The 114830-nt window shown below is 69.8% G+C and carries 106 protein-coding genes, 4 tRNA genes and 1 pseudogene (2 of these 111 only partly in view); 53 read left to right on the top strand and 58 right to left on the bottom strand.

Annotation, left to right across the window (positions count from 1 at the left end):
• Positions 1 to 467, top strand: the end of a protein-coding gene (locus W7U_RS18395; RefSeq protein ID WP_014712423.1) for an amino acid permease. 892 nt of this gene lie to the left of the window's left edge; the window shows 467 of its 1359 coding nt (coding positions 893-1359); its start codon lies beyond the left edge, outside the window; it ends in the stop codon at positions 465 to 467.
• A gap of 22 nt (positions 468 to 489) precedes the next feature.
• Here the strand turns inward: W7U_RS18395 and car are convergent, their stop codons facing one another.
• The 4 genes from car to W7U_RS18375 all read right to left on the bottom strand — a co-directional run bounded on the left by car (position 490) and on the right by W7U_RS18375 (position 6630).
• Positions 490 to 4056: a carboxylic acid reductase gene (gene car / locus W7U_RS18390; RefSeq protein ID WP_008261110.1), complete on the bottom strand. Its 3567-nt coding sequence runs from the start codon at positions 4054 to 4056 to the stop codon at positions 490 to 492.
• Between the two features lie 71 nt (positions 4057 to 4127).
• Entirely contained in the window at positions 4128 to 5045 is a 918-nt protein-coding gene (locus W7U_RS18385) for a 2-dehydropantoate 2-reductase (protein WP_008261107.1), read from the bottom strand.
• Entirely contained in the window at positions 5042 to 6223 is a 1182-nt protein-coding gene (locus tag W7U_RS18380; protein WP_008261105.1) for an enolase C-terminal domain-like protein, read from the bottom strand. Before W7U_RS18380 ends, W7U_RS18385 begins: the two co-directional genes overlap by 4 nt.
• An 11-nt stretch (positions 6224 to 6234) precedes the next feature.
• Positions 6235 to 6630: a nitroreductase family deazaflavin-dependent oxidoreductase gene (locus W7U_RS18375; RefSeq protein WP_008261103.1), complete on the bottom strand. Its 396-nt coding sequence runs from the start codon at positions 6628 to 6630 to the stop codon at positions 6235 to 6237.
• Between the two features lie 73 nt (positions 6631 to 6703).
• Between W7U_RS18375 and W7U_RS18370 the strand changes: the two genes are divergently transcribed.
• The 8 genes from W7U_RS18370 (at position 6704) to W7U_RS18335 (ending at position 14447) form a co-directional block, all read left to right on the top strand.
• Positions 6704 to 7045, top strand: coding sequence for a hypothetical protein (locus tag W7U_RS18370; protein ID WP_008261101.1), 342 nt, complete (start codon positions 6704 to 6706; stop codon positions 7043 to 7045).
• A 69-nt stretch (positions 7046 to 7114) separates the two neighbouring features.
• Complete coding sequence (hemL, locus tag W7U_RS18365; RefSeq protein ID WP_008261098.1) at positions 7115 to 8464, top strand: glutamate-1-semialdehyde 2,1-aminomutase; 1350 nt, start codon at positions 7115 to 7117, stop codon at positions 8462 to 8464.
• Positions 8464 to 9072 carry a histidine phosphatase family protein gene (locus tag W7U_RS18360; protein ID WP_008261096.1) on the top strand — a complete coding sequence of 203 codons (609 nt, stop codon included), beginning with the start codon at positions 8464 to 8466 and terminating at the stop codon, positions 9070 to 9072. The genes hemL and W7U_RS18360 overlap by 1 nt, the downstream gene beginning before the upstream one ends.
• A 17-nt stretch (positions 9073 to 9089) precedes the next feature.
• Positions 9090 to 9674, top strand: a complete 585-nt coding sequence (locus W7U_RS18355; protein WP_008261095.1) for a TlpA disulfide reductase family protein — start codon at positions 9090 to 9092, stop codon at positions 9672 to 9674.
• Positions 9671 to 10450, top strand: coding sequence for a cytochrome c biogenesis CcdA family protein (locus W7U_RS18350; RefSeq protein WP_008261093.1), 780 nt, complete (start codon positions 9671 to 9673; stop codon positions 10448 to 10450). Before W7U_RS18355 ends, W7U_RS18350 begins: the two co-directional genes overlap by 4 nt.
• 47 nt (positions 10451 to 10497) lie before the next feature.
• The gene (locus W7U_RS18345; protein WP_008261091.1) at positions 10498 to 12093 is read left to right on the top strand and encodes a cytochrome c biogenesis protein ResB; all 1596 of its coding nucleotides are present in this window, start codon (positions 10498 to 10500) and stop codon (positions 12091 to 12093) included.
• Entirely contained in the window at positions 12090 to 13067 is a 978-nt protein-coding gene (gene ccsB / locus W7U_RS18340; RefSeq protein WP_008261089.1) for a c-type cytochrome biogenesis protein CcsB, read from the top strand. The genes W7U_RS18345 and ccsB overlap by 4 nt, the downstream gene beginning before the upstream one ends.
• A gap of 72 nt (positions 13068 to 13139) precedes the next feature.
• On the top strand, positions 13140 to 14447 hold the full coding sequence (locus W7U_RS18335; RefSeq protein WP_008261087.1) for a MinD/ParA family protein: 1308 nt from the start codon (positions 13140 to 13142) through the stop codon (positions 14445 to 14447).
• A 21-nt stretch (positions 14448 to 14468) separates the two neighbouring features.
• On the opposite strand, the gene W7U_RS25975 is transcribed toward W7U_RS18335, so the two are convergent.
• Entirely contained in the window at positions 14469 to 14630 is a 162-nt protein-coding gene (locus W7U_RS25975) for a hypothetical protein (RefSeq protein ID WP_008261085.1), read from the bottom strand.
• Between the two features lie 46 nt (positions 14631 to 14676).
• Between W7U_RS25975 and W7U_RS18330 the strand changes: the two genes are divergently transcribed.
• Positions 14677 to 15048: a DUF4229 domain-containing protein gene (locus W7U_RS18330; RefSeq protein ID WP_008261083.1), complete on the top strand. Its 372-nt coding sequence runs from the start codon at positions 14677 to 14679 to the stop codon at positions 15046 to 15048.
• A 4-nt stretch (positions 15049 to 15052) separates the two neighbouring features.
• Here the strand turns inward: W7U_RS18330 and W7U_RS18325 are convergent, their stop codons facing one another.
• Positions 15053 to 16060 carry a beta-ketoacyl-ACP synthase III gene (locus W7U_RS18325; RefSeq protein ID WP_008261082.1) on the bottom strand — a complete coding sequence of 336 codons (1008 nt, stop codon included), beginning with the start codon at positions 16058 to 16060 and terminating at the stop codon, positions 15053 to 15055.
• Positions 16061 to 16142: 82 nt separating this feature from the next.
• Positions 16143 to 17015: a 1,4-dihydroxy-2-naphthoate polyprenyltransferase gene (locus W7U_RS18320; protein ID WP_008261080.1), complete on the bottom strand. Its 873-nt coding sequence runs from the start codon at positions 17013 to 17015 to the stop codon at positions 16143 to 16145.
• Between the two features lie 78 nt (positions 17016 to 17093).
• Here W7U_RS18320 and W7U_RS18315 point away from each other — a divergent pair, with 78 nt between their 5' ends.
• Together W7U_RS18315 and W7U_RS18310 are read left to right on the top strand one after the other, a co-directional pair.
• Positions 17094 to 17870, top strand: a complete 777-nt coding sequence (locus W7U_RS18315; RefSeq protein ID WP_014385852.1) for an S-methyl-5'-thioadenosine phosphorylase — start codon at positions 17094 to 17096, stop codon at positions 17868 to 17870.
• Positions 17867 to 18895 carry an NAD-dependent epimerase/dehydratase family protein gene (locus tag W7U_RS18310; RefSeq protein ID WP_008261075.1) on the top strand — a complete coding sequence of 343 codons (1029 nt, stop codon included), beginning with the start codon at positions 17867 to 17869 and terminating at the stop codon, positions 18893 to 18895. Before W7U_RS18315 ends, W7U_RS18310 begins: the two co-directional genes overlap by 4 nt.
• A 4-nt stretch (positions 18896 to 18899) precedes the next feature.
• Here W7U_RS18310 and W7U_RS18305 read toward each other — a convergent pair whose 3' ends face one another.
• Complete coding sequence (locus tag W7U_RS18305; RefSeq protein WP_008261074.1) at positions 18900 to 20609, bottom strand: hypothetical protein; 1710 nt, start codon at positions 20607 to 20609, stop codon at positions 18900 to 18902.
• A 306-nt stretch (positions 20610 to 20915) separates the two neighbouring features.
• Between W7U_RS18305 and W7U_RS18300 the strand changes: the two genes are divergently transcribed.
• From W7U_RS18300 to W7U_RS18290, 3 genes are read left to right on the top strand one after another with little or no spacing between them, the layout of a single operon-like run.
• On the top strand, positions 20916 to 22637 hold the full coding sequence (locus W7U_RS18300; protein ID WP_008261073.1) for a hypothetical protein: 1722 nt from the start codon (positions 20916 to 20918) through the stop codon (positions 22635 to 22637).
• A 3-nt stretch (positions 22638 to 22640) separates the two neighbouring features.
• Entirely contained in the window at positions 22641 to 23303 is a 663-nt protein-coding gene (locus W7U_RS18295; protein WP_008261072.1) for a glycosyltransferase family 2 protein, read from the top strand.
• A complete protein-coding gene (locus W7U_RS18290) occupies positions 23300 to 23965 on the top strand; it encodes a DUF2064 domain-containing protein (protein WP_008261071.1) in 666 nt (221 codons plus the stop codon). Before W7U_RS18295 ends, W7U_RS18290 begins: the two co-directional genes overlap by 4 nt.
• A 153-nt stretch (positions 23966 to 24118) precedes the next feature.
• Here W7U_RS18290 and W7U_RS18285 read toward each other — a convergent pair whose 3' ends face one another.
• The 10 genes from W7U_RS18285 to W7U_RS18240 all read right to left on the bottom strand — a co-directional run bounded on the left by W7U_RS18285 (position 24119) and on the right by W7U_RS18240 (position 32347).
• A complete protein-coding gene (locus W7U_RS18285; RefSeq protein ID WP_008261061.1) occupies positions 24119 to 25459 on the bottom strand; it encodes a hypothetical protein in 1341 nt (446 codons plus the stop codon).
• Between the two features lie 35 nt (positions 25460 to 25494).
• Positions 25495 to 26580: an o-succinylbenzoate--CoA ligase gene (gene menE / locus W7U_RS18280; RefSeq protein ID WP_008261059.1), complete on the bottom strand. Its 1086-nt coding sequence runs from the start codon at positions 26578 to 26580 to the stop codon at positions 25495 to 25497.
• A 68-nt stretch (positions 26581 to 26648) separates the two neighbouring features.
• Positions 26649 to 26951: a DUF3349 domain-containing protein gene (locus W7U_RS18275; protein ID WP_008261050.1), complete on the bottom strand. Its 303-nt coding sequence runs from the start codon at positions 26949 to 26951 to the stop codon at positions 26649 to 26651.
• Between the two features lie 56 nt (positions 26952 to 27007).
• Entirely contained in the window at positions 27008 to 27319 is a 312-nt protein-coding gene (locus tag W7U_RS18270) for a hypothetical protein (protein WP_008261049.1), read from the bottom strand.
• Positions 27316 to 28554 carry an inorganic phosphate transporter gene (locus tag W7U_RS18265; protein ID WP_008261048.1) on the bottom strand — a complete coding sequence of 413 codons (1239 nt, stop codon included), beginning with the start codon at positions 28552 to 28554 and terminating at the stop codon, positions 27316 to 27318. Before W7U_RS18265 ends, W7U_RS18270 begins: the two co-directional genes overlap by 4 nt.
• 97 nt (positions 28555 to 28651) lie before the next feature.
• The gene (locus tag W7U_RS18260) at positions 28652 to 29059 is read right to left on the bottom strand and encodes a VOC family protein (protein ID WP_008261047.1); all 408 of its coding nucleotides are present in this window, start codon (positions 29057 to 29059) and stop codon (positions 28652 to 28654) included.
• 40 nt (positions 29060 to 29099) lie between these two features.
• Complete coding sequence (locus tag W7U_RS18255) at positions 29100 to 29996, bottom strand: SDR family oxidoreductase (RefSeq protein ID WP_008261046.1); 897 nt, start codon at positions 29994 to 29996, stop codon at positions 29100 to 29102.
• A gap of 29 nt (positions 29997 to 30025) precedes the next feature.
• Positions 30026 to 30928: a 1,4-dihydroxy-2-naphthoyl-CoA synthase gene (locus tag W7U_RS18250; protein WP_008261045.1), complete on the bottom strand. Its 903-nt coding sequence runs from the start codon at positions 30926 to 30928 to the stop codon at positions 30026 to 30028.
• A 13-nt stretch (positions 30929 to 30941) separates the two neighbouring features.
• Positions 30942 to 31397, bottom strand: coding sequence for a nitroreductase family deazaflavin-dependent oxidoreductase (locus tag W7U_RS18245; RefSeq protein ID WP_008261044.1), 456 nt, complete (start codon positions 31395 to 31397; stop codon positions 30942 to 30944).
• Positions 31398 to 31411: 14 nt separating this feature from the next.
• Positions 31412 to 32347 (bottom strand): aldo/keto reductase, encoded by a 936-nt coding sequence (locus W7U_RS18240; protein WP_008261042.1) that lies wholly within the window; start codon positions 32345 to 32347, stop codon positions 31412 to 31414.
• A gap of 86 nt (positions 32348 to 32433) precedes the next feature.
• Here W7U_RS18240 and W7U_RS18235 point away from each other — a divergent pair, with 86 nt between their 5' ends.
• A complete protein-coding gene (locus W7U_RS18235; protein WP_036429528.1) occupies positions 32434 to 32976 on the top strand; it encodes a TetR/AcrR family transcriptional regulator in 543 nt (180 codons plus the stop codon).
• A 75-nt stretch (positions 32977 to 33051) separates the two neighbouring features.
• Here W7U_RS18235 and fadD8 read toward each other — a convergent pair whose 3' ends face one another.
• The 5 genes from fadD8 to W7U_RS18210 all read right to left on the bottom strand — a co-directional run bounded on the left by fadD8 (position 33052) and on the right by W7U_RS18210 (position 38199).
• A complete protein-coding gene (gene fadD8 / locus W7U_RS18230) occupies positions 33052 to 34653 on the bottom strand; it encodes a fatty-acid--CoA ligase FadD8 (RefSeq protein WP_008261039.1) in 1602 nt (533 codons plus the stop codon).
• 219 nt (positions 34654 to 34872) lie between these two features.
• Positions 34873 to 35790: a hypothetical protein gene (locus W7U_RS18225; protein ID WP_008261037.1), complete on the bottom strand. Its 918-nt coding sequence runs from the start codon at positions 35788 to 35790 to the stop codon at positions 34873 to 34875.
• 187 nt (positions 35791 to 35977) lie between these two features.
• Complete coding sequence (locus tag W7U_RS18220) at positions 35978 to 37144, bottom strand: hypothetical protein (protein ID WP_020823633.1); 1167 nt, start codon at positions 37142 to 37144, stop codon at positions 35978 to 35980.
• A 2-nt stretch (positions 37145 to 37146) separates the two neighbouring features.
• Entirely contained in the window at positions 37147 to 37446 is a 300-nt protein-coding gene (locus W7U_RS26815; protein WP_232518835.1) for a hypothetical protein, read from the bottom strand.
• Positions 37447 to 37554: 108 nt separating this feature from the next.
• Positions 37555 to 38199: an HAD family hydrolase gene (locus W7U_RS18210; protein WP_008261028.1), complete on the bottom strand. Its 645-nt coding sequence runs from the start codon at positions 38197 to 38199 to the stop codon at positions 37555 to 37557.
• 148 nt (positions 38200 to 38347) lie between these two features.
• Between W7U_RS18210 and W7U_RS18205 the strand changes: the two genes are divergently transcribed.
• From W7U_RS18205 to W7U_RS18180, 6 genes are all read left to right on the top strand, one after another.
• A complete protein-coding gene (locus W7U_RS18205) occupies positions 38348 to 39952 on the top strand; it encodes an amidohydrolase (protein WP_008261027.1) in 1605 nt (534 codons plus the stop codon).
• Complete coding sequence (locus W7U_RS18200; protein ID WP_008261026.1) at positions 39949 to 40929, top strand: o-succinylbenzoate synthase; 981 nt, start codon at positions 39949 to 39951, stop codon at positions 40927 to 40929. The genes W7U_RS18205 and W7U_RS18200 overlap by 4 nt, the downstream gene beginning before the upstream one ends.
• A complete protein-coding gene (locus W7U_RS18195; protein ID WP_008261025.1) occupies positions 40926 to 41711 on the top strand; it encodes an alpha/beta hydrolase in 786 nt (261 codons plus the stop codon). Before W7U_RS18200 ends, W7U_RS18195 begins: the two co-directional genes overlap by 4 nt.
• Positions 41712 to 41851: 140 nt before the next feature.
• A complete protein-coding gene (gene menD, locus W7U_RS18190; RefSeq protein ID WP_008261024.1) occupies positions 41852 to 43510 on the top strand; it encodes a 2-succinyl-5-enolpyruvyl-6-hydroxy-3-cyclohexene-1-carboxylic-acid synthase in 1659 nt (552 codons plus the stop codon).
• Positions 43511 to 44044, top strand: a complete 534-nt coding sequence (locus tag W7U_RS18185) for a DUF3592 domain-containing protein (RefSeq protein ID WP_036429527.1) — start codon at positions 43511 to 43513, stop codon at positions 44042 to 44044.
• Between the two features lie 51 nt (positions 44045 to 44095).
• A complete protein-coding gene (locus tag W7U_RS18180; RefSeq protein WP_008261022.1) occupies positions 44096 to 45250 on the top strand; it encodes a glycosyltransferase family 1 protein in 1155 nt (384 codons plus the stop codon).
• An 8-nt stretch (positions 45251 to 45258) separates the two neighbouring features.
• Here the strand turns inward: W7U_RS18180 and W7U_RS18175 are convergent, their stop codons facing one another.
• Entirely contained in the window at positions 45259 to 46083 is an 825-nt protein-coding gene (locus tag W7U_RS18175) for an SDR family oxidoreductase (protein WP_008261017.1), read from the bottom strand.
• Between the two features lie 55 nt (positions 46084 to 46138).
• Here W7U_RS18175 and W7U_RS18170 point away from each other — a divergent pair, with 55 nt between their 5' ends.
• Entirely contained in the window at positions 46139 to 46831 is a 693-nt protein-coding gene (locus W7U_RS18170; RefSeq protein ID WP_008261016.1) for a demethylmenaquinone methyltransferase, read from the top strand.
• A gap of 7 nt (positions 46832 to 46838) precedes the next feature.
• On the opposite strand, the gene W7U_RS18165 is transcribed toward W7U_RS18170, so the two are convergent.
• Both W7U_RS18165 and menJ read right to left on the bottom strand, forming a co-directional pair.
• A complete protein-coding gene (locus W7U_RS18165) occupies positions 46839 to 47252 on the bottom strand; it encodes a DUF732 domain-containing protein (protein ID WP_008261015.1) in 414 nt (137 codons plus the stop codon).
• Positions 47253 to 47362: 110 nt separating this feature from the next.
• On the bottom strand, positions 47363 to 48613 hold the full coding sequence (gene menJ, locus W7U_RS18160; RefSeq protein WP_036429525.1) for a menaquinone reductase: 1251 nt from the start codon (positions 48611 to 48613) through the stop codon (positions 47363 to 47365).
• A 22-nt stretch (positions 48614 to 48635) separates the two neighbouring features.
• Here menJ and grcC1 point away from each other — a divergent pair, with 22 nt between their 5' ends.
• The 3 genes from grcC1 to W7U_RS18145 all read left to right on the top strand — a co-directional run bounded on the left by grcC1 (position 48636) and on the right by W7U_RS18145 (position 50955).
• A complete protein-coding gene (gene grcC1, locus W7U_RS18155; RefSeq protein ID WP_008261013.1) occupies positions 48636 to 49652 on the top strand; it encodes a nonaprenyl/(2E,6E)-farnesyl/geranylgeranyl diphosphat synthase in 1017 nt (338 codons plus the stop codon).
• Between the two features lie 96 nt (positions 49653 to 49748).
• A complete protein-coding gene (gene htpX, locus W7U_RS18150; RefSeq protein ID WP_008261012.1) occupies positions 49749 to 50612 on the top strand; it encodes a zinc metalloprotease HtpX in 864 nt (287 codons plus the stop codon).
• Positions 50613 to 50694: 82 nt separating this feature from the next.
• On the top strand, positions 50695 to 50955 hold the full coding sequence (locus W7U_RS18145) for a helix-turn-helix transcriptional regulator (RefSeq protein WP_008261010.1): 261 nt from the start codon (positions 50695 to 50697) through the stop codon (positions 50953 to 50955).
• A 33-nt stretch (positions 50956 to 50988) separates the two neighbouring features.
• On the opposite strand, the gene W7U_RS18140 is transcribed toward W7U_RS18145, so the two are convergent.
• The 4 genes from W7U_RS18140 to W7U_RS18125 form a co-directional block, all read right to left on the bottom strand.
• Complete coding sequence (locus W7U_RS18140; protein WP_008261008.1) at positions 50989 to 52527, bottom strand: SulP family inorganic anion transporter; 1539 nt, start codon at positions 52525 to 52527, stop codon at positions 50989 to 50991.
• Positions 52528 to 52771: 244 nt separating this feature from the next.
• The gene (locus W7U_RS18135) at positions 52772 to 53797 is read right to left on the bottom strand and encodes an NAD(P)H-dependent glycerol-3-phosphate dehydrogenase (protein WP_008261006.1); all 1026 of its coding nucleotides are present in this window, start codon (positions 53795 to 53797) and stop codon (positions 52772 to 52774) included.
• Positions 53798 to 53858: 61 nt separating this feature from the next.
• On the bottom strand, positions 53859 to 55370 hold the full coding sequence (locus W7U_RS18130; protein WP_008261004.1) for an NAD(P)/FAD-dependent oxidoreductase: 1512 nt from the start codon (positions 55368 to 55370) through the stop codon (positions 53859 to 53861).
• Between the two features lie 113 nt (positions 55371 to 55483).
• Positions 55484 to 55975, bottom strand: coding sequence for a YajQ family cyclic di-GMP-binding protein (locus W7U_RS18125; RefSeq protein WP_008261003.1), 492 nt, complete (start codon positions 55973 to 55975; stop codon positions 55484 to 55486).
• 69 nt (positions 55976 to 56044) lie between these two features.
• On the opposite strand from W7U_RS18125, the gene W7U_RS18120 reads away from it, so the two are divergent.
• A tRNA-Tyr gene (locus W7U_RS18120) sits at positions 56045 to 56128 on the top strand.
• A gap of 207 nt (positions 56129 to 56335) precedes the next feature.
• Positions 56336 to 56545 (top strand): hypothetical protein, encoded by a 210-nt coding sequence (locus W7U_RS18115; RefSeq protein ID WP_008261002.1) that lies wholly within the window; start codon positions 56336 to 56338, stop codon positions 56543 to 56545.
• Positions 56546 to 56642: 97 nt separating this feature from the next.
• Here the strand turns inward: W7U_RS18115 and W7U_RS18110 are convergent, their stop codons facing one another.
• On the bottom strand, positions 56643 to 58628 hold the full coding sequence (locus tag W7U_RS18110; RefSeq protein ID WP_008261000.1) for a molybdopterin-dependent oxidoreductase: 1986 nt from the start codon (positions 58626 to 58628) through the stop codon (positions 56643 to 56645).
• Between the two features lie 127 nt (positions 58629 to 58755).
• Here W7U_RS18110 and W7U_RS18105 point away from each other — a divergent pair, with 127 nt between their 5' ends.
• Complete coding sequence (locus W7U_RS18105) at positions 58756 to 60063, top strand: divalent metal cation transporter (RefSeq protein WP_008260998.1); 1308 nt, start codon at positions 58756 to 58758, stop codon at positions 60061 to 60063.
• Between the two features lie 13 nt (positions 60064 to 60076).
• Here the strand turns inward: W7U_RS18105 and W7U_RS18100 are convergent, their stop codons facing one another.
• From W7U_RS18100 to W7U_RS18090, 3 genes are all read right to left on the bottom strand, one after another.
• A complete protein-coding gene (locus W7U_RS18100; protein ID WP_008260996.1) occupies positions 60077 to 61396 on the bottom strand; it encodes a hypothetical protein in 1320 nt (439 codons plus the stop codon).
• A 229-nt stretch (positions 61397 to 61625) separates the two neighbouring features.
• Entirely contained in the window at positions 61626 to 62855 is a 1230-nt protein-coding gene (locus tag W7U_RS18095) for a cytochrome P450 (RefSeq protein WP_008260994.1), read from the bottom strand.
• Positions 62856 to 63008: 153 nt separating this feature from the next.
• Complete coding sequence (locus tag W7U_RS18090; protein WP_014385837.1) at positions 63009 to 63908, bottom strand: NYN domain-containing protein; 900 nt, start codon at positions 63906 to 63908, stop codon at positions 63009 to 63011.
• A gap of 66 nt (positions 63909 to 63974) precedes the next feature.
• Between W7U_RS18090 and W7U_RS18085 the strand changes: the two genes are divergently transcribed.
• Positions 63975 to 64847 (top strand): alpha/beta fold hydrolase, encoded by an 873-nt coding sequence (locus W7U_RS18085; protein WP_014385836.1) that lies wholly within the window; start codon positions 63975 to 63977, stop codon positions 64845 to 64847.
• 7 nt (positions 64848 to 64854) lie between these two features.
• On the opposite strand, the gene W7U_RS18080 is transcribed toward W7U_RS18085, so the two are convergent.
• The 3 genes from W7U_RS18080 to W7U_RS18070 all read right to left on the bottom strand — a co-directional run bounded on the left by W7U_RS18080 (position 64855) and on the right by W7U_RS18070 (position 69575).
• Positions 64855 to 66021 (bottom strand): FAD-binding domain, encoded by a 1167-nt coding sequence (locus W7U_RS18080; protein ID WP_008260989.1) that lies wholly within the window; start codon positions 66019 to 66021, stop codon positions 64855 to 64857.
• Positions 66018 to 67268 (bottom strand): cytochrome P450, encoded by a 1251-nt coding sequence (locus tag W7U_RS18075; protein ID WP_008260988.1) that lies wholly within the window; start codon positions 67266 to 67268, stop codon positions 66018 to 66020. Before W7U_RS18075 ends, W7U_RS18080 begins: the two co-directional genes overlap by 4 nt.
• 84 nt (positions 67269 to 67352) lie before the next feature.
• Positions 67353 to 69575, bottom strand: coding sequence for an FUSC family protein (locus W7U_RS18070; RefSeq protein ID WP_008260987.1), 2223 nt, complete (start codon positions 69573 to 69575; stop codon positions 67353 to 67355).
• 81 nt (positions 69576 to 69656) lie between these two features.
• Between W7U_RS18070 and galT the strand changes: the two genes are divergently transcribed.
• The 3 genes from galT (at position 69657) to W7U_RS18055 (ending at position 72756) form a co-directional block, all read left to right on the top strand.
• The gene (gene galT, locus W7U_RS18065) at positions 69657 to 70772 is read left to right on the top strand and encodes a galactose-1-phosphate uridylyltransferase (protein ID WP_008260986.1); all 1116 of its coding nucleotides are present in this window, start codon (positions 69657 to 69659) and stop codon (positions 70770 to 70772) included.
• On the top strand, positions 70769 to 71872 hold the full coding sequence (locus W7U_RS18060) for a galactokinase (protein ID WP_008260985.1): 1104 nt from the start codon (positions 70769 to 70771) through the stop codon (positions 71870 to 71872). Before galT ends, W7U_RS18060 begins: the two co-directional genes overlap by 4 nt.
• 200 nt (positions 71873 to 72072) lie before the next feature.
• A complete protein-coding gene (locus W7U_RS18055; protein ID WP_008260984.1) occupies positions 72073 to 72756 on the top strand; it encodes a PAS and ANTAR domain-containing protein in 684 nt (227 codons plus the stop codon).
• 4 nt (positions 72757 to 72760) lie between these two features.
• On the opposite strand, the gene W7U_RS18050 is transcribed toward W7U_RS18055, so the two are convergent.
• Together W7U_RS18050 and W7U_RS18045 are read right to left on the bottom strand one after the other, a co-directional pair.
• A complete protein-coding gene (locus tag W7U_RS18050) occupies positions 72761 to 73246 on the bottom strand; it encodes a hypothetical protein (protein ID WP_008260983.1) in 486 nt (161 codons plus the stop codon).
• Between the two features lie 43 nt (positions 73247 to 73289).
• The gene (locus W7U_RS18045; protein WP_008260982.1) at positions 73290 to 73955 is read right to left on the bottom strand and encodes an LpqN/LpqT family lipoprotein; all 666 of its coding nucleotides are present in this window, start codon (positions 73953 to 73955) and stop codon (positions 73290 to 73292) included.
• 199 nt (positions 73956 to 74154) lie between these two features.
• Between W7U_RS18045 and W7U_RS18040 the strand changes: the two genes are divergently transcribed.
• Positions 74155 to 76800: a GH92 family glycosyl hydrolase gene (locus W7U_RS18040; protein ID WP_008260981.1), complete on the top strand. Its 2646-nt coding sequence runs from the start codon at positions 74155 to 74157 to the stop codon at positions 76798 to 76800.
• Positions 76801 to 76810: 10 nt separating this feature from the next.
• On the opposite strand, the gene W7U_RS18035 is transcribed toward W7U_RS18040, so the two are convergent.
• A complete protein-coding gene (locus W7U_RS18035; RefSeq protein ID WP_008260980.1) occupies positions 76811 to 79189 on the bottom strand; it encodes a lysylphosphatidylglycerol synthase transmembrane domain-containing protein in 2379 nt (792 codons plus the stop codon).
• A 145-nt stretch (positions 79190 to 79334) separates the two neighbouring features.
• Here W7U_RS18035 and W7U_RS18030 point away from each other — a divergent pair, with 145 nt between their 5' ends.
• Complete coding sequence (locus W7U_RS18030; RefSeq protein WP_008260979.1) at positions 79335 to 80282, top strand: class I SAM-dependent methyltransferase; 948 nt, start codon at positions 79335 to 79337, stop codon at positions 80280 to 80282.
• Between the two features lie 159 nt (positions 80283 to 80441).
• On the top strand, positions 80442 to 81827 hold the full coding sequence (locus tag W7U_RS18025; RefSeq protein ID WP_008260978.1) for an HNH endonuclease signature motif containing protein: 1386 nt from the start codon (positions 80442 to 80444) through the stop codon (positions 81825 to 81827).
• 75 nt (positions 81828 to 81902) lie between these two features.
• On the opposite strand, the gene W7U_RS18020 is transcribed toward W7U_RS18025, so the two are convergent.
• From W7U_RS18020 to W7U_RS18000, 5 genes are read right to left on the bottom strand one after another with little or no spacing between them, the layout of a single operon-like run.
• Positions 81903 to 82658 (bottom strand): TVP38/TMEM64 family protein, encoded by a 756-nt coding sequence (locus tag W7U_RS18020; RefSeq protein ID WP_008260976.1) that lies wholly within the window; start codon positions 82656 to 82658, stop codon positions 81903 to 81905.
• The gene (gene recD / locus W7U_RS18015) at positions 82655 to 84376 is read right to left on the bottom strand and encodes an exodeoxyribonuclease V subunit alpha (protein ID WP_020823625.1); all 1722 of its coding nucleotides are present in this window, start codon (positions 84374 to 84376) and stop codon (positions 82655 to 82657) included. The genes W7U_RS18020 and recD overlap by 4 nt, the downstream gene beginning before the upstream one ends.
• Positions 84373 to 87675: an exodeoxyribonuclease V subunit beta gene (gene recB, locus W7U_RS18010; protein ID WP_008260972.1), complete on the bottom strand. Its 3303-nt coding sequence runs from the start codon at positions 87673 to 87675 to the stop codon at positions 84373 to 84375. The genes recD and recB overlap by 4 nt, the downstream gene beginning before the upstream one ends.
• Entirely contained in the window at positions 87675 to 90977 is a 3303-nt protein-coding gene (gene recC / locus W7U_RS18005) for an exodeoxyribonuclease V subunit gamma (RefSeq protein ID WP_008260970.1), read from the bottom strand. The genes recB and recC overlap by 1 nt, the downstream gene beginning before the upstream one ends.
• 40 nt (positions 90978 to 91017) lie before the next feature.
• Positions 91018 to 91884 carry a cyclopropane mycolic acid synthase family methyltransferase gene (locus tag W7U_RS18000; RefSeq protein ID WP_008260968.1) on the bottom strand — a complete coding sequence of 289 codons (867 nt, stop codon included), beginning with the start codon at positions 91882 to 91884 and terminating at the stop codon, positions 91018 to 91020.
• Positions 91885 to 92041: 157 nt separating this feature from the next.
• On the opposite strand from W7U_RS18000, the gene W7U_RS17995 reads away from it, so the two are divergent.
• From W7U_RS17995 to W7U_RS17980, 4 genes are read left to right on the top strand one after another with little or no spacing between them, the layout of a single operon-like run.
• Positions 92042 to 92557 carry a nitroreductase family protein gene (locus tag W7U_RS17995; RefSeq protein ID WP_008260966.1) on the top strand — a complete coding sequence of 172 codons (516 nt, stop codon included), beginning with the start codon at positions 92042 to 92044 and terminating at the stop codon, positions 92555 to 92557.
• A gap of 48 nt (positions 92558 to 92605) precedes the next feature.
• The gene (locus W7U_RS17990) at positions 92606 to 93355 is read left to right on the top strand and encodes a class I SAM-dependent methyltransferase (protein ID WP_008260964.1); all 750 of its coding nucleotides are present in this window, start codon (positions 92606 to 92608) and stop codon (positions 93353 to 93355) included.
• A gap of 21 nt (positions 93356 to 93376) precedes the next feature.
• Complete coding sequence (gene cynS, locus W7U_RS17985; RefSeq protein ID WP_014385825.1) at positions 93377 to 93844, top strand: cyanase; 468 nt, start codon at positions 93377 to 93379, stop codon at positions 93842 to 93844.
• Positions 93845 to 94849, top strand: coding sequence for a patatin-like phospholipase family protein (locus W7U_RS17980; protein ID WP_008260961.1), 1005 nt, complete (start codon positions 93845 to 93847; stop codon positions 94847 to 94849).
• Positions 94850 to 94959: 110 nt separating this feature from the next.
• On the opposite strand, the gene W7U_RS17975 is transcribed toward W7U_RS17980, so the two are convergent.
• From W7U_RS17975 to W7U_RS17955, 5 genes and pseudogenes are all read right to left on the bottom strand, one after another.
• On the bottom strand, positions 94960 to 95439 hold the full coding sequence (locus tag W7U_RS17975) for a hypothetical protein (RefSeq protein WP_008260959.1): 480 nt from the start codon (positions 95437 to 95439) through the stop codon (positions 94960 to 94962).
• Complete coding sequence (locus W7U_RS17970) at positions 95436 to 97823, bottom strand: nitrate reductase (RefSeq protein ID WP_008260957.1); 2388 nt, start codon at positions 97821 to 97823, stop codon at positions 95436 to 95438. Before W7U_RS17970 ends, W7U_RS17975 begins: the two co-directional genes overlap by 4 nt.
• Positions 97824 to 97884: 61 nt before the next feature.
• Positions 97885 to 98580, bottom strand: coding sequence for a crotonase/enoyl-CoA hydratase family protein (locus W7U_RS17965; RefSeq protein WP_008260954.1), 696 nt, complete (start codon positions 98578 to 98580; stop codon positions 97885 to 97887).
• Between the two features lie 16 nt (positions 98581 to 98596).
• A pseudogene (locus W7U_RS17960) lies at positions 98597 to 99435 on the bottom strand (hypothetical protein); the annotation flags it as partial.
• Between the two features lie 58 nt (positions 99436 to 99493).
• Positions 99494 to 100207, bottom strand: coding sequence for an MBL fold metallo-hydrolase (locus tag W7U_RS17955; protein ID WP_008260952.1), 714 nt, complete (start codon positions 100205 to 100207; stop codon positions 99494 to 99496).
• 134 nt (positions 100208 to 100341) lie between these two features.
• On the opposite strand from W7U_RS17955, the gene W7U_RS17950 reads away from it, so the two are divergent.
• The 12 genes from W7U_RS17950 to rplA all read left to right on the top strand — a co-directional run bounded on the left by W7U_RS17950 (position 100342) and on the right by rplA (position 105505).
• A complete protein-coding gene (locus W7U_RS17950) occupies positions 100342 to 100548 on the top strand; it encodes a type II toxin-antitoxin system VapB family antitoxin (RefSeq protein WP_008260951.1) in 207 nt (68 codons plus the stop codon).
• A gap of 119 nt (positions 100549 to 100667) precedes the next feature.
• A tRNA-Thr gene (locus W7U_RS17945) sits at positions 100668 to 100740 on the top strand.
• Between the two features lie 52 nt (positions 100741 to 100792).
• Positions 100793 to 100866: transfer RNA gene (locus W7U_RS17940), tRNA-Met, on the top strand.
• Between the two features lie 45 nt (positions 100867 to 100911).
• Positions 100912 to 101079, top strand: a complete 168-nt coding sequence (gene rpmG, locus W7U_RS17935) for a 50S ribosomal protein L33 (RefSeq protein WP_003898538.1) — start codon at positions 100912 to 100914, stop codon at positions 101077 to 101079.
• A gap of 48 nt (positions 101080 to 101127) precedes the next feature.
• Positions 101128 to 101607 (top strand): (3R)-hydroxyacyl-ACP dehydratase subunit HadA, encoded by a 480-nt coding sequence (hadA, locus tag W7U_RS17930; RefSeq protein WP_008260931.1) that lies wholly within the window; start codon positions 101128 to 101130, stop codon positions 101605 to 101607.
• Entirely contained in the window at positions 101594 to 102022 is a 429-nt protein-coding gene (gene hadB, locus W7U_RS17925) for a (3R)-hydroxyacyl-ACP dehydratase subunit HadB (protein ID WP_008260930.1), read from the top strand. The genes hadA and hadB overlap by 14 nt, the downstream gene beginning before the upstream one ends.
• Positions 102023 to 102025: 3 nt before the next feature.
• Positions 102026 to 102526, top strand: a complete 501-nt coding sequence (gene hadC, locus W7U_RS17920) for a (3R)-hydroxyacyl-ACP dehydratase subunit HadC (RefSeq protein ID WP_008260923.1) — start codon at positions 102026 to 102028, stop codon at positions 102524 to 102526.
• Positions 102527 to 102670: 144 nt separating this feature from the next.
• Positions 102671 to 102743, top strand: a tRNA-Trp gene (locus tag W7U_RS17915).
• A gap of 116 nt (positions 102744 to 102859) precedes the next feature.
• Positions 102860 to 103315, top strand: a complete 456-nt coding sequence (gene secE / locus W7U_RS17910; RefSeq protein ID WP_008260921.1) for a preprotein translocase subunit SecE — start codon at positions 102860 to 102862, stop codon at positions 103313 to 103315.
• Positions 103316 to 103358: 43 nt separating this feature from the next.
• On the top strand, positions 103359 to 104162 hold the full coding sequence (gene nusG, locus W7U_RS17905) for a transcription termination/antitermination protein NusG (RefSeq protein ID WP_008260910.1): 804 nt from the start codon (positions 103359 to 103361) through the stop codon (positions 104160 to 104162).
• Positions 104163 to 104210: 48 nt separating this feature from the next.
• Positions 104211 to 104639 carry a 50S ribosomal protein L11 gene (gene rplK / locus W7U_RS17900; RefSeq protein ID WP_007767860.1) on the top strand — a complete coding sequence of 143 codons (429 nt, stop codon included), beginning with the start codon at positions 104211 to 104213 and terminating at the stop codon, positions 104637 to 104639.
• A 158-nt stretch (positions 104640 to 104797) separates the two neighbouring features.
• Entirely contained in the window at positions 104798 to 105505 is a 708-nt protein-coding gene (rplA, locus tag W7U_RS17895) for a 50S ribosomal protein L1 (protein ID WP_008260906.1), read from the top strand.
• A 77-nt stretch (positions 105506 to 105582) separates the two neighbouring features.
• On the opposite strand, the gene W7U_RS17890 is transcribed toward rplA, so the two are convergent.
• The 8 genes from W7U_RS17890 to W7U_RS17855 form a co-directional block, all read right to left on the bottom strand.
• Entirely contained in the window at positions 105583 to 106800 is a 1218-nt protein-coding gene (locus tag W7U_RS17890; protein ID WP_008260905.1) for a sigma-70 family RNA polymerase sigma factor, read from the bottom strand.
• Between the two features lie 4 nt (positions 106801 to 106804).
• The gene (locus tag W7U_RS17885; protein ID WP_008260902.1) at positions 106805 to 107503 is read right to left on the bottom strand and encodes a YciI family protein; all 699 of its coding nucleotides are present in this window, start codon (positions 107501 to 107503) and stop codon (positions 106805 to 106807) included.
• Positions 107504 to 107597: 94 nt separating this feature from the next.
• Positions 107598 to 108494, bottom strand: coding sequence for a hydroxymycolate synthase MmaA4 (gene mmaA4 / locus W7U_RS17880; RefSeq protein WP_008260901.1), 897 nt, complete (start codon positions 108492 to 108494; stop codon positions 107598 to 107600).
• A 162-nt stretch (positions 108495 to 108656) separates the two neighbouring features.
• On the bottom strand, positions 108657 to 109517 hold the full coding sequence (locus W7U_RS17875) for a cyclopropane mycolic acid synthase family methyltransferase (protein WP_008260900.1): 861 nt from the start codon (positions 109515 to 109517) through the stop codon (positions 108657 to 108659).
• Positions 109518 to 109605: 88 nt separating this feature from the next.
• On the bottom strand, positions 109606 to 110511 hold the full coding sequence (locus tag W7U_RS17870; protein WP_008260899.1) for an alpha/beta hydrolase: 906 nt from the start codon (positions 110509 to 110511) through the stop codon (positions 109606 to 109608).
• Positions 110512 to 110513: 2 nt separating this feature from the next.
• Entirely contained in the window at positions 110514 to 111860 is a 1347-nt protein-coding gene (locus tag W7U_RS17865) for an AarF/ABC1/UbiB kinase family protein (RefSeq protein WP_020823622.1), read from the bottom strand.
• 40 nt (positions 111861 to 111900) lie between these two features.
• Positions 111901 to 112485: a DinB family protein gene (locus W7U_RS17860; protein WP_014381146.1), complete on the bottom strand. Its 585-nt coding sequence runs from the start codon at positions 112483 to 112485 to the stop codon at positions 111901 to 111903.
• A 23-nt stretch (positions 112486 to 112508) separates the two neighbouring features.
• Positions 112509 to 113030 carry a DinB family protein gene (locus W7U_RS17855; RefSeq protein ID WP_008260895.1) on the bottom strand — a complete coding sequence of 174 codons (522 nt, stop codon included), beginning with the start codon at positions 113028 to 113030 and terminating at the stop codon, positions 112509 to 112511.
• Positions 113031 to 113113: 83 nt separating this feature from the next.
• On the opposite strand from W7U_RS17855, the gene W7U_RS17850 reads away from it, so the two are divergent.
• On the top strand, positions 113114 to 114830 hold the start of the coding sequence (locus tag W7U_RS17850) for an NEW3 domain-containing protein (protein ID WP_008260893.1). It continues 2462 nt past the right edge of the window; 1717 of the gene's 4179 nt are visible here — the first part of the coding sequence; the start codon lies at positions 113114 to 113116; its stop codon lies beyond the right edge, outside the window.

The raw sequence follows: 114830 nt of genomic DNA, 5'->3' as shown, positions 1-114830 counted from the left end.
GGCTGTACACGGCGTCGCGCATGCTGTTCGTCCTCGCCGATCGGGGGGAGGCGCCGATGCGGTTGGTCCGGCTGAGCGGCCGCGGCGTCCCCCATCTCGCGATCCTGTGTTCGTCGGCCGTCGGATTCGGGTGCGTCATCATGGCGCGGGTCGCGCCCCACACGGTATTCCTGTTCCTGCTCAACTCATCTGGCGCGGTCATCCTGTTCGTCTACTGGCTGATCGCGCTGTCGCAGATCGTCCTGCGCCGCCGCACGCCCGCGGACAAGCTGACGGTGAAGATGTGGTTCTTCCCGGTGTTGTCCATCCTCACCCTGACCGGGATCACCGCGGTGCTGGTGCAGATGGCGTTCGATCAGCGGGCGCGCAGTCAGCTGTGGCTCGGCCTGCTGTCCTGGGCGGTGGTGATCGGGCTCTACGTCGTCGCCCGGCGGCGCGGACGCGTCGGCGTGGCTCCCGGCGACTGAGCACACACCGGCGCGCGGTCCCTCAGCCCGCGTGCGCTCCGGCACGGGTGCGCAACAATCCCAGCCGCTGCAGATCGGCGACGTACTTGTCGATCAACGCCTCCGTCACGTGCGGCACATCCCGGTCCCTGCCGATGCCCGCGGATTGCACTGCCGCGCGGAACCTTTCGGCGGGCATGCCGGTGCCGTGCGTCGGCCGGCCAGGCTTGGCGTAGGCGCTCATCAGCGGCAGCAGGGAACTCTTCCGTTGGTTGTCTGGCAGCGACTTCATCGCCGCGGTGAATCTGGCCAGCCACTCGTCGTAGTCGTCGACTCGTTCGATCTTGTGCCCGTCGGCGATGAGCCAGTCCACGAAGGTGTCCAACGAGACGCCGTCGTCATGGGTGTTGAGCACGTTGTAGGTGTGGTAACCCTGCCGGGTGCGCGCGCCCAGCGTGGTGATGGCCTCGGCGGTGAAATCGGCTGGCAGCCCGTCGTAATGGGCGCGCTGCCGGTTGCCGGACGCGTCGAGTTGATAGAAGGATCGCGGCGCGATCCCGGTCGCCACCAGGCTCAAGATCAGCCGAGTGAACATGTCCGGCACGTTGAGCTGACCGGCGAAATCGCTGTGCGCCAGGATCATGTCGGACCGGAAGACCGCGACCGGCACGCCGCACAGGTCGTGGGCCTCGCGCAGCAGCACCTCGCCGGCCCACTTGCTGGTCGCGTACCCGCTGGCATACGACTCGTCGAGGGAGCGCGAGGGGCTGGCCGAACGCACGTCGGCGTCCTCGCCGATGAAGCTGCCATCCGGCAGCGTCGTCACGGCCACGGTGGAGATGTAGTTGATCGGCTTGAGGCGCTGGCTGATCGCGAGCTTGACGATCTCGGCCGTGCCCACCACGTTCGGGCCGAACAGCTGGCTGTACGGCAGCACGTGGTTGACCAGGGCGGCCGAATGCACGACGAGGTCCACCGATCGCGCCAGGCGCTGGTAGGTGGGCGTGTCCAGCCCGAGGTTGGCGGCGCCCACGTCACCGACGAGCACCTGAAGATGTTTGTCGGCCAATTGGCGGAAACGCCGCGACAATTCGGCGTCGCCGCTGTCGATGGCCGCCTCGATGCGCTGACGCCCGGCGGTCGGGTCCGCCCCGCGGGCGAGGCAGATCACCGTGCCGCCCGTGGGGGCCAGGCGCTCCAGCCAATCCAGGCACAGAAAGCGCCCGAGGTAGCCGTTGGCCCCGGTCAGCAGCACGGTGTTGACGGCGCCGGTCGGCGCCGGCAGGTGGGGCGCGGCGGCCAACGTGTCGTCGTCGATGAACTTGGCCAGCGTCAGATCCGCGGCGCGGGCGACGGTGGCGCCCCGGCCGTGCACCGAGGCGAACGTCGGCCGCGTCGATTCCGAAGTCCGTTCGCCGTCAACGTAGTTCGCGACGGTGGCCAGGGTCGCGGTGGGGCTGACGATGGTCTGCACGGGCACGTCGACGTGGAAGATCTCCGACAGGAGCGTGGCGAAGGAGAACGCCGACAGCGAATCACCGCCCAGCTCAATGAACTTCGCGTCGCCGCGCAGCGCGGTGTCCGCCGGCAGGCCCAGGGTTGCCGCGGCCGCCCGCCGCACCGTGTCGATGGTGGGCAGCTCGCGGCTCGCGGAGCGCAGCTCGTCGAGCTGGTTGCCGTGGCTGGCCTCGATCTCGTCGTACATGGCGTCGAGGCGCTCGCCGTAGCGCGCCTTGAGGGCCGGACGCAGCAGCTTGCCCACCCCGGACAGCAGGCCGTTGTCCCGGGTGAAACGCTGCGGCTCCAGCAGGAAGTCGCGCGGGACCTCGTACGGGTGCAGGTGGGAGTCGGCGGCGATCTGCTGCAGCGACTCCGCGATCAGGGCGCGCGCGTCGCCGCCGCCGACGGCGTCGACGTTCGGCACGATCACCGCGAGCAGGAACGGTTGCTCGCTGCTGCCGTACAGGAAGATCTGGCGGATGTAGGGGCTGGTGGAGAAGGTGGCCTCCAGCTGGGAGACGGCGACGAATTCACCCTGCGAGAGTTTGATGACGTTGTTGCTGCGGTCCAGATACATCAGGTGGTCGGGCCCCAGCTCGGCCATGATGTCGCCGGTCTTGTAGAACCCCTCGTCGTCGAAGATCTGCGCCGACAGCTCCGGGTGCTTGAAGTATCCGGGAATCACGTTGCTGGCCTTCAGGTGTAGCTCGCCGCGCGGGTAGGGCTTGTCGGTGGTGAGGTAGCCCAGCTCGGGGACGTCGACGAGTTTGTAGTCGGTGACGGGCGGGCGCCTGATCCGGCCGCTGCGCATGATGCCGCCGCCGGTCTCGGTCGCGCCGTAGCCGTCGGCCACGGTGACGTCGAGCAGCGACTCCATGAAGGCGTGCATCTGCTTGGACAGCGGCGCGCTGCCGCACATCGCCGAGATGACCCGCCCGCCGATGAAGTCTTGCCGCAGTTCGGCTTTCACCGCCTCGTCGCGCTGTTCGGCGGTGAGGCCGTCGCCGGCTCGTTGGTCGAGCTCCTTGCGGTAGCGGCGAAAGAACATGTCGCACACCCGGGGGACGAGGTTCAACGCGGTGGGCCGGACCAAGCCGATGTCGTCGAACAGGGTGGACATGTCGCTCTTGGCGGCGAAGTAGCCGATGCCGCCGGAGGACAGGGTGGCGATCAGCCACTCCAGCCCGTACACGTGCGACAGCGGCATATACTGCAGGTGGATGGCCGGGATCACCCGGCCGATGTCCACCGAGGGGCTGTGCGGGCGCTGCCAGATCCGGGTCATCATGTCGGCGGTGTACATCGCGCCCTTGGGGGTGCCGGTGCTGCCGGAGGTGTAAACCAGTGTGGCCAGCGGGTTTTCGCCCTGGCCCGGAACGTGGGCCTCCGGCGCCGGGCGCCCGCGACCGGACGCGAGCTCGGCGGCGAGCGCCACCATCTCGGCGCCGTGCCCGGCGTCGCGCAGGCGCGCGCGGGCGTCGTCGTAGCGGCCGCGCTGTTCGTCGTCGTCGCTGGTGTAATCGAACACCACCAGGCGCTGGACCGACGGTGCCTCGAGGACGACATCGACCGCGGTGCCGAGGGACTCGACGCTCACGGCCAGGATGCGCGGCGACGTCTCGGCGACGATCGGGGCGAGTTGGGCCGCCGTCGAACTGGTCTGCAGCGGCACGAACACCGCGCCCAGCCGGATGCACGCCAGGTAGTGCACGACGTAGTCGATGCTGGTGAAGCCCAGGACGCCGACGAAGTCGCCGGGGCGCAACCCGCCGGGCAGGCCGGAGCGCCACGCGGCGGCCAGCGCCGCGACCCGGTCACCCAGCTCGCGGTAGGTGATGGTCTCGAACCCCGACAGCAGGGACGTCGCCGCGCGCCCGGTCGCCGGATCGCGCGCCACCTCGCAGGCGCGCTGGCCGAGGGCGGGCCGATCGGCATAACCGCTCAGGTAGATGTCGACGACCTCGGCCAGCCGCAGTCCCGCGCGGTGCGCGGCCTCGGTCACCTCCTGCGACGGCGCGGCGGCCCGAAACTGCGGGTCGTTGGCGTACAGCTGTTCGACGCGCTCGGTCAGGCGCTGCTCGCGGCCCGAGTCGGTGACGGTGTCGGTCATCGGCGGCTTCCTCTCATCGCGGCGCGTGCCGGTGCCGTATACCCGTCCTGGCCCGTTCTAGCGGAGCCCGGTCAGCCCCACTGCCGTTCGATCGCTTTGATCAAGGCGGTCAGCGTCGCGTTCACCGGCGCCGCGACGCCGACCCGTGCGCCCTGGCGCGGCACCGCGCCGTTGATGACGTCGATCTCGCTGACGCGGCGGGCCTCGTGGTCCAGCAGCGCCGACGGTTTGGCGTCGGGCATCTGCGCGCCGAAGTCGCGCGCGTGGGCGACAGGGTCGGTGACGGCCACCGCGATGCCGGACGCGCGGGCGACGGTCCACGCCTCGGTGGCGGCGGCCCGGCTGACCGGAGCCATCTCCGGATCGTCCATCACCTGGCCGACGGTCATGCCGGTCAGCGCGCACGGCGCGCTGTAGGCGGCGTTGCAGATGAGCTTCTCCCACTGCATGGCGGCGATGTCGGTGACCGCGGCGGCGTCGAATCCGGCGTCGGTCCAGGCCCGCGCGATCGTTTCGACCGTCGCATGCGGCAGCGACGAGTGGGCGCCGAAGCGCATCGCCCGCATGGCGTTGTGATGCACATGGCCGGGGGCCACCCGCGACGCCCCGAACCCGCTGGCGATGCCGACGGCGACGCGCTCGGCGCCGACGATGCCGGCGACCGTCTCCGCCGATCCCAAACCGTTCTGGATGGTCAGCACCGGTGTGGCCGGCCCCAGCATCGGAAGGGCTTGGCGCGCACCGACTGTCACGTCGGCCGCCTTGATCGCCAGCACGATCAGATCCATCGGCTCGTCCGGCGCGGTGGTGCTGGCCCGCAGCGGCACCACCCGGTCGTAGCCCGGGCCGGTGACCCGCAGGCCGTCGCGGCTGATCCGTTCGACGCTGGGCTCGTGGCGGTCGATGGCCAGCACGTCGTTACCCGCGGTCGCCAGCCGGGCGGCGTAAATGGAACCCATTGCCCCGCAACCGATTACCGCGATCTTCATCCGCACCCTCCGGTCAGCTCCGCGATCAGTTCGGCCAGGCCGGCCTTCTCCTCGAGGCCGAACCCGGCTGCGTCCGTTGGCGCGATCCGGCCGCCCGAGACCACGCAGGCATCGGAATAGCCGCCGAACGGCGCGAACACTCCCGGGTAAGCCTCACACCCGCCCAAGCCGAGCCCGGCGGCGACGTGCAGGTTGATCAGGTGCCCGCCGTGCGGAAACGCGAACCGGCGATCGAAACCATGAGCCTCCAGGACGTCGAGCATCCGCATGTACTCGCCCAGCCCGTAGCTCAGCCCCGGATCCATTTGGAAGACATCACGATTCGGCCGCATGCCCCCGTAGCGAACCAGGTTTGTGACGTCCGGCACCGAGAACAGGTTTTCGCCGGTGGCCACCGCGCCGTCGTAGCGGTCCGTCACCGCGCGGTGCAGCGCGTAATCGAGGGGATCACCCGGCTCCTCGTACCAGCGCAGGCCGTAGGGGGCCAGCGCGTCCGCCCAGCGGGTGGCCTGTGCGCGGACGAAGCGGCCGTTCGCGTCGACCGCGACCCGTCCCGCGTCGCCGACGGCGTCGACGACGGCCTCGATCCGCGTCAGGTCCTCGCCCAGCGCGGCGCCGCCGATCTTCATCTTGACCGCGTCATAGCCGAGGTCGAGGTACCCGCGCATTTCGCGGCGCAGCCTCTCGACGCCGCCCTCGGCGTAGTAGTAGCCGCCGGCGGCATACACCGGCACCGCCGGCGCGGGATCCCGCCCGGCGTGGCGGGCGATCGTCACGCACGCGGGCTCGTCGCGCAGCTTGGCGTTGAGGTCCCAGCACGCCAGTTCCAGCGCTCCCGCTGCGGCCGCCCGGTCCCCATGACCGCCGGGTTTCTCGTCGGCCAGCGCGCGCGCCACGACCGCGGCCGGATCGAGGAACCCGGACGCATCCAGCAGCGTGTCGGGGGAGGCGGCCATTACCCGCGGGATCATCCGGTCGCGCAGGATCCCGCTCTGCGCAAACCGCCCGATCGAGTTGAACGCCACGCCCGCCACGGGCCGCCCGCCCCGGATCACGTCGGCGATCACCGCGACCAATGAGACGGTGTGACCGGAGAAGTTGACCACCGCGTTGGCGGGCCCGCCGCGTCGACCGCCCTCGAGGCCGACCGCCCGCTCGACGATCGCCGCGATCCGCATCACCCGCGCGTTCAGGACGTCAGGGTGAGCAATACCGCCTGCTCGAACGGCAGCCTGGCGAAAACCCGTCGCACGCCGCGGGACACGTGCGCCGCCGCCTCGGCCTTGGAGACCACGCGCGGATCGGCGACACCCACGGTTTTGCCCCGGGTGCGTAGGCGCCCGCCGCCCGCCGCGGTCAGGTTCTTCAGCCAATCCCGGTCGGGGCCATACGTCAGCAGGATCGCCACCCCGGGTTTGCCGTCGACCTCGGTGCGAAACACGTTCACTGGTGTGCGGTACGGCTTGCCCGAGCGCCGCCCCACGTGCTCCAGGATCCCGAAGGACGGGAGCCAACCGGCCCACATCCGCTGGATCGGGTTGGTGACGTGACGGTTGAACCGGGCAAGTCCTTGGGGGAGTTGCATCCTCCCATCCAACTCGCAGGCCCCGGGCCAGGACAACCCGATCTTTGTGGGGCCACGGGTCTAATGTCGTCTCATGGGGCAGGCGGCAGGTAACGAGGCCGCCCGGCGCGCGGAGGAGCTGGTGCGCCGGGGGGAGGAACTCGCCGCGGGCAAGGCCGTCACCGTGGACGACGCGCGCCGCGCCGCCGAGCGCGCCGAGGCGTCGCACGAGCGCGACGAGGAGGCTCACCGCCGCGGAGTGCAGCGCCACTACGACGCCGCCGTCGCGCACGAGCGGGCCGCCGAAGTCCATGAGCGCGCGGTCGCCCAGCGCCTCGGCGATGTCGCCGCGCACCAGCGCGCGGCGGAAAAGGAACGCGACGCCGCGCGCCACGACTATCAAAAGGCGCAGGAAGCCGAACGGCAAGGGGCCTGACCGGCCGACCGGCCTGCCCTGCTACACCCTGTAGTTGGACGGGCCGCGAAGGCTGGGACACTAGTCGTCATGGGAAGCAGTGATCGGGCGACCGCGCACGCCACCGGAGCCCCTCGGGCCACGGCGGCCTCGGCGCGGCTGTTCGAGGACGCCTGCGCCGTCATTCCGGGCGGCGTGAACTCTCCCGTTCGAGCATTCACCGCGGTCGGCGGGACGCCGCCGTTCATCACGCAGGCGCGCGGCTGCTGGCTGACCGACGCCGACGGCAACCGCTACGTGGACCTGGTCTGCTCGTGGGGCCCGATGATCCTGGGCCACGCCCACCCCGCCGTGGTCGACGCCGTCGCGAAGGCCGCCGCCTCGGGCCTGTCGTTCGGGGCGCCCACGCCTGCGGAGAGCGAGCTGGCCGCCGAGATGATCGGGCGGGTGGCACCGGTCGACCGGGTCCGCCTGGTCAACTCCGGCACCGAGGCCACCATGAGCGCGGTGCGGCTGGCCCGCGGCTTCACCGGCCGGGCCAAGGTCATCAAGTTCTCCGGCTGCTACCACGGCCATGTCGACGCGCTGCTCGCCGACGCGGGCTCCGGGGTGGCGACGCTGGGTCTGCCGTCCTCACCGGGCGTCACCGGGGCGACGGCGGCCGACACCATCGTGTTGCCCTACAACGACATCGAGGCCGTGCGCGAGACCTTCGCCCGGTTCGGCGACCAGATCGCCGCGGTGATCACCGAAGCCAGTCCCGGCAACATGGGGGTGGTTCCCCCCGCGCCCGGCTACAACGCGGCACTGCGGACCATCACCGCCGAACACGGCGCGCTGCTGATCATCGACGAGGTGATGACGGGCTTCCGTGTCAGCCGAAGCGGTTGGTACGGAATCGATCCCGTCGACGCCGACCTGTTCACCTTCGGCAAGGTGATGAGCGGCGGGTTGCCGGCCGCCGCCTTCGGGGGGCGGGCCGAGGTGATGGAGCGGCTGGCGCCGCTGGGCCCGGTGTATCAGGCCGGCACGCTGTCGGGAAACCCGGTCGCGATGGCCGCCGGGCTGGCGACACTGCGCAACGCCGATGCCGCCGCCTACACGACCCTGGACGCCAACGCCGACCGCCTGGCCGGGCTCTTTTCCGACGCGTTGACGAATGCCGGTGTGGCGCACCAGATTCCGCGGGCCGGCAACATGCTCAGCGTGTTCTTCTCCGACACTCCGATCACGGACTTCGGCTCCGCGCGCGCCAGCCAGACCTGGCGTTATCCACCGTTCTTTCACGCGCTGCTGGACGCGGGCGTCTACCCGCCGTGCAGCGCCTTCGAGGCGTGGTTCGTCTCGACCGCGCTCGACGACGGCGCCTTCGACCGCATCGCCGAGGCGCTGCCGGGCGCCGCGCGGGCCGCCGCCGAAGCCGAGGAGGGGAAGTCCTGATGGCCGAGCAGACCCGGGTGCACGTCGTGCGGCACGGCGAGGTGTACAACCCGAGCGGCGTCCTCTACGGGCGGCTGCCCGGGTTTCACCTGTCCGAGGCGGGCCGGGCGCAGGCGGCCGCGGTGGCCGACGCCCTCGATCACCGCGACATCGTCGCGGTGATCGCCTCGCCCCTGCAACGCGCCCAGGAAACCGCCGCGCCCATCGCCGCCAAGCACGGCCTCCCCGTCGACACCGACCCGGACCTCATCGAATCCGCCAACTTCTTCCAGGGCCGGCGCGTCAGCCCCGGCGACGGCGCCTGGCGCGACCCCAGGGTGTGGTGGCAGCTGCGCAACCCGTTCCGGCCGTCGTGGGGGGAGCCCTACACCGAGATCGCGGCCCGGATGGAGACGGCGGTGGACAAGGCCCGCGCCCGCGGCGCCGGCCACGAGGTGGTGTGCGTCAGCCACCAACTGCCGGTGTGGACGCTGCGCCTGCACCTGACCGGTCAGCGGCTGTGGCACGACCCGCGGCGGCGGCAATGCGGCCTCGCGTCGGTGACCACCCTGGTCTACGACGGCGACCGGCTGGCCGGCGTCGAGTACTCCGAGCCGGCGGCCCCTTGAACATACGAGGGCTGGCGATGACCGGGGCCGCGCTGGCGACCCTGGTTTCCGGCCTGCTCGCCGGCTGTTCCTCGGGCCACGATGCGGTCGCCCAGGGCGGCACCTTCGAGTTCGTCTCGCCCGGCGGCAAGACCGACATCTCCTACGACCCGCCGTCCAGCCGTGGCCGCCCCGGCCCCCTGGCGGGCCCCGACCTGGCCGACCCCGCGCACACGCTGTCGCTGGACGATCCGATCTTCGCCGGCCGGGTGGTGGTCATCAACATCTGGGGGCAGTGGTGCGGGCCGTGCCGCGCCGAGGTCACCCAGCTGCAGCAGGTGTATGACGCCACCCGCGGCGCCGGGGTGTCGTTTCTCGGCATCGACGTCCGCGACAACAACCGGCAGGCGGCACTGGACTTCGTCAACGACCGCCACGTCACGTTCCCGTCGATCTACGACCCGGCCATGCGCACGGTGATCGCGTTCGGCGGCAAGTACCCCACCACCGTGATCCCCTCCACGCTGGTCCTGGACCGTCAGCACCGCGTCGCGGCGGTCTTCCTGCGCGAGATGCTGGCGGGCGACCTGCAGCCGATGGTGCAACGATTGGCCCACGAGTGACCGGTTTCACCCAGATCGCCGCCGCCGGACCGCTTTTGGTGGCGCTCGGCGCGTGCCTGTTGGCCGGGCTGGTGTCGTTCGCCTCGCCCTGCGTGGTGCCACTGGTGCCCGGCTACCTGTCGTACCTGGCCGCCGTCGTCGGCGTGGACGAACAACCGCCCCCCGGCGCCGTGAAAGCCCCGCCGGGCGCGCGCTGGCGGGTCGCGGGATCGGCGGCGCTGTTCGTCGCCGGGTTCACCGCGGTGTTCATCCTGGGCACCGTCGCCGTCCTGGGCATGACGACCACGCTGATCACCAACCAGCTGTTGCTGCAGCGGGCCGGCGGCGTGCTGACCATCGTGATGGGCCTGGTGTTCGTCGGGCTCATCCCGGCCCTGCAGCGCCAGGCGCGGTTCAGCCCGCGGCAGCTGACGACGGTCGCCGGGGCGCCGGTGCTGGGCGCGGTGTTCGCGCTGGGCTGGACGCCGTGCCTGGGGCCGACGCTGGCCGGCGTGATCACCGTCGCCTCGGCCACCGACGGCGCCAGCGTGGCGCGCGGCATCGTGCTGGTGATCGCGTACTGCCTGGGGCTGGGGATCCCGTTCGTGCTGTTGGCATTCGGCTCGGCGGGCGCGGTGGCGGGCCTGGGCTGGCTGCGCCGGCACACCCGGGCCATCCAGGTGTTCGGCGGCGTGCTGCTCATCACCGTCGGCGCCCTGCTGGTCACCGGGGTGTGGAACGACTTCGTCTCCTGGCTGCGCGACGCGTTCGTGTCCGACGTGAGGCTCCCGATTTGAGGCAACTCCTCGCGTGGGGGCGCAACACGTGGCGCGCGCTGACCTCGATGGGCACCGCGCTGGTGCTGCTGTTCCTGCTCGCGCTCGGCGCCATCCCCGGCGCCCTGCTGCCGCAGCGCAACCTCAACGCCGGCAAGGTCGACGACTACCTCAAGGCCCACCCCGTGATCGGGCCCTGGCTGGACCGGCTGCAGGCGTTCAACGTGTTCTCCAGCTTCTGGTTCACCGCCATCTACGTGCTGCTGTTCGTGTCCCTGGTCGGCTGCCTCACCCCACGGATGATCGAGCACGTCCGCAGCCTGCGGTCCACCCCGGTCGCCGCCCCGCGCAACCTGGCCCGGCTGCCCAAGCACGCCAGCCACCAGATCCGGGCCGGCGCCGAAGAGCTCAACACCCTGGCCAACGCGATCACCGACCGGCTGCGCGGCTGGCGCACCGCCATCCGCCACGAAGACGGCGCGGCTTCCGACGTCGTGGAGGTGTCCGCGGAAAAGGGCTACCTCCGCGAATTCGGCAACATCGTCTTCCACTTCTCGCTGCTGGGCCTGCTGGTCGCGGTGGCCGTCGGCAAGCTGTTCGGCTACGAGGGCAACGTGATCGTCATCGCCGACGGCGGCCCCGGCTTCTGTTCCGCGTCGCCGGCCGCGTTCGACTCGTTCCGAGCCGGCAACACCGTTGACGGCACCTCGTTGCACCCGCTGTGCATCCGGGTCGACGACTTCGCGGCGCACTACCTGCCGTCCGGGCAGGCCACCTCGTTCGCGGCGAACATCGCCTACCAGTCCGGCGAGGACCTGACCGCCAACACCTGGCGCCATTACCGGCTCGAGGTCAACCACCCGCTGCGGCTCGGCGGTGACCGGGTGTACCTGCAGGGGCACGGCTACGCGCCCACCTTCAGCGTCACGTTCCCGGACGGGCAGGTCCGCACGTCGACCGTGCAGTGGCGACCCGACAATCCGCAGACCCTGCTCTCCTCGGGCGTGGCCCGCATCGACCCGCCGGCCGGCACCTATCCCACCCCGGCGGAGCGCCGCGCGCACCAGATCGCGATCCAGGGCCTGCTCGCGCCGACCGAGCAGCTGGACGGCACGCTGCTGTCGTCGCGGTTCCCGGCCCTGAACGCCCCCGCGGTGGCCGTCGACATCTACCGCGGCGACACCGGCCTGGACACCGGGCGGCCCCAGTCGCTGTTCACCCTCGATCCCCGGCTGATCGAGCAGGGCCGGCTGACCAAGGAGAAGCGGGTCAACCTGCGCGCGGGCCAGGCGGTCCGGATCGACCAGGGGCCGGCCGCCGGCACCGTGATCCGCTTCGTCGGCGCCGTGCCGTTCGTCAACCTCCAGGTCTCCCACGACCCCGGCCAGACCTGGGTGCTCGTCTTCGCGATCACGATGATGGGCGGTCTGGTGGTGTCGCTGCTGGTGCGCCGCCGCCGCGTGTGGGTCCGTCTGACGCCCGACGCCGGCGGGGCACCCGGTACGGTGAACGTCGAGCTGGGCGGGCTGGCGCGCACCGACAACTCCGGGTGGGGCGACGAGTTCGAGCGATTGACCGAGCGGTTGCTGGACGGATTGGGCGGGGCCGGCCGCGCCGAGACGCCCCCCGCGTCCCAAAGGAGTTCTCAGGTGGACGTCACATGAACACGCTGCACGTCAACGTCGAGCTGGCGCGCTACTCCGACTGGGCGTTTACGTCGGCCGTCGTCGCGCTGGTCATCGCGCTGCTGCTGCTGGCCTTCGAGCTGGCGTACGCCGGCGGGCGCCGCGCGGACCAGCGCGCCCGGGTGCTGGCCGGCGCGGTGAGCGCCGACTCCGCCACCCCCGGGGTGGTCGAACAGCCGGACCAGCGCCCGCTCGACGAGCGCGTCGGGCGGGCCGGGTTGTCCGTGGTGTACCTGGGCATCGGCCTGCTGTTTGCCTGCCTGGTGCTGCGCGGCCTGGCCACGGTGCGGGTGCCGTGGGGCAACATGTACGAATTCATCAACCTGACCTGCCTGTGCGGGTTGATCGCCGGGGCCGTCGTGCTGCGCCGCCCCCAATACCGTCCCCTGTGGGTCTTTCTGCTGCTGCCGGTGCTGATCCTGCTCACGGTGTCGGGACGCTGGCTCTACACCAACGCCGCGCCCGTGATGCCCGCGTTGCAGTCCTACTGGCTGCCCATCCACGTGTCCGTCGTCAGCCTGGGATCCGGGGTGTTCCTGGTCGCCGGGATCGCCAGCATCCTGTTCCTGCTGCGCACCTCGCGGCTGGGGGATCCCGATACCGACAGCGCCGCGGCCCGGCTGGTGCGGCGCTTCCCGGACGCGGAAACCCTGGACCGCATCGCCTACCGCACGACGATCTTCGCGTTTCCGGTCTTCGGGTTCGGGGTCATCTTCGGGGCCATCTGGGCCGAAGAGGCCTGGGGCAGGTATTGGGGCTGGGACCCCAAAGAGACCGTGTCCTTCGTCGCGTGGGTGATATACGCCGCCTACCTGCACGCCAGGTCGACCGCCGGATGGCGGGACCGCAAAGCCGCGTGGATCAACGTCGCGGGCTTTGTGGCGATGGTCTTCAATTTGTTCTTCGTTAATCTGGTGACTGTCGGCCTGCATTCGTATGCGGGCGTCGGGTGAGAGCGAACAACCGCCCCGAATAACGCACACAACGGAATAGCGCACGACAAGCGCACAACAAGGGGGAATGCAGTGTCCGAGCATCCAACGGCGGGCGTGGGGGCGCCCGAACAACCGACCACGCAAATTCCCCCACAGACGTCATCGGCGCCCGCCCAGCAGGACGCGGGCGAACCGCAACCGGAGTCGGGCGGGGACGCCCCGACTCGCGCCTTCGCCGGATTCCGCACCGAGCGCCGCGTCCCCACCCCCGAACACCAGCAGGCGGCCCCGCCCACCGCGCCGCGGCCCGGCGCCATGCCGCCGTGGGACTCCACCCCGGTCACCGGCATCCCGCGCGTCGACCCGACCGCCTACGGCGCCTATTACGCCGGGCCGGACGCCCCGCCCACCCAGATGCAGGGGGCGCCGCAGCGCCCCGAGCACCTCCCGCACACGCCGTATCCGGAGCTGTCCACCGGCATGTTGCTGCGGCCGGTCCAGCCGCCGCCGTCCGACGGGTGGCGGCTGCTGCTGTACAAGATGTCCGGCGGGCTGATCAACCTGGGCGAAAGCCCCCGGGCCAGCCGCTACAACAACCTGGTCGCCCAGGTGAACCGGCCGTTGCGCGGCTCGTACCGGGTGGCGTTCCTGTCGCTGAAGGGCGGTGTCGGCAAGACGACGATCGCGGCGACGCTGGGCGCCACCTTCGCCTCCATTCGCGGCGACCGCGTGGTGGCCGTGGACGCCAACCCCGACCGCGGCACGCTGAGCCAGAAGATCCCGCTGGAGACCGCCGCGACCGTGCGTCAGCTGCTGCACGACGCCGGAACCATCGAGCGCTACAGCGACGTGCGCCGCTACACCTCGAAGGGTCCCAGCGGCCTGGAGGTGCTCGCCTCGGAGACCGACCCCGCGATCTCGGAGGCCTTCAGCGCCGAGGACTACGGGCGGATCCTGGACATCCTGGAGCGGTTCTACGGCCTGGTGCTCACCGACTGCGGACCCGGCCTGCTGCACTCGGTGATGAAGTCGGTGCTGGACAGGGCCGACGCCCTGGTCGTGGTCAGCTCGGCCTCCATCGACGGCGCGCGCAGCGCGTCGGCCACGCTGGACTGGCTGGACGCCCACGGCCACGAAGACCTGGTCCGCAATTCGATCGCGGTCATCAACGGGGTGCGCCCGCGCCCCGGCAAGGTCGACATGAACAAGGTGATCGAGCACTTCTCCCGGCGCTGCCGCGCGGTCCAGCTGGTGCCGTTCGACCCGCACCTGGAGGAGGGCGCCGAGATCGACCTGGAGCGGCTGCGGCGGCCCACCCGCGAAGCGCTCACCGAGCTGGCCGCCATCGTCGCCGACGGATTCCCCGGCGACCAGCGCAACCCGGGAGTCCTGGGCTAGCGGCGGTCGCTATCCAGCTGGCTAGCGCGGGTTGTTATCGCCGTGGCCCAGCCGCCGCAGGAAATCCGGATCGTCGTCGGGTCCGATGACGCGCGTCTTCGGTCGGTGGACCTGGGATCGCGCGGCACGCCAGCCGACGTAGATCAGCGTTCCCAAAATCACGACGAGCAGCAGGTAGACCACACAACACCTCCTTCGGGCGAATATACCCGCGCCGTAGGCTTTGGCTGTGTCACACGAAGGTAGCGACAACACCATCGGGGGCCCGGGAAACGGCGCTGGCGGCGAGAGCGCCGAAAACCACGTCGTCGTCCCCGTTTTGGCATATATGGCGGCGCGGTTGCTGCTGGCGGTCGTGCTCACCGCCGTGATCTATGGCGTCGCGCGGTTGGCGGGCATCACGCAGTTCCCCCTCGTGGTGGCCGCGCTGTTCGCGCTGATCATCGCGATGCCGCTGGGCATCTGGGTGTTCGGGCCGCTGCGCCGGCGCGCCACCGCGGCGCTGGCGATCGCCGGCGAACGGCGCCGACGGGAGCGCGAGCTGCTGCAGGCCCGGCTGCACGGGGACGCCCCGCCCGACGAGACGCGCGAGGACGGGTGAGGGCTCAGCCGTTGGGCAGCCGGACGACCTGGGCGGCATAGCTCAGGCCGGCGCCGTAACCGATCAGCAGGGCCAGGTCGCCGGCCTTGGCCGCCCCGGTCGCCAGCACCTCGGCCATGGCCAACGGGATGGACGCCGCCGAGGTGTTGCCGGTGTGCTCGATGTCGTTGGCGATCACCGCGTCCGGCCGCAACTCGAGGCTCTTGGCCAGAATCTCGTTGATTCGGCTGTTGGCCTGGTGCGGCACGAAGACGTCGATCTCGTCGGGCCGGATCCCCGCCGCGTCCATGGCCTGCTGGCCGACCTTGCCCATCTCGAAAGCCGCCCAGCGGAAGACCGCGCTGCCCTCGAGCCGCAGGAAGGGGCGCGGGCCGGTGGGATTCTCCAGGTAGTCGAGCCAGTCGATGTCCTGGCGGATGGCGCTGGCCTGGTTGCCGTCACTACCCCAGACGGTCGGCCCGATGCCCTGCGTGGGCGTCTCGCCCACCACCACGCCGGCCGCGCCGTCGGCGAAGATGAAGCAGTTGCTGCGGTCTTGCATGTCGATCGTGGGGGACAGCTTCTCCGAGCCCAGGACCAGCACCCTGGCGGCGGTCCCGCCGCGGATCATGTCGGCCGCGACGCCCAGCGCGTACCCGAACCCGGCGCAGCCCGCCGAGATGTCGAAGGCGGGCACGCCGGTGGCGCCCAGCGCCGCCGCGACCGCGGGGGCGCACGCGGGGGTCTGCAGGAGGTGGGTGCTGGTGGCCACGATGACGCAGTCGATGTCGGAGGCCTCGAGGGAGGCCTTGGCGATCGCCTCCCGCCCGGCCTCGGTCGCCATCGAGGCGGCGGATTCGTCGCGTGCGGCGAACCGGCGCGTCTTGATCCCGGTGCGCGAATAGATCCACTCGTCGGAGGAGTCGATGTTTTCGCAGAGCTCGTCGTTGGTCACCACGCGTTCGGGGCGGTATGACCCGACGCTGAGCAAGCCGATGTTGGTGGGCCCGCTGGTCGCGGAAATCTGCTTCATTGCGGTCCTTCGCTATCCCCGGGGCAGACGCAAAAGTACCCCACCAGCGCCGTTTTCGGGGGCCTTTGCCTCTGCTCGCACTCTAGGTACCTATCGCCAGCGCGGCCGCCACCGCGATCGCCCACACCACCATCGCCAGCCCGGTGTCGCGCAGCACCGGGATCAGCTCCGGGCCGCCGCGGCCCGATCGCACCGGGGCCATGGCGCGCAGGGCCAGCGGCGTGGCCACCAGTCCGGCGGCGCACCACGGGGTGGCCACCATGAGCGCCAGCGTCAGCACACCGGCGGTGCCCAGCAGCGCCTGATACAGGACGCGGGTGCGGGCGTCGCCCAACCGCACCGCGAGGGTGATCTTCCCCGACCGCGCGTCGGTGGGGATGTCGCGCAGGTTGTTGGCCACCAGCACCGACGACGACAGCGCCCCGACCGACACCGCCAGCAGCAGCCCCACCCAGTCCACCCGCAACGCCTGCGTGTACTGGGTGCCGAGCACGGCGACCAGCCCGAAGAACAGGAACACCGCGACCTCGCCAAAACCGGCGTAGCCGTAGGGTTTCGAGCCGCCGGTGTACAGCCACGCCCCGGCGATGCAGGCCGCGCCCACCGCGATCAGCCACGGCGCGCTGAACAGCGCCAGCACCACCCCGGCGAGCGCCCCGATCGTCAGGCTCGCGAGCGCGGCGCCCAGCACCGCCCGCGGGGCCGCCAGCCGCGAGCCGACCAGGCGCACCGGACCGGCCCGGTCGTCGTCGGTGCCGCGGATGCCGTCGGAGTAGTCGTTGGCGTAGTTGACGCCCACGGTCAGCGCGAGCGCTACGGCCAGCGCCAGCAGCGCCTTCCACCACACCGCGGATCCCAGCCAGGCCGCGGCGCCGGTGCCGGCGACGACCGGCGCCACCGCGTTGGGCAACGTCCGCGGCCGCGCACCCGAAACCCACTGCCCGAGATTGGCCACAACGTCATCCTGCCAGGATGCGGGCCGCCGCTCCCCAGGCCCCGCGATCACCGCGTGGTCATGCACCACAATGGTCGGATGCTCGGAGTCATCGGCGGCAGCGGCTTCTACACCTTCTTCGGATCCGACGCCGACGACGTCACGGTCGACACCCCCTACGGAGCGCCCAGCGCCCCGGTCACCGTGGGCGCCATCGAGGGACACGACGTCGCCTTCCTGCCCCGCCACGGCGCCAAGCACGAATTCTCCGCGCACACCGTTCCCTACCGGGCCAACATGTGGGCCCTGCGCAAACTCGGCGTGCGGCGGGTGCTCGCGCCGTGCGCGGTCGGCAGCCTCAAACCCGAACTCGGCCCGGGCTCCATCGTGGTGCCCGATCAGCTGGTCGACCGCACCCGGGGCCGCGCCGACACCTATTTCGACTCCGGCGGGATCCACGTCGACTTCGCCGATCCGTACTGCCCGACGCTGCGCGCGGCGGTCACCGACCTCCCCGGCGTGGTCGACGGCGGCACCATGGTGGTGATCCAGGGGCCGCGCTTTTCCACCCGCGCCGAAAGCCGGTGGTTCGCCTCCGCCGGGTTCTCGCTGGTGAACATGACCGGATACCCGGAGGCCGTGCTCGCTAGGGAGCTCGAAATCTGTTACGCGGCAATCGCTTTGGTGACCGACCTGGACGCCGGCGTGAGCGCCGGGGAGGGCGTGCGGACCGTCGACGTGTTCGCCGAATTCGAACGCAACATCGGGCCGTTCAAGGCGTTGGTGCGCGCGGCCATCGGCCGGGTCGCCGCCGACCGCACCTGCACCACCTGCCTGCCGCACACCGGGGTGACGCTGCCCATCGAGCTGCCATGAGGGTGTTGTTGACCGGCGCGGCCGGGTTCATCGGCTCGCGGGTGGGCGCCGCGCTGCGCGCCGCCGGCCACGACGTCGTCGCCGTCGATGTCCTGCTGCCCGCCGCGCACGGCCCGAACCCGGTGTTGCCGAAGGGATGTCACCGCGTCGACGTGCGCGACGCCGACGCGCTGGCCCCGCTCCTGGACGGCGTGGACGCGGTGTGCCATCAGGCGGCGATGGTGGGCGCCGGCGTGGACGCCGCCGACGCGCCCGCCTACGGGGGCCACAACGACCTGGCCACCACGGTGCTGCTGGCGCAGATGTTCGCCGCCGGGGTGCGGCGCCTCGTGCTGGCGTCCTCGATGGTCGTCTACGGGCAGGGGAACTATCACTGCCGACGGCACGGGCGCGTGGACCCGCTGCCGCGCCGGCGCGCGGACCTCGACGCCGGGGCCTTCGAGCACCGGTGCCCGGTCGGCGGGGAGGAGTTGGCGTGGCGCCTCGTCGACGAGGACGCCTGCCTGCGCCCCCGCAGCCTGTACGCGGCCGGCAAGACCGCGCAGGAGCATTACGCGCTGGCCTGGTCGGAGGCCACCGGCGGCTCGGTGGTGGCGCTGCGCTACCACAACGTCTACGGCCCCGGCATGCCGCGCGACACCCCGTATTCGGGCGTGGCGGCGATCTTCCGGTCTTCGCTGGAAAAGGGCGAGCCGCCAAGGATTTTCGAGGACGGCGGCCAGATGCGTGACTTCGTGCACGTCGATGACGTGGCCGCCGCCAACGTCGCGGCGCTAGCGCACGACGACGGTTTTCTCGCGGCCAATGTCTGCTCGGGGCAGCCGATTTCGATCTTCGAGGTGGCCGCGGCGCTGTGCGACGCGCGGGGCGGTTCACTGTCGCCGGTGGTCACCGGTGAATATCGCAGCGGCGACGTGCGCCACATCGTCGCCGACCCGTCCCGGGCGGCCGAGGTGCTGGGGTTTAGCGCTTCGGTCTTACCGGGTGACGGGTTGCGCGAGTTCGCGTTCGCGCCCCTTCGGTAAACCCCTACGTTTGCGGCGGGCGGAAGATCTGGGGCCCCCGCACCGGTATCTGCCGCGTGCCGGAGTCGTCGCCGCGAAAGATCCGGGGCGAGCCGGCCAGCGGCGGGATCTCCGCGGTGGGCGGGTCGCTCTCCGCGCCGGGCCCCCCGGTGGGCATGCGGGTGGTGGCCGCGGCCGACGGCCCGGCGGCCTGGCCCACGCGGACCCGGGTGGTCGGCGCCGCCGCATTCGCGTCGGCCGCGCGCTTGCGGGCGGCGCGGCGAGCCAGGCGCCGCCCGTGCAGTTGCCCGGCCACGACGGCGGCCGCCAGGATGCCCAGCGCCAGCCCGCACAGCGTCACGTCGAAGGTGCTGGTGATCTGCTGGGCGAGGTCGTTGCCGTAGACAGGTTGCTGCGCGGGCGAATTGGGCGAGTCGGCGAACCGCGGCGCCAGCGCGACGCCGACGATCACGCGGGCGACGCTGAGGGCGGCGACGAGCCCGCACAGCGACGTGACCAGTCGCGCCGAGATTCCGGCCAGGCGGCGGCGCAGCCAGATCGCCAGGGCCGCGGTCACCAGGTCGAACGCGGCCAGCACCACGCTGTCGTACCCGGAGAACGGATAGTTCAAGGCGATGCCGACGACAAGGTCGGTGAGCCGCATCGCGATCGACCCCACGGCCCAGACGGCGATGAGCAGCAAGCCATTTCGGGTCGTGGACCGCCACGCGGATTCCTCCGCCGGCGACGGGTTGCGGTGACCGAACAGGGCCCGCGGCGCGAAGATGGCCGCCCCGGCCGCCCAGGCGAGGTAACCCTCGAACCCGACCCCGGCGGTCGAGGTGTTCTGGGCGATGCCGTGGAACGCATCGAGGTCGCGGCCGACGGGCAGGATCCACACCAGGATCCCCGCGGCCAATGCCGACGCACCCAGTGCGACGGTGGTCAGCCGGCTCGCCCGGGTGCGCTGCAGCAGCCACCTGGACGCGACCAGGACCGCGACCAGCGCCACCACCCCGTACACCACCGCCGTGGCGATCACCGCGATGTTCTGCTTGCCGAATTCCGCCGCGCCGTTAGTGCTTTGCAGCGCGTAGCGCACCCGCCAGTACAGGTTGAACCCGAAGCTGAGCACCGCCGCGAGCATCGACAGCGCGCCGATCATCCGGGCGGAGCGATGCCAGCCCGTGTACTCGTCGTCGGCCGGGATCGGCCCGGCCGGCACCGCCTGGGCGCTGAGCAGCGAGCCGGCGACGCCGACCCACGCCCCGGGCCCCACCCCGCCGGGCACGGTGACCGTGCCCCCGAACCGGACGGTCTCGTACGCGTCGAACGCGATGACGGCGAGCACCAGCAGCAGATAGGGGGCGTTGAGCGCCAACCGAAGCCGCGCCGCGGACGCCGGGTTGAACCGCTCGCCGCCCGACCGCCAGGAACCGGCCACCGCGACGGCGGCGACGGCGAGCACCGTCACAGCGAGCAGCACCGCGAACAGGGCCGGACTGCTGTCGGGAATCCCGACACCGAAGTACAGATTCCACGGCAAGAACACGGCGAGCACCAACAGCACCACCGCGGTCGCGTCGCTGACGATGGCCCGGCGCCGTCCCGTGCCCGCGGCAACGGGTGTCGTGCCGCCGGTGGCGTGCGGGCGGATGATGCGGGGCGCGGGCGCCTGCTGGGCCCGGGCCCCGATGGGGCCGGTTGGCGTGTCGTCGCTGCTCTGGCTCACCATGCCCCCCGGGATTCAAGGACGACTACTTTCGGCGCAGCTGCCGGTGTCCGGCGGGGGAATGCCCTGCCGAGCCACATGCACCGCTCGCTTGCGAACATATTCTCCGTTCGGCTGCCGTGGCAGTGGCTGGGACGGGCCGCTGGGCGGAGGCGATTCCGCGGCGACCGTCCTGTCCTTCGAAAAGCTGGTTACGCTGCGCTAGTGGCGAACCTTGTCGCCGAATGACTGATACTGCCGACGGTATCGCAAGTGTAATGATGCCGGGACATTGCTGGTGCGGGGTGGCCAGGGTGAAGGAGAAGCGGGATGGACGTCGTTTTGGGGGTCGCGGTCACCGGTCCCGTCGCCCGCCTGGCGCTCCTGGGGTCGGGCGCCCAGGGCACCGACGTGATCGACCAATCCGTCATCGATCTCGCCGACAACCCGCTCGGCACGCTCACCGAGACCGTGGTCGGAACCAATCGCTTGTTGGCCGACGAGAACCACCGGTTGGTCGGCACGCGCCTGTGCTGGTCCGACGAGCCACGGGCTGACGAGCTGCGGCGGGCGCTGGAGGACTCCGGCGTTCACAACGTCGCGGTGCTCTCGGAGTCGCAGGCCGTCGCCGCCCTCATGCGGGCGGCCGGGCGGCCCGGCGCCGCGCTCGTGATGGACGACGCGACGGCCACCCTGTCGGTGGTGGGCCCGGACGCCGGGGACCCCGACGCGCCGCCGACCGTGTTGGCCAGCCAGCCGCTGACCGGCGCCACGGGCCCGGACGCTACCGCCGCGTTCCAGACGATGATGGCGAACCTCGGCACGCATCCCGACGCGCCGGGGGAGGTGTATCTGCTCGGCGCCTCGCCCGACCTCAACCGGGTCGCCGACGAATTGCGCGACGCGTCCACCATGCGGGTGCAGGTCGCCGAGGACCCCACGTTTGCGCTCGCGCGCGGCGCCGCGATCGCCGCGGCGGCGGCGTCCGCGCCGGATGCGACGGCCATGGCGCCGGCCGTCGGCCTGACCGGTGACGCGACCGCGATGGCCCCCGCCGCCGGGGACGCGACCGCGATGGCCCCCGCCGCCGGCCTCACCGGGGACGAGACGACGGTCGTGCCCGCGCCGGACGCCGAGGAGCCGCAGCTGGCGTACTCGATGGCCGACGAGGGCGGGGTCTATCCGGGCGAGATGGACGAGTACGACCCCGAATTCGACGACTACGACTACGGCCCGGAGTTCGGCGACGACGCCGAGGCCGGCGAGGACGCGCCGACGAAGCTGTCGCGGCGGTCGCTGGTGATCGGCAACGCCGTCATCGCCTTCGCGGTCATCGGATTAGCGTCGCTGGCCACCGCGATCGCGGTGGCCGTCCGCCCGACCGCCGCCCAGCAGCCGGTGGTGGGCGTGCAGAACGGCACCCCGGGCAAATTCATGCCGATCTTGCCGAGCCAGCAGCAGGCGCCGCTGCCCCCACCCCCGCCCGAGGCGCCCAACGCCGGGTTCCAGGGCGGCACCGTCCCGGCTCCCGAACACGTCGCGCCCCCGTCCGGAGGCGGCCCGCAGGTCGCTCCCGTTCCCGAGGCGCCGAGCAACCCCGGTGTCGTGCCCAACCCCGATCCGGGTTGGGCGCCGCGGCCGAATCCTATTGTGCCGGTTCCTATTCCGATTCCCATTCCGATCCCGGGGTGGCAACCGCCCTACAACCCGCCGTACAACCCGACGACGCCCTACACGCCGCCGACCATCACGACGTCCCAGCCGCCGACGACGACGTATTCGCCCCCGACGACGACGTATTCGCCGCCGACGACGACGTACTCGCCGCCGACGACGACGTATTCGCCCCCGACGACCACGTATTCGCCCCCGACGACGACGTATTCACCCCCGACGACCACGCACGCACCCCCGACGACGACGTATGCGCCGCCGAGCACCAAGGCGACCACCCAACCGCCGGTGCAGACGCACACCCAGCAGACCGCGCCGCCGACGCACTCGCAGCAGCCGCTGTTCCCGCAGGAGCCCCGCACGCACCGCGGGTTCTGACGCGTGCCCGGCGCCGACGGCCTGGTCACGGTGGTCCTGCCGTGCCTCAACGAGGAGGAGTCGCTGCCGGCCGTGCTGGCCGCCATCCCGGCCGGCTACCGGGCGCTGGTGGTCGACAACAACAGCACCGACGACACCGCCGGCGTCGCGGCGCGCCACGGCGCCCGGGTCGTCGCCGAACCACGGGCCGGGTACGGCGCCGCCGTGCACGCGGGCGTGATGGCCGCGACGACCCCGATCGTGGCGGTCATCGACGCCGACGGCTCGATGGACGGCGCCGACCTGCCGCGGCTGGTCGCCGCGCTCGAGCAGGGCGCCGACCTGGTGACCGGCCGGCGCCGGCCGGTGCCCGGCCTGCACTGGCCGTGGGTGGCCCGCATCGGGACCGTCGTCATGAGCTGGCGGCTGCGCACCCGCCACGGCCTGCCGGTGCACGACATCGCGCCCATGCGAGTGGCCCGGCGCGAGGCGCTGTTGGCGCTGGGCGTCGCCGACCGCCGATCCGGTTATCCGCTCGAGCTTTTGGTGCGCGCCGCGGCCGCCGGCTGGCGCGTCGTCGAACTCGACGTCAGCTACGGCCCGCGCACGGGCGGCAAGTCGAAGGTCAGCGGATCGCTGCGCGGCAGCATCACCGCGATCCTCGACTTCTGGAAGGTGATCTCGTGACCGCCCTGCCGGTGACGCTGCTGGTGGTCGCCAAAGCGCCCGAGCCGGGCCGGGCCAAGACGCGGCTCGCGGCGAGCGTCGGCGACCGCGTCGCCGCCGAGATCGCCGCCGCCGCACTGCTCGACACGCTGGACGCCGTGGCCGACGCGCCGGTGGCGGCGCGGGTCGTCGCCCTCACCGGGGACCTCGGCCGCGCCGCGAGCGCCGCCGATATCCGGCGGCGACTGGCGTCCTTCACCGTGATCGCCCAGCGCGGCGACGATTTCGCCGCACGCCTCGCCAACGCGCACGCCGACGCCTCGTCGGACGGGCTGCCGGTGCTGCAGATCGGGATGGACACCCCCCAGGTCACCGCCGAGCTGTTGACCGGCTGCGCGCGCCGGCTGCTCGAGGCGCCGGCCGTGCTCGGGCCGGCCCGCGACGGCGGCTGGTGGGTGCTGGGCGTGGGCGCACCGGCGATGGCCCAGTGCCTGCGCACCGTACCGATGTCGGCGCCCGACACCGGGGAACTGACGTTGAAGGCGTTGCGCGACACGGGCATCGACGTCGCGACGGTGCAGACGCTGGCCGACGTCGACGTCGTCGACGACGTCGCCGCGGTGCGCGAGGCCTGCGGGCCCGACAGCCGCTTCGCGCGGATCACCCGCGCGGCCGGCCTGTGAGCGCGGAATCGGCGGTGCGTCTGGCGCTTTGAGTGTGAATCGTTGGATTTGGGAGTGCAGCCAGGGCGGAGAAATCGCTGAAATCCCGCCGCTCGTTCACACTCAAAGCCCAGGATTCACACTCGTTGCCCTCAGCTCACACTCGTACCGGACCTACCAGTTCGTCAGGATGATCGTGTTGAGCGCAATCGCGCCGGCGGCGTTGAGCGCCAACCAGATCCGGTGCGAGCGCACCGGCAGCAGCGCGGTCGCCGCGGTGAGCCAGATGGTGAACGGCAACCAGATGCGTTCCACCTCGGCCTTGCTGAGCATGCTCAGGTCCGCGCACACGACGGCGGCCAGCACGCCCAACAACAGCAGGTGAAAACCGGAGCGGCGACGGACGGCGGCCCCGTCGAACACCCGCCCGAGCCCGGCGACGCCGCCCAGCCCGATCGCGCACACCACGCACGCCAGGTTGGCCCAGCTCCAGTACTGAAACGGCCGGTCCTTGGCGATGCCCTGCCAATAGCGTTGCTGCACAAGGTGATAGCCGTCGAACCAATAGAACCCGGCGACGGCGAAGGCCACCGCCACCCCGATCGCGGCCAGCGCCGCCGGACCGAGCGCCCGCAGGATCGCCCTCCAGTCCGCCGCGGACGCCAGCACCGCCGCCGCCGGCAGCCCCATCAGCATCAGGCCGTAGTTGCAGAACACTCCCCAGCCCAGCAGCAGCCCGGCCGCGGCGGCGGTCAGGGCGGGGAACCGGACCGGGCGGTGCACCGCCACGGCCAGCAGCGCGATGCCCCACGCGGCCACGCCGGCGAAGTATCCGTCGGCGGAGACGGCCACCCAGATCGCCGTCGGCGCCAGCGCCACGAACGGGGCTACCCGCCGCGCGGTGGACTCGTCGGCCAGCGCGCGCACGCCGACCACCACCGCGGCGGCGGCGCTCGAGCCGGCCAGCAGGCACAGCAGCCCGGCCCAGGCGCCGCCGTGCAGACCGATCCGGTCCAGCCAGACGAACGTCAGCAGCGCCCCGGGCGGATGCCCCGACACGTGGGTGGTCCACGAATGCGGTTGGTAGTCCACGATCCGGCCGGCGAACGTGCGCAGCGTGGCTGGAATGTCGGTGACGCCCGGCACCTGCGACAGGTATTCGTCCCGGGTGGTCAGCCGGCCGGCGAAGCCGCGCTGCCAGCCGTCGATCATCGCCAGCGCGAACGCCCACCCGCCGGCGACGGCCCAGCTGCCCAGCGTCAGCGCCCGCCACGAAAGTCGTTGCGCCAGAGTCGGTCCCCACGCGACGACGACGACGGCGAGGGCAATGGCCGGGCCGGTGCCCCAGCCGGCGTGGATCAGCCACTCGCCGAAGATCGGCGCCGAGCCGGCGTGGGTGGCGAACTTTTCCGCCCCGACATCCAGGCGCGGCCGGACCCCCAGGTTCATCCGCGGCAGCACGAACGCCGCCGCCACCAGCGCCGCGCCGATCGACACCGCGACGGCGTCGCGCACCGCCTGCCGTCGACCCCGCCTCACGGACGCACAGCCTATTGATCGCTCGCGCCGGCGAAGCGGCGCACCAGCGCCGCGCGGTCGACCTTGCCGATGCCGCGGCGCGGCAGCGCGTCGACGACGTGCACCTCGCGCGGCGCCGCGGTGGCGTCCAGGGCGCGCGTCACGTGCGCGCGCAGCGCCTCCACAGTCGGCGCCACGCGGCCGTCGTGCACCACGATCGCGGCGACCACCCGCTGCCCGAGGCGTTCGTCGGCCACCCCGAACACCGCGCAATCGCGGACGGCCGGGTGGCTGCACAGCGCCGCCTCGACCGGCTGCGGCAACACCGTCAGCCCGCCGGTGCTGATCGCGTCGTCAGCGCGGCCCAGGACCGTCAGCACGCCCGCGCCGTCGATGGCGCCGAGGTCGTCGGTCACGAACCAGCCGGGCTCGGCGAACGGGTCGGGGTCGATGGGGTCGCGGTAGCCCTTGGCCACCGTCGCGCCCCCGATGACGATGCGCCCGTCGGCCACCCTCAGCCGCACCCCGGCCAGCGGGACGCCGTCGTAGACGCACCCGCCGGCGGTCTCACTCATGCCGTAGGTGCGCACGACGGTGATTCCGGCCGTGGCCGCGGCGTCCAGGACCGGACGCGGCGCGGGCCCGCCGCCGAGCAGCACGGCGTCGAGTTCGGCGAGGGCGGCCGCGGCCGCCGGGTCGGCGAGCGCCTTGGCCAACTGCGCGGCGACCAGCGAGGTGTACCGCCTGCCGGGGCCCAAAGCGCCGATGGCCCTGGGCAATTCGGTTTCATCGAAGCCGCCGGTGACATCCATCTCGACCGGCGACGTGCCGGCGAGCAGGCTGCGGACCAGCACCTGCACCCCGGCGATGTGGTGTGGCGGCAGGGCGAGCAGCCAGCTGCCCGGGCCGCCCAGGCGGTCATGGGTGGCCGCGGCGCTGGCCCGCAGGGCGGCCGCTGTCAGCAGGGCGCCCTTCGGGTTGCCGGTGGTGCCCGACGTCGCCGCCACCAGGGCCACGTCGTCGTCGATGGTTTCCCCGACGCGCAGCCCCGCCCGCAGCGCCGCCGACTCGCGATCGTCGCCGACGGCTACCAGCGCCGGGTCGCGTCCCTCCAGCACGCCCGCCAGGGCGGGCAGCAGCGTCTCGGCCGCCGCGCCCGGCGGGACGTGCAGCGCGCGCAGTACGGCTATGCCGGATCCCCGGCCTGATCGGCGTCGTCGAAGGGCCAGCCCTGGGCCGCCAGCCGCACCCGTACCCGCTCGACGTCCTGCGGCGACGGCAGCTCGTCGGTGATCTGGGTGATCAGCACGCCGATGTCGACGTCGTCGAACTCGCCGCGCCGAACCAGCTCGCACGCCACGGCCTTGGCTTCGTCGTTGGACAGCCGGCGGGCCAGCAGCGCGAGCACCGGGAACGTGTCGGTGGGTGGCACGCCCTCGGGGTAGCCCGCGCGGAGCCACGAGACGATGGAATTGAGAAATCCGTTCACGCGGATACAGCTCTCCCCGGCGTCCGGTTCGCCGACTCGATGGGCATCAAACGATGCTACTTGGGTTTCGCTCCAAGCAGCGGATAGCCGGTGTGATGGGCGATGAAATCGCGGGCAATGTAGAGCAACGCCAGCGCGATCACCGCGATGACCAGCGCGTAGATGCTCCACGCCAACGCAGTCAGCATCGGGTTGCGCCGCGGGGCGGAGCCGTTGCTGGCGCCGTCCAGACTGATGTCGCCCGCCCCCGCGGACTGCAGCCGGATCCCGAGGGCGAACAGCCCCGGCAGGGCGGCGCCGGCCAGCATCGCGAAGACCAGAATCTTCAGGCTCGCCTGGTAGTTGAACCAGTCGCCGATGTGGCTCATGAGGCGTTGGCTTTCAGCGACGGGTCGTCGGAGTCGTACCGGGCGGACACGCCGCCGAGCGTGGGTCCGTCATCGCCGGGCGGCGGCTGGTCGGCGGCCTGCAGCCCGCTGGTCAGATCGCCCTTCCATTCGGCGTTGACGTTGTGGTGGTCGACCTTGACCCTGCGCGACCGGAGGTAGATGGTGGCCGAGACCGCGACCAGCAGCGCGAAACCGGTGATCGCCCCCGGGTAGCCGCCGATCAGGTGCACGATGCCGTAGGTGAAGGCGCCGACCAGCCCCGCCAGCGGGAGGGTGACCAGCCAGGCGACCCCCATGCGGCCGGCGACGCCCCAGCGGACCTCGCCGCCGGGCTTGCCCAGCCCGCTGCCCAGCACCGAACCCGTGCACACCTGGGTGGTCGACAGCGCGTAGCCGAAGTGGGCCGACAGCAGGATCACCGCGGCCGAGGAGGATTCGGCGGCCATGCCCTGCGGCGACTGGATCTCGACCAGGCCCTTGCCCAGCGTGCGGATGATGCGCCACCCGCCGAGGTAGGTGCCGGTCGCCATGGCCAGCGCGCAGCTCACGATGACCCACAGCGGCGGCATGGTGGCGGTCTTGCTGACCGAGCCGTAGGAGATGAGCGCCAGGAAGATGATGCCCATCGTCTTCTGTGCGTCGTTGGTGCCGTGGGCGAGCGAGACCAGCGACGCCGAACCGATCTGGCCGCGCCGGAAACCGGCCTCCGTGCGGGCCTTCGGCACGCCGCGGGTGATCCGGTAGACCAGCCAGGTGGCGACCGCGCCGATCGCGATGGCCAGGATCGCCGACACGACGGCCGGGATGATGGCCTTGGAGATCACGCCCTTCCAGATCACGCCGTGCGCGCCGACGGCAGCGATCGTGGCGCCGACGATGCCGCCGATCAGGGCGTGCGACGAACTCGAGGGGATGCCGAGCAGCCAGGTCAGCAGGTTCCAGACGACGCCGCCGACCAGGCCGGCGAACACCAGCTCCAGCGTCACGATGTTGGAGTCGATGAGGCCCTTGGCGATCGTGGCGGCGACGGCGGTGGACATGAACGCGCCCACCAGATTCAGTACCGCCGAGAGCAGAACCGCCGTTTTGGGCTTGAGCGCGCCACTGGCGATCGAGGTCGCCATCGCGTTGCCCGTGTCATGAAAGCCGTTGGTGAAATCGAAAGCCAGTGCCGTGATTACGACAATGATCAAGAGGAACAATTGGATGTTCACAGGGCCTGATTCTGGTGGTAGGGGCAATCCATTGTCGAATGCGGCATGACATGAAACGCGGGTGTACCTTGAGTCGTCGCCAGATGTTACCTCTCAGTTAACCGGAATTTCCCTGCCGTTCACCTCGGGTGTCGCGGCGCAACGGGTGGTCCGGGGGGATCTGGATGAAAATGAGCGTGATGCCGTCGGGGTCGAGCACGTGCATCTCGTGCAGGCCCCAGGGTTCCTGACGCGCCTCGCGGGCGATCGACACGCCGCGGCCGCGTAGCTCGGCCTGGGTCGCCTCGAGGTCGCGGACCTGCAGCCACAGCGCGCCCGGGAACGGGCCGCGGGAATGGTCCGGGGAGCCGTACCCGGCCAGCTCCAGCAGCGACTGCCCGGCGAAAAACACTGTGCCGCCGCCGTATTCACGCGCTATCGCCAGGCCGATCTCGTCGCGGTAGAAGGCCAGGGACCGCTGGTAGTCCGCGGGCCGGAGCAGCATCCGGCTGGCCAGGATCTCCATAACTCGTGTCTATCACACGGGCCCGATCGCGCCGGTCCGGTCAGCGGTCGCCCTTGCGATTGGGCTGGATGCTCTGGCGCTGCATGACGGCGTTGACCCAGCGGGGGCCAAAGGTGTCCAGCGCCTTGGCCGCGATCGCCATGCGCGGCGCGATGCGCACCGGGCGGGTGCGGGCGGCGGTGATCATCCACTCGCCGGCCTCTTCCGGCGTCAGCGCCGGCACGCCCTCGTAGGCCTTCGTGGGCGCGATCATCGGGGTGGCCACCAGGGGGTAGTACAGCGCCGTGGAGTGCACACCCCGCTCGCCCCACTCCGTTTCGATGACCCGGCTCACGGTCGACAGCGCGGCCTTCGACGCGTTGTACACCGAGAACAGCGGCGACGCCTCCGAGAGCACCCCCCACGTCGAGACGTTGATGATGTGGCCGTCGCCGCGTTCGATCATTCCCGGCGCCAGGCCGCGGATCAGCCGCAACGGCGCGTAGTAGTTGAGCACCATGGTCCGTTCGACGTCGTGCCAGCGCTCCAGCGACTCGGCCAGCGGCCGGCGGATGGACCGGCCGGCGTTGTTGATCAGGATGTCGACGCCGCCGAGCCGCTTCTCGACGTCGGCGACCAGCGCGTCGACGGCGTCCATGTCCGAGACGTCGCAGGCGATCGCCGTGGCGTCACCGCCCGCCGTGGTGATCCGCTCGGCCAGTGCGTCCAGCAGCTCCTGGCGACGGGCCACGACGACCACCGTGGCCCCCTCGCGGGCGAACTGCTCGGCGGCGGCCTCGCCGATGCCCGACGACGCCCCGGTGAGCAGGATGCGCTTGCCCGCCAGCTCGATCGGCTTGATCAGCGGCCGGTTGACCAGCACCTGCGGGGCCATCGGCGGTCGCATGGTGGCCAGCACCAGCTGGTCGGTGAACCGGCGAAGCGGACTCTTGCTCACGGGACGCGAGTCTAGGCGGGCGGGCGGGCTCAGAAGTACCGGGGAAACCGGCTCCAGTCGGGGTCGCGCTTTTCCAGGAAGGCGTCGCGGCCCTCGACGGCCTCGTCGGTCATGTAGGCCAGCCGGGTGGCCTCGCCCGCGAACAGCTGCTGGCCCACCAGGCCGTCGTCGAGCAGGTTGAACGCGAACTTCAGCATGCGTTGCGCCTGAGGGGATTTGGCGTTGATCTCGCGCGCCCATGCGATGGCTTCGGATTCCAGCTCGGCATGGTCGACGACGGCGTTGACCGCGCCCATGTGGTGCATCTGCTCGGCGGTGTAGGCCCGGCCCAGAAAGAAGATCTCGCGGGCGAACTTCTGGCCCACCTGGCGGGCCAGGTAGGCGCTGCCGTAGCCGCCGTCGAAGCTGCCGACGTCGGCGTCGGTCTGCTTGAAGCGGGCGTGCTCGCGGCTGGCCAGGGTGAGGTCGCAGACCACGTGCAGGCTGTGCCCGCCGCCGGCCGCCCACCCGTTGACCAGGCAGATGACCACCTTGGGCATGAACCGGATCAGCCGCTGCACCTCGAGGATGTGCAGCCGTCCGGCCCGGGCGGGGTCGACGGTGTCGGCGGTCTCGCCGCTGGCGTACTGGTAGCCGCTGCGCCCGCGGATGCGCTGATCGCCGCCGGAGCAGAACGCCCAGCCGCCGTCCTTGGGCGAGGGGCCGTTGCCGGTCAGCAACACCACGCCGACTCCCGCGGACATCCGGGCGTGGTCGAGCACCCGGTAGAGCTCGTCGACGGTGTGCGGCCGGAACGCGTTGCGCACCTCGGGCCGGTCGAACGCCACCCGCACCGTGGCGTCGTCGACGTGCCGGTGATAGGTGATGTCGGTCAGGTCGCCGAAGCCCTCAACGGGACGCCACTGGTCGGCATCAAACGGGTTGTCACTCAACGTCTTTGAACTCCTATGCCGGGTCCAGCCGGAATACCGGACACACGCCGGCCAGCGCCTCGAACTCTTCGGGGCGGCCGTCGGTGACCAACCCCGAGCGCTTCATGAAGCCGACCCCGGTGGGCACCTCGGTGGGAAACGCCCGCAGGAACGGGCGCGCCACGTCGGCGGGCAGCTCCACCATCCTCACCCGCTCGCGGTGCCGGCCGCGGGCCAGCGTCGCGTGCTCGGCGGCGCGGACGTTGCGGATCCAATCCGCGCCCGGAAACCCGCCCACCACATAGCGTTTGCCGTCCACCGTCATCGGTGTCACCGGCGTCGACCGTGGCGTGCCGGACTTGCGGCCCGGCACGGTCAACACCACCGGGCTTTCACCGCCGAAGCTGAGGCCCAGCCGGGAGAGCTGAATGAACACCTTGTTCGCCGGCTTCAGCCACCAGGGCGGCTTGAGCCCGTCAGCGCGTGCCATGCCTGACACACTAGTCAGCTCCGGGACGCCTCCCGGAAGGGCTCGGCGCCCTGCGCCCAGGGGTCGACGCCGGGTGTGGCGACCGCGTCGAGCCGGGCGATCGCCTCGGCGCTCAGCGTGACGTCGGCCGCGGCCATGTTCTCCTCGAGGTGGGCGATCGACCGGGTGCCCGGAATCAGCAACGTGTTCGGCGCATGCGCCAGGATCCAGGCCAACCCGACCCGGGCGCCGGAGACGCCCAGCTCGCCGGCGATGCCGGCCACCACCGGATCGTCGGCGACCTTCGGGAATCCGGGCAAGGCGGAGCCGAGCGGGAAGTACGGCACCCACGCGATGCCCTCGTCGACGCACAGCTCGAGCGCGGCTTCCTGGGAGCGGTCCAGCAGGCTGTAGGCGTTCTGCACACAGGCGATGCCGGCGGGCAGCGCCCGCCGCAGCACGTCGAGCGACACGCTGCTGAGCCCGATCGCGCCGATCTTGCCCTCGTCGCGCAGGGCGATCATCTCGGCCAGCTGGTCGTCGAGGTCGACGATCTGATCGCCCTCGGCGGCCATGCCGATGCCCGAGTCGAGCCGCCGCAGGTTCACCACCGGGACGCGGTCGAGGCCGAGCTGGCGCAGGTCGTCCTCGACGGCGGCGCGCAGCTCGGAGGGCCGTTGCGCTGGAGCCAGCGGGATGGGTTGCTCGCCGGTGTAGCGGGCGCCGACCTTGCTGACGATGACGAGGTCGTCCGGGTAGGGGGCCAGCGCCGCGCGGATCCGGCGGTTGACCTCGCCGGGACCGTAGAACGACGCGGTGTCGATGTGGTTGACGCCGAGGTCGATCGCGCGCCGCAGCACCGCCGCCGCGTCCTGCGGGGAGGTCTCGAACAGTTGCATGGCGCCGTAGCCCATGCGGGCGACGGGATGCGATCCGATGGTGCCGATGCCGCCGGGGTTGAGATCGGTCATGGTGCTCCCTTGATCGTGAGACACTGGAGAAATGCGGAGGGTCCTCCGCTTTCGTCAGCGTAGCAGAAAACGGAGGTGCCTCCGCTTTGGTGGGAAGGTCGGATGCGCGCCGCAATCGCGAGCGGCTGCTGGAGGCGGCCACCGCGGCGTTCACCGAGCACGGCGCGGCGGCCTCGCTCGAGTCGATCGCCCGCGACGCGGGCGTCGGGATCGGCACGCTGTACCGCCATTTCCCCAACAGGGAGGCCCTCGTCGAGGCCATCTACCGCGCCGAGCTCGCCGAGGTGGCCGAGGCCGCCGGGCAGCTGCTCGGGCGGCATCCGCCCACGACGGCGCTGCGACGCTGGATGGACCGCTACGCAAGCTTCGTGGCCGCTAAGCGCGGCATGGCCGAGTCCCTGCAGGCGATCTTCGATTCTGGCGCAATGGAACCCAGCCAGACCCGCGACAGCATCGTCGGCGCCGTCGAGCTGCTGTTGCGGGCGGGCGCCGACGACGGCAGCCTGCGCGCCGACGTGCGCGCCGACGACGTTGTGTCCAGCCTCATCGGCATCTTTTTGGTCAGCGGTTCACCGGAGCAGACCGGCCGCATGCTCGACCTGCTCGTCGCGGGCGTCTCGGCGACCTGACCGAGCGCCCGGCCAGCCGGGCGCCGCGTCGCGAACGCCCGGCCACCCGGGCGCTCGGCGCGACGCGCGGCAGCCTCAGCCCACGGAGCGCTCGGCGCCCTCCCAGAACTGCGCGCGCACGGCCTTCTTGTCCGGCTTGCCCAGCCCGGTCAACGGCAGCGAGTCGGCGATCACCACCCGCTTGGGTGACTGCACCGAGCCCTTGCGGTCCTTGACCGCGGCCTGGATCTCGGCGGTCATCTTCTCGATCGCGGCGTCGTCGCGGGGCGCGTCGGGGCGCAGCACCACCACCGCGGTGACGGCCTCGCCCCACTTCTCGTCCGGCGCGCCGACCACGCATACCTGGGCGATCGCCGGGTGCTCGGCGACGACGTCCTCGACCTCGCGGGGGAAGACGTTGAAGCCGCCGGTGACGATCATGTCCTTGACCCGGTCGACGATGAAGTAGAAGCCGTCCTCGTCCTCGCGGGCCATGTCGCCGGTGTGCAGCCAGCCGTCTTTGAAGGTCTTCGCCGTCTCGTCGGGCAAATTCCAGTACCCGCCGGCCAAAAGCGGTCCGCTGACACAGATTTCGCCGGGCTCGCCCTGGGGGACCGGCTTGCCGTCCTCGCCCAGCAGCGCCACCCGCGCGAACAGGGTCGGGCGCCCGCACGAGGTGAGCCGCTTCTCGTCGTGCTCGTTCTTGGCCAGGTAGGTGATGGCCATCGGCGCCTCGGACTGCCCGTAGTTCTGGGCGAAGATCTTGCCGAAGCGGCGGATCGCCTCGGCCAGCCGCACCGGGTTGATCGCCGACGCGCCGTAATAGACGGTCTGCAGCGACGACAGGTCGCGGGTGTGTGAGTCCGGGTGGTCCATCAGCGCGTAGAGCATCGACGGCACCAGGAAGGTGGCCGTAATGCGTTTCTCCTCAATGGTTTTCAGCACATCCGCCGGGTCGAACTTGGGCAGCACGTGCATCTCGCCGCCCTTGATCAGGGTGGGCAGGAAATACGCCGCCCCCGCGTGCGAGAGCGGGGTGATCATCAAGAACCGCGGGTCCTCCGGCCACTCCCACTCCGAGAGCTGGATCTGGGTCATCGACGAGATCGAAGCCGCGGTGCCCATCACGCCCTTGGGCTTGCCGGTGGTGCCGCCGGTGTAGGTCAGGCCGATGACCTGATCCGGCGGCAGGTCCGCGGCGACCAGCGGCTGCGGGTCGTACTTGGCCGCCTCGGCCGCCAGGTCGACCGCGACACCGTTCAACGCCTCGGGCACCGGTCCGATGGTCAGGATCTGCTTGAGCCCCGGCACCTTCTCCAGCAGGGCCAGCGCGCGCTCGACGAACATCGGGTTGGGGTCGATGATCAGCGAGCTGATGCCGGCGTCGTTGAGCACGTACGCGTGGTCGTCCAGCGAGCCCAGCGGGTGCAGGGCGGTGCGCCGGTAGCCGCGGGTCTGGCCGGCGCCGATGATCAGCAGCACCTCGGGGCGGTTGAGCGACAGCAGGCCGACCGCCACGCCGGTGCCCGCGCCGAGCGCCTCGAACGCCTGGATGTACTGACTGATCCGCTCGGCCATCTGACCACCGGTCAGCGTGGTGTCGCCAAGGAACAGCACCGGCTTGGTCTTGTGGCGCTTGAGGGCGCCCACGAGCAGGTGGCCGTTGTGGGTCGGGTTGCGCAGCAGCTCGTCACTCATGTGGCAAGACTAGAACGTGTTGCAATTTGGGTCAGCCGCACCCTCGAAGACCTCGCGGACGCGCTGCTTCCAACACCGTAAGATCGCTCCCGCCAACTTGAGCGGTTAACCATTCTCGGACGAAGAAACTGGAGTCTCAGTTCTACAAGTAATGAGATTGCCACCCCCTGTCTCACATCAGCACAAGATCAGTCCATCGCCGTGTTCAGTCCCCGTTAGTTATGCCGGTGACTGCCAGGGATAGACCACGTCGACGTATTCGTCGCGGGACACGACGAGCGTTTTGGTGGGCGTGGACATGTCTACGTAGAAGTGGCCCTTGGTTGGACGACCCACGCTGCCCTCGTCGCTGAGAACAGCAAGGTCTTCAATGATTTCGGCCGCCTTCGCTTCGTCAAGCCGCCACACCACGTGCATGGGGTCGAGTTCTATATCGGCAGCGTCGGACTCAATATGGAACTCGTGCGCAACTCCGTCATGCTCGAGTCGCGACGCCCTGTGCTGCTTGGCGTCACTGAGCGCGGCTTTGAGCTCGTCGACGCCGCCGCCGTCCAAAGTCAATAAAACTGCGTCGTCACCGAAATAAAATTCAGGAAGAAAGTTGACGCGAATGATGCTCATGGGTCTCCACTTACGGCCGGTCTCCGCTGGTCCTGCGGGGATTGGTGGCGTTGGCAACGAGGTAGGTTCTGGCCGGCGACCAGCAGCGTCTTTGCGCATGTTTCGGGGGCTGGGCGGCTCCGGGGCGCGGTCGATGCTGGCTAGCAGAGCGCGGTACAAATCGTCGGTGAGCTTCGCCACCTCGCCACTTAGCGCGGGTTGCGCGTCGCGGCCGACCATCACCGCCTGCTCGATGAGCGCGCCGCCAGCAGCGGTATTGATCACGTAGTAGGTGTATTGGCTGTGCACCATGCGCGCGCCGATATGGAGCAGGCCTGATGAACGCATAGCGATGAGGCCATACCGCGGCGGCGTATCGATGTGGTGTGTGTGGATGGACTCGGCGCCGCTGTCGCGCAAGGTGCGCTCGGCGTTGTCGAACACCAGTTTCTCGGGCACTGTGCCTGAAACACGGTAGAGATTTAAGACCTCGCAAGCGTCCCAGTTGTCGCCACTGCCGAGTCGCCGCAGCAGCATCCTCGTCACGGTGGGACCGTGGACCGCCCCAAGATCCCATCCCCGTGGCACGGTGAGGTCGGGTAGCCACAGCGGCAGGTGTGCTGCGGGAACGAATGTCAGCCCGCCAGTGTGCTCGGCAAGCACTTCCGCAAGTGACGACACCCCGGCGGGGTCGAAGGGCTGCCCGGCGGTGTCAGTTCGGTTCTCACGCAAGAGCCAGCGCCCCCAATATCAGCAACAGCAGACCCCCACCGGCAACCACCGCGGTCTCGCCGCCCGCCGTCTGCAGGTCACCGGGACTCGGTGCGGGCAGGTTGATGTGCGGCATCAGGCCAGGGCCCGGCGGCGGGGAAGATGCGGGTGGGGGTGTGGGCATGGTCGCACCAGGGAACGGCGCCAGCAGTGGGTTCTGTGGCGGTCCGGGCACCCCGGCCGCCGCAGGGTTTTGAAGCCATGGCGGCAGCCCAGAGATGATCGGCGGAGCACCACCGATGCGAGGGGGAAGACCGTTGATCGGAATATTGTCCCAAGGAGAATTTGGGTTCGAGTGAGGGTTGTAGTCCCAATGCGGATTGTGCCATTTGTCGCCTGGGAAGTAGCGCCATTCTCCACCGTGCTCATCCCACAGACTTTGGCCGCCGACACTTCGTTCGCTGGGGCGGCTGGCCGGGCCTGGCGTCAGGGAACCATCGACCGGTGGATGAAGACCCTCGGGCGGCAACCCTCGGGCGGGAGGATCAGGGGGCGGCGGATCAGTTTGGCCGTTGCCACCATCTTGTTTCCAGGTGTGGTCGACAGCTTGGATGCGGCCGTTGGGCGCCGGCGGAGAGGCGACAGGGGCAGAGTTTTGGGGGAACGTGTCGCGTATTCCGGCTACGGCGGCAGTGATTTTGCCGGCGACTTGTTGATCCAGGCTCACCAGTTGTGCGGCGCGCTGACGAAGGTCGCCGGCGAAGGATTGGGCTGCCGCTTGCCGGGCGGCCCGTTGGGCGACTGATCCGCCGGTCATGCGGTCCGTGACCGAAAGATCTTCGCCGACTTCGAATCCGGCTGTGCGAGCATCCTCGACGGCGTAGTGCACTCGGGAGCGGGCCGCATGCAGATCCGAGGCCCCATTGCGCGCGACGCGCGCTGCCGCCTGTAGCTGGTCGACTGCTGCGTCGGTAGTTTGCAGGTCCGCATGCGTCGCGGAGCGCAGCTTCTCGGCGGCTTCACCGTGCCAATCCACCGCGAGCGCATCTCGCCAGATCTGGTGTACCACACCATAGCTACGCTCGCCCACGTTCTCCCAGTGAGCGGCCGCATCGGTGAGATGCTCAGTGGGCCAAGCCAACAGCGTTGACAGGCCGGGAACCCCTGCGACCGCTGCCATCGCTACACGCTGGTAACCGGGTGAGCCACCGCTCCGAGTTTGGTGGCCGAATCAGCTTCTTCGGCGAGGTAAAAGGTGTTGGCTTGGGCGACGCCGGTCACGTGTGCGCCCATCTGTGTGGCCAGTCCCGCGGTGAACGCGGTGACATCAATGTGGGCAGCGTTGACTGCGGCCGCGCTGGTCTGACACGACAACCCACGCCCAGCGGGAGCTAGTGTCGCGTTTAGTCCTTCCACTGAAGCACCCCAGCGGGCGGCCATCGCCTGCACACCCGCGGTATCAACACGCAACGTCTGCTGCATAGGTGAAAGTTTAGGCAGGCACCTTCTTCGCCAGCCAGTCACCGCGGCGGTCCTGCATCCGTCCAGCATCTCCGTTATGGTCGGTCGAAGCCTTCTCGCACGACCGCGCTAATGGATCAAAACGGTGACGCCATCATCGGTGAGCTCGACGCTCAGGCAGGTCAAATCCCTCACAATCACATCGGCGCCCGTCAGTTCCGCCGGATCATGGCTGGTGGTGACGGCCAGTACTCGCGCCCCGGCCGCGTGGCCGGCACTGATCCCGGCGGGTGAATCCTCTACCACCAAGCAGTCTCCGGTCGGAAAGCCCAGGGCGGCCGCGCCCTTCAGATAACCTTCCGGACTTGGCTTGCCGGCCGACACGTCCTCTGCGCCGATCAAACTCTGTGGAACGGGAAGCCCCGCTGCCTTCAGCCGACCATTCATTAACGAACGCTCCCCTGATGTGACCGCAGCCCATCGACCCTGCGGTAGCCCATCAAGCACCTGACGGGACCCAGGCAACGCCACGACACCATCGAGATCAGCCAACTCAAGAGCGAGTTCCCGGGCGATCGCGGCATCCCGGTACTGCGGCGATACAAACAGCGGGACAATGTCTTCGCTCCGTCGGCCGTGACAAACCCGGACTACCTCGTCGGGATCAACGTGATATTCCTCAGCCCAGGTGCGCCAGGATCGTTCGACAGCGGCGGTGGAGTCGACCAGGGTGCCGTCGATGTCGAACAAAATCCCTCGCGCGCGCAGCACCATGGACTGGACCTTAGGCGAAACCCGGCATCTATCTCGGTTTCTACAGAAGAGTGATCGGCTGCAGCTCAGGTCGCCGCCTACTAAGCGGGACAAGCTGCCCCGGAGATACGCATCTGTGCTTGCCGCCTGGTTACTAGGATCCTTCCCCATGGGGCAGGCAGATCTCGTCGTGACCGGAACCATCCTGACCGTCGACGAGGCGCGGCCCACCGCCGAGGCCCTCGCGGTGAAAGACGGCAAGATCATCGCCGTCGGATCCCGCGCCGAAATCGCGGAGTTCACCGGCCCGGACACCCAGACCGTCGACGTGGGTGACGGCTGCGTCATGCCGGGATTCGTTGAGGCCCATGGCCATCCGCTGATGGAGGCCGTCGCCCTGTCGGACCGCCTCGTCGACATCCGCCCGGTCACCATGCGCAGCGCCGACGACGTCGTCGCCGCGGTGCGTTCCGAGGTCGCGCGGCGCGGATCCGACGGCGCCTACCTCAACGGCTGGGATCCGCTGCTGCAGAACGGACTTCCCGAACCCACGCTGGGCTGGCTCGACGGCATCGCGCCCGACACCCCGCTGGTGATCATGCACAACTCCGGGCACAAGGCGTACTTCAACTCGCGCGCCGCCCAGCTGCACGGCCTCAACCGCGACACCCCCGACCCCAAGGGCGCCAAATACGGCCGCGACGCCGACGGCGAACTCGACGGCACCGCCGAGGAGACCGGCGCGGTGTTCCCGCTGCTGGGCGGGGTCATCGACTTCGCCGACTATCCGCGGATGCTGCTCGCCGAATGTGCCCGGCTCAACCGCGCCGGGCTGACCACCTGCTCGGAGATGGCCTTCGACCCCGGCTTTCGGCCGCTGGTGGAAGGGCTGCGCTCCCAGCTGACGGTCCGGCTGCGGACCTACGAGATCTCCAACCCGCAAATGTCCACCGACGCCACACCCGGGCAGGGCGACGACATCGTGCGCCAGGTCGGCATCAAGATCTGGGTCGACGGCTCGCCCTGGATCGGCAACATCGACCTCTCGTTCCCGTACCTGGACACCGAGGCCACCCGAATCATCGGCGTCGCGCCCGGGTCCTGCGGCTGCGCCAACTACACGAAAGAGCAGCTGCACGAGATCGTCGGCGCCTACTTCCCGCTCGGCTGGCCGATGGCCTGCCACGTGCAGGGCGACGCCGGCGTCGACACCATCCTCGACGTCTACGAAGATGTCGTCAGGCGCCATCCGCGCGACGACCACCGGTTGCGGCTCGAACACGTCGGCGCCATCCGGCCCGAGCAGCTGCGGCGCGCCCACGACCTCGGCGTCACCTGCAGCATCTTCGTCGACCAGATCCACTACTGGGGCGACGTCATCGTCGACGGGCTGTTCGGCGAGGAGCGCGGAACCCGTTGGATGCCAGCGGGATCCGCGGTGGCCACCGGGATGCGGATCTCGCTGCACAACGATCCGCCGGTCACGCCCGAGGAGCCGCTGCGCAACATCAGCGTGGCGGTGACCCGCACGGCGCCCAGCGGCCGGGTGCTCGGACCCGAGGAGCGGCTGACGGTCGAGCAGGCGATCCGCGCCCAGACCATCGACGCCGCCTGGCAGCTGTTCTCCGACGACGTGATCGGCTCGCTCGAGGTCGGCAAGTACGCCGATCTCGTGGTGCTCTCGGCCGACCCGCGCACCGTGGCGCCCGAGCGGATCGCCGACCTCGACGTGCGGGCGACCTATCTGGCGGGCCGCCAGGTCTACAGCGCGTGACGCCGCCCCTCGAGGACCTGCTGGACCGCCTGCACGTGGTGGCCCTGCCCATGCGGGTGCGGTTCCGCGGCATCACCACCCGCGAGGTCGCGCTGATCGAGGGCCCGGCCGGCTGGGGGGAGTTCGGGGCTTTCGTCGAATACCAGCCGCCCGAGGCCGCGCACTGGCTGGCGTCGGGCATCGAGGCCGCCTACCGCCAGCCGCTGCCGGTCCGCCGGGACCGCATCCCGATCAACGCCACGGTGCCGGCCGTGCCCGCCGCCGACGTTCCAGAGGTGCTGGCCCGCTTTCCCGGCGCCGGGACGGCCAAGGTGAAGGTCGCCGAGCCCGGCCAGACACTGGCCGACGACGTCGCGCGGGTCAACGCGGTGCGCGACCTGGTGCCGACCGTGCGGGTGGACGCCAACGGCGGCTGGAGCGTCGAGCAGGCGGTCGAGGCGGCCGCGGCGTTGACGGCCGACGGCCCGCTGGAGTACCTCGAACAACCCTGCGCGACGGTCGGCGAACTCGCCGAGCTGCGGCGCCGCCCGGACATGCCACACGTGCCGATCGCCGCCGACGAAAGCATCCGCAAGGCCGAGGACCCGCTGGCCGTGGTCCGCGCCGGGGCGGCCGACATCGCGGTGCTCAAAGTCGCCCCGCTGGGCGGGATTTCGGCCCTGCTCGCCATCGCCGACCAGATCGACATCCCCGTCGTGGTCTCCAGCGCGCTGGACTCGGCGGTCGGGATCGGCACCGGGCTGACCGCCGCGGCGGCCCTGCCGCGGCTTCGGCACGCCTGCGGGCTGGGCACCGGCGGGCTGTTCGTGGACGACGTGGCCGAGACCGCCCCGCCCGTCGACGGGCACCTGGCCGTCGGGCCGGTGACGCCGGATCCGGCGCGGCTGGCCGCGCTGGCGGCACCACCCGAGCGTCGGCAGTGGTGGATCGACCGGGTCAAGGCGTGCCATCGGTTGCTTGTACCGTCGTCCGGGTGATCAACCTGGCTTACGACGACCGCGGCTCCGGTGAGCCCGTGGTCTTTATCGCCGGCCACGGCGGCGCCGGACGGACCTGGCACCCCTATCAAGTCCCCGCGTTCCTGGCGGCCGGATACCGCGTCATCACCTTCGACAATCGCGGGATCGGCGCCACGGAGAACGCCGAGGGCTTCTCGACGCAAACGATGGTCGCCGACACCGTGGCGCTGATCGAGGGGCTGAACGCCGCCCCCGCCCGCATCGTCGGAATGTCGATGGGCGCCTTCATCACCCAGGAACTCATGCTCGCCCGGCCCGATCTGGTCAGCGCGGCGGTCCTGATGGGCACCCGCGGCCGCATGGACCGTGCGCGGCAGTTCTTCCGCGACGCCGAGGCCGAGCTGGCCGACGCCGGCGTCACGCTGCCGGCCGCCTACGAGGCGAAAATCCGCCTGCTGGAAAACTTTTCCCGCAAGACGCTCAACGACGACACCGCGGTCGCCGACTGGATCGCGATGTTTTCCACCTGGCCGGTCAAGCCCACGCCGGGCATGCGGGCCCAGCTGGACGTCGCGCCCTACACCAGCCGGTTGTCGGCGTACCGCAGCATCGCGACGCCGGTGCTGGTGATCGGCTTCTCCGACGACGTCCTGACGCCGCCGTATCTGGGCCGGGAGGTCGCCGACGCGCTGCCCAACGGCCGCTACATGCAGATCCCCGACACCGGGCACCTCGGGTTCTTCGAGCGGCCCGACGCCGTCAACGCCGCCATGCTCAAGTTCTTCGCCGAGCCGCGATAGGCGCCCGGCCGAGCCGAGGTAGGCGCCCTCGCCGAGCCGAGGCAGGCGCCGAGCGTCGACTTGTGGGGCGAAATCGCGGCGATTTGCCCCAACAACTCCACGCTCGACGTGTGCTAAGCGGGCTGTGACACCCTGTAGGAGTGAACCCCTCGACGACCCAGGCTCGCGTGGTCGTTGACGAGCTGATTCGCGGCGGCGTCCGCGACGTGGTGTTGTGCCCGGGTTCGCGGAACGCGCCGCTCGCCTTCGCGCTGCAGGACGCCGACCGGTCGGGCCGGATCCGGCTGCACGTCCGCATCGACGAACGCACCGCCGGCTACCTGGCCATCGGCCTGGCGATCGCCGCCGGCGCGCCGGTGTGCGTCGCCATGACGTCCGGCACGGCCGTGGCCAACCTGGGCCCGGCCGTGGTGGAGGCCAACTACGCGCGGGTGCCGCTGATCGTGCTGTCGGCCAACCGGCCCTACGAACTGCTGGGCACCGGGGCCAACCAGACCATGGAGCAGCTGGGCTATTTCGGCACCCAGGTTCGGGCCACCATCAGCCTGGGCCTCGCCGAGGACGCCCCCGAGCGGCTGGACGCGCACAACGCCACCTGGCGCTCGGCCACCTGCCGGGTGCTGGCGGCCGCCACCGGATCGCGCACCGCCAACGCCGGACCCGTCCAGTTCGACATCCCGCTGCGCGAACCGCTGGTGCCGGATCCCGAACCCCGCGGCGCGGTGCTCCCGCCGGGCCGCCCGGGCGGCCGGCCATGGACCTACACCCCGCCGGTCACCTTCGACCAGCCGCTGGAGATCGACCTGACGCCCGACACGGTCGTCATCGCCGGCCACGGCGCCGGCACCCATCCCGCCCTCGCCCAGCTGCCCACCGTGGCCGAACCGACTTCATTTTCTGGCCAGCCCCCTCCTAACCCGCTGCACCCCCTGGCGCTGCCGTTGCTGCGGCCCAAGCAGGTGATCATGCTCGGCCGCCCGACCCTGCACCGCCCGGTGTCGGCGCTGCTGGCCGACCCCAAGGTGCCGGTGTTCGCGCTGACCACCGGCCCCCGCTGGCCCGACGTCTCGGGAAACTCGCAGGCCACCGGCACGCGGGCGGTCACCACCGGGGCGCCGAACCCGGCGTGGCTGCACCGGTGCGCCGAGACGAACCGGCACGCGAACGACGCGGTGCGGGGCCAGCTCGCGGCGCACCCGCTGACCACCGGTTTGCACGTCGCGGCGGCGGTGGCCGACGCGCTGCGGCCCGGCGACCAGCTGGTGCTCGGGGCGTCCAACCCGGTCCGCGACGCGGCGCTGGTCGGCCTGGACACCCACGGCATCCGGGTGCGATCCAACCGCGGGGTCGCCGGGATCGACGGCACCGTGTCCACCGCGATCGGGGCGGCACTCGCCCACGAACGCGAGGGCAACCCGGACAACCCGGCGCGGACCGTCGCGCTGATCGGCGATCTGACCTTCGTGCACGACAGCTCCGGGCTGCTGATCGGCCCCACCGAACCCACCCCGCGCCGCCTGACCATCGTGGTCTCCAACGACAACGGCGGCGGCATCTTCGAACTGCTCGAGCAGGGCGACCCGCGGTTCTCCGACGTGTCGTCGCGGATCTTCGGAACCCCGCACGACGTCGACGTGGGGGCGCTGTGCCGCGCGTATCACGTGGAGAGCCGCCAGATCGAGGTCGGCGAATTGCACGCCGCCCTCGACGATCCCGGCCCCGGGATGCGGGTGCTGGAAGTCAAGGCGGACCGCTCCTCGTTGCGGCAGCTGCACGCCGCCATCAAGGCGGCGCTGTAGATGGCGCCAACGCCAAAAATGTTGCTGCACTTACTGATTCACGGACGCAGCGACGAACCTCCGAAAACACCTGCCAGGATCGCGTTGCGATGGGCCCGGATCGCGGTGCTGATCGTCGCCGGCCTGGTCACGCTGCAGTCGGTGCTGCTGGTGGCCGGCGCGTGGCGCAACGACCTTGCGATCACCCACAACATGGGCGTCGCGCAGGCGGAGGTGCTCAGCGCCGGGCCGCGCCGCTCCACCATCGAATTCGTCACCCCCGAGCGGGTCACCTACCGCCCCGAACTCGGGGTGCTCTACCCGTCCCACCTGGCCACCGGGATGCGAATCTACGTCGAGTACAACAAGAACGACCCGAACCTGGTCCGCGTGCAACACCGCAACGCGGGGCTCGCGATCATCCCGGCGGGATCCATCGCGGTGGTGGCCTGGCTGGGGGCGGCGGCGCTGCTGGCGGCGCTGGCACTGGGAGACAAATGGCTGGACCGCCGCGCCGAAGGCACCGAAACCGCCGAACCTGCAAATTTCGCGTGACGGACGCCCGGAGGCAACCTTGTCGACAGGCGGCGCTGAGACGGTGATGGGGTGCGCGTTGCCATCGTCGCGGAATCTTTCCTGCCGGAAGTCAACGGTGTCAGCAACTCGGTGATCCGGGTGCTCGAGCACCTGCGCCGCACCGGCCACGAGGCCCTCGTCATCGCCCCCGGCACGCCACCCGGTGAACCGCCGGCGGAGCGCATTCACGACGGCATCCGCGTGCACCGGGTGCCCGCCCGGATGTTCCCGAAGGTGACCACGCTGCCGCTCGGCGTGCCGACGCCCCGGCTGGTGAGCGTCCTGCGCGGATTCGACCCGCACGTCGTGCATCTGGCCTCGCCGGCGCTGCTGGGGTATGGCGGCGTGCGCGCGGCGCGGTGGCTGGGGGTGCCGACGGTCGCGGTGTATCAGACCGACGTCCCGGGTTTCGCGGCCAGCTACGGCATCCCGATGACGGCACGGGCCGCGTGGGCCTGGTTCCGGCACCTGCACGGCCTCGCCGACCGCACGCTGGCGCCGTCCACGGTGACGATGGAAGCCCTTGTCGCCCACCGTTTTCCACGGGTGCACCAGTGGGCGCGCGGCGTTGACGTGCTGCGGTTCGCGCCGTCGGCGCGCGACGAGGCGCTGCGGCGGCGGTGGTCACCGCACGGCAAGCCCATCGTCGGGTTCGTGGGCCGGCTCGCGCCCGAGAAACACGTCGAGCGGCTCGCCGGGCTGGCCGCCGGCGGCGGGGTGCAGCTCGTCATCGTGGGCGACGGCGTCGACCGCGACAAACTGCAATCGGCAATGCCGACAGCGGTTTTCACGGGTGCGCTCTACGGCGACGAGCTCGCCGCGGCGTACGCCAGCATGGACGTGTTCGTGCACCCCGGTGAGCACGAGACGTTTTGTCAGGTCGTGCAGGAAGCGCTGGCGTCGGGGTTGCCGGTCATCGCCCCCGACGCCGGCGGCCCACGCGACCTCGTCACCCCGTGGCGTACCGGTCTGCTGTTGGGGGTCAACGAGTTCGAGGCCCGGCTGCCCGAGGCGGTCGCGCACCTGCTCGCCGAACGGGCGCGCTATGCGCCGGCCGCGCGGCGCAGCGTCGTCGGCCGCAGCTGGTCGGTGATCTGCGACGAGCTGCTCGGCCACTACGAGGCGGTGCTGTCGCCGTTCGAGCGGCGCCGGCTGTCGGCCAGGCGGTACGCGCAGGGGGAGTGACGGCGCGATCAGCCCTGCGCCAGCTCGGCGACGGGCTGCCATTCCTCCCAGTTGCGGAGCCGGCTCTCGTAGTCGGCCTTGGCCGTCTCCAGCGGGGACGAGCCGAAAAAGACTCGCAGCGGCGGCTTTTCGGCGTCGACCACCTTCAGTAGCGCGGCCGCCGAGGCGGACGGGTCGCCCGGGCTGGCCCACCGCCGGCTGCGTTCGGCCTCGACGGCCGCACGGAGGTCGGCGTAGGCCGGCAGCCGCGCGGCGTGCCTGGCCGAGGCGCCGGCCCAGTCGGTGTCGAAGCCGCCCGGCTCGATCAGCGTGACGTGCACACCGAACGGGGCGACCTCCTGGGCCAGCGCCTGGGAAAAGCCTTCCAGCGCCCACTTCGACGCGTGGTAGATGCCGACCAACGGGAACGCGGTGATGCCCCCGATCGAGGAAACCTGGATGATGTGGCCGCTGCCCTGCTCGCGCAGGTACGGCAGCGCGGCCTGGGTGATCCACAGTGCGCCAAAGACATTGGTCTCGATCTGGTCGCGGGCGTCTTTCTCGGAGAGTTCCTCGACGAACCCGAACTGCCCGTAGCCGGCGTTGTTCACCACGATGTCGAGGCGGCCGAAGTGGTCGTGCGCCCGCTTGACGGCCGCGAAGTCCGCGGCGCGGTCGGTAACGTCCAATTGGATCGGCAACAGCGCGTCGCCGTGCTCGCGCGCCAGATCGTCCAGCGACGCCGTATCGCGCGCGGTGGCGGCGACCCTGTCTCCCCGCTCCAGCGCCGCGATCGCCCACGCCCGTCCGAAGCCGCGCGATGTACCGGTGATGAACCACACTTTGTCAGTCACGCAGAGTTGCAACGCTGCTGTCGCCGCGGAATTCCCTGGGGGTACCGTCCGTGTGGTGAGCCGCGCCGAGTTGGACAAGGACCCCCGCGACGTCGCGTCGATGTTCGACGGTGTCGCCCGGCGCTATGACCTGACCAACACCGTGCTCTCGATGGGCCAGGACCGCCACTGGCGCAAGGCCACCCGGGCGGCGCTCGAGATCGGGCCGGGCCAGCGGGTGCTGGACCTCGCCGCGGGCACCGCGGTATCGACCGTCGAGCTGAAGAAATCCGGGGCGTGGTGTGTGGCCGCCGATTTCTCGGTGGGCATGCTGGCGGCGGGGGCGGCGCGCCACGTGCCGAAGGTCGCCGGCGACGCCACCAGGCTGCCGTTCGCCGACGACGTATTCGATGCCGTCACAATCAGTTTCGGGCTACGCAACGTCGTCGACACCCAGGCCGCGCTGCGCGAGATGGCGCGCGTCACCCGCCCGGGCGGCCGATTGGTGGTGTGCGAGTTCTCCACCCCCACCAACGGCCTGTTCGCCACCGTCTACAAGGAGTACCTGATGCGCGCGCTGCCGCGGGTGGCGCGCGCGGTGTCCAGCAACCCCGAGGCCTACGTGTACCTGGCGGAGTCGATCCGGGCGTGGCCCGATCAGGAGGGGTTGGCGCAGCAGCTCACCCGGGCGGGCTGGGTGGGAGTGCGGTGGCGCAACCTGACGGGCGGCATCGTCGCCCTACACGCCGGGCACCTACCCCCGCGCTGAGACGGACTTAGTGGTTGCCGGCCGCTTGGACGACGTCGATGTGCTCCGGGCAGTAGTGGTCGACCGCCGCGCCGAGGAACTGTAGCGACTGGCCCTCGGTGGTGCCGCGCGGCAGGTTGCGCTGGATGAACGTCGCGGACTGGTGGGCGTCGTGGTCGACGCCGTGGTCGATCCGGTCGCAGGTGATCTTGCCCAGCCAGGCCAGTTGGTCCTGCGGCTGGTAGATGCCGAACCCGTTGACCGTGTTCTTGAACGGCGCGTCGTAGTCGCTGGGGGGCGACGGCGTCCGCGGGGTCGGGTACGGCGCCGTCGGCGGCGGGTCCGCCTGGGCGGGCGCGGAGAGCGGCGCCGGCGCGGCCAGCGCGAAAGCAGCAACAGCAGCGGCAGCGGCACCGATAGTAGCCAGCATCGTTCCCTTCATTAGCTGGACTATACACGCCCGGTTCCGGCCGCGCCGACAAACGGCGGGCGCCGATAGCGCGCCCCGGCAGGGCGGCGGCGCCCTCCGACCAGCGGCGATGCGGCCGCGGCTCAGCTGAACGGGGTGCGGCGGTCGATCAGCCGGGACAGCCGGCCGCCGCCCCGCCAGGCGCGCGCGACCCAGTCCGCGTCCTCGTCGGTGACCAGGTTGGCCATCACCCGCACGGCGATGGTCATCAGCGTCGTCGAGCGCATCGCGATCGGCCCGGTCGCGGGCAGGAACCGCTGAAAGGTCAGCAGCAGCGCCAGCCGGCGCGCCACCGAGAAGCCGCGACCGTAGTGCCCCCGCAGCAGCGACGGCCACGCCTGCGACAGGTCTTGAGACAGGCCACAGCCATCCAGCAACTCTGCGGCCAGCCGGCCCGTCTCCAGCCCGTAGTCGATGCCTTCGCCGTTGAGCGGGTTCACGCACGCCGCGGCGTCGCCGATCAGCATCCAGTTGGGCCCGGCCACCCCGGACACCGCGCCGCCCATCGGCAGCAGCGCCGACGACACCGCCCGGGGCGGGCCGACAAAGCCCCACTCGTCGCGGCGCAGGTCGGTGTAGTGGTCGATCAGCGGCCGCAGCGCCAGATCCGCGGGCCGTTTCGACGTCGACAACGCCCCGACGCCGATGTTCACCTCGCCGTTGCCGAGCGGAAAAATCCAGCCGTAGCCGGGCAGCACCGTGTCCTTGGAGCCGTCGGGTCCGCGTAGCTCGAGATGCGAGGTCAGCCAGGGGTCGTCGGCGCGCGGCGTGCTCAGGTACCCGCGGGCCGCCACGCCGTACACCGTCTCCTGGTGCCAGCGCCGGCCCAGCTTGCGCCCCAGCGACGAACGGGCGCCGTCGGCCACGATCAACTGCCGGCACCCGACTTCGGTGCCGTCGGCCAAGGTCAACGATGTCACCCGTCCCGATGAGTCATGTTGCACGCCAACGGCTTTGGTGCCCAGCAGCATCCGCGCTCCGGAATCCTCGGCGACTTTGCGGATCCGGTCGTCCAGCTCGACGCGGGCCACCGCGCTGCCGGTCGACGGGAAGGACGGGCCGGGCCAGTCCACCTCCACCTCGCCGCCGAACCCGCTCATCCGCAGCCCGCGGTGCCGGATGCGGGCGTCCAGCCAGTCCCCGAGCCCCAGGCGTTCGCACTCGGCGACCGCGCGCGGGGTCAGCCCGTCACCGCAGGCCTTGTCGCGGGGGAAGCTCGCCGAATCGATAACCAGGACCTCGCGGCCTGCGCGCGCGGCCCACGCCGCCGCCGCCGAACCGGCGGGTCCGGCGCCCACCACCACCACGTGGGCTCGGGTCGCTCCCGTGTTCATGCACACCAGTATGTTTGGTCCCGTGAATACTCCGGCGACGGTGGTGGCGGGCGTTGATCTCGGCGACGCGGCCTTCGCGGCGACGGTGCGCGACGGTGTCGGGCGGATCGAGCAGCTCATGGACACCGAACTGCGCAGCGCCGACGAGATCATGACCGAGTCGCTGACCCACCTGTTCAAGGCCGGCGGCAAGCGGTTCCGGCCGCTGTTCACCGTGCTGTCGGCGCAGCTGGGGCCCAATCCCGACGCCGCGGACGTGACGATCGCCGGCGCCGTGATCGAGCTGGTGCACCTGGCCACGCTGTATCACGACGACGTGATGGACGAGGCCGAGGTGCGCCGCGGCACGCCCACCGCCAACGTGCGCTGGGGCAACAACGTCGCGATCCTGGCTGGGGACTATCTGTTCGCCACCGCCTCGCGGCTGGTGTCCCGGCTGGGGCCCGAGGCGGTGCGGCTGATCGCCGAGACATTCGCCCAGCTGGTGACCGGGCAGATGCGCGAGACCCGCGGCCTGACGGGGGCGGCCGAGGGGGCGGACCCGATCGAGCACTACCTGAAGGTGGTCTACGAGAAGACCGCGTGCCTGATCGCCGCGGCGGGCCGCTTCGGCGCGATGTTCTCGGGCGCCGACGCCGACCAGGTGGAGCGGCTGAGCCGCCTCGGCGGCATCGTGGGCACCGCCTTCCAGATCTCCGACGACATCATCGACATCGACAGCGACTCCCGCGAGTCCGGCAAGCTGCCCGGCACCGACGTGCGCGAGGGCGTGCACACCTTGCCGATGGTCTACGCGCTGCGCGAACCCGGCCCCGACGCGGCGCGGCTGCGCGAGCTGCTGGTCGGGCCCATCGACGACGACGAGACGGTGGCCGAGGCGCTGGCGCTGCTGCGGGCGTCGGAGGGCATGGCCAAGGCCAAGCGGTCGCTGCAGGATTATGCGGCGCAGGCACACCAGGAGCTGGCGCTGCTGCCCGACGTGCCCGGCCGGCACGCGCTGCAGACGCTGGTCGACTACACCATCAGCCGGCACGGCTAGCGCGTCACGGAACTCCTTCGGCCGTCTCGGGCGTTCAATAGTCGACAATGAACGAGTGTTCCGGAGTGTGCTCCGGAATGTCCTAGGAGGACACCGATGACCTGGCATCCGCATGCCAACAGGTTCAAGACGTTTGCCCTCTTGGTCGGCATGTCCGCGTTGATCGTGTTTGTGGGCTCGTTGTTCGGCAAGACCGCGATGTTTCTCGCGGTGCTGTTCGCCATCGGCATGAACGTCTACACCTACTACAACAGCGACAAGCTGGCGCTGCGGGCGATGCATGCGCAGCCGGTTTCCGAGCTCCAGGCGCCGGCGATGTACCGGATCGTCCGGGAGCTGGCCACCGCCGCGCACCAGCCGATGCCCCGGCTGTACATCAGCGACACCAACGCGCCCAACGCGTTCGCGACCGGCCGCAATCCGCGCAACGCCGCGGTGTGTTGCACCACCGGCATTTTGGGCATCCTCACCGAACGCGAGCTGCGCGCCGTGCTGGGACACGAGCTGTCGCATGTCTACAACCGCGACATCCTGATCTCCTGCATCGCCGGTGCGATGGCGTCGGTGATCACCGCGTTGGCCAACATGGCGATGTTCGCCGGCATGTTCGGCGGCAACAGCCGCGACGGCGAGAATCCCTTTGCGCTGCTGCTGGTTTCGTTGCTCGGCCCGATCGCGGCGACGGTCGTGCGCCTCGCGGTGTCCCGGTCGCGGGAATACCAGGCGGACGAATCGGGCGCGGTGTTGACCGGGGACCCGCTGGCCCTGGCGTCGGCCCTGCGCAAGATCTCCGGTGGGGTCCAGGCGGCCCCGCTCCCGCCCGAGCCCCAGCTGGCCAGCCAGGCACACCTGATGATCGCCAGCCCATTTCGAGCCGGCGAGCGGATCGGGTCGCTCTTCTCGACGCACCCGCCGATCGAGGACCGCATCCGCCGCCTCGAGCAGATGGCCGGGCGGTAGGAAACGGCGGTAAAACGCCGCGTGCACACCGGCCGAACCGCACGTAACATCGGAGTTAGCTGTAATCCTAGGCTTTCCATTGATGGAAGCGGTGATGGCGATGTCGCACTCTGACTCGATCGATATTCACGAAGCCGGGCTGGCGCTGAATCTGCCCGATTTGGTCTTCGAGACCCGTGCCGGTGCCGGGATGAACCAGGAACAACTGGCGCACGCACTGGGCACCACCCGCGAGGCCGTGGCCGCGTGGGAGAGCGGGGACGAGGTGCCGCGCGTCGACGTGCTGCAGCGCCTGGCGCAGGTGTGCGGCAAGCGGCTGCACATCAGGATCGACGTCGACTGAGCGCGCGGCGCGCTATAAGCGCGGGGCGCGCAATTACGCTGCGGCCCCGGGCGCCTGGGCCTCGACCAGCGGTTCGTCCGCGGCGCGGTGACCCGTCTCCATCACACCCCGGATTTCGACGGTCCCGCCTGTCGCCTCGTGCTGCCGCTGCCAGTCGGTAATCGTTTGGTGCGCAGCGTGATCGAGGTAATGGACCGAGATCGCCACCGTCACCGTCGCGCCCCGCGGAACCGACGTCAGCATCCGCGTCAGCCTCGGGAGCGCCAGGAAGGTGCAGGCCGCGCCCTCGATCGTCACCCGCCATTCGTCGCCAACCGGCTCCGCCTCGATCTTGGCCCGGATCACTCGCCATCCGGTCAGCGCGATGGCCAGTGCGAGGCCGATCAGCACGCCGTGCAGCAGATTGAGGAAGATGACGCTGACGGCGGTCACCACGTACACGGCGAGATCGCCGTGCTTCATTGCGGTTTCGATGTGCGCCGGCTTGAGCAGCTGGACGCCGATGACGATCAGCAGACCGGCCAGCGCGGCGGTGGGGATCTGCTCGACCAGTCCGGCGAACGGAATGGTGAACAGCAGGATCCAGACGCCGTGCATGATCGCCGACGCCCGGGATTTGGCGCCCGCGTTGACATTTGTGGAGCTGCGGACGATGACCCCGGTGATCGGCAGCCCGCCGACGGTCCCCGAGATGATGTTGGCGGCGCCCTGTCCCACCAGCTCCCGGTTGAAGTCGGTGCGTGGCCCGTTGTGCATCCGGTCGACCGACACCGCCGACAGCAGGCTCTCGACGCTGGCAATGAGCGCGACGGTGATCACCCCGACGGTGAACGCGCCCCAGTTGCCGTGGGGAAGGTCGGGCAGCCTCAGCGCGTCCAGCGGTGACCCCTCGAGGTCGATCCGGCGCACGTGAAATCCGAAGACGACCGAGAGCGCGGTGACCGCCACGATCGCGACCAGGGGACCCGGTACCCGGCGAGCCTTGGCGGGCACCCACCGCCAGGCGACCATGATGACGATCACCAGGACGCCCAGGATGACCCCCGGCCGGTGCGCACCGACGACCTGCCCGGGCAGGCCGATCAGGTTGTGCCAGGCGGTGCTCTTGGATTTTCCGCCCAGCAACACGTGCGCCTGCTGCAGGGCGATCGTGATGCCGATGCCGGCCAGCATGGCGTGCACGACGACCGGTGAAATCGCCAGGGCGGCGCGCGCCACGCGGCTCAGCCCCAACAGCACCTGCAGGGTCCCGGCGGCGACGGTGATCAAACACGTGATGCCCCAACCGAACTCGGAAACCAGCCCGGCGACGATGACGGTCAGCCCGGCCGCGGGGCCGCTGACTTGCAGCGGGGAGCCCCCCACGCTGCCGACGACGATGCCCCCGACGATCGCGGCGATCAGGCCGGCGAGCACCGGGGCGCCCGAGGCGATCGCGATTCCCAGCGACAGGGGGAGCGCGACCAAAAAGACCACCAGCGAGGAGGGCAGGTCGTGCCGGATGATGCCGCGCAGCCGGTCGGCGCGTGACGCGGTGGGGAGCCGATCGCCCGCCCGTTCAATGTCTTGCATCGGTCACGTCCCTCGTTGGGAGTTTGCGGGGGATGTTCCGATATCCGCCCTTCTTGCGGCCAGTTACATCTTCGTAACGGGTTGGCGTGCAGCGGATTACATCCGGACGACGAGCAGGATCGCAACCGGAAAATCACTGACTACCTGGTCTGACGGTATTTTGCTGGCAAACCGGGGTCAAGCGGACGTGAGCGGCCCATAGAGAACGCAAAGATTTGAATTTGGCCAGCCCGCGACGCCCAGGTCAGAAGCCCGCGCCGTGCACCTCGTGGCCGGGCACCTCGGCGATCAGGCCGCGGTAGGCCTCCTCGACGGACGAGCCGTGGTTGATCACGGCGTCGACCTCACGGGCGATGGGCATGGTGAGGCCGAATTCGTTGGCAAACTCCATGATCACGCTGGCGGCCTTGACCCCCTCGGCGACCTGGTTCATCGAGGCGATGATCTCGTCGATCGGTTTGCCCGCCCCCAGTTGTTCACCGACGTGACGGTTGCGGCTGCGCTGGCTGGTACACGTGACGATCAGGTCGCCCAGCCCGGCCAGCCCCGGGAAGGTGTCCGGGTCCCCACCCACCGCGACGCCCAGCTTCGTCATTTCCCGCAGCGCGCGGGCGATGACCAGCGCTCGGGTGTTTTCGCCGATGCCCAGCGAGTACCCCATGCCGACGGCGATGGCGAACACGTTCTTCAAAGCCCCGGCCATTTCGGCCCCGATGACGTCGTCGGTGGTGTACACGCGGAAGCGCCTGGTGCGGAACAGCCCGGACAGCCGCGTCGCCAGATGCTGGTCGGGCATGGCCAGCACCGCGGCGGCGGCGTAACCCTCGGCGACCTCGCGCGCGATGTTCGGACCGGCCAGGATGCCCGCGGGGTGCCCGGGCAGCACCTCCTCGACGATTTGGGACATGCGCATGTTGGTGCCCTGCTCGAGGCCCTTGACCAGGGACACCACCGGCACCCACGGCCGCAGCTCCCGGGCCAGCTCGGTGAGCACCCCGCGGAAGCCGTGCGAGGGCACGCCCATGACCACGACGTCGGCGGAGTTCGCCGCCTCGGCGAAGTCGGTGGTGGCGCGCAGGGTGTCGCTCAGCTCGACGTCGTTGCCGAGGTAGCGACTGTTGCGGTGGTTGTCGTTGATGTCGCGGGCGGTCTCCTCGGAGCGCACCCATTGCAGCGTCGGCCCGCGGCGCGCGCAGATTGAGGCCACGGTGGTGCCCCAGCTGCCGCCACCGAGGACAACGACTTTGGGTTCGCGCTTCTCAGATGCCATGGCGATCAGCGTATTGCCGACATCTGAGATTTGGGAGTAGTTCACGAACTCCCGTGCGTGGCTATCCGGCCAGCGCGGTGCGGTCGGCGGTCCGGCCGAACACCATTGCCTCCTCGATGCGGTCGAAGCGGTAGTCGATGGCGTCGGCGAGATAGTTCTGCCGCACGTTCCACGGCCGCTTGGTGCCGGACTTAGGCAGCGCGTGCACCGAGCGCAACACGTAGCCGGCGTTGATGTCCCACGACGGCTTCTCGGTCATCGGCTCGTTGCCGCGGTGCGGGGCGGCGCGCGTGTAGCCGTGAGAGGCCATGTGCTCCATGAGTTTTGCCGTCGCCCGGGCGGTGATGTCGGCCCGCAGCGTCCACGACGCGTTGGTGTAGCCCACACACCAGAACAGGTTCGGCACGTCTTCGAGCATGTGCGCCTTGTAGACGAACCGGTCGCTGGTCTTGATCTCGTTGCCGTCCAGGCTGATCGTGGCCCCGCCCAGCGCCTGCAGCTGCAGGCCGGTGGCGGTGACGATGACGTCGGCGTCGAGGTGCCCGCCGGACTTGAGTGCGATGCCGGTCGCGTCGAAATGGTCGATGTGGTCGGTGACCACGTCGGCGCGCCCGGCGCTGATGGCCTCGTACAGGTCGGCGTCGGGGATCAGGCACATCCGCTGGTCCCAGGGGTTGTACCGCGGCTTGAAGTGGGTGTCGACGTCGTATCCGGCCGGCAGGCTGTTGATCGCCTTGCGCCGCAGCAGCCACCGCACGAACCCCGGCGCCTTGCGCGACAACGCGAAGAACACCGCCTCGGTCAGGGCGCTGTACATGCGGACGACCAGATGAGCGGGCTTGCGGGGCAGCAGCTTTCGCGCGACGGCGGCGACCGTGCCGTACTTGGACGCCGAGATGAGATAGGTGGGCGAGCGCTGCAGCATGGTCACTTTGGCGGCGCGGTCCGACAGCGACGGCAGCAGCGTCACCGCGGTCGCGCCGCTGCCGATCACCACGACCTTCTTGCCGGCGTAATCCAGGTCCTCGGGCCAGTGCTGGGGGTGCACCACCGTGCCCTGGAACTCCTCGATGCCCGGGAAGTCGGGGGTGTAGCCCTCGTCGTAGTTGTAGTAGCCGCTGCCGAAGAACAGAAAGCGACCGCGGTAGAGCCTGCGCTCCCCGTTTTGTTCGACGGTGACCGTCCAGGTGTCGGTCGCGGAGTCCCAGTCCGCCGAGCGCACGTAGCTGTCGAACCGGATGTGGCGGTCGATGCCGTACTTGCGCGCGGTGGCGGCCAGGTACTCGCGGATGTGCACGCCGTCGGCCACGCCCTCTTCGCGGGTCCACGGCTCGAACGGGAAGGACAGCGTGAAGATGCTGCTGTCGGAGCGCACCCCGGGGTAGCGGAACAGGTCCCACGTCCCGCCGATCTGCGCGCGCCGCTCCAGGACGGTGTAGGTCAGCTGGGGATTGCGTTCGGTGATCCGGTAGGCGGCGTCAATGCCGGAGATGCCGGCTCCGACGATGATGACATCGAAGCAGTCGGCCTCGGTCCCGCCGTCGCCGGCGGCCTCCTGGGGCGTCACGGTCATCGTGAACCTCGCTCAAATTGTGGGACTCGTCACTAGCCTAGAGACCCACCGGTTGGTCGGGCTAGGAAGTCGCGAAACCGCGCGGGCCGCACCGTCACGCTCGCGAGCGGCGATCACCGGTAGTTGACGAACTGCAGCGCCACGTCCAGGTCGGCCTGCTTCAGCAGCGCTTGGACGGCCTGCAGGTCGTCGCGCTTTTTGCTGGTGACCCGGATCTCGTCGCCCTGGATCTGGGTCTTGACGGACTTGGGGCCGTCGTCGCGGATCAGCTTGGTGATCTTCTTGGCGTTCTCGCTGCTGATGCCCTGCTTGAGCGAGCCGCTGACCTTGTAGGTCTTGCCGGAGGCCTGGGGCTCGCCGGCGTCGAAGGCCTTCATGGAGATGTCCCGGCGGATCAGCTTCTCCTTGAAGACGTCGACGGCCGCCTTGACGCGTTCCTCGGTGGACGACGTCAGCTCGATAGCCTCGTCGCCCTTCCAGGCGATCGTGGTGTCGGTGCCGCGGAAGTCGAACCGCGTGGCCAGCTCCTTTGCGGCCTGGTTGAGCGCGTTGTCGACCTCCTGGCGATCCACTTTGCTGACGATGTCGAACGATGAGTCCGCCATGCATTCCGTCCCTTCATCCGGTGATAGGCGTTTGTGCTTTGTCTACTCGCTCGTTGTAACCTGTCTGGCGGCAGGTTGCCCGAGCGGCCAATGGGAGCGGACTGTAAATCCGTCGCGAAAGCTTCACAGGTTCGAATCCTGTACCTGCCACCACAATTTTTGGTAGGCCCGCGCGCCGTCGCACACCGTGAATTTCGGTTTGCTCTGCGCCCGCGTTCCGGCCGGCCGACCAGGGGCCGGCGGCGACGTTGTGCGACACGTGCGCAATTTCTACAAATTGGTTGTAAAAATTTGCGCCACGTCGGTGTGGCGGGCCCCGGGGCGGGTATCGCTGTGAGAGCGCGATTTGTAGGGGGCGACATGTCTATCAGTCCCGCCACACTCTCAATACTCCGCGACTGCCGCACGGCACTGGCGACGGCGCGCGAATCGGCCCTCGCCGCGCAGGCCGGGCTGGCCGGCGTCCGCAAGGCCCGCGCCGCCGAGCTGGCCGAGAAGATCGCCGATACCATCGCCTTCGCCGACCGGCTCTGCTTCGTCGTCCAATGCGACCTGCGCGCCGGGCAGTGACCTTCGAGCGCCAACGCCAAGCCAGGCACCCTCCCGGTTCGACTCCTCCAACCCATCGACCGGGAGGGTGTCTTCTGCCCAACCAGGACAGCGTGTTTCAGGCCGGATGCAGGCTGACGGGCACCCCCGAGTAGCGCACCATGCCGGTCACCACGTCGATGTCGTCCTTGTTGGTCAGGCGGTTGACGTTGGCCGCGTGGTGGCCGTGCGGGATCGACACCGCCCCGCGCCGAATGGAGTCGTCGACCTTGGCGATGCCGGTCAGTTCGCCGTTCGCGCTGCGCACCGTCACCTTCTGCCCGTCGGCGACACCCGCGGCGGCGCCGTCCTCGGGGTGGATGAGAACCTCGGGGGCTTCACCGAGAAAATCCAGCTGCCCGTTGAGCTTTCGGCGCTGCCGGCGCGGCACCAGCACCAGCGGCGCGGGCGGTTTCAGGCCCGCGAGTTGGTCCACCAGCAGCGGCGGCGCCAGCCGCCAGCCGCCCATCCGCGCGACGTGCTCGTCGACCCAGGCCGCGGGCAGCTCGCGCGGGGCCTCGGCCCAACCCACCGCCGCCACCTCGTCGAATCCCGTTCGGGCGCCGGCCAACAGGACGGCGAGCACGTCGTCGTCGGTGCTGGTGTCGGGATCGCCGAGATTGCCGAGCTCGTAGCCGAGCCGGCGGCCGAGTTCGGCGAACACCCACCACATCGAGCGGCGTTCGCCGACCGGCTCGACGACGGCCGGGCTGTATTGCACGGACACATGCGAACTCAGGATGTCGTGGATGGTGATGTCGGGGCGTTCCAGCGGGTCCTTGGTGGGCAGGACGTGGGTGGCCAGCTCGGTGGTCTCGTTGTTGATGATCTCGGTGGTCGCGAACACCTCGAGGCTCTGTAGGGCCGGAATCAGCTTGCCGGTCTCGGGGAACGAGGTGACCAGGCTGCCGCCGACGTTGATCAGGGCGCGGATGTTGCCCGCGGCGATCTCGTCGGGCAGCGCCGCGCAGGGCCACTCGTTGATGAACGCCTGCGCCTCGGGGCGGCTGCGCGGTCCCGGACCGAAGGATCCCTCGATCGGCGTGACGGGCAAAAACTCGCCGAAAGTCTCGAGCTGGTAGGCGAATCCGGGGTGAAACCACGTCCCGCCGGGCCGGTTCATCGCGCCGGTGAGGATCTTCAGCACCCAGGCGAGCCACTGCGTGACGTTGGCGCGCTCGGCGGTCATCGTGACGCCGGTGCCGGTTTCGACCGCGACGCACTTGGCGGCCCGCACGCCCGCAAACAACCGGGCCAGGTCGGCCTCGGCGACATCGGCCAGCTTCGCGGTGTGCTCGAGCGTGAACGGCTCGACCGCACGCGCCAGCTCGTCGATGCCCTGCACGGGAACGTCGGATTTCATTCCGTCGCGCAGGATCTCGCGCACCAGGTAGGCGAGGACGGCGTGGTCGGTGCTGGGCCGCGGCGCCAGATGGGCGGTGGCCAGCCGGGCGGTCTCGGTGCGACGGGGATCGATCACCCACACCTGCCCGCGCCGCGCGATCTCGCGCACCGTGCCGGTCGGATTGGGCATCGAGATCGCATGTCCATGCGAGACAACGGGATTGACGCCGACGAGCATCAGGAAGTCGGCGTTGTCCAGGTCGGTCCGGCCCGATAGCCCCATGAATCCGCCGACCAGATCCGAGACCAAAGGCTTGGCGGTGCCGTCGATGGTCAGGGGGCTGAACTTGGCCGGTGTGCCAATCGCGGCGTGCAGCGCCTCGGCCATGCGGAAGCCGGCGCTTTCCATGGTGGAGAAGTAGAACGCGACCGATTGCGGCCCGTGCCGGTCGATGATGTCCTTCAGCCGCGTGCCCAGGTCGTCGAGGCAGGCGTCCCATGTGGTGTCGCGCAGGCGGCCGTCCGCCCGCATCCTCGGGCGTTCGAGCCGGTCGGGGTGGTGGTGCAGTTGCGGCAGGGCGCGGCCCTTCGGGCAGGTGTAACCGCGGGAGAAGGGATGCTCCTGATCGCCGCGAACGCGGAGCACCTCGTCACCCTCGACGTCGACGAGGATGCCGCAGACGGAGGTGCAGACGCGGCAGAAGCTACGCACCGTTTGCATACTTGGGCAACGTACTCTCGCAATTCGAGAACGCCTATCGCATTTTCGAGAATGGCGGCACATTTTCGGCCAATGGCGCTCTCCGGCAAACGCCCGTGGTTAGGCGGCCCCTAGTTAGGATCCACCGGTGACCGATACGACCACCCCGCCGGTGGCGGACGAATCCGAGGACCGGCCGCAAATACCGCTGCGCACCCGTGGCCGCTGGCTGCGATGGGGGCTGCTGTCGGTGTGGGGCCCCGGCCTGGTGGTGATGCTGGCCGACACCGATGCCGGGTCGCTGATCACCGCGTCGCAGTCCGGCGCCCAGTGGGGCTACCGGATGGTGCTGCCGCAGCTGATCCTGATGCCGGTGCTCTACGTCGTGCAGGAAATGACCGTGCGGCTGGGCATCGTCACCGGGCGCGGCCACGGCTCGCTGATCCGGGAGCGGTTCGGCCGCGGCTGGGCGTGGCTGTCGGCGTTCACCCTGTTCGCCTCGGCGATCGGGGCGTTGCTCACGGAGTTCGCCGGGGTGGCCGGCGTGGGTGAACTCTTCGGCGTCTCGCGCTGGGTGAGCATTCCGGTCGCGACCGTCGCGCTGCTGGCGCTGGCCCTGACCGGTAGCTACCGGCGCGTCGAGCGCATCGGCCTGGTCGTCGGCGCCGCCGAACTGGCCTTCCTGGTGGCGATGGTCATGGCCCGGCCCGACCCCAGAGCCCTCGTGGACGGGTTGTCGTCGATGCCGCTCGGCAACTCGTCATACCTGCTACTGGTCGCGGCCAACGTCGGCGCGGTCATCATGCCGTGGATGATCTTCTACCAGCAGGGAGCGGTGGTCGATAAGCGCCTGTCGGAGAACACGATTCGCCAGGCCCGTTACGACACCGCCTTCGGCGCGGTGCTGACCCAGCTGATCATGATCGCGGTGGTGGTCACCATGGCGTCCACCATTGGGACGAGCGGCGCGCACGGCGGCGGCGCGGAACTGGAGACCGTCGGCCAGATCGCCCAGTCGCTCACGCCCTACCTCGGCCGAGTCGGCGGGACGGTGCTGTTCGGGCTCGGCATGCTGGGCGCGGCGCTGGTGGCCGCGATCGTCGCCTCGCTCGCGGGCGCGTGGGGGCTCGCGGAGGTGTTCGGCTGGAAGCACACGCTGAACGAGCGGCCCAACCGCGCCACCGCCCGGTTCTACATCACGTATTCGCTGGCGCACATCGTGGGCGCGGTGCTGGTGCTGGCCAGCGTCGACCTGGTCAATCTGGCCGTCGACGTCGAAGTCATGAACGCGTTGCTGCTGCCCATCGTGCTGGGCCTGCTGCTGGCGCTGGAAGCCAGGGCCCTGCCCGAGCAGTGGCGCATGCGCGGGCTGCACAAATACGTCACCCGCGCGCTGTGCTTCGTGACCATCGGGTTCGGCCTGTACATGGTTCCGCAGGCCCTCGGCTGGATCTGACCGCGGGCGACCGTCAAAACCAGGGCCCGGGGTAGTGGCCGTCCTGGTCTTGCACCATGACGATCTCCTTGCACTCGCCGTTGGACGACGGCGCGGTCTCGCCGCGGCACACCAGCGTCCATCCGGATATCCGCTCGAACGGGCGTGTCGACCAGCCGGACGCGACGGGATCCGTTGCAGGAAGGGCGATTACCGAGAACGTGCCGCCGCCGGCGGTGAGGTAGAGGTGGTCTTCGAAGAACGCCAGCTTCGAAATCGACATCTTCTTGGCGTCGTCGCGGCTCTTGAGCAAGTCCCACTGTTGGCTGCGCAGGTTCCACACCCCGAACCCGAACGAGGAGTTCTCCGAATTGTGCCCGTCGACAAACAGTTTCCCGTCGGACAGGGCCGCGCTCAGCCCGCCGCCGGAGATCCGGTCCGAATCGCCGATCTTGATGAGGGATTTGGCGTTGAGGTCATAGAACATCGTGGAGACGGCCGGTGGGTTGCGCGACTCCCGGTGGGTGATCTTCACAAGTTTGTCTGGGCCCTCGGCCAATTCGGCGTCCACGGATTGCGCGTCGTCGTCCCGGTAGATCGCCTCCCCGTTCGGGCGGCGCAGCTCGGCCCCCGAGGCCTTGCCGGGATCGGCGTTGCGGGGGAACGCAATGACGTCCTGCCAAACTCGGGCGGGCTGGGGATCGTCCCACATGATCGACAGGTCGGCGCCGGACAGCACCACGGTTCGGGGCGGCGACGCGGGGGCGTGCCCGTCGGTGAAGGCGTTCACCCACGCCACGCCCGAGGCGGTCGGGGCCAGTCCCCATTCCTTCGGCGCCGCCAACCTCAGGCCGGGGGTCGGCGGCTGCAGTTCTTTGGTGGCGACCTGGTGGCCCGAGGACCAGTCGTAGGAATACGCGGTGGTCCTTGAGATTTCGGGCGCCGGGGCCTGGGCGGGCTTGACGGTGGTGACCACGTAGACGACCTTGAGGTCGGCGGCGGCGCCGGTCAGCGCGCACATGGCGCCGGTGAGGTTCTCGCCGGCGGCGATCGTGGGGATGGCCGGCGCGACGTACTGTCCCGTCTTCGGGTCGAAGATCTTCGGCCGGATGTCGTCGAGTGCGGATTTGCCGGCCGAAAAGGTCTGCGGGCAGCCGAAATACGCCGTGCCGCCGTAGCTCTTCCAGTCCTTTTCCAGCGGGCCCGTGATCGGGGCGGGTCCCGCACGGGTGGTCGTTTTCGACGCCGACGTCGGCGCGGTGGGGGTCAGCGGGGGCGCCGACACGGTTTCCGAGCAGGACGACAGCGCCAGGCAGGCGACCGCGGCGGCCGCCGGTCCCCAGGTTGCGCGCATCGAAAACCCCCGTGAAGTTCGTGTAACCCCCGCAGCGTAAGGCCGCCCCGGCGCCACCGCGACTCGGCGGATTGCCAACGGCGTCGCGTTGGGTGTGAAGCCTTGGCTTTGACTGTGAAGCCACGGCGGCCGCGCTCGGCGTGTCGTCGCCCTCAGCGCACAGTCAAAGCCGTGGATTCACACCCGAATCCGCGAGCTCACACCCGAATCCCTGAGCGGCGCCGGATGCCTAGCGGTCGAACTCCAGCGGCAGGCTCAGCGGGCCGCTCAGCGTTCCCATCGGCTTCCACGGAGCCGGGCCGGCGATGCGCGGATTGCGCAGGCGGGCGGTCAAGACGGTCAGCGCCTCGGCGATCTCGCGCCTGGCCAGGTTGGCGCCCAGGCAGTAATGCGCGCCGCCGCCGAACGTCAGGATCGGCGGGGCGCCCTCGCGGGTGATGTCGACGCGGTCCGGGTCGTCGTAGACGGTGGGGTCGCGGTTCGCCGCCCCGGTGTTGAGCAGGACCATCGTGCCGGCGGGAAACACGTAGCCGTCGACCTCGGCGTCCTCGGCCACCAGCCGCAGCGTCCCGCACACGATCGGCGAGTGCCGCATGGTCTCCTCGACCGCGCGCATCGCCAACTCGGGTCGCCGGCGCAGCAGCTCCCACTGTTCCGGGTGCTCGCACAGCAGGTGCACCGACGCGGCGACCTGGTTGCGGGTGGTGTCCGTCCCCGCCAGCAGCAGCCCCCCGGCCAGCATGCGCAGTTCGGCCGCGTCGAGGCGGTCGCCCTCGTCCTCGGCGCGGATCAGGTCGGACAGCAGGTCGTCGGTCAGGCTGCGGCGGCGCCCGGCGACCATCTCGTCGACATAGGCGTCGAGTTGGCGCCACGCGCGCATCACGACGGGCTCCACTTCGGTCAGGTCGGCGGTGAAGCTGAACGCCTTGAACACGTCGTCCGCCCACAGCGAGAACCGTTGCCAGTCCTCGCGGGGCGCCCCGAGCAGCGCGCAGATGATCGGCACGGGATACGGGCGCGCGATGTCGGTGACGACGTCGCAGCGCCCGGCGCCGGCGACCCGATCGACCAGTTCGTTGAGCACGCCGACCATGGTGTCGTGCAGGCGCAGGGTGGCCTTCGGCGTGAACGCCTTGGAGGTCAGGCTGCGCAGCCGGTGGTGCGCGTCGCCCTCGAGGCACAGCAGGCTGTTGACCACCTTGTCCCACAGCGGGCCCGAAGTGATGCCCTGGACAAGGAGATTCAGGCCGGGCGGGATCTGGAACCGCGTGTCCCGCAGGACGGACCGGACCATGTGGTACCCGAGCACCTCGGGGCCGTGCGGCCCCAGTGCGACGGGCGCGTGTCGTTGCGCCTCCCGCAGGCGCGGGTAGACCTCCGCGGGTGTTTCGTCGTCACGGTAGGACAGAGTGGGCAGGTCGGCGTCGAAAACGCTTGGGGGAGCGGCACCGACGGTCATGACGGTCTCCTCATCGATCCCCCACCAGCTGCGGACGACTCCCAGACAATGTATGGCCACCCCGGGGCGCTGTCAACGATATCGATCCGCGCATCGGCGAAACGCCATACACCAGCGAGAAAATGCATTGCCGCGACGCGGGGGCGACGCCGCTCAATCCTGCGCGCGCAGCCGCACCATCCGCGTCGTCGACGTCTCGTCCAGCTCGACGATGTCGGAACGCGACCGCAAAAAATCGCTGAATGACCGGAAACCCAAAGACCTTTCGCTGAACGACGGATCCATGCGCCGCATCTGCGCCTTCACCGCGGAGTTGTGCAGCCAGTCGACGTCGTCTTTCTCCAGGCCGATCTGTAGCGCGCGCGTCAGCAGCGCGGTGGCGGCGGCCTGCGCGTCGGGCGGCTCGGGCTCCTCGGCCTGTGCCGCCTTGGTGCGCCCGCCGCGCCGCTTCGGCGGGGCGGTGTCGGCCGGCCCGGGCTCGCGGTCGAGCGCGGGAACCCCCGGCAGCGCGTCGTACACGACGAACTCCTCGCACGCGGCCGCCAGCGCCCGGCTCGACGCCCCGGCCACCCCGATGCCCACCACGTACCGGCCCAGCCTCTTACAGCGCTGGGCCAGCGGGATGTAGTCGGAGTCGCCGGCCACGATCACCACGTGGGTCAGGTCGGGCAGCCGGAACATGTCCTCGACCGCGTCGACGGCCAGCCGGATGTCGGCGCCGTTCTTGCCGTAGGCCGCCGCGGGGAACAGCTGCACCAGGTCGACCGCGCGGGCCACCAGCTGCCCGCGGTATCCGGCGTTGATATCCGCCGACCAGTCCGCATAGGCGCGGGTGAGCACCAGGGTCCCGAACGACGACGCGTAGTCGAGGATGGCGCCGACGTCGACCGTCGCCTGGCCCAACCGTTCGGAATGCTGCTCGAGCCCCTTGGCCTTGTCCTTCTGAAACGAGTTTCGCCCGTGTATCTGGTCGTACCGCGAGATCACGATGTTGTCGAAGTCGAGGTAGACGGCCACGCGGGCCGCAACCGGTTCGGTCATGCCCTTGATCATTGCTCAACGGGCGGGCATTTGCCCTGCCCGCGTCGTCAGCAGGGCCAAAGCGGGTACACAGCCCGAATGAGTGACATGAAGTTTCTCGAGTTACATGGGGATCGCATCGCCTATCGCGACGAGGGTGACGGCGAAGCGTTGCTGCTGATCCACGGTATGGCGGGGAGTTCGGAGACCTGGCGATCCGTGATACCGCAGCTGTCGAAGAAGTTCCGGATCGTCGCGCCCGACCTGCTGGGCCACGGCCAGTCCGCGAAGCCCCGCACCGACTACTCGCTGGGCGCGTTTGCGGTCTGGCTTCGTGATTTCCTCGACGAACTGGGTGTCAGCCAGGCCACCGTGGTCGGTCATTCGCTCGGCGGCGGTGTCGCCATGCAGTTCGTCTATCAGCACCCCGACTACGCCAAGCGGTTGATCTTGATCAGCAGCGGCGGCCTGGGTCCCGACGTGGGATGGGTCCTGCGGCTGCTCTCGGCCCCCGGGGCGGAGCTGGTGTTGCCGATCATCGCGCCCACGCCCGTCCTGTCCGTCGGCAACAAGCTCAGGTCCTGGTTGACAAGCGCGGGCATCCAGTCGCCGCGCGGGGCCGAGCTGTGGAGCGCCTACTCGTCGTTGTCCGACGGTGAGACGCGCCAGTCGTTCCTGCGGACGCTGAGGTCGGTGGTCGACTACCGGGGCCAGGCGGTCAGCGCGCTCAACAGACTCTCGCTGCGTGAGGACTTGCCGGTCATGGCGATCTGGGGGGAACGCGACGGCATCATCCCCGTCGATCACGCGTACGCCGCGCACAAGGCTCGCACCGACGCCAGGCTCGAAATCCTGCCCGACGTCGGTCATTTCGCGCAGGTGGAGGCGCCGAACCAGGTGGTGGAGCTGATCGAGGACTTCATCGCCACGGGCGAGCGCCGCGACACACAAAGTCCGCAGCCGAGCTTGTGATCGGTGGCTAGATGCCGTAGTCGGGCAGCTCGAAGTCGTCGCGCACGTCGCGCGCGAGAAGCCGTGTCATCGGGGCGAAATTCATGGTGCGCAGCGCCAGGTCGCGGAACCACAGCCCGAATCGGGTCCGGGTGGCGAAGAACCCGATGAACCGCGCCGCGCCGGCCTGCTTGCCCTCGATGAAGGGACGCAGCCGCATCTCGTAGGCGTCGAACGCGCGGCGATGGTCGCCCCCGGCGCGCCCGAGTTCGCCGGCCAGCACGTAGGCCTCGGCGATCGCCAGGCCGGTGCCCTCACCGCCGAGCAGCGAAATGCAGCCGGCCGCATCCCCGATGAGCAGCACGCGCCCCCGCGACCAGCGGTTCATGTGGATCTGGCTGACGACGTCGAAGTAGAGGTCGTCAACGTCGTCGAGCGCGGCCAGCATGTCGTGGGCTTCCCAGCCGCAGTCGGCAAAGGTGTTGCGCAGCTGGTCTTTCGGCGGTGTGTCGGTGCCGTCGTGGTCGGCGCGGAAGATGAACAGGAACGTGGTGCGGTCGCCGCGCAGCGCGAAACGCGCCAATTGGCGGCCGGGTTCGGCATAGGTGACGTAGGCCAGCTCGTCGCGCGGCCGGTAACGGTCGACCACGCAGGCCGCCACCTTGCAGCCCAGATAGCGCTCGAATTCTCGTTCGGGCCCGAAGACCAGGCGGCGCACGTTGGAGTGCAGCCCGTCGGCGCCGATCAGCAGGTCGAAATCGCGCGCGCCGCCGCGCTCGAACCCGAGTCGGACCCCGTCGTCGCGCTCGTCGACGAACGAGATGCTGTCGCCGAAGACCGTTTCGACCTCGTCCTCGATGGTGGCGTAGATCGCCGCGGCCAGATCGCCGCGCGGCAGGCTGGTGAAGTCGGCGCCGAGCAGGCGGCGAAAGACGTCGACGTCCACGTCCGCCTTGATCTCGCCGCGAGGGCCGACCGAGCGGAGCCGTTCCATCTCGTATCCGGCGGCGCGGATCGGCCCTTCGATGCCCATCCGCTTGGCCACCTGGTAGCCCACGCCCCAGAAGTCGATCATGTAGCCGCCGGTGCGCAGGTGCGGCGCCTGCTCGATCAGCGTCGGCGTGTGGCCGGTCCGATGCAGCCAGTGGGCGAGCGCCGCCCCGGCCACGCCGGCACCGCTGATGGCGATCCTCATGAGGCGACCGGGTGGCCGCCTCGGTAATCGACGGGCCAGTGCTTGATGCCGTTGATGAACGACGACCGCAGGCGCTCCGGATTTCCCAGCGGGGCCAGGTCGGGCAGCCGGTCGGCCAGCGCGTTGAACATCACATCGATCGTCATGCGGGCCAGGTTGGCGCCGATGCAGTAGTGCGCCCCGGTGCCGCCGAAACCGAGGTGCGGGTTGGGGCTGCGCAGGATGTCGAAGGTGAACGGGTCGTCGAAGACCTCTTCGTCGAAGTTGGCCGAGCGGTAGAACAGCACCACCCGCTGACCTTCTCTGATGGCCACACCGCCGAGCTCGGTGTCCTCGCGCGCGGTGCGCTGGAACGCGGTGATCGGTGTGGCCCAACGGATTATCTCGTCGGCCGCGGTCTTGGGTCGCCGCGCCCTGAAGAGCTCCCACTGGTCCGGATAGTCGGTGAAGGCCATCATCCCCTGGGTGATCGAGTTGCGCGTGGTCTCGTTTCCCGCGACGGCCAGCGTGACCACGAACATGCCGAATTCGGCCTCCGACAGGCGCTGGCCGTCGGCATCGGCCTGAATCAGGGTGGTGACGATATCGTCGCCAGGTTCTTCGGCCTTGCGCGCCGCCAATTGCATGGCGTACCACATCAATTCGCCGGCCGAGGTCAGCGCGTCGTTGCCGGCGAATTCCGGATCGTCGCTGCCGATCATGTTGTTGGTCCAGTCGAACAGCTTGTCGTAGTCCTCATGCGGAACCCCGAGCAGCGCGGAGATGGCCTGCAGCGGCAACTCGCAGGCCACCTGGCGGACGAAGTCGCCCGACCCCGCCGCCGCGGCCTCGGTGACGATGCACCGGGCCCGCTCGGACAGTTCGGCGCGCAGCCGCTCGACCGCGCGCGGTGTAAAGGCCCGCGACACGATCTTGCGCAACCGGCTGTGCTCGGGGTCGTCCATCATGATCATCGACGCCCGGCCCGCCTCAATCTGCCCGGCCGCCAAGTCTTCCCGGTAACGCGGCACGATCGACTTGGCGGCCGACGAGAACACGTCGCTGCGCAGCGAGACGTCGCGGATGTCGCGATGCTTGGTCACCGCCCAGTAGCCGCCGTCGCCGAACCCGCCCTTATCCGGCGCCTGCTCGTTCCACCAGACCGGTTCGGTGGCGCGCAGTTCGGCGAACTCCCGCACCGGCAGCCGGTGCGCGTAGATGTCGGGATCGGTGAAATCAAAGCCCGGCGGGAGGTTCGGTGTGGCCATGGGATTTCTCCTCGGCTGTGGCTACGGACCGCGGCGGTCAGCACGATGGTAGCCGCGGCCGCGCGCGATCGGTAGCAAAGCGCCTCAGCGTGACGCGGGCTCGGCCGTCCGCACGCGTTCGCGTCCACCGAGGTTGGTGGCGGCGGTGATGACGGCCCGCTCGATCTGGCGAAGGGCGTGCACCGCGGTGAGGTACCGCCGGGTCTCGGGCCGCGGCTCGGCGCCGTGGCCGTCGCCGTCCTGTTGTCGCGCCAGGGTTTCCGCGGCGTCGAGGTCGTCGGCCGCCGAGACCAGGGTCGGTGCGTGACCCCCCTCGATGGCCTCCTGCAACGCCTCGATGTTGCGTCGCGTCTGGGCGGCGGCCGCCGAAAACGCCTGCGCCAGTTTCGGGGCCGGCGGCGGTGACCCGACGGGGTCCCGATACTGCTCGCTGCTGCGTGCCAGGCTGCGGCCGTATTGGTCACACGCGGTGAAGATGCCCAGGGCGCGGCGGATGCTGCGCCGCCCCGCGAGTCCGGCGACGCCCGCCAACAGCGGCTTGGCGGTGACCCGGAACTGCTGCAGATCCCGATCGACCTGACGCGCCTGCTCGGACGGGCTGGCGCCGCCCTCTCCGCACATGGTGGCGGCGCACACCTCGATCAGCGCCGACAGGCTCGTCAGGAAGGTGCGGGTGTCGGCGCGGATCGCGGTTCTGGTGTTCGTCGGCAACACGACGACGGCCACCGTCGCCCCGATGACGGCGCCGATCGCGGTCTCTTCGATCCGCAGCATGAGCACGCCGAAGGAGAACTGGCCGAGCAGGCCGTACAGCAGCGCCAGCATCGTGGTGATCCAGAAGGTCATCAGGCTGTAGGTGACCGTCATGAAATAGAAGGCGCAGAACAGACACACGAAAATGCCGGCGAGAGCGCCAATTTCGTGGCCGGTCAGCAGCGTGGCCACCAGCACGCCGGCGGGCACGCCGAGCAGGGTGCCGAGCAGGCGTTGCCAGCCCTTGGTCAGGGTTTCGCCCCACGAGTTGGTGCCGGCGAAGATCACGAACGCGGCGATCACCGCCCAATACCACCGGTCCGGCGAGACCAGCTCCCCGGTGACGATGGCCAGCGAGGCGGCGATACAGACCTGGATGGCTTGCCGGGTGGTCGGCAGCAGCCCGCCGGGGCGTGCCTCGTCGGCGGCCCCCTCCGGCGCGGCGCGCTCGTCGGCCGCCGGCCGCTCGCCGCCGGTTTCGTCAAGGGGGGCGCCGGCGGCCATCCGATCGACGATCGCCCGCACGTCGGACGTCGCCCCCGCGGCGTTGATGATCGCCAGGGCGAGGCGGCGGACCGCGGTGGCGCCCGGGTCGTCCTCGGCCGCGGCTCCAGCCTCGGGCAGCTCGTCCAGCAGCCGTTGCGCGCGGGCGGCCGCCCGCCGCAGCCCCTCGGGTTCGGGCAGGCGGATCGCGCGGGCCAGCTGCGAGAGCGCGTCGACGAGCGGGACCCGCGTGCCGATCGGGATGGATTCCGGGGCCTCACCCGCCACGGCGGCGGCCCGCCGACCGGCGGTGGCGACCCATTCGATGGCCAACTCGGCGTCCAGCAGCCAGGGGGCCAGCTGTTCGGCGGTGACGCCGGGCCACAGCGCGCCGGGATCGGCTTTGTCCTCGATCTGGCTCTGCACCAGCAGGGCGGTCTCGTTGAGCCGCGTGGTGCGCGCCCGCATGCGGCGGCGCCGCCGTTCGTCGAGGCGGCCCGTCCGCACCGCTTCGGCGGTGGTGTCGATGACGATCGCCATCCGCGCCCGCAGCGCCCGGATGGTGGCGCGCAGCACCCGCTCGGGGCGGTCGGGCAGCACGTAGGCGGTCATCACGTACGTGCACACCGTGCCCACCGCGACCGCCCCGATCATCCAGGGCAGCTCCGAGACGCGGGCCCGCAGGTACAGCGTGAAGAAGTACGACATGAACGCGACCATCCCCAGCGCCCTGCCGCGCGCCCCGAAGCGGCGGATGTAGGCCGCGGTGAACACGATCAGCACGAAGACGGCATCGCTGGCCACCACGTGCGGGGCCAGCAGCGCGGCGGCGGTGATGGCCAGCGCGGCGGGAACGGGCAAGAGCGCCATGGTGATTCGTTGCTGGCGCGGGTCGGGCTCGTTGACTGACCGCGACGCGACCATGGTGATGACGACGCCCAGCAGCGCGACGGTCAGGGGTTGTCCCGTCGCCCTGGTGAGGACGAAAAGGACCAGCAGCGAAAGGCCCAGCGCGGCCGTTGTCCGAGTCGCCATCCGCAGCCGAAGCAAGCCCGGATCGGAGCCGATCACCCAGTTGCGGGCGCGTTCGTACAGGACAGTTATTCCGGTGACCGCCTCTCTATCGCGTACCCCCATGGTTACCCGAACCGGGTGCCGGCGACCAAGCTAGTCTTCGACATCGTGACTGAGCCGACGCGAGCGAAGCTGGCTGACGGCCGTGACCTGCTGTTCTTCTCGCTGCCCGGGCATCGTCCGGCGCCGGTCGAGGACCGCCGGCCCCTGCCGCCGCGTACGGCCGAACAGTCGCAGTTGCGGTTCGACCGGACGACCGGGCAGTGGGTGATCGTCGCGGCGCTGCGCCAGGACCGCACCTACAAGCCGCCGCCCGACGCGTGCCCCCTGTGCCCGGGCCCGACCGGGCTGACCAGCGAGGTGCCCGCGCCCGACTACGACGTCGTCGTGTTCGAGAACCGCTTTCCCAGCCTGTCGGGCGCCGCGACGCCGCTTCCCGATCCCGGCGACGCCGACGGCTTCGTGTCGACCCCGGCGCCCGGGCGCTGCGAGGTGATCTGCTTTTCGGCCGATCACACCGGCTCCTTCGCGGCGTTGACGCCGGCGCACGCGCGGCTGGTGGTCGATGCGTGGCGCCACCGCACGGCCGACCTGATGGCCGCGCCGGGCATCGAGCAGGTGTTCTGCTTCGAGAACCGCGGCGAGGAGATCGGGGTCACCCTCACCCATCCGCACGGCCAGATCTACGGCTATCCCTACCTGACGCCGCGGACGGTCGCCATGCTGGAGCAGGCGCGGGCGCATCGAAACAAGCACGGCGGCAACCTGTTCGGTGATCTGCTGGCCCGCGAGGTCACCGATGGGGGCCGCATCGTCGCGCGCAACGAGGTGTTCACCGCGTTCGTGCCCTTCGCCGCGCGCTGGCCGGTCGAGGTGCACATCTACCCGAACCGGTTCGTGCCCAACGTGATCGGCCTCGACGAGGACGAGCTGGACGGGTTCGTGGCCATCTACCTCGACGTGCTGCGGCGCTTCGACCGCATGTATTCGACGCCGCTGCCCTACATTTCGGCGGTGCACCAGTATTCCGGGGCCGGGGTCCAGGCGGACGGGTACTTCCACGTCGAACTGATGTCCATCCGCCGCAGCGCGACCAAGCTCAAATACCTGGCGGCCTCCGAATCGGCGATGGACGCCTTCATCGGTGACGTCACCCCCGAAAGCGTGGCGCAGCGGTTACGGGAACTGCAGTGACGGTGCGCTACGGCGCGCCGGGACGGATCAACCTGATCGGCGAGCACACCGACTACAACCTGGGTTTCTCGCTGCCGATCGCCTTGCCGCAGCGCACGGTGGCGACGTTCACGCCCGGCCCCGGCGACGCGATCACCGTGACCAGTGAGCGCGCGGACGCCCCGGTGCGCATTGCGCTCGGCACCGCCCCGGGGGAGGTCACCGGCTGGGCGGCCTACGTGGCCGGGGTGGTCTGGGCGCTGCGCCAGGCGGATTACCCGGTGCCCGGCGGCACGATGTCGATCACCAGCGATGTGGAAATGGGCTCGGGCCTGTCCTCCTCGGCGGCCCTGGAATGCGCGGCGCTGGGGGCGATCGCCTCGGCCGCGGGCGTGCGCATCGACCGCAAGCACCAGGCCCGCCTCGCCCAGCGCGCCGAAAACGAGTACGTGGGCGCCCCAACGGGTTTGCTCGACCAGCTCGCCTCGCTGTTCGGCCGGCCGGCGACGGCGGTGCTGATCGACTTCGCCGACCTCGCCGTCACGCCGGTGGCCTTCGACCCCGACGCCGCCGGCGTCGCCCTGCTGCTGATCGACTCCCGGGAGCGCCACAGCCATGCCGGCGGCGACTACGCGGCGCGGCGTCAGTCGTGCGAGCGCGCCGCCGCCGACCTCGGGGCGACGTCGCTGCGCGAGGTCGGCGATCGCGGGCCCGCCGACCTCGGCGCCGTGCGGGACCCGGTCGATGCCCGTCGCGCCCGCCACGTGCTGAGCGAGAACCAGCGGGTCATCGATTGCGTTGCGGCACTGGGCGATGGGAACTACGCCGAGGCCGGGCGGATCTTCACCGCCTCGCACGCCTCCATGCGTGAGGACTTCGACATCACCACCGAACGCATCGACCTGATCGCGGCGGCCGCGGTGCGCGCGGGCGCGCTGGGGGCGCGGATGACCGGCGGCGGATTCGGTGGCTGCGTGATCGCGCTGGTGCCGATCGCGCGCGCCGGGGCGGTCGGTGAGGCGGTGCGGCGCGCCGTGGTCGACGCCGGCTTCGAACAACCCGCCGAAGAGCCCGTTATCACCCGGACCCGGGCGGCCGCCGGCGCGGGTTCGTGCCAATGAGCGCGCCGAAAACTTACTCGCCCGGCAATTTCCTGATTTCCGCGGTGACCACCGGTCAGAAACTGTAACCTCACGGCCATGGGGGTATCTCACTCCTGCATGCGCAGTTCCGGATTTCCCGCCCGGGGGTCGGCGATCCATTCGAGATCGCCGATGCACGCTGTTACCGGTCCGCTTGCCGTCGACGCGAAAAACCCACCGTGGCTTGGGAATTAGACCGCCAGGCCGCGGCGATCGAGCGCGGTTTGGCCGGCGCCGTCCCGCAGCGGGCCGGCTGGTTCCGCTTCTACTTCGAGGGCCACCGCTGGGTATGGTCCGACCAGGTCCAGCGCATGCACGGCTACGAGCCCGGCACCGTGACCCCCACGACCGAGCTGGTGCTGTCGCACAAACACCCGGCGGACCGGCCTCAGGTGATCGACGGCATCAACGACATGATCAGGCGTCGTCAGGCGTTCAGCGTGCGGCATCGCATCGTGGACACCCGCGGCCTCATCCACCACGTCATCGTGGTGGGCGACCGGTTCTGCGACGACAACGACGAGGTCGTCGGGACCCACGGCTTCTACATCGAGGTCACGCCGCCGCCCGCGCGCAATCGGGAGGAATCCATCAGCGCCAAGGTCGCCGAGATCGTCGGGCGCCGCGGCGTCATCGACCGCACCAAGGGGATGCTGATGCTGATCTACGGCATCGACGAGGACGCCGCCTTCACCATGCTCAAATCGCTGTCCCAATCGAAAAACACGAAGCTCGGGGTGCTCGCCCAACGCATCGCCGACGACTTCACGGCGCTGGGCAAGGAAGTCATCACCGCGCGTTCGCGCTTCGACCGGTGCCTGCGCGCCGCGCACCTGCGGGCGCCCGACCACCCCACCGGCTGAGCGGCTAGCCGATCGCACTCAGCCGGACGGCCCCCAGGTGGAGCCGGTCGACCGCCTCGGCGAACTCGTCGCGGGTCGGGATGCGGCGATCGCGGAACTTCAGCCCGATCATGCGCTGCGCGCGCGCCACGCCATAAGACTCGGCGGCGCGCAGCAACAGATCGGAAACGACGGCCCGGTCGCGGATGAGCTCGCCACGCATCGCCGTCGTCGTGCCGTCGTACACCACGTCGACGGGGCCGCCGTCGCGGAAGTTCTGCTTCCACGGCGCGCCCGTCAGCGCGTAGAGCTGACCGTCAATCACATGCGCGCTCAACGGAACTGAGTACGGACGCCCGCTCTTGCGTCCGGTGAAACTCAACACCATGAATTGCTTGCGCGCGGCGCCGGCAAAGGGGCTGCGCAGCAAAAGCCCCATCACCGGGTTGACGACACGCAATAACGCCGACGGCGGATGCCCGGCATCTACCGCGTATGACCGCTCTGTCATCCGTTTCTCCTATGTAGGGCCCTCCGGCTCCTCGGCCTACTACTCAGCCGGTCGTGATGGTGGTCTGGTCGTCGATGACGCTGGTCGCGTCCATCAGCGGCCCCTGATCGCTCTCCAGGCCATCGGCGTTGAGCTGCAGCACGTAAACCGCGCCCTGGCTGGGGATCACCACGGTCTTCTGGGCGATGACGCGGGTCTTGCCGTTCTTCTGGTACGTGCCGCCCAGCTGCCAGGCCTGGAACCCGGCGAGGGTGGACGCGGAGCCGTCCCCGCCGCCCTGATATCCGGGCAGATTCTGCACCTCGCCCGGGGCGTACTGGATGAGCTTGGCCGGGTCGACGTTGCCGGTGAGCTTGGAGAACAGCGCCGAAACCGACGGCGGATCGGCAGGATTGGCGGGCTGGGTCTGCACGATGCCGCCGTAGGAGGTGCCCGAGTTCTGATTGAGCTGCCAGCCCATGGGCACCGGCAGGTCGACGTTCGGCCCGGGATCGCCGTGGCGGACGGGCGTCTCGGCGATGTTGTTGTCCTTGACGTAGTCGGCGATGGTGTATTTGGCCTTCGCCGCCGGTGCCGCGGTGGTTTGCGAGGGGCTCGTCGACGACGTCGTCGGCGTGGACGTTTTGTCACTGGATTTGTGGTCGTGGCCGCAACCGGCGAGCGCCAAACTCAGCGCCACGGAAATGGTTGCTAGGGTCAAATGTTTCATTAATCCCATCTCCCGAGAATGGGGCCGATACCTGCGTACGGCACGCTGAAACGACAGTAGCCGAAAGGCAATAAATGTTTGCCAGAATCTTTCGCCTATTTTGCCGTCATCCCGGTTGTCGGGCGATCGTTTTCCAATTCCCGGGGGAAACGCCACCGCAATGCGCCGCTGCGCGGTCGTATCGGAGTAAGAGACTTCTATGCGGTCACGAAGGGCGCTGATTGCGGTCATCGCGGCGTCGGCCGTCTTCATGACCTTCATCGCCGCCGCCCCGCCGAAGGGGTATGACGGCCCACCCGTCTTCGTGGCCAATCCGGTCGACCACGTCGCGACGCTCATCGGCACCGGCACGGGCGGCGAGACGGTCGGCGAGATCAACAACTTTCCCGGCGCCACCGTGCCGTTCGGGATGGTGCAGTACTCGCCGGACACCGTCGGCAACTACGCCGGATACAACTACGACAACCCGCGCTCGACCGGGTTCAGCATGACCCACGCGTCGGTGGGATGCGCTGCGTTCGGCGACATCTCGATGCTTCCGGCCACCGGCGGCGTCGGCCCGCAACCCTGGAACGCCTGGGAGACGATCGCCCACGACGACACCGAGCAGGGCGTGCCCGGCTACTACGCCGTGCGGTTTCCCGACACCGGCGTGAGGGCCGAACTGACCGCCACCGCGCACACGGGCGTCGGGCGATTCAGTTACCCGCGCAACGGCCGCCCCGCCCTGTTGCAGGTCCGCTCGGGCTCGTCGTTGGCGGGAAACTCCCGCGCGACCATCCAGATCGGGGAGGACAACACCACCATCACCGGCTGGGCCACCAGCGGGGGGTTCTGCGACAAGCCGAACGCCTACACGGTGTATTTCGCCATGAAATTCAGCCGGCCCTTCACCTCCTTCGGATCCTGGGACGGCGCCACGGTCTACGCCGGTGCCCGCAGCGCGAACGCGCCGTACAGCGGCGGCTACGTCGAATTCCCGGCCGGCACGACGCTCGAGGTGCGCACCGCCATCTCCTACGTCGGCATCGAGGGCGCGCGGGCCAACCTGGCGGCCGAGGACGCCGCCGGCTTCGACGACGTGCGCGCCGCCGCCTCGCGGGAATGGAACGCCGCGCTGTCCCGCATCTCGGTGGCCGGCCGGAATGTCGACGATCTGACCACCTTCTACACCTCCCTGTACCGATCCCTGTTGCACCCCAACATGTTCAACGACGCCGACGGGCGCTACGTCGGGTTCGACGGCGCTATCCACACCGTGGCCGCGGGCCACACCCAGTACGCCAATTTCTCCGACTGGGACACCTACCGGTGCCTGGCGGCGTTGCAGGCGATGCTCTTTCCGGACCGGGCCAGCGACATGGCGCAATCGCTGGTCAACGACGCCCAGCAGAGTGGTTCGCTGCCGCGCTGGGCGTTCGCCAACGCCGCGACCGGCGAGATGACCGGGGACAGCGTGGTGCCGTTCATCGTCAGCCTGAACACGTTCGGGGCCAAGGACTTCGACGTCCGTGCCGCGTTGCGCTACATGGTGGACGGGGCGACCAAGGGCGGGGCGGGGCTGGCCGGTTACGTGGAGCGGCCGGGCATCGAGACCTACCTGCGGTTCGGTTATGCGCCGTTCACCCTGGTATTCGGCCGTAACGGCTGGATCTCCGACGCCTCGATCACGTTGGAGTGGTCGGTCGACGACTTCGCCATCTCCCGATTCGCCGACTCGCTCGGGGACGCCGCGACCGCCGCCGAATTCCAGAATCGGTCGCAGTACTGGCAGAACCTGTTCAATCCCACCACCCGATCCGTGGTGCCCCGCAGCTGGAGCGGGTTCTTCCGCCCCGGCCCCGCGGTCGTGGTGTCCCCGGAGAACTTCGGCCAGGTCGGGTACGACGAGGGCAACGCCGAGCAGTACGTCTGGTCGGTGCCGCACAACGTCGCGGGCCTGGTGACCGCCCTGGGCGGCCGCGCGGCCGTGGCCGACCGGCTCGATCGGTTCACCGAGAAGCTCAACGTCGGCCCCAACCAGCCCTACCTGTGGGCGGGCAACGAGCCGAGTTTCGGTGTGCCATGGCTATACAACTACATCGGGCAACCGTGGAAGACCCAGCGCACGGTCGACCGGGTGCGTGGACTGTTCGCGCCGACCGCCGACGGGGAGCCGGGCAACGACGACCTGGGCGCGCTGGCCGCCTGGTACGTGTGGGCGGCGCTGGGCGTGTACCCGGCCACCCCGGGCACGCCGATCCTCACCGTGGGCGCGCCGCTGTTCGACCGAATCGAAATCGCGCTGCCCGCAGGCAAATTCCTCCGGATCTCCGCGCCGGGCGCGTCGGGGCCGCACCACCTCAAATACATCAGCGGCCTGAAGGTCGACGGCCGGCCCACCGAGCACACGTCACTGCCGGAGACGATCATCACCACCGGCGGCACGCTGACGTTCTCGCTCGCCGCCTATCCCGACAAGCGTTGGGGCACATCCGAAGCGGACGCGCCGCCGTCGTTCGGGGCGGGCAGCTCGGCGTTGACCGTCAACGTCGCTCAACCCGTCGTGACGATCGCGCCGGGGCGCACGGGCACGGTCACCCTCGACGCGCAACGGATGATCGACGGCCGCGACGTCCCCGACGGCTACACGGTTTCCGGCACGTCCACCGACGCCGGGATCACCGTGGCGCCCACGCCCGGCCGCTTCGGCAACGGCGGATCGGCCGCGGTTTCCGTCCCGATCACGGTGGCGCAGTCGGTTCCCGAGGACTACCACCTGGTGTACTTGACCACCACGGCCGGCGAAAGCGCGCGCAGGTCAACGGTTCTGGTGGTCACGCAGGCCGAATCCGGCAACTCCTGACCGGGATTCCTCAGATCATCTCGTTGGTGGTCAGCCAGCGCATCACCGGCCACCCGACGAACACCGGCAGCCAGCAGGTCAGCATCCGGTACAGCAGCACCGACGGCACACCGATCGCCGCCGGCACCCCGAAGGCGGCCAGGCCACCGATCAGCGCCGCCTCGACGGCACCGACGCCGCCGGGGGTCGGGGCGGCCGAGGCCAGCGTCCCACCGACCATCGTGACGACCGTGACGGCGACGAATGTCGTTCCCCCGCCGAAGGCTTCGATGCTGGCCCACAGCGCGAGCGCCGCGCCGAGGGTGGTGCCCGCGCAGCCCAGCAGGATCAGCGCCAGTCGCCGCGGCTCGCGGGCGAGCTTCACCAGGTCGCCGACCACCTCGTTCAGCTTCGGGCGCACCTCGGTGGACAGCCACCGCCGCAGCGTGGGCACGAACAAGAACGTCCCGATGATGCCCAGCGCCACACCCGCGATCAGGTACAGCAGGGTCGCGCTCGGCACGAAATGGGAGAGATTCATCGAGGCGCCGGCGGCGGCGCTGAACACGACCAGCAGCGCGATATGGGCGATCACCTGCACCGACTGCTGCAGCGCCACCGCCGCGGTCGCCCGCATGGCCGACAGGCCGCTCTTCTGCAGAAACCGCGTCGACAGCGCCAGCCCGCCGACCCCGGCGGGCGTGGTGGTCGCGGCAAAAGTGTTGGCCACCTGGGCGATTGACAGCGTCCAGAAGTTCACCATGCCGTCGGCGCAGGCCCACAGCGCCGCGGCCGCACCGACGTAGGTGAGTGCCGACACCAGCAGGCCCACCAGCGCCCACGACCAGTTCGCCGTCTTCAGCTCCGAGAAGAACGTCGGTGCCGTGCTGATGAAAGGATACGCGACATAGACCAGCGCGCCGAAGAGCACCAGCTGGATCATCTGGCTGCGGGTGAAGCGGGTGATGGTTTGCGGCTTGATCTGATCGGCGCCGGTTTGGCGCTTCACCTCCGCGCGTGCGGCGGAGATGACCGTGCCGGCGTCCGGCACCGACCGCCGAATGAACCGCGGCACAGCGACTTTGGTGAGCCGGCGGGACGCCGACAAAATGGTGTCCGCGCCGAACACCTCGATCGCGGCGCGCACCGCGGACTTCGGGTCATACAGCGCCGACGCCGTCACCAGCAGCTGCGCGATATCCGACTGCAGCTGGGCATCGGTCGCGCCGTACTCGGCGCTGCCGAAGCTGCCGAACAACACCGCGCCGTCGTCGACGGTGATGTGCTGGCTGCGCAGATCGCCGTGGGCGATCTGGCGGTCGTTGAGGATCCGCAGCGCTTCCCACAGCCGGACGACGGGCGTCGTCGCCGCGCAGCGGTCGATGGGCGTGCCCCGAGCGGGCTTGTGCGAGTGCAGCATCCATCCCCGGTCCAACGGGGCGAGGGCGACCGTCGCGGTGTTGGCCAGGCCGGCGTCACCGATGGCGATCGCCATCAACGCGCGATGCTCCACCGCGCGCCGCATCGACGTCACCAGGGGAGCGGTCTCGGTGTCGCGCAGCTTCAGCTTCCCCCACAGCTGGCGCAGCGCACCGCCGCTGCGCTGGTGCGGGCCGTACAGCTCGACCAGCGCCGTCCGGCCGGAATCGTCGTCGCCGTCGGCCGAAAGAATCAGCGGGCCACGCCCGGCCGGCCGGACCACAGTGAGCCGCGAGACGACCAAGCCGGCTTTGGCCATCGCGCGCACCGCGGCGTCCAGCGGCACCTCGAGCGCGGGGGTGCCGACCACCAGCACCACCAGCGCGCCGACCACCCACCCGACCGCCAGCCCCACCAGCGATCGCGCCGGAACGACGGCGCTGATCACCAGGTGGATCGGGACGAAGGCCCACAGCAGCGCCCACCACCAGTGCCGCCAGCGCGCCGGCAGCCAGGGCCCCGACACCGTCAGCACCGCCGCCAGCATCCCGATCCACCGCGGGTCGTCGAGCAGCTGCGCCGGCAGCGTGCTCAGCCGGTCGTGGACGTCGAAGTGCCAGCGGGGCGCCGCCAGGCCGGTGCCGCTGATCGACAAGAGCACGATCGCGCTCAGCCCCGCGGTCGCGTAAGCGCCCAGCAGCTTCCACTGCCCGGCGACGATCAGGCCGATGAGGATCATGAACGGTAGGGCCACGATCGCCAGCCCGTACGCCAGGTACACCACGTCGGATTGGGTGGGCGACAGGACGCCCACGATCTGCGAGACGGATTTCTCCAGCGCGATCCACTGCGGGCGGGTGACCAACGAACCCGTGATCACCAGCGCCAAAAAGAGCGAGGCCAGGACGAGTCGCAGGATGTCGTTGGTCCGTCGGGTCAGTGGCTGCAGCAGGCTGCCGGAAACGGGGATGTCGCGCCCGTCAACTCGCATGTATCAACGATCCTTCGGATTCGCCCCTGCCGATGGGCTCGCCGACAAGTTAACTTCAATACCCGGCTCGGGGACAGCTGCCACTCATCCGCCGCGCGTAGGGTCGGGTACGTAGCCCTGCTAGCGAAGTGGGAAGGACGTGCGCGTGGCCAGGACCGACAACGACAGCTGGGAGATCACCGAGAGCGTGGGGGCGACCGCCCTGGGCGTGGCCGCCGCCCGCGCCGCGGAGACCCGCGGCGAGAACCCGTTGATCAGCGATCCGTTCGCCCAGCTCTTCCTCGACGCCGCCGGTGACGGCGTGTGGAACTGGCATTCGGCGGGGCGACTACCTGACGCTGTCGTCGAAGCCGAACCGACGCTGCCGCTGCAGATGCAATCGATGGTCGGCTACATGGCCTCGCGCACCGCGTTTTTCGACCAGTTCTTCCTCGACGCGACGGCCGCCGGCATCCGGCAGGCGGTGATCTTGGCGGCGGGTCTGGACGCGCGGTCGTGGCGGTTGGCCTGGCCGGCGGGGACGACGGTCTACGAGCTCGACCAGCCCCGGGTGCTGGACTTCAAGGCGTCGACGCTCGCCGAGCACGGCGCGCAGCCCGCCTGTCACCGCGTCCCCGTCGCGGTGGACCTGCGCCAGGATTGGCCGGAAGCGTTGCGGCAGGCGGGTTTTGACGTCAGCGCGCCCAGCGTGTGGTCGGCCGAGGGGTTGATGCCCTATCTGCCGGCCGCGGCGCAGGAGCTGCTGTTCGAACGCATTCAGGGACTCACCGTCCCCGGCAGCCGGGTGGCCGTGGAGGCGCTGGGCCCCAAGTTCCTCGACCCCCAGCTTCGCGCGAGGCGCCGGGAGCGGATGGATCGCATCGCGGCGCTGATGGCCGAGGTCGATCCCGACCGGCAGGTGCCGAGGACCGACGAGCTGTGGTACTTCGAGGAGCGCGAGGACGTCGGCGAGTGGTTCGGCCGTCATGGCTGGGACGTGACGGTGACACCGTCCGACGAGTTGATGGCCGGCTATGGCCGAGCGGCGGCCAAGGAGGTGCGGGACTACGTGCCCGGGAACCTGTTCGTCGCGGCGCAGCGGGCGGCCGGCTAGGGTCCCGAGTCGCCTTCTCTCCTTGGCCAAGCCGTCGCGACGCCTGACGCGGACGCGTTTTCGAATACGGAAAACGCATATCGAAATTCCTTGTGTCACTGTGGTTTCAGTGGTCACAATCCGGGGTTTTTTGTCGGTGTGTGTCGATAGTTTGGCGGTGTGAGTTCCACTGGTCTGCCCGATGTCGACGCGGTGTTCGACGCGCTCGATGCCGAGGTGGACCGCGCGTGTGCGTTGGTGCTCGACGCGTTGACCGTTCAGCAGCAGCTGGCGGTGTTGGAGCGCTGTGAGAGGCTGCGCCGGCGCATCCCGGTCATTGAGCATCCGCTGCTCAATTCGCTGGCCCGCCAAGTCCCGTCCCAGGATCTGGGCGGCGGCTTGTCCCATGCTTTGACGGAATGCACCCTGATCAGCCGTCACGAAGCGTCTCGGCGTATCAAAGAGGCCGCCGATTTAGGTCAGCGCCACGGCCTGACCGGTGAACCGTTGCCGCCGGTGTTGGCGGCCACCGCGGCGGCCCAGCGCGCCGGAGACCTGGGCGCGGGTCAGGTGGCCGTGATCCGCAAGTTCTACTACCAACTACCCGGCTGGGTGAGCGCTGCGGCGCGTGAGTTCGCCGAAGCCCAACTGGCCGGGTTCGGCACCCAGTTCGGCCCCGAACACCTCAAAGAATTGGCCCGCGGGCTCACCGATGCGCTTAACCCCGATGGCACGTTCACCGACGAGGACCGGGCCCGCAGCCGCGGGGTGACCCTGGGCAACCAACAAGCCGACGGCATGTCGGAGTTGCGGGGCCTGATCACCCCCGAACTACGCGCCACCCTCGAAGCCGTGGAGGCCAAACTCGGTGCCCCGGGGATGTGCAACCCGCTCGATGACATTCCGTGTGTGGAGGGCACGCCCAGCCAGGCCGCCATCGACCGTGATACCCGTTCGGCTGCTCAGCGCGGCCACGATGCCCTGCTGGCCGGGCTGCGTGGGCTGTTGGCCTCTGGGGAGTTGGGTCAGCACAACGGGTTACCGGCCTCCATCATCGTCACCACCACCCTGGCCGAGTTGGAGGCCGCCGCCGGGCGAGCCCTGACCGGCGGGGGCACCATCCTGCCGATGAGTGAGGTGATCCGCCTGGCCCGCCACGCGCATCACTACTTGGCGATTTTCGATAAGGGCAAGGCCCTGGCGCTCTATCACACCAAGCGGCTGGCCTCCCCGGGGCAGCGAATCGTGTTGTACGCCAAGGACCGCGGCTGCACCGCCCCGGGATGCACCGTGTCGGGCTATTACTGCGAAGTCCACCACGTCACCGACTACAGCAAGTGTCACAGCACCGACATCAACCAGCTGACCTTCGCCTGCGGCCCGCATCACCGCATGCTGGACCCCGGCGGCTGGACCACCCGAAAGAACACCCGCGGCGAGACCGAATGGAAACCACCACCCCACCTCGAGCGCGGCCAACCCCCCACCAACACCTACCACCACCCCGAAAAACTCCTCCACCACGAAAGCAACGACGACGAAGCCGACAATCCAGGGGCGGCATAACGGGGTTCGCGATCGCCACTAGATCCGATCGCCGCTAGGTCAGATCGCGCCGACCCGCTTCGCCCGGCTGGTTGGCTAGCGGGCTTCGGAACCCGGCTCTGGCGAACCGGTGTCCGCGTCACGGCCGGCGTGAGCGCGCCATCTCCGGTACCCGCGGTGGGCGGCGAACGCGCCGACGATGGCGCTCACGCACCACACCGCGATCGCCGCGTAGGCCAGCGGCGACGACCGGTTGCCGATCGAGGCGCCCAGTGCAGTGTAGACGAAGGCCCGCGGAACCGAACCGATGAACGCGCCAACGGCCATCTGCCACAACGGAACTCCGAACGCCCCGAACGCGTACGAGGCCAGCGCGTCCGAGATGCCGGGAACGAAACGCTGCCCGACCACCGCCCACAGCCCCCGGCGCCCGATCAGGGCGTCGAAGCGGTCGGCGCGCTGCGCGCCCAGCAGCGCCCGGGCGCTGTCGCGACCCGCCCGGCGGCCGACGAAACTCGCCACGATCGCGGTGCCCACCGTCGCGCCCAGCGTCACGAACACGCCCAGTAGCGGACCGAACAACAATCCGCTGCCCGCGGCCAGAATCGAGCCCGGCACGAACAGCGCCCCGGCCACCGCCGAGACCACGACGTAGGTCAGCGGGGCCGCCGGCCCGGTGGCCGACACCACCCGCCGGATCTCCTCGATGTCGATGACGTGCGCGACGGCCACCAGGTAGAACACCACGGCCAGGAAGGCCGCGAACACGGCGAGGCGCACGACCGGGCCCCGCCGCGAGACGGGTTGGGACGCCGGGGCGGGACCGTCGCCCGCGCCCCCGCCATCCGTCACGTCGCGGCGGCGTCGGCCCGCAGCCGTTGCCGCAATCCGGTGGCCCGCATCGCCCGGCGCTCGATCGCCGCGCGCACCGAGGCCTCGGGCCCGACCACCCGCACCCTGGTCTGCGCCCGGGTGACGGCCGTGTAGAACAGTTCCCGCGTCAGCAGTCGCGAATCCTCCGGCGGTATCAGCACGGTCACCTCGTCGGCCTGGCTGCCCTGACTCTTGTGGATGGTCATGGCGTGCATCGTCTCCACCTCGCCGAGACGGCTGGTCGCGAAGTCTAGCGGCCCGCTGGCACCGGCGATGACCGCCCGCAGGCCCTCCGCGCCGGCCACCGCCACACCGGTGTCGCCGTTGTAGAGCCGCAGGCCGTAGTCGTTGGCGGTCACCAGCAGCGGGCGCCCGGCGTACCACTGCGACCATGCCGGCTGCCCCGTCGCCTCGGCAATCCACTTCTGCACCAACGTGTTCCAGTGCGTCGCCCCGTACGGGCCCTCGCGGTGCGCGCACAGCAGCCGGTGTTCGTCCAGCGTGGCCAGCGCCTCGTCGGCCGCGCCCAGCAGCGCGGCCGACCGCAGCCGCAGCGCGTGCGCGACGAGCACCTCGCGCAGCCGATCGGCCGGGCGCTGTGCATCCACCCACTCGACGTGCTCGCCCCCGGCCGCCAGCAGCTCCACCACCCGGTCCGCGTCGCCGACCCGGATCGCCTCGGCCAGCGCGCCGATCGACGTGCCGTATCGGTGCGGCGTGCGCAGGGCGGCCACCCGCACGTCGCCGCGGGCGGACAGCCCGTCCACCAGGTCGGCCAGCACGGCGCCCGCCTCCACCGAGGCCAACTGGTCCGGGTCGCCGACCAGAATCAACCGGGAGTCCGGGCGGACCGCTTCGGCCAGCCGGGCCATCATCGTCAACGACACCATCGACGTCTCGTCCACCACGATGACGTCGTGCGGCAGCCGGTTGGCGCGATTGTGCTTGAACCGCACCGACGTATCCGGCCGGGGACCCAGCAGCCGGTGCAGCGTGGTCCCGGACAGGCCGGCCAGCCGCGCCCGGTCGGCCGCGCCGAGCCGGCGGGCTCCCGCGGCCACCGCCTCGGCCAGCCGCGCCGCCGCCTTGCCGGTCGGTGCGGCCAGCGCGATCCGGGGCGGCGGCATCCCGGCCCGCTCGGCATGCTCGAGGAGCAGGGCGAGCAGCCGCGCGATCGTGGTGGTCTTGCCGGTGCCGGGGCCGCCGGTCAGCACGGTCACCGCCTGCGACACCGCGATTTCGGCGGCGGCCCGCTGCTCCTCGTACCCGGGCTCGAAAAGCCGTTCGTAACTGGACGATTCGATGCCGACCGGCGACGCCGACAGGGCCAGCAGGTCGGTGCACACCTGCTCCTCCTCGAGCCAGTACCGGTCGAAGTACAGCAGATCGCCGAAAAACCGCAGCACCGGCGGCGGCCCGAGTAACGCGCTGGCCTGCACCGCCGCCAGCCAGTCGTCGGCGCCGGGCCACGGCAGCTCGGCGTCGCCGAGCAGCCCGGGCGTGGCGCGGAGATCGACGCAGACCGAACCGCCCCGCAGCGCGCGCACCACCAGCGCGACCGCCAGGGCGACCCGTTCGTCGGACTCGCCGGTGAGCGCGGTAAGCCGTTGCGCCACATGCACGTCCGCCGCCTCGAAGACGCCGGCATCGCTGAACGTGCGCAGCAATCCGGTCGCGAACATCACGTCTGCCGTCATGCGGGCACCGTCCGGGCGTCGAGCAGGTCCGACAGGGCCGTGATCAACGACGGCGGTGGCCGCCAACTGAAGACGCCGCACGGGTGCCCGTCGCGCACCGGGGTGTCCGCGCCGCACATGCCGCGCACGAACAGGTAGAGCACACCGCCGAGGTGCCTGTCCGGGTCGTAATCGCGTATCCGCCACCGCAGGAACCGGTGCAGCACCGCGCAGTACAGCAACGCCTGCAGCGGATAGTCCGAGTGCAGCATCGCCTCCGCCATTTGCGGCCGGTCGTAGTCGGCGGCCGTCAGCGGCCGCTCGGGATCCCCGAGCCGGTTGGTCTTGTAGTCCACCACCACGAAGCGGTGCCCCGCGCCGTCGGGAATCCGGAGCACGGCGTCGATCGAGCCGGTGAGGTACCCGCGCAACGACTGGTCACCGAGCGCCCGGTCCGTCAGCCGGTCGGCATACGACACCAGCGGATCGTCGTGCGGCAGGTGCTCGCGCAGCAGCGGCGCCAGGTCCGCCAGGCGGGCCTCCGGCCCCACCGACGGCCGATCGCCGCCAGCCAGCGGAAGCTCGAAGTCCAGTTCCCGCAACCGATCCGAGAGCCCGATGCGGCGCAGCGTCAACCCACCCGCCAGCGGTCCCAGCGGGGTGTCGTGCATCGGCACCATCGCCGCGGCCAGCTCCTCGGGGGTCGCGGCGACCGGCCACCACGCCGAATGCTCCCGGATGTGCTCCTCGAGCTCGGCGGTCAGATCCGCGGCGAACGGGTCGGCCGTCTCCAGCACGGCGTGGACCAGGGAGCCGAACGTCGCGCCCGCCGGAAGGTCCGCCATCGGCGAGGGCACGTCCGGCCCGGCGGCCGGGGAGGACAACGGGATATCGCCGACCTCGTCGTCGAGCCCGGCGACGTCGGGCTCGCTGCCGACCCCGCTGGCCTGGGCCACCCGGATCAGTCCCGAATAGGAGGTGCGCCGCCACGTGGTGTCGATGGCGCGGTGGAAGTGGCGGCTGTCCAGGTGCCGGGGCACCGGCGCGGGCGGCAGCGACGGCGCGGGCGCCACCACCGAGTCCTCGATGACCGGCCCGCCCGCGGCCTCCCATTCGCGCAACCGGGCCAGTGCGTCATCGTCGGAGACCTTCGCGGGTTCGCATCGGTCCGGAACGACCGGGTCGCCGGGCCGGCGCCCGCGTAGCAGCCGCGACAGGCCGCCGTTGGGCTCGAAGTACGCCGGTGACCACCACGCCACCACCTGTGCCTGCGCCCGGGTCAACGCGACGTAGGTCAGCCTGCTGTCGTCGCTGGCATCCTCTTTACGGCCCAGCCGCTCAACGGTTTTGAAGTCGGGGCTGTCCTTGCCGCCGACGTGCAGGCAACGCGTGCCGTCCTCGTCGTGGAACAGCACCACGTCGCTGTCCTGGGTGTTGCGGTTGAACGCGAACGGCAGGTACACGATCGGATATTGCAGGCCCTTGCTGACGAAGACGGTCATGATCTGCACGGCGGCGGCGTCGCTGTCGAGCCGGCGGTTGCGTTCGGGGGCGCCGCCACGCTCGTCGCGTTGCCGGCGCAGCCAGTCGCGCAGCGCCGGCAGTCCGTAATGCTCGCGGTGGGCGACCTCCTGCAGCAGCTGGGTGACGTGCGCCAGGTCGGTCATGTGCCGCTCGCCGCCCCGCCAGCCGAGCACGCGATCGCGCATACCCAGCAGCTGGGCGGCCTCGAAGATGGCCGCGACGCCGCGTTCCCGGGCGTGACCGGCCCACTCCCGCAGCGTTTTCGCGATCCGGTCCGTCAGGGCGTCGCCGCCGGCCGCCAGCGTTTGGGCCGTCTCGCCGAAGAACATCGTCGCCGCGGCGGCGCGGACCATGCCGGGCCGGTGCGGTTGGTCGAAGGCCTCCAGCAGGCACAACCAGTCCTCGGCGGCCTCGGAGGTGAACACGTCGGTGTTGCCGGTGTAGACCGCGGGAACGCCGGCGTCGCACAGGGCCTTGAAGCAGGCGTGCGCGTCCCGGTGCCGTTCCACGATGACCGCGATGTCGCGGGCCTGCAGGGGCTCGCCGTCGAACGTGGCGCCGGCGGCGAGCAGGGCGCGGATGTCGGCGGCGAGGTCGGCGCCGATGTGCTCGCGCAGTTCGTCGATGGGCAGGTTTTGAATGCCGCGGCGTCCCAGTGTTTTTCGCGACACGACGCGCAACCGGAACGGGTCGTTGCGGGGCGCGCCGGCGAGCCGGTGGCCGCGGTGATGCGCGCCGACATCGTTCACCACGATCGCGGGGTCACCGAGCTGGGCGCCGCGCAGCACCACCTGCAGCCGCGCCACGAGCGCGGAATCGCTGCGCCAGTTGATGTCCAGCGTCTTGCGCTCACCCGCCGTCTGGGCCGCCCGCAGGTAGGTCACGATGTCGCCCCCGCGAAACGCATAGATCGCCTGTTTGGGGTCGCCGATCAGGATCACCGTGGAGCGCCCGCTGAACGCGCGGTCGATGACCTGCCATTGCACCGGGTCGGTGTCCTGGAACTCGTCGACCATGACGATCGGCCAACGCTGGTGCATCCGCAGCCGGGCGGGGGAGCCGTCGGTGGCCAGCGCGTCGGCCAGCCGGGTCAGCAGGTCGTCGTAGCCGAGGACTCCCAGCCGGCGCTTGCGCGTATCAAGCTCGGCCAGAACGTCATTGGCGAACCGGAGGCAGACGGCGGCCCGCGAATCGGGGTCCGGGTCGCGCGGCCGCAGCTGGGTCGACGGGTTGTTGACCACCTCGCGGGCCAGCCGCAGCGCCTCGGAGTAGTGCAGCGCCGGGTCGTCGCGCTCCTGCCCGAAGTGCGCCAGGTAGAGGTCGTCGACGATCTCGGTCACCAGGTCGTCGAGGCTGTCGAGCAGGGTCACGCTGGCGGCGGTGTCGCCGGCCACGCCGAGCGAGCGCAGCACCAGCTGGCAGAACTGGTGGGTGGTGGCGATGGTCGCCGCGTCGAAGCCGGCCAGCGCGTCGCGGAGACGCTGTCGGCGCGCCGCGCGCTGATCGTCCGTGCCGTCCAGCAGGTACGCCACCAGCTGGTTGTCGCCGACCGTCGACGGGTCGGCGAAAACCCTTACCGCGGCGACGATTTGGCAGCGGACACGTTCCCGCAGTTCCTGGCTGGCGGCGCGGCCGAACGTGATGAGCAGCATCTGATCGAGGCTCGCCGCGCCGTCGGCGAGATACCGCGTCACCAGGCCCGCCAACGCGAACGTCTTGCCGGTGCCCGCGCTGGCCTCCAGCACGGTGGTTGAGCGCTCGGCCGGCAACGGGCCCAACAGGTCGAAGCGCTGCATCAGATGAGCTTCCGCTCGGCGCGCAGCATCGGCAGCCACAGCCGGGCCGCATACGCGCCGAGCCGGTTGTCCTCGCCGTCGCACTCCTCGCCCGGCCGCACCGGCTGCATCAGATCGTCCAACGGCGCGCCGCGCCCCCACGCCCGCACGTGCGCCGGCGCCTGGTCCTCACCCGGGAAGCGGTCGCTGGTCTTCCACCGGCGCCGCGCCTCGGCCGCCGGGTCGTCGCCGCCGTGCCGGGCCGCCGCCCACGCGTAGGACGTCTTGATGGGCAACGGGATCGGTTCCCGCCGTCCCGCGTCGTAGATCGTCACCAGCTCGCGCAGCACCTCGACAGGATCGCCGTCCGGTGGCCCCAGCCCCTCGACCCGGATGCTTCTGCCGCGGCGCATCCGGCCGATGCACACCGCCGACCAGTCGCGGCCGGGGTCGTGAGCGGCCAACGCCAGCAACGGAATCCACGATTCGAGCAGGTGCTTGCCGTCCAGCCTCGAATAGGTCACCGACACCAGGGCGTCGTCGTAGACCGGCGACACCGTGCCGGTGAGCCGGCGACCGGCGCCCAGGTCGACGTCGACGTCATAGGCGGCGGCCGATCGGTGGTCTTGCCGATGCCGCAGCGCCTCGAGCGCCAGCGCGGCGGCCTGGTCGCGGATCTCGGTGACCTTGCGCCAGCCCAGCTGGCCGGGGGGCAGTGTGCCGCGGCGCCATTCGGCCTGCCGCGCGTCATCGGGGCTCATCCCGCGCAGGATGTCGCCCAGCATCCGGTCGCCGACGGTCCACTCCTCGAGGCCGTTGATGTCGACCGGCATGGCGTCTTGGACGCCGTCGACGTCGTAGGGCAGCGTGAATTCCAGGGCGCGGAAGAAGCCCTTCACCGGGTCTTTGAAGAAGCCGACGAGGTCGGCGAGGTTGACGTCGTCGGCCGGCGGGGGCGGCAGCGGCGCCGCAACGAATTTGGGTTGTTCGGTGTGTTCGCCGGTGGCCGCGCGCGCCGCGCGCAGCACCGTGGGGTCGAAACTGAACGGCACCTTCGGCACCAGTTCGCCGGGGATGACGTTGCGAACGTCGAACGGCTGCAACGGATGCTCGATCACGATGCGGTGGCGCACCTTCGTCGGCGTCGTCACGTCGAGGGCGTCCAGCAATTCGGCCAGCGGCACCGCGGGTGGGCGCGGCTGCCCCGAATATTCGTTGGCGCCGGTGTACGTGATCACCAGTTTCTCGGTGGCGGCGCCGATCGCGTCGAGCAGCAATTGCCGGTCCTCCGAACGGATGTCGCGTTCCCCGGCCATCGGGCGGCGGGCCAGCGCGTCGTCCCCGTCGACGACACCGAGACGCGGGAACAGCCCGTCGTCCAGGCCGACCAGGCACACCACCCGGTGGGGGACCGAGCGCATCGGGACCATGGTGCACACCGTCAGCGTGCCGGTGCGGAAGTTGGCCCGCGTGGGGCGCCCGGCGAGGTGCCGGGTCAGCAGCGCGCGGATGTCGGGCAGTCGCAGCATCGTGCCGCCCCGTGACCCGGCCTGCGCCAGGACCGCGGCGAACTCCCGTTGCACCTGACCGGTCTGCCACTCCTCGGACTCGTGCACCCGCGTCAACGAGGCGATGGCGCCGGCGAGGGTGGCCAGCCACTCGGTCAATGTCCTTGTGCCGGTGAGGGAGTCGACCACGTGGTGCAGCCGGGCGACGAATTCGGCGAACTGGCCGGCCAACGGGACCCGGTTGCTGCTCACGTCGTCGAGCGGCAGCGTCGCGTCGATCCATGCGTTCGAATCGTCGGACATCGCGACGCCGGCCAAGATCCGGTCGATGCCGAAACGCCAGGTGTTGTGCACGAAGTCGACGTGGTAGGGCCGCCGGTGCTCCTGGTCCAATCCCCACCGGATGTTGGCCTGCCGCACCCAGCGGGTGATGGCCTCCAGATCGTCGTCGGTGAACCCGAACCGGGCGCGCACCGGGGCGGCCTGTGCCAGGTTGAGCACCTCGGTGGCCGTCACCCTGCCGCCGGCGAGCCCCAGCAGTTGGGAGGCCACAGCCAGCAGCGAATTGGTCTGGACCAGTGAGCGATCCGCCAGGAGCACCCGTAGCTGGTGGGCGGGATGCGCGCCGTGCACCACGTCGCCCAGGCCGAAGTCGGCCACGATCAGCGGCGCATAGGTTTCGATGTCCGGGCACATCACCAGGATGTCGCGCGGTTCGAGCGTCGGGTCGTCGGCCAGCAGGCCGAGCAGCACCTCGCGCAGCACATCGACCTGGCGGGCCGGGCCGTGGCAGTTGTGGATCTGGACCGACCGGTCGTCGTCGGCCAGCGCGCGCCCCTGCGGCCGCACGGCGTTGGCGGCGATGTCGGACTGCACCCAGCCGAGCAGCGTGTCCGGGCGCGCCTCGCCGGGCAGGTACTCGTCGGTCTGCGCGTCCGCCGGCAGGCCGCGCTGCAGCTCGCGCAGGTCCCGCCCCAGGGTGGCGAGCAGCGGGTGGCCCACGGCGCGGTGGCTGGTGTCCTCGCGGCGGGGGATCGCCCCGCGCGTGCCGGCCAGCGCGCGCCACAGCCGGTCGCTGGGGTGCGGCAGCCACAGGTGCAGCTCGTGGTGGATGGCCAGGGCGGCCAGCAGCTCGGAGTCGGTGCGCGACAACCGGGTGTGCCCGAACAGCGACAGCCGCGCGGGCAGGTCACTGGGCGCCTCGGACAGCCGCGCGAGGGTCTTGGCGTGGCGAATGTGCGGGGGATCGGCCGCGACCCGCGACACCAGCGCCCGCCACAGCTCCGGCTGCCAGCGCAGGTCCTCATCGAGATCGCCCGGGTCGCCGCCCAGCCAGTCGATCAGCAGTTGCGGGCGCTGCCGTGCGTAGGAGGCGAACAGCCCGGCCAACCGGCGCGCCACCTCGTACCGGCGCCCCCGGCGCAGCTCGGCCTCCGCGCCGGTGTGGAAGTGACCGACATGGGTCGCCAGCGGGCGGCACCACGGTTCGTCCAGCGAGTGGTCGATCGCCTCCAGAAGGGGCCACGCCATGGCCTCCGGCGACCACGGATCGTCGTCGGCGGTGCCGGCGATCTCGGCGATCAGCGAGCCGGGGCTGCGGAACGAAACCCCGGCGCACACCCCGCCGGAAACCCCGCCGCCGCGGGCCCGACCGAGCACGTGCGACAGCCGCTGGCTCAGCCAGCGCTCCACCCCGCGCGCCGGGACCACGACGAGCTCGGGGGCGAACGGGTCGGCCGGGGGATCGGCCAGCAGAGCGCCGAGCCCGTCGGCCAACAGATCGGTGCGCTCGGCGCGGTGCAGATGAAGCGGCATTGCGCTGTCACGATAAACCCCGGCGCCCGGGGCGGGGTGCCTACTTCGCCAGGGTGAACTGGTTGACGTCGATGTAGCCGGCCCGGAACGCGTCGGCGCAGCCGGTCAGGTAGCGCATGTAGCGCTGATACACCTCTTCGGACTGGATCGCGACGGCCTCGCTGTGGTGGGCCTCCAGGGCCTCGGCCCAGTGGTCGAGGGTCCGGGCGTAGTGCAGCTGCAGCGACTGCCGGCGTTTGAGGTTGAAACCCATCTTGGACGCGTGGAACTCGACGATCTCGATGGCCGGCAACTGCCCGCCCGGGAAGATCTCCGTGGCGATGAATTCGTTGAAGCTGGTCTGCTCCTCGGTCATCGGCAGGCCCCGCTCGACGATCTGCTGCGGGGTCAGCATGGTGATCGTGTGCAGCAGCATCACCCCGTCGTCGGGCAGGAGGCGGTGTGCCATCGCGAAGAAATCGTCATAGCGGTCGTACCCGAAGTGCTCGAAGGCGCCGATGGAGACGATCCGGTCCACCGGCTCGTCGAACTCCTCCCAGCCGTGCAGCAGCACCCGCCGGCTGCGTTCGGTGTCCATCGAGTCGAAGAGCTTCTGCACGTGGGCGGCCTGGTGTGCCGACAGGGTCAATCCGATGACGTTGACGTCGTACTTCTCGATCGCGCGGCGCGCCGTGGCGCCCCAGCCGCAGCCCACGTCCAGCAGCGTCATCCCCGGCCGCAGGCCCAGCTTGCCCAGCGAGAGGTCGATCTTGCGCAGCTGGGCCTCTTCCAGCGTGATATCTCGGCCGCGGTCCCAGTACGCGCAGCTGTAGGTCATGGTGGGGTCGAGGAACAACCGGAAGAAGTCGTCCGAGAGGTCGTAGTGGGCTTGGACCTCTTCGAAGTGCGGCGTCAGGTGCTCTGCCACGGCGGCCACCCGCCTTTCTGACTTGGGGCATTCAGTTGTTCACGAGCCGCCCGCCCGGGTGGTTCACCACGTCACCACGACTTTCCCGATTTCGTCGTACGCAAACTTGGGCGGGCTTCGCCGATACTTGGGGAACAGCCGCGAGGGAGGGAACCAGATGGATGCTTGGGACGCGATCTGCGCGCGGCGCAATGTGCGCGAGTATCAGCCGCGGGCGATCTCCGACGAGGACCTCGACCGGATCGCCGAAGCCGGATGGCGTGCGCCGTCGGCCAAAAACCGTCAGCCCTGGGACTTCGTCATCGTCACCGACCGCGCCCAGCTGCAGGAGCTTTCCACGGTCTGGCGGGGCGCCGGCCATATCGCCGCGGCGCCGGCCGCGATCGCGATCGTGGCGCCGGTGCCGCCCGACGAGCGCCGGGTGGTCACCGACAACTACGACATCGGCCAGGCCACCATGGCGATGATGATCGCGGCCACCGACCTGGGAATCGGGACCGGCCACTCGTCGGTCGGGGATCAGGAGAAGGCGCGCGCCATCCTGGGTGTTCCCGACGATCACCTGGTGGCTTTCCTGCTCGGGGTGGGCTATCCCGCCGATCGCCCGCTGCGCCCGATCCGCACACCGAATCGCCGGCCGTTTTCCGAGGTGGTGCATCACGGCCGGTGGTGAGACGCGTGAAAAACCTTCGGCGACTTGCTGAGTCGTAAGCTAAGGGGCATGCATGACCACCAGGGCGATTACGGAGTCGACGGTTCGTTTCACAAGTTCTCGGCGCGAACCCAGGCGCTGGGCGTCGGCGCTCAAGTTGTCGCCCTGGCCGTCTGGGCCGCGATCAGCTGGGCGCGCGGCAAGCGGCTCCGGGCGGGGCTGGCGGCGGTGTCGAGCGCCGGCATCGCCGGCAACGCGCTCCTGTACATGTACGCGACGCGGTCCGGGAAATTCGTTGTGTGGGACCGGGTTCTGCGCGATCTGCGGCTCGCCGGCGACGAGACGGTGCTCGACCTCGGGTGCGGGCGCGGCGCGGTGCTGCTGGCCGCGGCCAAGCGGTTGCCGCGGGGCCGCGCGATCGGTGTCGACCTGTGGCAGGCCGACCAGACGGACAACTCGCGGCAGGCCACGCTGGCCAATGCGGTCGCCGAAGGCGTCGCCGACCGCGTCGAGGTGCGCACCGCCGACATGACCGCGCTGCCGCTGGCCGACGAGAGCGTCGACGTGATCGTGAGCAACCTGGCCATCCACAACATCGACGGCCACGCCGGCCGGCGGCGGGCGCTCGACGAAGCCGCGCGGGTGCTGCGGCCGGGCGGCCGGCTCGCGATCGCGGACCTCTGGGAGACGCGTCAGCACGCCGAGCGGCTGCGCGAACTGGGCTGGCGCAATGTGCGGCGGCGCAACCTCGGCTGGCGGATGTGGTACGGCGGCCCGTGGTTCTCCACGCGGCTGGTCACCGCGACCAAACCGGGCTGAGGCGCGATCGGGCCGGCGTGCATGCTGGGACCCATGACGAGAACCGAACTCACCGAACAGATCGTCGTCGCGCGCCTGGCGAAGGGGCTGACGTGGCAACAACTGGCCGACGCCATCGACAGGCCGGTGGTGTGGACGACCTCGGCGTTGCTCGGGCAGCACCCGATTCCGGTCGAGCAAGCAAAGACCCTGGCCGAGCTGCTCGGCCTCGACGAGTCGGTGGTGCCCGTGCTGGCGGCGGCGCCCATGCGGGGCGGCCTGCCCACCGCCGTACCGACCGACCCGACCGTCTACCGCTTCTACGAGGCCCTGCAGGTCTACGGCGGAGCGCTCAAGGAGCTGATCGCCGAACAGTTCGGTGACGGGATCATGAGCGCGATCAACTTCAGTGTCGACATCCAGAAGAAGCCGCACCCGTCCGGTGACCGCGTCGTGGTCACGTTCGACGGGAAATTCCTTCCCTATCAATGGGTTTCGTCGGAGCGGTAGATGGAATCCACCGCACACCAGCCGAAGCCCGTCGATCTGGTGCTCTCCGGCGGGGGCGTCAAGTTCATCGGGCTGGTGGGCGCCATCGTCGCGCTGATGGATGCCGGGTATTCGATCAAGCGGGTGTCGGGGGTCTCGGCCGGTTCGGTGGTCGCGGCGATCCTGGCGGCCGGATCCACCGATGGGCAGCTGACCGGCGCGCAGGTCAAGGAGCTCGCGTTCTCGGTCCCCCTGCGTAAGTGGCGCGACGCCGGACCCGTGCCCTACCTGGGTGCGGCCTGGGGGCTGGTCACCGATTCCAGCATGTACCGCGGCGACGTGGCCTACGACTGGATCCGCAGCGAGTTGAAGAACTTCGGGGTCACCCGCTTCGGCGATCTGCACCTCGACGACGACCGCCTGCTCGAGGGGCGGCGCGACAAGCTGGTGGTCACCGTCGCCGACCTGACCGCGGCGCAGCTGGTGCGGTTCCCGTGGGACTTTCGGCGGCTCTACGGCCTGGACCCCGACGAGCAGCCGGTGGCCGACGCGGTGCGCGCCTCGATGGCGATCCCGTTCTTCTATCGCCCGGTCAAGCTGACGGGCGCCGACGGCTCGACGTCCACCCTGGTCGACGGCGGCGTGCTGTCGAATTTCCCGATCGACACCTTCGACCGCCCCGACGGCAGGGCCCCGCGCTGGCCCACGTTCGGGATCACGGTGCTGCCGAGGCTCACCGAGGGCATCGGCGCGGTGATGCCGGCCCTGAAACCGTTGCGCTTCTTCGAACAGACGGCGTTGCTGGAAAGCCTGGTCACCACCATGCTGGCCGGCCACGACCAGACCCATCTCAGCCGGCCGTGGGTGGCGGCCCGCGCCATCGCGGTCGAGTCGACCGATGTCGGCGTGCTCGACTTCGACATCCCCAAGGGCCGCCTCGAAGAGCTGTACGAGAGCGGCTATGCGGCGGCGCAGGCGTTCCTGTCGACGTGGGATTGGCCGGCTTATCTGGACCGGTTCCGGTAAGCCGTCGCCCCGCCGGGTGAAGTGACGGCTCGTCGCGCACGTGCCAGACTGGCGGCGAGGAGGCGAGAGGAACGCGGTGGCCGCCGATGGCGGTCACCGCGTTCGCCGTTTCAGTTCATCAACACTTGCGGCGAAAGCTCTTTGAGCATCGCGTTGGCCCAGCGCATCTGGCGCAGCGTCTCGGGATGACAGCGCGAGGCCAGGCTCAGCAGTTCGGAATCCTTGGCGGCCTGCGCCCCCTGGGCCAGCAGCTCCCAGTCCAGCGACACCCCCGCGGACAGGCGGTGAATCCGGCGTAGGTCGGCGAGCAGCATCAGCCCCGGCTCCGGCCGGTGCCGCAGCAGGCCGCTGAGGCGCGATTGCAGGAAACCGGTGACCGCGCCGGTGCGGGGATCGGTGGACAGGTGCAGGCCGTAGTGGCGGCCGTGCCGCGCCAGCTCGGCGAGGTGATGGCGTGACCAGCCGGCCAGGTCCTGCGCCAGGTGGCTGACGTCCTGGTCGCTGTGGTGTCGCGCGGCGACCACGTTGAGTTCGTGGGCCAGCTTGCGTTCGGAGCGGTGCAGTTCGCGCAGCGCCATTTTGAGCTTCACGCCTGACCCCCCAAGGCTTCGGCAACCGCCGCGGGCGGGGCGGCGGCGCCGTTCCCGCCGGCTCGCCGCATCCGGCTTTTGCGCAGCCGGGCGGCGGCCGTCTTGAAGATCGGCTGCTTGGACACCGGGTCCCAATCGGTCAGCGTGAGTTCGTTGCCGGCCCGGTGATGCCCGTTGGTCCCGGCATCCCAATAGCCGTAGTGGAAGGGCACGAACAACACGCCGTCGCGGATACCGCAGACCCGCGCCGCGCACCTGATGCAGCCCCGCGGCGTGCTCACCTCGACCAGGTCGCCGTCGGCGATGCCCAGCCGGCGCGCGTCGCCGGCCGAGACCTCGACCCAGACCTCGGGGGCGGCCCGCTGAAGTTGCTGTGCCCGCGCGGTTTTCGTGCGGGTGTGGAAGTGGTAGACGGTGCGTCCGGTGATCAGCGCGAACGGGAAATCCGGGCTGGTCCGCTCATGGGGAGGAACGTATTGGGCCGCCTTGATGATCGCCCTGCCGTAGGGGTTCATCGAGCGGTACTCGTCGGGCTGCAGCGGGGCGCCGGTGATCATGTCTTTGCCGTAGGCCTCGCAGTAGTCGGGTTCCGCCCAGAACTTCGCGTCGGCGTAGAGACGCTCGGTGCCGTCGGGATGTTCTGTGTTGCAAGGCCATTGGATGCCGCTGCCGCCGCGCAGCTTCGCATAGCTCAGACCGGTGTAGTCGCACGGCCGCCCCGCGCTGCATTGCTTCCACGCCTCGAACGCCGACTCGGCATCGGTCCAGGGTGGGAAGGGTTGGCCGTCCTTGTCGCGGAAGTCCATCCGGCGCGCGTAGTCCAGGAAGATGTCGAGGTCCGGGCGCGCGGAACCTGGTGGATCCACGGCCTTTTCGGACAGGTGCACGGTGCGGTCGGCGTTGGTGAAGGTGCCGGTCTTCTCGGCCCACGCCGCGGCGGGCAACACGACGTCGGCCAGCGCGGCGGTTTCGGTCAGGAAGATGTCCTGGACGACGAGGAACAGCCGCTCCTGGGAGAAGATGTCGCGGATGCGGGCCAGCTCCGGCAGCGACACCAGGGGATTGGTGGCGGTGACCCACAACATCCGCAGCGTCCCCTCCTCGGCGAAGCGGAACATCTGCATGGCGTGCGTCGGCGGGGCGTAGTGCGGAATCTGCAGGGGCTCGAGGTTCCACAACGCGGCCAGCTCGGCGACGTGGGAGTCGTTGGACCAGTTGCGGAAACCGGCCAGGTCGCCGTCGGCGCCGCATTCGCGGGTGTTCTCGGCCGTCGGCTGCCCGTTCATCTGCAGCACCCCGCAGCCGGGCTTACCCAGCATGCCGCGCACCAGGTGAATGTTGTTGACCTGCACGGCCGCCGCGGTGGCCTGGTGCGACTGGTAGAAGCCCTGCAGCACGGTGGACAGCAGCCGCTTAGCGGTGCCGAGCAGCTGCGCGGCGCGCCGGATGTCCTCGGCCGGCACGCCGCAGATGTCGGCGACCCGCTCGGGTCCGAACTCTTCGACCCGGCCGCGCAGCTCGTCGAAACCGACCGTGTGCGAGTCGATGTAGTCCCGGTCGATCCAGCCGTTGCCGATGATCTCGTGCAGCAGCCCGTTCATCAACGCGACGTTGGTGCCCGGCACCGGCGCCAGGTGAACGGTGGCGTGCCGGGCGACCGGCGTCAGCCGGGGGTCGACGCAGACGATCGCCGGCGGCGAGGCCCCGGCCAGCCGGTCCAGCATCCGCGCCCACAGCACCGTCTGCGTCTCGGCGACGTTGTGCCCGAACAACGCGATGACATCGGCGTGGTCGACGTCGGTGTAGGACCCCGGCTGCCCGTCGCAGCCGAACGACTCCTTCAGCGCCTCGGCCGCCGTCGCGGTGCACAGCCGGGTGTTGCCGTCGACGTGGTTGGTGCCGATCGCGCCGTGCGCGATGGCGCCCTGCGTGTAGTAGGCCTCCAGGAACAACTGTCCGGACGTGTAGAAGCCGATCGAGCTGGGGCCGTAGCCGTCGAGCAGCTGCTTGCTGCGGTCGACGATCCGCTGCATGGCGGTGTCCCAGTCGCACGGCTTCAGCTCGCCGCGCTCCCTGATCATCGGGGTGGTGAGCCGGTCGGCGGAGGCGTTGGCCTGCCAGCCGAACAGGTCCTTGGGGTCGAGGCGCCCGTGGTTGACGCGGTCGACGGCGCGCCCGCGCACGCCCACGATGCGGCCGTCCTTGACGGCGATGTCCAGACCGTCGCCGTTGGAGTGCAGCACCGCCGCCGATTGCACCCAGCGGTCCACCGACTCGGCGGTGATGCCGTCGGCGAGGTAGGTGTCGACCCGGTCCGGCCATGGGGTGCCGGGTTCGTACGGGGTGCGCGCCCCCCAGGGATCCGCGATGCGATCTGTGGCCACAGGCGTGGACTTCCCCGGCAGCGGGCCCCGAAACCACTTCAGCCAGGGGCAAATCAGCGGGCTAGAGCCCGAATTCGGCCTCGATCCCGTCGATGCCGGCGCGGATGGCGGCCAGGGCGTCGGCCCGGGCGCGCAGCTTGGTGGCGGCATGCGCGCGCTGATTGAGGCCGGCGAATTCGGCGGCGGCCTCCTGCGCGCGGTCCAGCACCATTTCGGGCAGCACGATCTCGTCGATAAAGCCTGCGGCAAGGGCGGTTTCGCCGAAGAACGTCTTGGCCAGCCCCGCGGCCTGCTGGTACCCCGACGGCGTCAGCCGCAGCTTCATGATCTCCAGCGCGGCATACGGGATGACCATGCCGATCGCGACCTCGTTGGCCTGGATGTTGTAGGCGTGGGCCGCCACCCGGTGATCGCCCGACGACAACAGGAACGCCCCCATCGCGATCGCATGGCCGGTGCACGCCATCACCACCGGCTTCGGAAACGACAGGAGCCGGTAGGCCAGCTCGAACCCGCCGCGCAACATGTCGATCGCGGGCTGCACCTCGCCGGAGGTGAGGATCTTCAGGTCGAAGCCGCCGCTGAACACCCGCTCGTTGCCGGTGATCACCAGCGCCCCGGCGTTGTCCCGCTCGGCCTGGTCGATCGCGTCGCCCAGAGCCCGCTGCATGGTCGGGCCCAGCGCGTTGACCTTGCCGTCGTCCATCCTGATGACGGCGAGGGAGTCCTTGGTGCTGTAGTGGACCGGGGCGGTCATGGGTGCTCCTGCTCCTTGCCGTCAGGCGGACTGGTTGTGGTGTTTGCCCAGATCGTCTTCGGCGTTACTCCAGCGCAGGCTCACATCGGTGGGTTCGTCGAGTTGGCGGGTGCGCCAGCGGTCTTGGGTCTCCCGAACCGCGGCGTTGATCCGTTCGATCTCGCTGCGGAAAACCTCGGGCCGGGTCTCCTTGCTGGCGTAGTGGAAATAGGTCAGCAGGCCGCGCAGCAGCTCCAGCTTTTCCTTCTCCCGCTTCGCCAGGTCGTGGGTGGTCATCAACTCGATGCGCTGCACGGGTGGCAGGGCGTCCCAGTCCAGGACGACGTCGGTGCGCAGGGGGGAACGCTCGCGCTGCCAGAATCGCCATCCGCGCGGCTGGTCGGGGCGGTCGTAATAGCTGACGGTCCCGGTGAAACGCGACTCGATGCCGCTGCCGATCTCGGCGCGGTCGAGGGCGGAGTCCCACACCAGGCGCCATTCCTGGCCGGGCGCCAGCACCGGCAGCTCCCGGGGCAGGCGCAGTTCGACGACGTCGGCGTAGCCGTCGGTGGCGCTTTCGTATTCGGCCACGGTCGGCGGATTGTCGAACGAGAACTGAATGTCATAGGCCGCGGTCCGGCCGAAGTTGCGGACCACGAGTTCGATCACGTGCCAGTCGGCGGAATGCGGCTCCATGAACACCCCGACGTGCGGGCGGGTCTGCTCCGCGGCGGTGCGGCGGTTGCGGGTGATCTGGCTGTTGGTGAAGACCAGTGTGACGACGGCGAGGGCGATCGCCGCCCACGCTGCCCACGCTATCCAGGTGCTGGACCCGACGTGCGTGACCCCATGCCAGCTGTCCTGGATCCAACCCATGGAATCCACCCTCCGCTTATATCACAGGGCCGGACGCCGAAGGGGCGCCATCGAGCGATCACCCACCCATCAGCATTCGCCATTGGTCAAGGTCCGCGGCCCGATACACATAGTTGGACCGCTTGACGTCCGACAGCGAGGCACTGGGCTGCGCCGAATACCAATGCCCCGGAAACACCGTCGGGTCCCCGGGCAGGGTCGCGAGCCGCTGCAGGCTGCGGTACATCTCGTCGGAGTCGCCGCCGGGGAAGTCGGTGCGCCCGCAGCCCTCCAGGAACAACGTGTCACCGGCGACGAGGCGGCCGTCGAGCAGAAAACACTGGCTGCCCGGGGTGTGGCCGGGGGTGTGCAGCAACTCGATCTCGATGTCGCCGATGCTGACCTTGTCGTGGTTCTCGTGCGCGGTCAGGTCGCCGACCCCGATCCCGGTGACTCGCGAAACCCACAGCGCCTCATGGGTATTGACGTGCACCGGCACCGGCGCCCGTTCCAGCAGTTCGGCCAGGCCGGCCAGCGAGAAGCCCATCATCGATCCGCCGACGTGGTCGGGGTGGTGGTGCGTCACCAGTACCCCGGACAGGTGCATGCCGTCGGCCTCGAGGGTGTCGAGGAGATCACCGGCGGCATACGCCGGGTCGACGACCACACAATCCCCGGTTTGCCGGTCGCCGATCAGGTACGCGAAGTTGCGCATCTGCGTCGCGAACATGTCGCCGGCGGCGAAGTCGCGGCCGGCGAGCAGTTGACGGAAGTAGAGCCGGTCATCTGACACGTGACCAGACTAGGACCCGGATCGCGGCGGCCCGGCGGGTAGTCCGCCACCACTTTGTTCGCGCCGCCCGGCGGCGGCGCGACACCCCTTCGGAGCACCGGGTTGGGTCCGTTGCCAGTGGGTATTGTTGGCGCATGAGGAAGAAGGTCGAAATCGAGGTCGACCTCGATTTGGTCGACGAGGCGATCCAGCGCTTCCGTGTCGCCGACGCGCGTGAGGCCGTCAATCTCGCGTTGCGCACCCTGCTTCGTGAGGGAGCTTCCTACGAAGAGGACGACGAGTACGACGAATTCAGCGACCTCAACGCGTGGCGGCCTCGCCGCTCCAGCGAGACCGGGTGAGCCGGGCATTTCGGGTGACCACCGCGGGTCGCCGTCCATCGGTACTCGTGGTTTGGTGCCGCTGCGAGCCAGGTTGTACCCTCTTTTAGGCCCGCGCGACTGATCGCTTCGGGTGAACGGCCCCCTTAGCTCAGTCGGTAGAGCGTTTCCATGGTAAGGAAAAGGTCAACGGTTCGATTCCGTTAGGGGGCTCGGCGGACGCCGAGCAGGCGTGGCGGCCCGACCCCAAAACGGGGTGGCCAGAGGCGATGTAGCTCAGTCGGTTAGAGCGAACGACTCATAATCGTTAGGTCGCCGGTTCGAGTCCGGCCATCGCTACAACAGAACAGCACAGATCTTTTCAAGAATCGAGAGAGAACCGTCATGGCGTCCAGTACCGACGTACGGCCGAAGATCACCTTGGCATGCGAGGTGTGCAAGCACCGCAACTACATCACCAAGAAAAACCGCCGGAACGACCCGGACCGACTGGAGCTGAAGAAGTTCTGCCCCAACTGCGGTAAGCACCAGGCGCATCGAGAGACACGCTAGCGGCGCCCCGCCAGCGTTTACTCCGATTGACTAGGTAGTTTAAGAACCGTGCCGTTAACCGAGAGCATCGTCGGGATGCACTACCGCTACCCCGATCATTACGAGGTAGAGCGGGAGAAGATCCGCGAGTACGCGGTCGCCGTCAAACACGACGACCCGGCGTATTTCGAGGAGAAGGCGGCCGCCGACCTCGGCTACTCGGGGCTGCCGGCCCCCCTGACCTTCGTCTGCGTGTTCGGCTACACGGCGCAGACGGCCTTCTTCAAGCACGCCAACGTCGCCGTCCAGGACGCCCAGATCGTGCAGGTCGACCAGGTGCTGAAGTTCTTCGCGCCGCTGGTCGCCGGGGACAAGCTCTACTGCGACGTCTACGTGGACTCGGTGCGGGTATCGCACGGCACCCAGATCATCGTCACCAAGAACGTCATCACCAACGAGGCGGGTGACGTCGTGCAAGAGACCTATACGACCCTGGCGGGCCGTGCCGGCGAGGATGGAGAAGAGGGATTTTCTGATGCCACTGCGTGAGTTCAGCTCCGTGAAGGTGGGTGACCAGCTTCCGGAGAAGACCTACCCGTTGACCCGACAGGATCTGGTCAATTACGCCGGCGTCTCCGGCGACTTGAACCCGATCCACTGGGACGACGAGATGGCCAAGGTCGTCGGCCTGGAGACCGCGATCGCGCACGGCATGCTGACCATGGGGATCGGCGGCGGCTACGTCACCGCATGGATCGGTGACCCCGGCGCGGTGACCGAGTACAACGTGCGGTTCACCGCCGTGGTGCCGGTGCCCAACGACGGCAAGGGCGCCGAGCTGGTCTTCAGCGGCCGGGTCAAGTCCACCGATCCCGAGACCAAGTCCGTGACCATCGCGCTCACGGCCACCACCGGCGGCAAGAAGATCTTCGGTAGGGCCATCGCGTCCGCGACCCTGGCGTAGCGCATGGCGCTCAAGACAGACATCAGGGGGATGATCTGGCGCTACCCGGACTACTTCGTCGTCGGGCGGGAGCAACTGCGCCAGTTCGCGCTGTCCATCAAGAACCGGCACCCGGCCCACTTCGAGGAGGACGCCGCCGCCGAACTCGGCCACGACGCGATCATCGCGCCGCTGACCTTCGGGACCATCTTCGCCAAGCTGGTCCAGCTGGATTTCTTCCGGCACGTCGACATCGGCATGGAGACGCTGGTGATCGTCCAGGTCGACCAGCGGTTCGTGTTCTCCAAGCCGATCAAGGCCGGCGACAAGCTGTGGGCCCGCATGGACATCCTGTCGGTGGACGAGCGTTTCGGCGCCGACATCGTCGTCACCAAGAACATCTGCACCAACGACAAGGGTGAGGTGGTCCTGGAGGCCTACACCACGCTGATGAGCCAGTTCAGCGACAACTCCGCGAACCTGCGTTGGGACTCGGAGTCCGGCCAGGTCGTCAGAACGGCGTAATTAGTATCTGACTCCCGCGTCGATGTACACTCGGACCTCGGGGTTTTCCCAGCATCAGCGCGCTTTCCGTGAGTCGAGCAATCGGAAGGCGCGCGTGTCATGTAAGCCCCGGTAGGTAAGCGCAGGTTGGCCTGCCAACCGCGAAGGGGCGTAGCTCAACTGGCAGAGCAGCGGTCTCCAAAACCGCAGGTTGCAGGTTCAAGTCCTGTCGCCCCTGCTGAAGACGGACGGAGCCGGACCATGGGCATGAGCATGTGCCATGGTGGACACTGGAAGGTGCGCCGCCACCGATGGGACGGTTCTGGTGGGTACTAGCAAACAAAGGAGCGTGCGGTGAGCGACGAAGGCGACGTTGCCAACGACGCCGCAAGCGACGGCACTGACACGACGGAGGGCCGCGCGAGCGGTGTCCGGACGGCGGTGGTGACGCGGCCACAACGCCCGACCGGCAAGCGGTCCCGCCAGAAGGCGGCCGACGCCGGCGAGGATGTCGACGCCGCGTCGCCGGACGAGATCGAAGCCTCCGGCAAGGACAAGGCCAAGAAGGGCGCCAAAGCCAAGAAGGCCGCCAAGCCGAAGAAATCCGCGGACAGCCGGGCCAACCCGTTCCTGTTCGTCTACAACTACCTCAAGCAGGTCGTTGCGGAGATGCGGAAGGTCATCTGGCCCAACCGCAAGCAGATGCTCACGTACACCTCCGTCGTGCTGGCCTTCCTGGCCTTCATGGTGGCGCTGGTCGGCCTGGCGGATTTCGGCCTGACCAAGCTGGTGCTGTTGGTGTTCGGCTGAGCGAGCGACGCCGCTGTGAAAAGTGACAGAGAGGACTCACACCGTGACTAGCTTCGACGGTGACCCGTCCGCGGGTGACGCGGTCGACCTGAAAGAGACCACGGAAGCTGCCGAGGTTTCTGACGACACGGCGACCTCCGAGGTTTCCGAGGCGACCACGGACGAGGCGACCGCGGACGAGGCCGCCGACGCTGCCGGGGCGCCCGACGAGCCGGCCGAAGAGGTCGACCCGGCCGTCGCGCTCAAGGCGGAACTGCGCAGCAAGCCCGGCGACTGGTACGTCATCCACTCCTACGCGGGATACGAGAACAAGGTCAAAGCCAACCTCGAAACGCGGGTGCAGAACCTCGACGTCGGCGACTACATCTTCCAGGTGGAGGTGCCCACCGAAGAGGTCACCGAGATCAAGAACGGCCAGCGCAAGCAGGTCAATCGCAAGGTGCTGCCCGGCTACATCCTGGTGCGCATGGACCTGACGGACGACTCGTGGGCCGCGGTGCGCAACACCCCCGGCGTCACCGGGTTCGTCGGGGCGACGTCGCGCCCGTCGGCCCTGACGCTCGACGACGTGGTGAAGTTCCTGCTGCCGCGCGGCGCGACGAAGAAGGCCGCCAAGGGGGCGGCGACCACCGCCACCGCCGCCGAGGCCGGGGGGCTGGAACGCCCGGCCATCGAGGTCGACTACGAGGTCGGCGAATCGGTCACGGTCATGGACGGCCCGTTCGCGACGCTGCCGGCCACGATCAGCGAGGTCAACGGCGAACAGCAGAAACTCAAGGTGCTGGTGTCGATCTTCGGCCGCGAGACCCCGGTGGAATTGACCTTCAGCCAAGTCTCCAAGCTCTAAACCGGCGCCTCCGCCGGGCACAAACCAGGAAGGAACGAACAACATCTCATGGCCCCGAAGAAGAAAGTCGTCGGGCTGATCAAGCTTCAGATCCAGGCGGGGCAGGCCAACCCGGCGCCGCCGGTCGGGCCTGCGCTCGGTCAGCACGGCGTCAACATCATGGAGTTCTGCAAGGCGTACAACGCCGCCACGGAGAACCAGCGCGGCCAGGTCATCCCGGTCGAGATCACGGTCTACGAGGACCGCAGCTTCACCTTCGCGCTCAAGACCCCGCCCGCCGCCAAGCTGCTGCTCAAGGCCGCCGGCGTCGGCAAGGGTTCGGCCGAGCCGCACAAGACCAAGGTCGCCAAGGTCAGCTGGGATCAGGTCAAGGAGATCGCCGAGACCAAGAAGGCCGACCTGAACGCCAACGACATCGACGCGGCCGCCAAGATCATCGCCGGCACCGCCCGGTCGATGGGTATCACCGTCGAGTAGTCCGAGCATGACGAAGCGGGGCGAGGAACGAGGCCCAGCGTAGGTATGGGAAGGACGAATCGACGCAAAGACACCGTCGAGTAATACCCCGCACCACCACCGTGGGAGGGCTGGCTTCGGCCCGATAACCACGACCCAACACCAGATTGGATGAATCAATGAGCAAGAACAGCAAGGCATACCGCGCCGCCGCCGAGAAGGTGGACCGCAACAGCCTGTACTCCCCGCTGGAGGCGGCCAAGCTCGCCAAGGAAACGTCGTCGAGCAAGCAGGACGCGACCGTCGAGGTGGCGATCCGGCTCGGCGTCGACCCGCGCAAGGCCGACCAGATGGTCCGCGGCACGGTGAACCTGCCGCACGGCACCGGCAAGACCGCCCGGGTGGCGGTGTTCGCGGTCGGCGACAAGGCCGAGCAGGCGCAGGCCGCCGGCGCGGACATCGTCGGCAGCGACGACCTGATCGAGAAGATCCAGGGCGGCTGGCTGGAGTTCGACGCCGCGATCGCGACCCCGGACCAGATGGCCAAGGTCGGCCGCATCGCGCGGGTGCTCGGTCCGCGCGGCCTGATGCCGAACCCGAAGACCGGCACCGTCACCCCCGACGTCGCCAAGGCCGTGGCCGACATCAAGGGCGGCAAGATCAACTTCCGCATCGACAAGCAGGCCAACCTGCACTTCGTCATCGGCAAGGCCTCCTTCGACGAGAAGTCGCTGGCCGAGAACTACGGCGCCGCGCTCGACGAGGTGCTGCGGCTCAAGCCGTCCGCGTCGAAGGGCCGCTACCTGAAGAAGATCACCGTGTCGACGACGACGGGGCCGGGCATTCCGGTCGACCCGTCGGTCACCCGCAACTTCTCCGAGGCCTGATCTCTCTCCTGGTCGAACGTCGACTTGTGGCGCGATCACCCAAGTAATCGGCGCCACAAGTCGACGTTCGGCGGGAATTACCCCCCGCACTCGGCGATGCGGCGCCGCAGGAACGCGCGTCCCGGCTCAGACCCGTTGGACTCCAACGCCGCTCGGTACCACGTCAGCGCATCGGCCGGCCGGCCCGCGCGGCGCAGCAGGTCGGCGCGCACGGTCGCGACCAGGTTCGAGCGGGCGAGCCGCGGATCGCCAGCCACATCGTCCAGGGCGGCCAGCCCGGCGTCGGGCCCGTCGCGAAAGCCGATCGCCAGCGCGCGATTGGCGGCCACCACCGGGGACCCGGTGAGCTGCCACAGCCGGTCATAGGCCGAGCAGATGGCGACCCAGTCCGTGCGTTCCCAGGACGGGGCCGTGGCGTGCAGCGCGGCGATCACCGCCTGGGGCAGGTAGGCGCCCGTCGAGCCTCGGGCGTGACGCAACCGCTCGAGCCCGCGGGCGATGCGCGCGCGGTCCCACCGGCGGCGGTCCTGGTCCTCGAGCGGCACCAGCATCCCGGACTCGTCCACCCGGGTCGCGCGTCGCGAATCGTGCAGCAGCATCAGGGCGGACAGCGCGTGCGCCTCCGGCTCGGCGGGCAGCAGCGCGCACAGCTCGCCGCTCAGCCGGATCCCCTCGTCGCACAGGTCGTCGCGGATGGCCGACGGGCCCGCCGTCGACCAGTAGCCCTCGGTGAACACCGAATAGACGCAACCCAGCACGTGCGGGGTGCGCTCGGGCAGCAGCTCGGCGGGCGGGACGCGCAGCGGGATGTTGGCGTGCCGAACCTTGTTCTTGGCGCGCGTGATTCGCTGGCCGATCGCCGCCTCGGTCTGCAGCAGCGCGCGGGCGATTTCGCCGACGGTCAGGCCCGAGACCAGCCGCAGCGTCAGCGCCAATTGCGATTGCCGGTCCAGCGCCGGGTGCGCGCAGGTGAACATCATCCGCAACTCGTCGTCGCGAACCGGGTGCGGGTCGGTGTGCTCGGTGCGCGCCCTGATGTCGTCCAACACGGCCGCCAATTCCTTTCCGGGGCGCACCGATTCGCGGCGCAAGCGATCACGGGCCCGATTACGGCCGACGGTCACCAGCCACCCGCCCGGGTTGGCGGGCAGCCCGTCGCGCGGCCAGGTGCGCAGCGCCTCGGCGCAGGCCTCCTGGACGGCGTCCTCGGCGACGGTGAGGTCACCCGACCACCGCGCGAGCGCGGCCACGGCCGGGCCCCACTCCCGGCGGAAGACGCCGTCCAGGTCGGCCATCTGGCTACAGGCCGGAGACGCCCGCCAACTGGCGCAGCTGCACGGACGAGGCGGGGATCATCGAGGCGATCTTGACCGCCTCGTCACGATCGGCGGCGCTCAACAGGTAGATGCCGGTGGCGATTTCGGCGCCCTCCACGTACGGCCCGTCGGTGATGAGGACCTCGCCGTCGCGCACCCGCACGGTCGTCGCCGTGGACCGGTCGTGCAGCGCGGCGCCGCCGATCACGTGATCGCCGGCGGCGGCGTGCAGCTCGACGTGCTTGGCCGCCACCGCCTCCCACTCCGGCGTGCCCGGTGTGTGCGCGGATTCGGCGGGCTCGAGCAGCAGCGCGAGCCAGTCGTTGCCGGTGAGCGCGCGGGACGGCTCGACGGCGTGGACCACCGGCCACAGCTCCACCGCCCCGAACTCGGCCACCGGGACGTCGCGCGCCAGCGCCAGCGCCTCGTCGAGGTTTTCGGCCTCGAACACGTAATAGCCGCAAGCCACTTCGGCGGATTCCGCGAAGGGACCGTCGGTGACCGTCGGCGCGTCCGGGCCGCCGGAAATGGCCACGGCGGACGCGGCGGGCGCCAGGGCGTCACCGGCCTTGATCGCCGGCCCGGCCTTGGCGTGAAAGTTCTCCCAGGCGGCCATCGCGGCGGCGGCATCGTCGGGCGCACGGTCCTGTTCCTTGCTGATCAACAAGGCGAAGTACTGCATGGTCGTCACCTCCGGTAGTGAGCGAAGCCGTCTGCTCCACTCTCTACCTACTCGACGAACCGCGCAGCGCCAATCCGACAGGCGCCGCAGAAATTCAGGCGGCCGCGCCCGGCTTGAGGTAGGTCACCAGGCTGACGTCGAGCATCTCCTCGGTGAAGTAGTGCTCGCAGCCGCGCAGGTACTTGATGTAGCGGTTGTAGACCTCTTCGGAGGTGACCTCGATGGCCTTGTCCCGGTTCGACTCGAGCGTGTCACCCCAGATGTGCAGGGTCTTGATGTAGTGCGGCCGCAACGAAAGCGGTTCGGGCACAACAAAACCGGCCTTCTCGCCGTGGTCGACCATCATCTGGGTGGAGGGCAGCCGGCCGCCGGGGAAGATCTCGGTCACGATGAACTTGATGAACCGCGCCGTCTCGAAGCTCAGCTTCTTGCCGCGCGCGGCCAGATCGTACGGGTGGTAGCTGACGCTGCTCTGGACGGTCATGCGGCCGTCGTCGGGCATGATGTCGTAGGTCCGCTTGAAGAAGTCGTCGTAGTTCTCGTGGCCGAAGTGCTCGAAGGCCTCGATCGACACGATGCGGTCGACGGGCTCGGAGAAGTCCTCCCAGTTCTGCAGGCGCACCTCCCGCGAGCGGTTGCTGTCGATGGAGCCGAGCAACGCTTCGGCGCGGGCGTGCTGGTTCTTGGACAGCGTCAGGCCGATGACGTTGACGTCGAACCGCTCGACGGCGCGCTTCATGGTGGTGCCCCACCCGCAGCCGATGTCGAGCAGGGTCATGCCGGGCTTGAGGTCCAGCTTGTCGAGGTTGAGGTCGATCTTCGCGTACTGGGCCTCTTCCAGGGTCATGTCGTCGCGCTCGAAGTAGGCGCAACTGTAGATCCGTGACGGGTCCTGGAACAGGCCGAAGAAATCGTCGGAGACGTCGTAATGCGCCTGGATGTCTTCCGAGCGCGTCCGCGTCTTCGTCGGGCCAGTCGGTTGCTCAGCCATTTTCGTCCTGTTCTCCTCGATGACGTTCGCTGCCTCTAGTCGCGCGCATCGAGGGGTCCGGTGTGAGCAGCAACGATACCCAACGTCGAGGCGTCGTTTCCGAAGGGTGCGAGTGCGCGTCGCGGGCCCGACCGCGCAGCCAAACTCTACTTTCCGCCGACGCTACTTGGTGAGCGTGTACTGGGCCACGTTCGAGATGCCTTTGCGGAAAAGGTTCGCGCAGCCCGTCAGGTAGCGCATGAAGCGGTCGTAGACCTCTTCGGACTGGATGGCGATCGCGCGGTCGCGGTTGGCCTCCAGGTTGGCCGCCCAGGTGTCCAGCGTCCGGGCGTAGTGCGACTGCAGGTATTGCGTCTGCTCGAGGCCGAAACCGCTGGCTCGCGAAAGGTCGACGATGTCGGCTTCGCCGCACATCTGCCCGCCGGGAAAGATCTCCTTGCCGAGGAAGTGCAGGAAGCGCAGGTCCGACATCGTGATCTTGATGCCGACTTCCTTCCAGTGCGATTGCGGGTAGGTGAAGATGCTGTGCATCAGCATCCGGCTGTCGTTGGGGAGGGTTTCATATGCCCAGTCCCAGAACGCGGGCCAGCGTTCCTTTTTGAACGCGTCGAAGGCCTCGAAGCTGATAATCCGGTCGACGTGCTCGTCGAATTCTTCCCACCCCTGCAGCCGGGCCTCGGCGCGCCGCGTCGTCGGGATCGCGGCCAGCCGCGCCTTGGTGCGCGTGTAATGGTTGCGGCTGAGCGTGATGCCGATGACATTGACGTCGTATTTCTCCAGCGCCCGGACCACGGCCCCGCCCCAGCCGCACCCGACGTCGAGCACCGTCATGCCCGGCTCGAGGTTCAGCTTGTCCAGCCCCAGGTCCAGCTTGGCCAGCTGCGCCTGTTCCAAGGTCATGTCGTCGTCTTTGAAATACGCGCAGGTGTAGACCATGTTTGGGTCGAGGAACAACGCGAAGAAGTCGTCCGAAATGTCGTAGGTAGCCTGCGACTCTTCGTAATACGGCTCCAGCTTCACCATTGCGACACCCACCCTCCTTCGACAACCGTACAACCCTGCGGCATGGACTGAAAATGCGGGGAAATGTTTCTGCGGAATGCCTTTTGGCTCAACACGCCCTGGCGAAATTGTTAGTCAGCACGCCGATCACCTGATCCCACAACTGCTGTGGCAGATCATGACCCATCCCGTCGAATAACACCAATCGGGCGCCGTCGATGGCCCGGGCCACCGCGCGGCCACCGAAGGGCCGCATCAGCTTGTCCGCCCGGCCGTGGATCACCACGGTCGGAGCGACGGTGCCGTGGTTGTAGCGCCGCAGGCTGCCGCTGCCCAGCACCGCGGCGAAGTGCCGCGCCACGCCCTGCGGGTAGTAATTGCGGTCGTACCCCTCGGCGGCCTCGGCGCGGGCCTGCTCGTCGGGCACCCGGTAGCGCGGGCTGCCGATGATCTTGCCGACCCGCACGGCGTTGTCGACGATCACCTCGCGCGGCGAGTTCGGCGGCGGCCCCTTCAACAGGGCCAGCAGCGCGCGCGGTGCCGGCGGCGGCAACAGAGCCGCGTTGTTGCTGGAGAAGATGATCGCCAGGGATTGGGTCCGCTCGCGGAATCGCGCGGCGAAGATCTGGGCGATCATGCCGCCCATCGACGCCCCGACGATGTGGGCGCGTTCGATGCCCAGATGATCGAGCACGGCCGCCGCGTCGTCAGCCATGTCCTCGAGCTTGTACACCGCCCGGCTGGGCAGACCGAGCCAGGACCGGACCAACCGCGTCGCCAGCGGCTGTCCCGAGCTGCCGTACTGGGTCTTGCTGGACAGGCCGACGTCTCGATTGTCGTACCGGATGACGCGCAGCCCTTGGTCGATCAGCTTTTGGCAGAACGCGGTTCGCCACAGCAGCAGCTGGGCCCCCAGCCCCATGATCAGCAGGACGGGCGGGTCGTCGACGTCGCCCATGTCCTCGTAGTACAGCTTCAGGTCGCCTGATATGGCGTATCCCGTGCGGACCTGCACGCCTATACCTCGACGTCCGAGGAGTGCTCGCGGCTGACTTCGACCATGAAGTTCGCGAAATACCCCGTCAGTTGCGGATCCGACATCATCTGCCACTTCGGCGCCAGCAGCTTCATGTACCGCTCGACGTAGAGGAACTGCTTGCCGATCAGCACCAGCTCGCGGGGCAGCTTGACGTCGTAGGCGTCGGCCAGCGCCGACAGCTGCCGGCCGATGTCGGCGTAGGACATGTCGCCCAGCGTCTGCATGGTCAGCGGGGTGGCGAACTTTTCCAGATCCTTGGCGGCCTGGGCCTCGGGCTTCATGGTGCCGACGGCCCCCATCAGCACCACGATCTTGCCCGCCGCGGCATGGTCCTTCTTGACCAGCAGCGCGTACACCAATTCGCGCAGCAGCCACCGGGTGCGGGGATCGATGCGGCCCATGATCCCGAAGTCGAAGAACACGATCCGGCCCTGATCGTCGACGTAAAGGTTGCCCGCGTGCAGGTCGCCGTGGAACAGCCCGTGCCGCAGCCCACCTTCGAACAGCGAGAACAGCAGCGCCTTCACCAGCTCGACGCCGTCGAACCCGGCCTTGCGGATGGCGGCGACGTCGTCGATGCGGATGCCGGACACCCGCTCCATGGTCAGCACCCGGTCGCTGGTGAAGTCCCAGTACACCTGCGGCACCCGGATGTTGCGGCCCAGCGGGGAGGCGTGCAGGTGCGAGACCCACGCCTCCATCGACTGCGCCTCCAGCCGGAAATTGAGCTCCTCGGCCAGGTTGTCGGAGAAGTCGGCCACGACGTCCTGCGCGGACAGCCGGCGGCCGAGCTTGGCCACCTCGACGGCCTGGGCGAAGCGCTTGAGGATCTGCAGGTCGGCGGCGACCCGGCGGCGAATGCCCGGCCGCTGGATCTTGACGACGACCTGCTCGCCGCTGTGCAGGGTCGCGTAGTGCACCTGGGCGATCGACGCCGACGCGAACGGTTCCTCGTCCCAGCTGGCGAACAGCTCGGACGGGTCGGCGCCGAGCTCCTCGATGAACAGCTTGTGCACCTCGCCGGGGTCGGCGGGCGGCACCCGGTCCAGCAGGCCGCGGAACTCCCGGGACAGCGATTCGCCGAACGCCCCCGGGCTCGACGCGATGATCTGCCCGAACTTGACGTACGTCGGTCCCAGGTCGGCGAAGGTCTGGGGGAGCTGCCTGATCACCTTCTGCTGCCACGGACCCCTGCCGGGCAGCTTGGTGACGATGCGAGCGGCGGAGCGGGTGACCTGCCAACCGGTCACCGCTACCCGGGCCGCTTCGACCGGCAACGGCACCCGGTCGAGCTTGGCCACCTCTCGATGCTTGGTAGAACTCATTCCAGCAGTCTGCCAAACCGGTGCTGGCAAGTCCCAATCTCTACTGGTGCCGGTGCCCGCCTCGCCACGGCTGCACCCACCCCTCGATCGCCCAGCCTTCGTGCCCGGCGATCAGCTCGTACATGGTCGCGCCGTCGATCGTCTCCCGGACGATGTCGGCGTGACCGGCGTGCCGCGCCAGCTCGTTGATCACGTGCAGGATCACCCAGCGCACCGACCACGCCCGCTGGTCCTTGGGGAACCAGGGGATGTCGCGCGGCACGGGCACCGCGGCGTCGAGGTCCGCGGTCTCGACCAGCCGCAGCGACGTCGCGTTCTGCGCCTCGAACGCCCGCAGCAGCCCGTCCAGCGTCTCGTCGGGACCCATCACATGCTGGTCGGCGAACTCCTTGCTGATCTGCTCGAACGGACGGGTGTCCTTCGGCGGCGCGTCGGGCGCGGCGGCGACGCGGGTCATCCAGCTGTGCTGCATCCCCGTGGCGTGCTTGACCAGCCCGCCGATCGACAGCGCGCTGGCCGACGGCGTGGAGCGGGCCTGTTCGTCGGTGAGGCCGTAGCTGACGGCGAAGTACGCGCTTTGGTGGAACGCCAGGAATTCGCGCAGGGCGCTGCGTTCATCGGACACCGGTGGTGCGAGGGCGGGCATTGTCAATCCATCCTGTTGTGAACGTAAAGGTCGCGCAGGCAAGCGATTTCGGCGCCATGGTGGATCGCTTCCCGATTGATGTGCAAGACCAGCGCGCTCAGCGGGTAGTCGGCGTACGGCCCTTCGGCCGCGCCGCAGCGGCGGGTCAGGTCGGCGGCGGACAGCGACCGTACACCGTTGATCCACACCGCGTACGTCTCGTCCAGTTGCCGCAGGGCGGTGGCGGCGGTGGTGGCGTAGTTCCAACTCTGGTAATCGGCGGACGGTCCACCGAAATGGTGATGGGCACGCATCGCGAACACCCCGACAATCACGTGTGCCATGCGCCACGCGATCGTGGTGAACGGTGCCGGGCTGGGCGCCGGGAACGCGAAGTCGATCGACCCGTCCGGGTGCACCGTCCAGCAGTGGGGCACCGGCTGCCAGAAGTACTCGTCGTCGGTCAGGCCGCCCAGGCGAGGGCGCAGCTGGTTGCGCCAGTGCCAGTCGAGTTGGTCGGCCAGTTGGGCGCTCAGATCTGCCATGGCACCGAGCTTTCCACCAATGCGACGGGTTCGCGGTCAGGCGACGGGTTTCTCGGTTGGCCGCGCCGCCGTAAAGTGCGGGGATGCAGCTGGTTTCGGCGGAGTCGACGGAGCTTTTCGTCGGGCCGCCGGAAGCCCCGCTGCAGCTGGCGCGCGTCACCGTCGCCGGGGTGGGCGAGCCGAGGCGGGTCCGCATCGACGGGGACGGCCTGACCGGGGAGGCGGTCGCCGATATCGGCGACGAGCTCGTCGAGGTCCCCGTCACCCTGGACCGTCCGGTGGTCGGCGAGCGACGGTCCGCGCGGGTGCGCGCCGGGCGCGCGGACCTGCCGTTCGAGTTCACGGTCGCCGAGCCCGGCTGGACCATGTTCATGGTCAGTCACTTCCACTACGACCCGGTGTGGTGGAACACCCAGGGCGCCTACACCAGCGAATGGACCGAGGATCCGCCGGGGCGGGCCCGGCAGACCAACGGCTTCGAGCTCGTGCACGCCCACCTGGAGATGGCCCGCCGCGAGCCCGAGTACAAGTTCGTGCTCGCCGAGGTGGACTACCTCAAGCCGTACTGGGACACCCGCCCCGAGGACCGCGCCGACCTGCGCCGGTTCATCGCGCAGGGCCGTGTCGAGGTGCTGGGCGGCACCTACAACGAACCGAACACCAATCTCACCAGCCCGGAAACGACCATCCGGAACCTGGTGCACGGCATGGGTTTTCAGCGCCACGTCCTGGGTGCCGACCCGGCGACCGCGTGGCAGCTGGACGTGTTCGGCCACGACCCGCAGTTCCCGGGCCTGGCCGCCGACGCCGGCCTGACGTCGAGTTCGTGGGCCCGGGGACCGCACCACCAGTGGGGCCCGATGCACAGCGACGGCGGACTGGGCGGCATGCAGTTCTGCAGCGAGTTCGAGTGGATCTCGCCGTCGGGCCGCGGCCTGCTCACCCACTACATGCCCGCGCATTACTCGGCGGGGTGGTGGATGGACTCCGCGACCACGCTGCGCGAGGCCTCCGACGCCACGTACGAGCTGTTCGATCAGCTCAAAACGGTGGCGCTGACCCGCAACGTGCTGCTGCCCGTCGGCACCGACTACACGCCGCCCAACACATGGGTCACCGCGATCCATCGCGACTGGGCCGCCCGCTACACCTGGCCGCGATTCGTGTGCGCGCTGCCGCGCGAGTTCTTCGCGGCGGTGCGCGCCGAGCTGGCGCAGCGCGGGTGTGAGCCGTCGCCGCAGACCCGGGACATGAACCCGATCTACACCGGCAAGGACGTGTCCTACATCGACACCAAACAAGCCAACCGGGCCGCCGAGAACGCCGTGCTGGCGGCCGAGCGGTTCGCGGTGTTCGCGGCCCTGGCGACCGGCGCCGACTACCCGCATGCGGCCCTGGCCAAGGCGTGGGTGCAGCTGGCCTACGGCGCGCACCACGACGCGATCACCGGGTCGGAATCCGACCAGGTCTACCTCGACCTGTTGACCGGCTGGCGCGACGCGTGGGAGCTGGGCCGCACGGCCCGGGACGCCTCGCTGGCGCTGCTGTCCGGGGCGATCGAGGGCGACGTCGTCGTGTGGAACCCCCTGGCGCACCCACGCACCGATCTCGTCACCGCGCGCATCGATCCGCCGCTGCCCGCGGGCGTGCGGGTGCTGGACGCCGACGGCGCCGAACTGCCCGCGCTGGTCGAGCACGACGGGAGCTCGGTCACCTGGCTGGCCCGCGATGTCGGGTCGCTGGGCTGGCGGGCCTACCGGCTGGCACCCGCCGACCAAGCGGCCGGCTGGGCGGCGGTGC

Source organism: Mycobacterium sp. H4Y (assembly GCF_000364405.1).
GTDB classification, from domain to species: domain Bacteria; phylum Actinomycetota; class Actinomycetes; order Mycobacteriales; family Mycobacteriaceae; genus Mycobacterium; species Mycobacterium intracellulare.
Note: the sequence above shows the minus strand (reverse complement) of the source record. Positions and strands in the feature narration are given on the sequence as shown.

Excerpts from the sequence above, each read along its gene's own strand:
- W7U_RS18080 (WP_008260989.1), bottom strand. The coding sequence starts at position 66,021 with ATGAGGATCGCCATCAGCGGTGCCGGCGTGGCCGGGGCGGCGCTCGCC.
- W7U_RS18305 (WP_008261074.1), bottom strand. The coding sequence starts at position 20,609 with ATGGTGAGCCAGAGCAGCGACGACACGCCAACCGGCCCCATCGGGGCC.
- W7U_RS17950 (WP_008260951.1), top strand. The coding sequence starts at position 100,342 with ATGAGGAAGAAGGTCGAAATCGAGGTCGACCTCGATTTGGTCGACGAG.
- hemL (WP_008261098.1), top strand. The coding sequence starts at position 7,115 with ATGGGAAGCAGTGATCGGGCGACCGCGCACGCCACCGGAGCCCCTCGG.
- W7U_RS18360 (WP_008261096.1), top strand. The coding sequence starts at position 8,464 with ATGGCCGAGCAGACCCGGGTGCACGTCGTGCGGCACGGCGAGGTGTAC.
- cynS (WP_014385825.1), top strand. The coding sequence starts at position 93,377 with ATGCTGGGACCCATGACGAGAACCGAACTCACCGAACAGATCGTCGTC.
- W7U_RS17855 (WP_008260895.1), bottom strand. The coding sequence starts at position 113,030 with ATGGCAGATCTGAGCGCCCAACTGGCCGACCAACTCGACTGGCACTGG.
- W7U_RS18050 (WP_008260983.1), bottom strand. The coding sequence starts at position 73,246 with ATGACAGAGCGGTCATACGCGGTAGATGCCGGGCATCCGCCGTCGGCG.
- W7U_RS18270 (WP_008261049.1), bottom strand. The coding sequence starts at position 27,319 with ATGAGCCACATCGGCGACTGGTTCAACTACCAGGCGAGCCTGAAGATT.
- W7U_RS18125 (WP_008261003.1), bottom strand. The coding sequence starts at position 55,975 with ATGGCGGACTCATCGTTCGACATCGTCAGCAAAGTGGATCGCCAGGAG.
- W7U_RS18040 (WP_008260981.1), top strand. The coding sequence starts at position 74,155 with ATGCGGTCACGAAGGGCGCTGATTGCGGTCATCGCGGCGTCGGCCGTC.
- recB (WP_008260972.1), bottom strand. The coding sequence starts at position 87,675 with ATGCAGCGCTTCGACCTGTTGGGCCCGTTGCCGGCCGAGCGCTCAACC.
- W7U_RS17980 (WP_008260961.1), top strand. The coding sequence starts at position 93,845 with ATGGAATCCACCGCACACCAGCCGAAGCCCGTCGATCTGGTGCTCTCC.
- W7U_RS18315 (WP_014385852.1), top strand. The coding sequence starts at position 17,094 with ATGCTCGGAGTCATCGGCGGCAGCGGCTTCTACACCTTCTTCGGATCC.
- W7U_RS18325 (WP_008261082.1), bottom strand. The coding sequence starts at position 16,060 with ATGAAGCAGATTTCCGCGACCAGCGGGCCCACCAACATCGGCTTGCTC.
- W7U_RS18300 (WP_008261073.1), top strand. The coding sequence starts at position 20,916 with ATGGACGTCGTTTTGGGGGTCGCGGTCACCGGTCCCGTCGCCCGCCTG.
- W7U_RS18375 (WP_008261103.1), bottom strand. The coding sequence starts at position 6,630 with ATGCAACTCCCCCAAGGACTTGCCCGGTTCAACCGTCACGTCACCAAC.
- recC (WP_008260970.1), bottom strand. The coding sequence starts at position 90,977 with ATGCCGCTTCATCTGCACCGCGCCGAGCGCACCGATCTGTTGGCCGAC.
- W7U_RS18240 (WP_008261042.1), bottom strand. The coding sequence starts at position 32,347 with ATGACCGATCTCAACCCCGGCGGCATCGGCACCATCGGATCGCATCCC.
- rpmG (WP_003898538.1), top strand. The coding sequence starts at position 100,912 with ATGGCGTCCAGTACCGACGTACGGCCGAAGATCACCTTGGCATGCGAG.
- W7U_RS18075 (WP_008260988.1), bottom strand. The coding sequence starts at position 67,268 with ATGGCCACACCGAACCTCCCGCCGGGCTTTGATTTCACCGATCCCGAC.
- hadB (WP_008260930.1), top strand. The coding sequence starts at position 101,594 with ATGCCACTGCGTGAGTTCAGCTCCGTGAAGGTGGGTGACCAGCTTCCG.
- car (WP_008261110.1), bottom strand. The coding sequence starts at position 4,056 with ATGACCGACACCGTCACCGACTCGGGCCGCGAGCAGCGCCTGACCGAG.
- W7U_RS18095 (WP_008260994.1), bottom strand. The coding sequence starts at position 62,855 with ATGACCGTCGGTGCCGCTCCCCCAAGCGTTTTCGACGCCGACCTGCCC.
- W7U_RS18220 (WP_020823633.1), bottom strand. The coding sequence starts at position 37,144 with ATGGCAGCGGTCGCAGGGGTTCCCGGCCTGTCAACGCTGTTGGCTTGG.
- W7U_RS18090 (WP_014385837.1), bottom strand. The coding sequence starts at position 63,908 with ATGATCAAGGGCATGACCGAACCGGTTGCGGCCCGCGTGGCCGTCTAC.
- W7U_RS18140 (WP_008261008.1), bottom strand. The coding sequence starts at position 52,527 with ATGCAAGACATTGAACGGGCGGGCGATCGGCTCCCCACCGCGTCACGC.
- W7U_RS18205 (WP_008261027.1), top strand. The coding sequence starts at position 38,348 with ATGGGGCAGGCAGATCTCGTCGTGACCGGAACCATCCTGACCGTCGAC.
- W7U_RS18385 (WP_008261107.1), bottom strand. The coding sequence starts at position 5,045 with ATGAAGATCGCGGTAATCGGTTGCGGGGCAATGGGTTCCATTTACGCC.
- W7U_RS18370 (WP_008261101.1), top strand. The coding sequence starts at position 6,704 with ATGGGGCAGGCGGCAGGTAACGAGGCCGCCCGGCGCGCGGAGGAGCTG.
- hadC (WP_008260923.1), top strand. The coding sequence starts at position 102,026 with ATGGCGCTCAAGACAGACATCAGGGGGATGATCTGGCGCTACCCGGAC.
- W7U_RS17890 (WP_008260905.1), bottom strand. The coding sequence starts at position 106,800 with ATGGCCGACCTGGACGGCGTCTTCCGCCGGGAGTGGGGCCCGGCCGTG.
- W7U_RS18345 (WP_008261091.1), top strand. The coding sequence starts at position 10,498 with ATGGGCACCGCGCTGGTGCTGCTGTTCCTGCTCGCGCTCGGCGCCATC.
- W7U_RS18260 (WP_008261047.1), bottom strand. The coding sequence starts at position 29,059 with ATGGAGATCCTGGCCAGCCGGATGCTGCTCCGGCCCGCGGACTACCAG.
- W7U_RS17865 (WP_020823622.1), bottom strand. The coding sequence starts at position 111,860 with ATGAGTTCTACCAAGCATCGAGAGGTGGCCAAGCTCGACCGGGTGCCG.
- W7U_RS18245 (WP_008261044.1), bottom strand. The coding sequence starts at position 31,397 with ATGGCACGCGCTGACGGGCTCAAGCCGCCCTGGTGGCTGAAGCCGGCG.
- W7U_RS18110 (WP_008261000.1), bottom strand. The coding sequence starts at position 58,628 with ATGCAAACGGTGCGTAGCTTCTGCCGCGTCTGCACCTCCGTCTGCGGC.
- W7U_RS18035 (WP_008260980.1), bottom strand. The coding sequence starts at position 79,189 with ATGCGAGTTGACGGGCGCGACATCCCCGTTTCCGGCAGCCTGCTGCAG.
- fadD8 (WP_008261039.1), bottom strand. The coding sequence starts at position 34,653 with ATGAGTGACGAGCTGCTGCGCAACCCGACCCACAACGGCCACCTGCTC.
- W7U_RS17965 (WP_008260954.1), bottom strand. The coding sequence starts at position 98,580 with ATGACCGCCCCGGTCCACTACAGCACCAAGGACTCCCTCGCCGTCATC.
- W7U_RS18355 (WP_008261095.1), top strand. The coding sequence starts at position 9,090 with ATGACCGGGGCCGCGCTGGCGACCCTGGTTTCCGGCCTGCTCGCCGGC.
- W7U_RS18085 (WP_014385836.1), top strand. The coding sequence starts at position 63,975 with ATGAGTGACATGAAGTTTCTCGAGTTACATGGGGATCGCATCGCCTAT.
- rplK (WP_007767860.1), top strand. The coding sequence starts at position 104,211 with ATGGCCCCGAAGAAGAAAGTCGTCGGGCTGATCAAGCTTCAGATCCAG.
- W7U_RS18165 (WP_008261015.1), bottom strand. The coding sequence starts at position 47,252 with ATGAAGGGAACGATGCTGGCTACTATCGGTGCCGCTGCCGCTGCTGTT.
- W7U_RS18310 (WP_008261075.1), top strand. The coding sequence starts at position 17,867 with ATGAGGGTGTTGTTGACCGGCGCGGCCGGGTTCATCGGCTCGCGGGTG.
- W7U_RS18045 (WP_008260982.1), bottom strand. The coding sequence starts at position 73,955 with ATGAAACATTTGACCCTAGCAACCATTTCCGTGGCGCTGAGTTTGGCG.
- W7U_RS17990 (WP_008260964.1), top strand. The coding sequence starts at position 92,606 with ATGCATGACCACCAGGGCGATTACGGAGTCGACGGTTCGTTTCACAAG.
- W7U_RS18100 (WP_008260996.1), bottom strand. The coding sequence starts at position 61,396 with ATGCGCGCAACCTGGGGACCGGCGGCCGCCGCGGTCGCCTGCCTGGCG.
- mmaA4 (WP_008260901.1), bottom strand. The coding sequence starts at position 108,494 with ATGGCTGAGCAACCGACTGGCCCGACGAAGACGCGGACGCGCTCGGAA.
- rplA (WP_008260906.1), top strand. The coding sequence starts at position 104,798 with ATGAGCAAGAACAGCAAGGCATACCGCGCCGCCGCCGAGAAGGTGGAC.
- W7U_RS18225 (WP_008261037.1), bottom strand. The coding sequence starts at position 35,790 with ATGCTGCTGCGGCGACTCGGCAGTGGCGACAACTGGGACGCTTGCGAG.
- W7U_RS17885 (WP_008260902.1), bottom strand. The coding sequence starts at position 107,503 with ATGCAGTACTTCGCCTTGTTGATCAGCAAGGAACAGGACCGTGCGCCC.
- ccsB (WP_008261089.1), top strand. The coding sequence starts at position 12,090 with ATGAACACGCTGCACGTCAACGTCGAGCTGGCGCGCTACTCCGACTGG.
- htpX (WP_008261012.1), top strand. The coding sequence starts at position 49,749 with ATGACCTGGCATCCGCATGCCAACAGGTTCAAGACGTTTGCCCTCTTG.
- W7U_RS18115 (WP_008261002.1), top strand. The coding sequence starts at position 56,336 with ATGTCTATCAGTCCCGCCACACTCTCAATACTCCGCGACTGCCGCACG.
- W7U_RS18145 (WP_008261010.1), top strand. The coding sequence starts at position 50,695 with ATGGAAGCGGTGATGGCGATGTCGCACTCTGACTCGATCGATATTCAC.
- W7U_RS18380 (WP_008261105.1), bottom strand. The coding sequence starts at position 6,223 with ATGCGGATCGCGGCGATCGTCGAGCGGGCGGTCGGCCTCGAGGGCGGT.
- W7U_RS17995 (WP_008260966.1), top strand. The coding sequence starts at position 92,042 with ATGGATGCTTGGGACGCGATCTGCGCGCGGCGCAATGTGCGCGAGTAT.
- recD (WP_020823625.1), bottom strand. The coding sequence starts at position 84,376 with ATGACGGCAGACGTGATGTTCGCGACCGGATTGCTGCGCACGTTCAGC.
- W7U_RS18210 (WP_008261028.1), bottom strand. The coding sequence starts at position 38,199 with ATGGTGCTGCGCGCGCGAGGGATTTTGTTCGACATCGACGGCACCCTG.
- W7U_RS18130 (WP_008261004.1), bottom strand. The coding sequence starts at position 55,370 with ATGACCGTGACGCCCCAGGAGGCCGCCGGCGACGGCGGGACCGAGGCC.
- W7U_RS18135 (WP_008261006.1), bottom strand. The coding sequence starts at position 53,797 with ATGGCATCTGAGAAGCGCGAACCCAAAGTCGTTGTCCTCGGTGGCGGC.
- W7U_RS18185 (WP_036429527.1), top strand. The coding sequence starts at position 43,511 with ATGGCGCCAACGCCAAAAATGTTGCTGCACTTACTGATTCACGGACGC.
- W7U_RS26815 (WP_232518835.1), bottom strand. The coding sequence starts at position 37,446 with ATGCAGCAGACGTTGCGTGTTGATACCGCGGGTGTGCAGGCGATGGCC.
- menJ (WP_036429525.1), bottom strand. The coding sequence starts at position 48,613 with ATGAACACGGGAGCGACCCGAGCCCACGTGGTGGTGGTGGGCGCCGGA.
- W7U_RS17875 (WP_008260900.1), bottom strand. The coding sequence starts at position 109,517 with ATGGTGAAGCTGGAGCCGTATTACGAAGAGTCGCAGGCTACCTACGAC.